Source organism: Nocardioides dongkuii (genome assembly GCF_014127485.1).
Classification (GTDB): Bacteria; Actinomycetota; Actinomycetes; order Propionibacteriales; family Nocardioidaceae; genus Nocardioides; species Nocardioides dongkuii.
In genome coordinates this window covers 3,719,848-3,831,588 of the sequence record NZ_CP059903.1, presented here as the reverse complement: position 1 = coordinate 3,831,588, position 111,741 = coordinate 3,719,848, and the positions used below count along the sequence as shown (strand labels likewise).

106 protein-coding genes, 1 tRNA gene and 3 pseudogenes (2 of these 110 cut by a window edge) are annotated in these 111,741 nt (G+C 70.2%); 61 read left to right on the top strand and 49 right to left on the bottom strand.

Features of this window, described 5'->3' with window-relative positions; translation table 11 throughout:
• Positions 1-1,020, bottom strand: the 5' portion of a protein-coding gene (locus H4O22_RS18540; RefSeq protein WP_182524783.1) for an acyl-CoA dehydrogenase family protein. Its footprint begins 168 nt before the window's first position; 1,020 of the gene's 1,188 nt are visible here — the first part of the coding sequence; it begins with the start codon at positions 1,018-1,020; the stop codon falls past the left edge of the window.
• A gap of 167 nt (positions 1,021-1,187) precedes the next feature.
• Here H4O22_RS18540 and H4O22_RS18535 point away from each other — a divergent pair, with 167 nt between their 5' ends.
• The 4 genes and pseudogenes from H4O22_RS18535 to H4O22_RS20895 all read left to right on the top strand — a co-directional run bounded on the left by H4O22_RS18535 (position 1,188) and on the right by H4O22_RS20895 (position 6,538).
• A complete protein-coding gene (locus tag H4O22_RS18535) occupies positions 1,188-1,550 on the top strand; it encodes a hypothetical protein (protein WP_182524782.1) in 363 nt (120 codons plus the stop codon).
• 595 nt (positions 1,551-2,145) lie between these two features.
• Entirely contained in the window at positions 2,146-3,636 is a 1,491-nt protein-coding gene (locus H4O22_RS18530) for an aldehyde dehydrogenase family protein (protein ID WP_182524781.1), read from the top strand.
• 93 nt (positions 3,637-3,729) lie between these two features.
• Positions 3,730-5,151: an MFS transporter gene (locus H4O22_RS18525; protein ID WP_182524780.1), complete on the top strand. Its 1,422-nt coding sequence runs from the start codon at positions 3,730-3,732 to the stop codon at positions 5,149-5,151.
• Positions 5,152-5,282: 131 nt separating this feature from the next.
• A pseudogene (locus tag H4O22_RS20895) lies at positions 5,283-6,538 on the top strand (IS3 family transposase).
• 192 nt (positions 6,539-6,730) lie between these two features.
• On the opposite strand, the gene H4O22_RS18510 reads toward H4O22_RS20895, so the two are convergent.
• Complete coding sequence (locus H4O22_RS18510; RefSeq protein WP_182524778.1) at positions 6,731-7,693, bottom strand: SDR family NAD(P)-dependent oxidoreductase; 963 nt, start codon at positions 7,691-7,693, stop codon at positions 6,731-6,733.
• Between the two features lie 44 nt (positions 7,694-7,737).
• On the opposite strand from H4O22_RS18510, the gene H4O22_RS18505 reads away from it, so the two are divergent.
• Positions 7,738-8,301, top strand: a complete 564-nt coding sequence (locus H4O22_RS18505; RefSeq protein ID WP_182524777.1) for a TetR/AcrR family transcriptional regulator — start codon at positions 7,738-7,740, stop codon at positions 8,299-8,301.
• Positions 8,302-8,421: 120 nt separating this feature from the next.
• Positions 8,422-8,823 (top strand): tyrosine-type recombinase/integrase, encoded by a 402-nt coding sequence (locus tag H4O22_RS20800; RefSeq protein WP_182527222.1) that lies wholly within the window; start codon positions 8,422-8,424, stop codon positions 8,821-8,823.
• Between the two features lie 97 nt (positions 8,824-8,920).
• On the opposite strand, the gene H4O22_RS18495 is transcribed toward H4O22_RS20800, so the two are convergent.
• A tRNA-Lys gene (locus H4O22_RS18495) sits at positions 8,921-8,993 on the bottom strand.
• A 163-nt stretch (positions 8,994-9,156) separates the two neighbouring features.
• On the opposite strand from H4O22_RS18495, the gene H4O22_RS18490 reads away from it, so the two are divergent.
• On the top strand, positions 9,157-9,939 hold the full coding sequence (locus tag H4O22_RS18490) for an MBL fold metallo-hydrolase (protein ID WP_220451208.1): 783 nt from the start codon (positions 9,157-9,159) through the stop codon (positions 9,937-9,939).
• Here H4O22_RS18490 and H4O22_RS18485 read toward each other — a convergent pair.
• Positions 9,913-11,991 carry a phage holin family protein gene (locus H4O22_RS18485; RefSeq protein WP_182524776.1) on the bottom strand — a complete coding sequence of 693 codons (2,079 nt, stop codon included), beginning with the start codon at positions 11,989-11,991 and terminating at the stop codon, positions 9,913-9,915. The two genes, H4O22_RS18490 and H4O22_RS18485, sit on opposite strands and share 27 nt — an antisense overlap.
• Before the next feature lie 69 nt (positions 11,992-12,060).
• Entirely contained in the window at positions 12,061-13,722 is a 1,662-nt protein-coding gene (locus H4O22_RS18480) for an FAD-dependent oxidoreductase (RefSeq protein ID WP_182524775.1), read from the bottom strand.
• A gap of 436 nt (positions 13,723-14,158) precedes the next feature.
• Between H4O22_RS18480 and H4O22_RS18475 the strand changes: the two genes are divergently transcribed.
• The 6 genes from H4O22_RS18475 to H4O22_RS18450 all read left to right on the top strand — a co-directional run bounded on the left by H4O22_RS18475 (position 14,159) and on the right by H4O22_RS18450 (position 18,477).
• Entirely contained in the window at positions 14,159-14,362 is a 204-nt protein-coding gene (locus H4O22_RS18475; protein WP_068108172.1) for a cold-shock protein, read from the top strand.
• A 189-nt stretch (positions 14,363-14,551) separates the two neighbouring features.
• Positions 14,552-14,725, top strand: a complete 174-nt coding sequence (locus tag H4O22_RS18470) for a hypothetical protein (protein ID WP_182527260.1) — start codon at positions 14,552-14,554, stop codon at positions 14,723-14,725.
• A gap of 96 nt (positions 14,726-14,821) precedes the next feature.
• Positions 14,822-15,118 (top strand): metal-sensitive transcriptional regulator, encoded by a 297-nt coding sequence (locus H4O22_RS18465; RefSeq protein ID WP_182524774.1) that lies wholly within the window; start codon positions 14,822-14,824, stop codon positions 15,116-15,118.
• A gap of 32 nt (positions 15,119-15,150) precedes the next feature.
• Entirely contained in the window at positions 15,151-15,357 is a 207-nt protein-coding gene (locus H4O22_RS18460; RefSeq protein ID WP_182524773.1) for a heavy-metal-associated domain-containing protein, read from the top strand.
• Positions 15,354-16,274, top strand: coding sequence for a hypothetical protein (locus H4O22_RS18455; protein ID WP_182524772.1), 921 nt, complete (start codon positions 15,354-15,356; stop codon positions 16,272-16,274). Before H4O22_RS18460 ends, H4O22_RS18455 begins: the two co-directional genes overlap by 4 nt.
• Positions 16,264-18,477 (top strand): heavy metal translocating P-type ATPase, encoded by a 2,214-nt coding sequence (locus H4O22_RS18450; RefSeq protein ID WP_182524771.1) that lies wholly within the window; start codon positions 16,264-16,266, stop codon positions 18,475-18,477. The genes H4O22_RS18455 and H4O22_RS18450 overlap by 11 nt, the downstream gene beginning before the upstream one ends.
• A 67-nt stretch (positions 18,478-18,544) precedes the next feature.
• On the opposite strand, the gene H4O22_RS18445 is transcribed toward H4O22_RS18450, so the two are convergent.
• Positions 18,545-19,600, bottom strand: coding sequence for a hypothetical protein (locus H4O22_RS18445; RefSeq protein ID WP_182524770.1), 1,056 nt, complete (start codon positions 19,598-19,600; stop codon positions 18,545-18,547).
• A gap of 40 nt (positions 19,601-19,640) precedes the next feature.
• On the opposite strand from H4O22_RS18445, the gene H4O22_RS18440 reads away from it, so the two are divergent.
• From H4O22_RS18440 to H4O22_RS18415, 6 genes are all read left to right on the top strand, one after another.
• Positions 19,641-20,513 carry an NUDIX hydrolase gene (locus H4O22_RS18440; protein WP_182524769.1) on the top strand — a complete coding sequence of 291 codons (873 nt, stop codon included), beginning with the start codon at positions 19,641-19,643 and terminating at the stop codon, positions 20,511-20,513.
• A 124-nt stretch (positions 20,514-20,637) separates the two neighbouring features.
• A complete protein-coding gene (locus tag H4O22_RS18435) occupies positions 20,638-21,606 on the top strand; it encodes a PstS family phosphate ABC transporter substrate-binding protein (RefSeq protein ID WP_182524768.1) in 969 nt (322 codons plus the stop codon).
• A 25-nt stretch (positions 21,607-21,631) separates the two neighbouring features.
• The gene (pstC, locus tag H4O22_RS18430; protein WP_182524767.1) at positions 21,632-22,561 is read left to right on the top strand and encodes a phosphate ABC transporter permease subunit PstC; all 930 of its coding nucleotides are present in this window, start codon (positions 21,632-21,634) and stop codon (positions 22,559-22,561) included.
• Positions 22,561-23,481 carry a phosphate ABC transporter permease PstA gene (pstA, locus tag H4O22_RS18425; protein ID WP_182524766.1) on the top strand — a complete coding sequence of 307 codons (921 nt, stop codon included), beginning with the start codon at positions 22,561-22,563 and terminating at the stop codon, positions 23,479-23,481. The genes pstC and pstA overlap by 1 nt, the downstream gene beginning before the upstream one ends.
• A gap of 122 nt (positions 23,482-23,603) precedes the next feature.
• Positions 23,604-24,374 (top strand): phosphate ABC transporter ATP-binding protein PstB, encoded by a 771-nt coding sequence (gene pstB, locus H4O22_RS18420; protein ID WP_220451433.1) that lies wholly within the window; start codon positions 23,604-23,606, stop codon positions 24,372-24,374.
• Between the two features lie 292 nt (positions 24,375-24,666).
• Positions 24,667-25,575: a PDDEXK family nuclease gene (locus tag H4O22_RS18415; RefSeq protein WP_182524764.1), complete on the top strand. Its 909-nt coding sequence runs from the start codon at positions 24,667-24,669 to the stop codon at positions 25,573-25,575.
• Between the two features lie 178 nt (positions 25,576-25,753).
• Here H4O22_RS18415 and H4O22_RS18410 read toward each other — a convergent pair whose 3' ends face one another.
• The 3 genes from H4O22_RS18410 to H4O22_RS18400 all read right to left on the bottom strand — a co-directional run bounded on the left by H4O22_RS18410 (position 25,754) and on the right by H4O22_RS18400 (position 29,647).
• Positions 25,754-26,773, bottom strand: coding sequence for an inorganic phosphate transporter (locus tag H4O22_RS18410; RefSeq protein WP_182524763.1), 1,020 nt, complete (start codon positions 26,771-26,773; stop codon positions 25,754-25,756).
• A 3-nt stretch (positions 26,774-26,776) separates the two neighbouring features.
• Positions 26,777-27,394: a DUF47 domain-containing protein gene (locus tag H4O22_RS18405; RefSeq protein WP_182524762.1), complete on the bottom strand. Its 618-nt coding sequence runs from the start codon at positions 27,392-27,394 to the stop codon at positions 26,777-26,779.
• 99 nt (positions 27,395-27,493) lie between these two features.
• Positions 27,494-29,647, bottom strand: coding sequence for an RNA degradosome polyphosphate kinase (locus H4O22_RS18400; protein ID WP_182524761.1), 2,154 nt, complete (start codon positions 29,645-29,647; stop codon positions 27,494-27,496).
• Between the two features lie 67 nt (positions 29,648-29,714).
• On the opposite strand from H4O22_RS18400, the gene H4O22_RS18395 reads away from it, so the two are divergent.
• Complete coding sequence (locus H4O22_RS18395) at positions 29,715-30,761, top strand: alpha/beta hydrolase (protein ID WP_244963022.1); 1,047 nt, start codon at positions 29,715-29,717, stop codon at positions 30,759-30,761.
• A 7-nt stretch (positions 30,762-30,768) separates the two neighbouring features.
• On the opposite strand, the gene H4O22_RS18390 is transcribed toward H4O22_RS18395, so the two are convergent.
• Both H4O22_RS18390 and H4O22_RS18385 read right to left on the bottom strand, forming a co-directional pair.
• Positions 30,769-33,549, bottom strand: a complete 2,781-nt coding sequence (locus tag H4O22_RS18390) for a hypothetical protein (protein WP_182524760.1) — start codon at positions 33,547-33,549, stop codon at positions 30,769-30,771.
• A 46-nt stretch (positions 33,550-33,595) separates the two neighbouring features.
• Positions 33,596-33,958, bottom strand: coding sequence for a DsrE family protein (locus H4O22_RS18385; protein WP_182524759.1), 363 nt, complete (start codon positions 33,956-33,958; stop codon positions 33,596-33,598).
• Positions 33,959-33,980: 22 nt separating this feature from the next.
• On the opposite strand from H4O22_RS18385, the gene H4O22_RS18380 reads away from it, so the two are divergent.
• The 3 genes from H4O22_RS18380 to ygfZ are packed head-to-tail and all read left to right on the top strand — an operon-like array spanning position 33,981 to position 35,887.
• Positions 33,981-34,475, top strand: a complete 495-nt coding sequence (locus tag H4O22_RS18380) for a heme-binding beta-barrel domain-containing protein (protein WP_182524758.1) — start codon at positions 33,981-33,983, stop codon at positions 34,473-34,475.
• Between the two features lie 9 nt (positions 34,476-34,484).
• Entirely contained in the window at positions 34,485-34,910 is a 426-nt protein-coding gene (locus H4O22_RS18375) for a Fur family transcriptional regulator (RefSeq protein WP_182524757.1), read from the top strand.
• Complete coding sequence (gene ygfZ / locus H4O22_RS18370) at positions 34,907-35,887, top strand: CAF17-like 4Fe-4S cluster assembly/insertion protein YgfZ (RefSeq protein ID WP_182524756.1); 981 nt, start codon at positions 34,907-34,909, stop codon at positions 35,885-35,887. The genes H4O22_RS18375 and ygfZ overlap by 4 nt, the downstream gene beginning before the upstream one ends.
• A gap of 9 nt (positions 35,888-35,896) precedes the next feature.
• Here ygfZ and mshD read toward each other — a convergent pair whose 3' ends face one another.
• Positions 35,897-36,709, bottom strand: coding sequence for a mycothiol synthase (gene mshD, locus H4O22_RS18365; protein ID WP_182524755.1), 813 nt, complete (start codon positions 36,707-36,709; stop codon positions 35,897-35,899).
• Between the two features lie 85 nt (positions 36,710-36,794).
• On the opposite strand from mshD, the gene H4O22_RS18360 reads away from it, so the two are divergent.
• Positions 36,795-37,733 (top strand): hypothetical protein, encoded by a 939-nt coding sequence (locus H4O22_RS18360; protein WP_182524754.1) that lies wholly within the window; start codon positions 36,795-36,797, stop codon positions 37,731-37,733.
• A gap of 43 nt (positions 37,734-37,776) precedes the next feature.
• Here H4O22_RS18360 and H4O22_RS18355 read toward each other — a convergent pair whose 3' ends face one another.
• Complete coding sequence (locus tag H4O22_RS18355) at positions 37,777-38,520, bottom strand: response regulator transcription factor (protein WP_182524753.1); 744 nt, start codon at positions 38,518-38,520, stop codon at positions 37,777-37,779.
• 87 nt (positions 38,521-38,607) lie between these two features.
• On the opposite strand from H4O22_RS18355, the gene H4O22_RS18350 reads away from it, so the two are divergent.
• Positions 38,608-38,910 (top strand): MoaD/ThiS family protein, encoded by a 303-nt coding sequence (locus H4O22_RS18350; protein ID WP_182524752.1) that lies wholly within the window; start codon positions 38,608-38,610, stop codon positions 38,908-38,910.
• 15 nt (positions 38,911-38,925) lie between these two features.
• Here the strand turns inward: H4O22_RS18350 and H4O22_RS18345 are convergent, their stop codons facing one another.
• The 3 genes and pseudogenes from H4O22_RS18345 to H4O22_RS18335 form a co-directional block, all read right to left on the bottom strand.
• Entirely contained in the window at positions 38,926-40,551 is a 1,626-nt protein-coding gene (locus tag H4O22_RS18345; protein WP_182524751.1) for a sensor histidine kinase, read from the bottom strand.
• 286 nt (positions 40,552-40,837) lie between these two features.
• Positions 40,838-41,053 (bottom strand): annotated as a pseudogene (locus H4O22_RS20795) (hypothetical protein); the annotation flags it as partial.
• 170 nt (positions 41,054-41,223) lie between these two features.
• Positions 41,224-41,430 carry a hypothetical protein gene (locus H4O22_RS18335; protein ID WP_182524750.1) on the bottom strand — a complete coding sequence of 69 codons (207 nt, stop codon included), beginning with the start codon at positions 41,428-41,430 and terminating at the stop codon, positions 41,224-41,226.
• A gap of 54 nt (positions 41,431-41,484) precedes the next feature.
• Here H4O22_RS18335 and H4O22_RS18330 point away from each other — a divergent pair, with 54 nt between their 5' ends.
• The 4 genes from H4O22_RS18330 to H4O22_RS18315 all read left to right on the top strand — a co-directional run bounded on the left by H4O22_RS18330 (position 41,485) and on the right by H4O22_RS18315 (position 43,917).
• Positions 41,485-42,030 carry a thioredoxin family protein gene (locus tag H4O22_RS18330; RefSeq protein ID WP_182524749.1) on the top strand — a complete coding sequence of 182 codons (546 nt, stop codon included), beginning with the start codon at positions 41,485-41,487 and terminating at the stop codon, positions 42,028-42,030.
• A gap of 218 nt (positions 42,031-42,248) precedes the next feature.
• Positions 42,249-42,725 (top strand): DUF4395 domain-containing protein, encoded by a 477-nt coding sequence (locus H4O22_RS18325; RefSeq protein ID WP_182524748.1) that lies wholly within the window; start codon positions 42,249-42,251, stop codon positions 42,723-42,725.
• Between the two features lie 47 nt (positions 42,726-42,772).
• A complete protein-coding gene (locus H4O22_RS18320) occupies positions 42,773-43,621 on the top strand; it encodes a sulfurtransferase (protein ID WP_182524747.1) in 849 nt (282 codons plus the stop codon).
• Positions 43,621-43,917, top strand: coding sequence for a DUF1416 domain-containing protein (locus H4O22_RS18315; protein ID WP_182524746.1), 297 nt, complete (start codon positions 43,621-43,623; stop codon positions 43,915-43,917). Before H4O22_RS18320 ends, H4O22_RS18315 begins: the two co-directional genes overlap by 1 nt.
• Positions 43,918-44,324: 407 nt before the next feature.
• Here H4O22_RS18315 and dtd read toward each other — a convergent pair whose 3' ends face one another.
• A complete protein-coding gene (dtd, locus tag H4O22_RS18310; protein WP_182524745.1) occupies positions 44,325-44,756 on the bottom strand; it encodes a D-aminoacyl-tRNA deacylase in 432 nt (143 codons plus the stop codon).
• 219 nt (positions 44,757-44,975) lie between these two features.
• On the opposite strand from dtd, the gene H4O22_RS18305 reads away from it, so the two are divergent.
• Positions 44,976-45,392: a hypothetical protein gene (locus tag H4O22_RS18305; RefSeq protein ID WP_182524744.1), complete on the top strand. Its 417-nt coding sequence runs from the start codon at positions 44,976-44,978 to the stop codon at positions 45,390-45,392.
• 124 nt (positions 45,393-45,516) lie between these two features.
• On the top strand, positions 45,517-47,262 hold the full coding sequence (locus H4O22_RS18300; protein ID WP_182524743.1) for a DUF4012 domain-containing protein: 1,746 nt from the start codon (positions 45,517-45,519) through the stop codon (positions 47,260-47,262).
• A 180-nt stretch (positions 47,263-47,442) separates the two neighbouring features.
• On the opposite strand, the gene H4O22_RS18295 is transcribed toward H4O22_RS18300, so the two are convergent.
• A complete protein-coding gene (locus H4O22_RS18295) occupies positions 47,443-48,852 on the bottom strand; it encodes a tyrosine-protein kinase domain-containing protein (protein ID WP_182524742.1) in 1,410 nt (469 codons plus the stop codon).
• 449 nt (positions 48,853-49,301) lie between these two features.
• Between H4O22_RS18295 and H4O22_RS18290 the strand changes: the two genes are divergently transcribed.
• The 3 genes from H4O22_RS18290 to H4O22_RS18280 all read left to right on the top strand — a co-directional run bounded on the left by H4O22_RS18290 (position 49,302) and on the right by H4O22_RS18280 (position 52,361).
• Entirely contained in the window at positions 49,302-50,597 is a 1,296-nt protein-coding gene (locus H4O22_RS18290; protein WP_182524741.1) for an O-antigen ligase family protein, read from the top strand.
• Positions 50,594-51,499 (top strand): glycosyltransferase family 2 protein, encoded by a 906-nt coding sequence (locus tag H4O22_RS18285; protein ID WP_182524740.1) that lies wholly within the window; start codon positions 50,594-50,596, stop codon positions 51,497-51,499. The genes H4O22_RS18290 and H4O22_RS18285 overlap by 4 nt, the downstream gene beginning before the upstream one ends.
• A gap of 85 nt (positions 51,500-51,584) precedes the next feature.
• A complete protein-coding gene (locus H4O22_RS18280; protein WP_182524739.1) occupies positions 51,585-52,361 on the top strand; it encodes a glycosyltransferase in 777 nt (258 codons plus the stop codon).
• Between the two features lie 50 nt (positions 52,362-52,411).
• Here the strand turns inward: H4O22_RS18280 and H4O22_RS18275 are convergent, their stop codons facing one another.
• From H4O22_RS18275 to H4O22_RS18265, 3 genes are read right to left on the bottom strand one after another with little or no spacing between them, the layout of a single operon-like run.
• Entirely contained in the window at positions 52,412-53,863 is a 1,452-nt protein-coding gene (locus H4O22_RS18275; RefSeq protein WP_182524738.1) for an oligosaccharide flippase family protein, read from the bottom strand.
• A gap of 4 nt (positions 53,864-53,867) precedes the next feature.
• Positions 53,868-54,977: a DegT/DnrJ/EryC1/StrS family aminotransferase gene (locus H4O22_RS18270; protein WP_182524737.1), complete on the bottom strand. Its 1,110-nt coding sequence runs from the start codon at positions 54,975-54,977 to the stop codon at positions 53,868-53,870.
• Positions 54,974-55,366: a sugar 3,4-ketoisomerase gene (locus H4O22_RS18265; RefSeq protein WP_244963221.1), complete on the bottom strand. Its 393-nt coding sequence runs from the start codon at positions 55,364-55,366 to the stop codon at positions 54,974-54,976. Before H4O22_RS18265 ends, H4O22_RS18270 begins: the two co-directional genes overlap by 4 nt.
• Before the next feature lie 90 nt (positions 55,367-55,456).
• Between H4O22_RS18265 and H4O22_RS18260 the strand changes: the two genes are divergently transcribed.
• Positions 55,457-56,386 (top strand): glycosyltransferase family 2 protein, encoded by a 930-nt coding sequence (locus H4O22_RS18260; protein WP_182524735.1) that lies wholly within the window; start codon positions 55,457-55,459, stop codon positions 56,384-56,386.
• A 2-nt stretch (positions 56,387-56,388) separates the two neighbouring features.
• On the opposite strand, the gene H4O22_RS18255 is transcribed toward H4O22_RS18260, so the two are convergent.
• The 8 genes from H4O22_RS18255 to H4O22_RS18220 form a co-directional block, all read right to left on the bottom strand.
• A complete protein-coding gene (locus H4O22_RS18255; RefSeq protein ID WP_182524734.1) occupies positions 56,389-57,072 on the bottom strand; it encodes an acyl-ACP--UDP-N-acetylglucosamine O-acyltransferase family protein in 684 nt (227 codons plus the stop codon).
• A 12-nt stretch (positions 57,073-57,084) separates the two neighbouring features.
• Positions 57,085-58,047 (bottom strand): glycosyltransferase family 4 protein, encoded by a 963-nt coding sequence (locus H4O22_RS18250; protein WP_182524733.1) that lies wholly within the window; start codon positions 58,045-58,047, stop codon positions 57,085-57,087.
• Positions 58,044-59,144 carry a glycosyltransferase gene (locus tag H4O22_RS18245; RefSeq protein WP_182524732.1) on the bottom strand — a complete coding sequence of 367 codons (1,101 nt, stop codon included), beginning with the start codon at positions 59,142-59,144 and terminating at the stop codon, positions 58,044-58,046. Before H4O22_RS18245 ends, H4O22_RS18250 begins: the two co-directional genes overlap by 4 nt.
• Positions 59,145-59,189: 45 nt before the next feature.
• Entirely contained in the window at positions 59,190-60,608 is a 1,419-nt protein-coding gene (locus H4O22_RS18240; RefSeq protein WP_182524731.1) for a sugar transferase, read from the bottom strand.
• A gap of 197 nt (positions 60,609-60,805) precedes the next feature.
• Positions 60,806-62,230: a tyrosine-protein kinase domain-containing protein gene (locus H4O22_RS18235; protein WP_182524730.1), complete on the bottom strand. Its 1,425-nt coding sequence runs from the start codon at positions 62,228-62,230 to the stop codon at positions 60,806-60,808.
• 350 nt (positions 62,231-62,580) lie between these two features.
• Positions 62,581-63,204 carry a hypothetical protein gene (locus tag H4O22_RS18230; protein ID WP_182524729.1) on the bottom strand — a complete coding sequence of 208 codons (624 nt, stop codon included), beginning with the start codon at positions 63,202-63,204 and terminating at the stop codon, positions 62,581-62,583.
• Positions 63,205-63,257: 53 nt separating this feature from the next.
• A complete protein-coding gene (locus H4O22_RS18225; RefSeq protein ID WP_182524728.1) occupies positions 63,258-63,668 on the bottom strand; it encodes a helix-turn-helix domain-containing protein in 411 nt (136 codons plus the stop codon).
• 131 nt (positions 63,669-63,799) lie between these two features.
• A complete protein-coding gene (locus H4O22_RS18220) occupies positions 63,800-64,759 on the bottom strand; it encodes an asparaginase (protein ID WP_182524727.1) in 960 nt (319 codons plus the stop codon).
• 41 nt (positions 64,760-64,800) lie between these two features.
• Between H4O22_RS18220 and cysC the strand changes: the two genes are divergently transcribed.
• Positions 64,801-66,708 (top strand): adenylyl-sulfate kinase, encoded by a 1,908-nt coding sequence (gene cysC, locus H4O22_RS18215; protein WP_182524726.1) that lies wholly within the window; start codon positions 64,801-64,803, stop codon positions 66,706-66,708.
• A complete protein-coding gene (locus tag H4O22_RS18210) occupies positions 66,708-67,724 on the top strand; it encodes a sulfite exporter TauE/SafE family protein (protein WP_182524725.1) in 1,017 nt (338 codons plus the stop codon). The genes cysC and H4O22_RS18210 overlap by 1 nt, the downstream gene beginning before the upstream one ends.
• On the opposite strand, the gene H4O22_RS18205 is transcribed toward H4O22_RS18210, so the two are convergent.
• The gene (locus H4O22_RS18205) at positions 67,709-68,875 is read right to left on the bottom strand and encodes a nucleotide sugar dehydrogenase (protein WP_182524724.1); all 1,167 of its coding nucleotides are present in this window, start codon (positions 68,873-68,875) and stop codon (positions 67,709-67,711) included. The genes H4O22_RS18210 and H4O22_RS18205 overlap by 16 nt on opposite strands.
• 172 nt (positions 68,876-69,047) lie before the next feature.
• Between H4O22_RS18205 and cysD the strand changes: the two genes are divergently transcribed.
• From cysD to H4O22_RS18175, 6 genes are all read left to right on the top strand, one after another.
• Positions 69,048-69,962 carry a sulfate adenylyltransferase subunit CysD gene (cysD, locus tag H4O22_RS18200; RefSeq protein WP_182524723.1) on the top strand — a complete coding sequence of 305 codons (915 nt, stop codon included), beginning with the start codon at positions 69,048-69,050 and terminating at the stop codon, positions 69,960-69,962.
• A complete protein-coding gene (gene cysN / locus H4O22_RS18195; RefSeq protein WP_227466731.1) occupies positions 69,962-71,236 on the top strand; it encodes a sulfate adenylyltransferase subunit CysN in 1,275 nt (424 codons plus the stop codon). The genes cysD and cysN overlap by 1 nt, the downstream gene beginning before the upstream one ends.
• Before the next feature lie 395 nt (positions 71,237-71,631).
• Positions 71,632-72,669, top strand: a complete 1,038-nt coding sequence (locus H4O22_RS18190) for a glycosyltransferase (RefSeq protein ID WP_342356065.1) — start codon at positions 71,632-71,634, stop codon at positions 72,667-72,669.
• 136 nt (positions 72,670-72,805) lie between these two features.
• Positions 72,806-73,861, top strand: coding sequence for a polysaccharide pyruvyl transferase family protein (locus H4O22_RS18185; RefSeq protein ID WP_182524721.1), 1,056 nt, complete (start codon positions 72,806-72,808; stop codon positions 73,859-73,861).
• Positions 73,862-73,910: 49 nt separating this feature from the next.
• Positions 73,911-74,795 carry a glycosyltransferase gene (locus H4O22_RS18180; RefSeq protein WP_244963021.1) on the top strand — a complete coding sequence of 295 codons (885 nt, stop codon included), beginning with the start codon at positions 73,911-73,913 and terminating at the stop codon, positions 74,793-74,795.
• 72 nt (positions 74,796-74,867) lie between these two features.
• Entirely contained in the window at positions 74,868-75,953 is a 1,086-nt protein-coding gene (locus H4O22_RS18175) for an EpsG family protein (RefSeq protein ID WP_182524719.1), read from the top strand.
• 103 nt (positions 75,954-76,056) lie between these two features.
• Here the strand turns inward: H4O22_RS18175 and H4O22_RS18170 are convergent, their stop codons facing one another.
• Together H4O22_RS18170 and H4O22_RS18165 are read right to left on the bottom strand one after the other, a co-directional pair.
• Positions 76,057-77,310 carry a lipopolysaccharide biosynthesis protein gene (locus H4O22_RS18170; RefSeq protein WP_182524718.1) on the bottom strand — a complete coding sequence of 418 codons (1,254 nt, stop codon included), beginning with the start codon at positions 77,308-77,310 and terminating at the stop codon, positions 76,057-76,059.
• Positions 77,311-77,533: 223 nt separating this feature from the next.
• Positions 77,534-78,490, bottom strand: coding sequence for a nitroreductase family protein (locus tag H4O22_RS18165; protein WP_182524717.1), 957 nt, complete (start codon positions 78,488-78,490; stop codon positions 77,534-77,536).
• A 549-nt stretch (positions 78,491-79,039) separates the two neighbouring features.
• On the opposite strand from H4O22_RS18165, the gene H4O22_RS20790 reads away from it, so the two are divergent.
• The 4 genes and pseudogenes from H4O22_RS20790 to H4O22_RS18155 all read left to right on the top strand — a co-directional run bounded on the left by H4O22_RS20790 (position 79,040) and on the right by H4O22_RS18155 (position 80,349).
• Positions 79,040-79,168, top strand: a complete 129-nt coding sequence (locus H4O22_RS20790) for a hypothetical protein (protein ID WP_280530169.1) — start codon at positions 79,040-79,042, stop codon at positions 79,166-79,168.
• 213 nt (positions 79,169-79,381) lie between these two features.
• Positions 79,382-79,519 (top strand): annotated as a pseudogene (locus H4O22_RS20890) (IS3-like element ISPfr13 family transposase); the annotation flags it as partial.
• Between the two features lie 53 nt (positions 79,520-79,572).
• Positions 79,573-79,860, top strand: coding sequence for a DUF2516 family protein (locus tag H4O22_RS18160; RefSeq protein ID WP_182524716.1), 288 nt, complete (start codon positions 79,573-79,575; stop codon positions 79,858-79,860).
• Between the two features lie 141 nt (positions 79,861-80,001).
• Complete coding sequence (locus H4O22_RS18155; protein ID WP_182524715.1) at positions 80,002-80,349, top strand: phosphomannose isomerase type II C-terminal cupin domain; 348 nt, start codon at positions 80,002-80,004, stop codon at positions 80,347-80,349.
• On the opposite strand, the gene H4O22_RS18150 is transcribed toward H4O22_RS18155, so the two are convergent.
• Both H4O22_RS18150 and rfbB read right to left on the bottom strand, forming a co-directional pair.
• Positions 80,331-81,713, bottom strand: coding sequence for a sugar nucleotide-binding protein (locus tag H4O22_RS18150; RefSeq protein ID WP_182524714.1), 1,383 nt, complete (start codon positions 81,711-81,713; stop codon positions 80,331-80,333). The two genes, H4O22_RS18155 and H4O22_RS18150, sit on opposite strands and share 19 nt — an antisense overlap.
• 240 nt (positions 81,714-81,953) lie before the next feature.
• A complete protein-coding gene (rfbB, locus tag H4O22_RS18145) occupies positions 81,954-82,952 on the bottom strand; it encodes a dTDP-glucose 4,6-dehydratase (protein WP_182524713.1) in 999 nt (332 codons plus the stop codon).
• A gap of 57 nt (positions 82,953-83,009) precedes the next feature.
• On the opposite strand from rfbB, the gene rfbA reads away from it, so the two are divergent.
• Positions 83,010-83,873, top strand: coding sequence for a glucose-1-phosphate thymidylyltransferase RfbA (rfbA, locus tag H4O22_RS18140; RefSeq protein ID WP_182524712.1), 864 nt, complete (start codon positions 83,010-83,012; stop codon positions 83,871-83,873).
• Between the two features lie 73 nt (positions 83,874-83,946).
• Here the strand turns inward: rfbA and H4O22_RS18135 are convergent, their stop codons facing one another.
• The 3 genes from H4O22_RS18135 to gmd all read right to left on the bottom strand — a co-directional run bounded on the left by H4O22_RS18135 (position 83,947) and on the right by gmd (position 87,492).
• Positions 83,947-85,404: a sugar transferase gene (locus tag H4O22_RS18135; protein WP_182524711.1), complete on the bottom strand. Its 1,458-nt coding sequence runs from the start codon at positions 85,402-85,404 to the stop codon at positions 83,947-83,949.
• Positions 85,405-85,565: 161 nt separating this feature from the next.
• Positions 85,566-86,510: a GDP-mannose 4,6-dehydratase gene (locus H4O22_RS18130; RefSeq protein WP_182524710.1), complete on the bottom strand. Its 945-nt coding sequence runs from the start codon at positions 86,508-86,510 to the stop codon at positions 85,566-85,568.
• Between the two features lies 1 nt (position 86,511).
• Positions 86,512-87,492 carry a GDP-mannose 4,6-dehydratase gene (gmd, locus tag H4O22_RS18125; protein ID WP_182524709.1) on the bottom strand — a complete coding sequence of 327 codons (981 nt, stop codon included), beginning with the start codon at positions 87,490-87,492 and terminating at the stop codon, positions 86,512-86,514.
• Between the two features lie 149 nt (positions 87,493-87,641).
• Here gmd and H4O22_RS18120 point away from each other — a divergent pair, with 149 nt between their 5' ends.
• The gene (locus H4O22_RS18120; RefSeq protein ID WP_182524708.1) at positions 87,642-88,724 is read left to right on the top strand and encodes an acyltransferase family protein; all 1,083 of its coding nucleotides are present in this window, start codon (positions 87,642-87,644) and stop codon (positions 88,722-88,724) included.
• Between the two features lie 56 nt (positions 88,725-88,780).
• On the opposite strand, the gene H4O22_RS18115 is transcribed toward H4O22_RS18120, so the two are convergent.
• The 7 genes from H4O22_RS18115 to H4O22_RS18085 form a co-directional block, all read right to left on the bottom strand.
• On the bottom strand, positions 88,781-88,945 hold the full coding sequence (locus tag H4O22_RS18115) for a hypothetical protein (protein WP_182524707.1): 165 nt from the start codon (positions 88,943-88,945) through the stop codon (positions 88,781-88,783).
• A gap of 109 nt (positions 88,946-89,054) precedes the next feature.
• Positions 89,055-89,810 carry a hypothetical protein gene (locus tag H4O22_RS18110; protein WP_182524706.1) on the bottom strand — a complete coding sequence of 252 codons (756 nt, stop codon included), beginning with the start codon at positions 89,808-89,810 and terminating at the stop codon, positions 89,055-89,057.
• Complete coding sequence (locus H4O22_RS18105; protein WP_182524705.1) at positions 89,807-90,784, bottom strand: VWA domain-containing protein; 978 nt, start codon at positions 90,782-90,784, stop codon at positions 89,807-89,809. The genes H4O22_RS18110 and H4O22_RS18105 overlap by 4 nt, the downstream gene beginning before the upstream one ends.
• Positions 90,781-91,749: a VWA domain-containing protein gene (locus H4O22_RS18100; protein ID WP_182524704.1), complete on the bottom strand. Its 969-nt coding sequence runs from the start codon at positions 91,747-91,749 to the stop codon at positions 90,781-90,783. The genes H4O22_RS18105 and H4O22_RS18100 overlap by 4 nt, the downstream gene beginning before the upstream one ends.
• A complete protein-coding gene (locus H4O22_RS18095; RefSeq protein ID WP_182524703.1) occupies positions 91,746-92,210 on the bottom strand; it encodes a hypothetical protein in 465 nt (154 codons plus the stop codon). The genes H4O22_RS18100 and H4O22_RS18095 overlap by 4 nt, the downstream gene beginning before the upstream one ends.
• Positions 92,194-93,078 (bottom strand): DUF58 domain-containing protein, encoded by an 885-nt coding sequence (locus tag H4O22_RS18090; RefSeq protein WP_182524702.1) that lies wholly within the window; start codon positions 93,076-93,078, stop codon positions 92,194-92,196. The genes H4O22_RS18095 and H4O22_RS18090 overlap by 17 nt, the downstream gene beginning before the upstream one ends.
• Positions 93,078-94,070, bottom strand: coding sequence for an AAA family ATPase (locus H4O22_RS18085; protein WP_220451207.1), 993 nt, complete (start codon positions 94,068-94,070; stop codon positions 93,078-93,080). The genes H4O22_RS18090 and H4O22_RS18085 overlap by 1 nt, the downstream gene beginning before the upstream one ends.
• A gap of 103 nt (positions 94,071-94,173) precedes the next feature.
• On the opposite strand from H4O22_RS18085, the gene galE reads away from it, so the two are divergent.
• From galE to H4O22_RS18070, 3 genes are all read left to right on the top strand, one after another.
• Positions 94,174-95,178, top strand: a complete 1,005-nt coding sequence (galE, locus tag H4O22_RS18080; protein WP_182524700.1) for a UDP-glucose 4-epimerase GalE — start codon at positions 94,174-94,176, stop codon at positions 95,176-95,178.
• A 253-nt stretch (positions 95,179-95,431) separates the two neighbouring features.
• Positions 95,432-96,025 carry a collagen-like protein gene (locus H4O22_RS18075; RefSeq protein ID WP_182527259.1) on the top strand — a complete coding sequence of 198 codons (594 nt, stop codon included), beginning with the start codon at positions 95,432-95,434 and terminating at the stop codon, positions 96,023-96,025.
• A 250-nt stretch (positions 96,026-96,275) separates the two neighbouring features.
• Positions 96,276-99,491, top strand: a complete 3,216-nt coding sequence (locus H4O22_RS18070; protein ID WP_182524699.1) for a M1 family aminopeptidase — start codon at positions 96,276-96,278, stop codon at positions 99,489-99,491.
• A gap of 666 nt (positions 99,492-100,157) precedes the next feature.
• On the opposite strand, the gene H4O22_RS18065 is transcribed toward H4O22_RS18070, so the two are convergent.
• Complete coding sequence (locus H4O22_RS18065; RefSeq protein WP_182524698.1) at positions 100,158-100,769, bottom strand: TetR/AcrR family transcriptional regulator; 612 nt, start codon at positions 100,767-100,769, stop codon at positions 100,158-100,160.
• A gap of 33 nt (positions 100,770-100,802) precedes the next feature.
• On the opposite strand from H4O22_RS18065, the gene H4O22_RS18060 reads away from it, so the two are divergent.
• From H4O22_RS18060 to H4O22_RS18035, 6 genes are read left to right on the top strand one after another with little or no spacing between them, the layout of a single operon-like run.
• The gene (locus H4O22_RS18060; protein WP_182524697.1) at positions 100,803-101,705 is read left to right on the top strand and encodes a glucosyl-3-phosphoglycerate synthase; all 903 of its coding nucleotides are present in this window, start codon (positions 100,803-100,805) and stop codon (positions 101,703-101,705) included.
• On the top strand, positions 101,702-102,565 hold the full coding sequence (folP, locus tag H4O22_RS18055) for a dihydropteroate synthase (RefSeq protein WP_182524696.1): 864 nt from the start codon (positions 101,702-101,704) through the stop codon (positions 102,563-102,565). Before H4O22_RS18060 ends, folP begins: the two co-directional genes overlap by 4 nt.
• Before the next feature lie 44 nt (positions 102,566-102,609).
• Positions 102,610-103,080 carry a class III extradiol ring-cleavage dioxygenase family protein gene (locus H4O22_RS18050; protein ID WP_244963020.1) on the top strand — a complete coding sequence of 157 codons (471 nt, stop codon included), beginning with the start codon at positions 102,610-102,612 and terminating at the stop codon, positions 103,078-103,080.
• A complete protein-coding gene (locus tag H4O22_RS18045; protein ID WP_182524694.1) occupies positions 103,077-103,739 on the top strand; it encodes a dihydrofolate reductase family protein in 663 nt (220 codons plus the stop codon). The genes H4O22_RS18050 and H4O22_RS18045 overlap by 4 nt, the downstream gene beginning before the upstream one ends.
• Positions 103,740-103,788: 49 nt before the next feature.
• Entirely contained in the window at positions 103,789-105,186 is a 1,398-nt protein-coding gene (locus H4O22_RS18040) for a cytochrome ubiquinol oxidase subunit I (protein ID WP_182524693.1), read from the top strand.
• Positions 105,183-106,184, top strand: coding sequence for a cytochrome d ubiquinol oxidase subunit II (locus H4O22_RS18035; RefSeq protein WP_182524692.1), 1,002 nt, complete (start codon positions 105,183-105,185; stop codon positions 106,182-106,184). Before H4O22_RS18040 ends, H4O22_RS18035 begins: the two co-directional genes overlap by 4 nt.
• A gap of 95 nt (positions 106,185-106,279) precedes the next feature.
• Here the strand turns inward: H4O22_RS18035 and H4O22_RS18030 are convergent, their stop codons facing one another.
• The gene (locus tag H4O22_RS18030) at positions 106,280-106,582 is read right to left on the bottom strand and encodes a GIY-YIG nuclease family protein (RefSeq protein WP_182524691.1); all 303 of its coding nucleotides are present in this window, start codon (positions 106,580-106,582) and stop codon (positions 106,280-106,282) included.
• Positions 106,583-106,761: 179 nt separating this feature from the next.
• On the opposite strand from H4O22_RS18030, the gene H4O22_RS18025 reads away from it, so the two are divergent.
• Genes H4O22_RS18025 through H4O22_RS18015 form a run of 3 tightly spaced genes read left to right on the top strand, consistent with a single transcriptional unit; the run spans position 106,762 to position 109,141 of the window.
• Positions 106,762-107,340 carry a rhomboid family intramembrane serine protease gene (locus H4O22_RS18025; RefSeq protein ID WP_182524690.1) on the top strand — a complete coding sequence of 193 codons (579 nt, stop codon included), beginning with the start codon at positions 106,762-106,764 and terminating at the stop codon, positions 107,338-107,340.
• Entirely contained in the window at positions 107,337-108,095 is a 759-nt protein-coding gene (locus H4O22_RS18020) for an enoyl-CoA hydratase-related protein (protein ID WP_182524689.1), read from the top strand. Before H4O22_RS18025 ends, H4O22_RS18020 begins: the two co-directional genes overlap by 4 nt.
• On the top strand, positions 108,092-109,141 hold the full coding sequence (locus tag H4O22_RS18015) for an App1 family protein phosphatidate phosphatase (protein ID WP_182524688.1): 1,050 nt from the start codon (positions 108,092-108,094) through the stop codon (positions 109,139-109,141). The genes H4O22_RS18020 and H4O22_RS18015 overlap by 4 nt, the downstream gene beginning before the upstream one ends.
• Here H4O22_RS18015 and H4O22_RS18010 read toward each other — a convergent pair.
• From H4O22_RS18010 to icmF, 3 genes are all read right to left on the bottom strand, one after another.
• A complete protein-coding gene (locus H4O22_RS18010) occupies positions 109,138-109,842 on the bottom strand; it encodes a helical backbone metal receptor (protein WP_182524687.1) in 705 nt (234 codons plus the stop codon). The genes H4O22_RS18015 and H4O22_RS18010 overlap by 4 nt on opposite strands.
• A gap of 4 nt (positions 109,843-109,846) precedes the next feature.
• The gene (locus H4O22_RS18005; protein WP_182524686.1) at positions 109,847-110,341 is read right to left on the bottom strand and encodes a thioesterase family protein; all 495 of its coding nucleotides are present in this window, start codon (positions 110,339-110,341) and stop codon (positions 109,847-109,849) included.
• Positions 110,342-110,842: 501 nt separating this feature from the next.
• On the bottom strand, positions 110,843-111,741 hold the end of the coding sequence (gene icmF, locus H4O22_RS18000; RefSeq protein ID WP_182524685.1) for a fused isobutyryl-CoA mutase/GTPase IcmF. Its footprint extends 2,236 nt past the window's final position; the window shows 899 of its 3,135 coding nt (coding positions 2,237-3,135); its start codon lies off the right edge, out of view — the gene reads right to left on this strand; the stop codon is at positions 110,843-110,845.

Below are 111,741 nucleotides of genomic sequence, written 5' to 3'. Positions count from 1 at the left end.
GACCTGGACGGCGTCGGTCGTCACCTTCATCGCGTGGTCGGTCGCGAGCAGCTTGGCGACCGAGGCCTCGCGGGAGAACGGCAGGCCGGCGTCCTTGAGCCGGGCGGCGTGCAGCGTGGTCGCCCGGGCGGACGCGACGGCCACCTCCATGTCGGCCAGCAGGAACGCCAGTCCCTGGTGGTCGATGATCCGGCGGCCGAACGTCGTGCGCTCCTGCGCGTAGGCGACCGCGGCGTCGAGGGCGCCCTGGGCGAGCCCCACCGCCACGGCGGCGATGCCGAGCCGGCCGGAGTCGAGGCCGGCGAGGGCGATCCGCAGCCCGTCGCCCTCCGCGCCGAGCCGGCGCTCCACGGGGACCCGGACGTCGTCGAACCGGACCGTCGCGGTCGCGGAGCCGGTGAGCCCCATCTTGCGCTCCGGCGGGTCCGCGGACAGGCCCGCGGAGTCGGCGGGCACGAGGAAGCAGGAGATGCCGCCGCGGTCGCCGGGCGCGCCCGACGTACGGGCCATCACCTTGTAGAAGTCGGCGTGGCCGCCGTGCGTCGTCCAGGCCTTGGCGCCGCGCAGGACGTACTCGTCGCCCGTCAGGGTGGCCGACGTGGTCATCGCCGCCGGGTCGGAGCCGGCGTGCGCCTCGGAGAGGCAGTACGCGCCGAGCAGCTCGCCGCCGAGCATGTCGGGCAGCCAGCGCTGCTGCTGCTCCGCGGTGCCGCGGGTCGCGAGCCCGAAGCAGGACAGCGCGTGCACGGAGACGCCCACGCCCACGCTCGCCCAGACCGCGGCGATCTCCTCGAGCACCTGGAGGTAGACCTCGTACGACAGGCCGCCGCCGCCGAGCTCCTCGGGGTAGGGCAGCCCGAGCAGGCCGGCGCGGCCCAGGGTGCGGAAGACGTCGCGGGGGAACTCCTCGGCCGCCTCCGCAGCCGCGGCTCGCGGGGCCAGCTCGTCCGCCGCGATCTGGCGGACCAGGCGGACCAGGTCCACGGCTTCCTCGGTGGGCAGCACACGGCGGGCGGTCACGGTCGTCCCTTTCGTCGGGGGTCGTCGGCGGTGGGGACAGGATGCGTCGCCCCTGCGTCGGGAGTCACATCGGGGGTGCGCGTGACCGAGGGCTGGTCCGCGCGGCGTCAGGGGTTCTCCTGGCTTGGCCGATGGGGGAGGATGAGGGCGATCTATCTCATCGGGGGGTGAGTGTGGAGCTGATCGAGGTGGCGTTGCCGACGCGTCTGGTCGTCGGTCCCACACGCACGTTCCCGGTCCACCACACCGGCACCCGGCTGACCCGCGGCCTCGAGCCCGGCGAGGAGGTCGTGGTCCTCGACGCGGACGGGGAGTTCCACTCCGCCTTCGTGGTCGACATCGACTTCACCCTCGACGACACCGTGTACGTGCTGGAGGCCGGCGTCCGGCTGCCCCACGAGATCGCCCGCGACCGGCTGGACGCGCCCGACTCCGACGACCGGGACGCCGCCGGCGTGGACGGGGTGATCGACCTGATCGGCGAGATGCTCCGCCGCGACCGCGCCGACGAGGGTCGCGGCGGGCGGTGACCTGGTGCGTCCGGGTCGGTGGGCCCGTGGGACTCGAACCCACAACCTGAGGAGAGCCGCCGGGCCTATCACCGAAGGTCATCCAAAACCCTGTTTGTGCAGGCCAGAGGCCCTTCTGTCCTAGTGGTCACTCACTTGGAATCAGGGCGGATCAGCCCGAATCTGCCGAATAAGTCGTGAATAAGTGGTGAGTGAATCTACCGCCGGCGTCGGCTCGACATGAGCGCCAGGTCACCCGCGCTGACAGGCACGTCATGCGGCGTAGGAAGGCGTTGTAGGTAGCCGTCGCTACTACCCCGGTCGCGGAGCAACTCTCCGTGGCGACAGCCATGCGTCGACGGCCATCACGTCGGAGCTCGCTGATGCCGCGTCCAGGGTCCGCCTCACCATGCCGCGTCGCCCGGTCATGCCGAACTTCGGGGCTCCACCCACGCCGATCGGGGTCCGCCGCGACGCCGGCCCCAGGTTGGTGTCGGGCTCCAGGCCCCGGCAACGTGGCTGCTCAAATTCACGGACCAACTAGTTGGTTGCGTTCTTGCGAAGACTGGCGTACCTTCGAGATAACCAACCAACTAGTTTGTTTCGGAGGCACCTCATGTCCCACCACCTCTCCCTCGACCCGGCCTCGCGTCCTCGCCCCCGGTTCCTCGACGGCGCGCCCAAGCAGCTCTTCATCGGCGGCGAGTGGCGTCCCGCCGGCTCGGGCCAGACCCTCACCACGATTGACCCGATGACCGAGCAGGTCATCACGTCCATCGCCTCGGCCGACGCCGCGGACGTCGACCTCGCCGTCGCGGCGGCCCGCCGCGCCTTCGAGAGCGACGAGTGGTCCGCCATCACCCCCTACCAGCGGGGGCTGTACCTCTCGCAGATCGCGGACGTCATCGAGGCCAACGCCGACGAGCTCGCCACGCTGGACAGCCTCGACATGGGCGGCCCCTTCGCTCTGACCCGGTGGATGGTCGGGAACGCCATCGAGACCTACCGCCACTACGCCGGCTGGCCCACCAAGATCTACGGCCAGACCGCGCCCTCGGCGCCGGGCCAGTTCAACTACGTCGTCCGCCAGCCGCTCGGCGTCACGGTGGCCATCACCCCGTGGAACGGCCCGTTCCTGCAGATGTCGTGGAAGGTCGCCCCCGCGCTGGCCACGGGCAACACCGTCGTGGCCAAGCCGGCACAGCAGACCTCCCTGAGCGCCCTGCGCTTCGCCGAGCTCCTCGCGCAGACCGACCTCCCCCGCGGCGTCTTCAACATCATCACGGGCGAAGGTGGCGTCGCGGGTGAGGCCCTCATCCAGCACCCGGACGTGAACAAGGTGAGCTTCACCGGGTCGACCGCCGTGGGCAAGCACCTGCTGGCGGCATCGGCGGTCAACGTCAAGCGGCTCACGCTCGAGCTCGGCGGGAAGTCGCCGACGATCGTCTTCGCCGACGCAGACCTGCCGGCCGCGGCGAAGGCCGCCGCGGGTGACTTCCTCAACGGGTCCGGCCAGAGCTGTGTCGCCGGCACCCGCATCTTCGTGGAGGAGCCGGTGCGCGAGGAGTTCTCGGCCCTGCTCGCCGAGGAGATGGCGACCTACGTCACCGGCGACCCCTTCCACCCGGACACCGTGATCGGGCCGCTGGCGTCGCGGGCGCACTACGACCGCGTCGTCTCCTACTTCGACGTCGCTCGGGACGCAGGCGCCACGATCACCACCGGCGGCGTCGAGGACCCGGACGGCGGCCTCTTCGTGGCCCCGACGCTGGTCGAGAACGTCACCAACGACGCGCGCATCGCCCAGGAGGAGGTCTTCGGCCCGGTCGCGGTCCTCATCCCGTTCAACGGCGTCGACGAGGTCGTCCGGATGAGCAACGACAGCATCTACGGACTCGCGTCGTACGTGTGGACCAGGGACCTCTCCCAGGCCCACACCGTCGCGGCGCGTCTCGAGGCCGGCTCCGTGTTCATCAACAGCACTGCCCAGATGAGCTCCGGCATCCTCCCGTTCGGCGGGTTCAAGCAGTCCGGAATCGGGCGCGAGCACGGTACCGACGTCATCGACGCCTTCACCGAGACCAAGACCGTCGTCGTCAACCTCTGACCACCGCCGGTCGGTCGGGCCCCGTCCCCTGCGCGCTCCCCGAGGCGCACGGGGCGGGGCTCTCCGCCACGCCGCACAGAAACGGCTCGCACCATGACCAGGATCCAGCACGAGAAGGCCCCGACCTCATCGGTGATGACCAGCCCGGGCCGCCTGCGCCTGATGGCGTTCACCGTCGCCAGCGCCGCGTTCATCACCTCCCTCACTCAGGCCCTCGTCGTGCCGGTGCTGCCCGGCCTGCCACGCGAGCTGGGGGTCTCGGCGTCGACCGCCAGCTGGCTGGTCACCGTCACCGTGGTCGTGGGGGCGGTGGCGAATCCGCTCCTGGGCCGCCTCGGCGACCAGTACGGACGCAAGCGGATGCTGGTCTTGGCGATCGGCGCGTTCGTTCTCGGCTCGCTGATCTGCGCGGCGACCTCCGACCTGTCCCTCCTCCTCGTCGGACGAGCCATCCAGGGCTTGTCCACCGCGTCGATCCCCTTGGGAATCGGGGTGATGGCCCAGATCCTGCCGGGGACTCGACGGGCAGCCGGCATCGCCCTGGTCAGCGCCATGCTCGGGATCGGCGGAGCCGTCGGCCTCCCTCTCGCTGGCCTGATCGCCGGTCGATGGGGACTCGCGGGCGTCTTCGGCACGTCGGCCGTCACCGGCGTGCTCGTCCTGGTAGCGACAGTCTGTCTCGTTCCCGACGTCCGGCCCGAGACCCGGGAGAGGGAGGTCGACTGGACAGGCGGCGTGCTCCTGGCTGTCGCCCTCGTCGCCACTTTGATCCCCATGAGCCAGGGCGCTACCTGGGGATGGGGCTCCCCGGCGACCTTAGGGCTCCTTGTCGCGGCAGTCCTGCTGCTACCGGCGTTCTGCGTGCTGGAGTTGCGCACGGCGCACCCGATCGTCGACGTCCGGCTCGCCGTGCTGAGACCCACCCTGCTCACCAACGTGGCGGCACTCGCTCTCGGAGGCGCGTTCTTCCTCAGCTTCCTCTCCGCGAACACCCTCTTCCAGTTGCCGACGTCAGCGCCGAACGGCTTCGGCCGCACGGTCGTCGAGGCCGGGCTGCTGATGCTGCCGGGAGGAGCGGCCGTCGCCGCTGCCGCCCCCCTGGCGACTCGGCTCATCTCCCGCCACGGCGCTCGCTTCGCCCTCCTTGTCGCATGCCTGACTGTCGCGGCCGGCTTCGTCCTGGAGTTCATCCCGAGCGTGGAGATCTGGCAGATCGTCCTGAGCAACGTCGTCGTCTCCGCCGGGATCGGAGTGGCCTACTCGGCCATGCCTGCACTCATCCTCGACACCTCACCGGCTGACCAAGCTGCCGCGGCCAGCGGCGTCAACGCACTGGCACGAAACTTCGGCAGTGCCCTCGGTAGCGCCTTCTTCGGCATGTACGCCGCGAGCGCCCTCATTGGCCCGGCGGGACTCACCGTGCTGAACATCGTCGGAGCGACAGCCGCCGTTGGCGCTCTCCTGGCCACGGTAGCGATCCCTCGCAGCGAACCCTCATTCCGCCAACTGGCGTGAACGCCGCCATGCACACCGTGAACGCCTACCCGGCCGACGCTCGCGCAGATCTTCCGGCAAGGCGATCAGGTGGCGGTCTGAGCTGTCACGGGTCTGATGCCGCTTCCTTGTGAGTCAAGGAGGATGAGCACATGCCTAGGAAGGTGGATCCCGCTGTGACGGTGGGGCAGTTCGGATGGTCGCTGAGCACCGCGGTGACTGCGGCTCGCTGACCGCGGTCGCCCAAGTCGTGGCCGAGCAGCACGGGTTGGGTAAGGAGACGGTGCGTCGGTGGGCCGTTCAGGCCGACATCGACGCCCGGCCCGGCGTGACGAGCGAGGAAAGCGCCGAGATCAAGCGACTGAAGGCGGAGAACCGTCGGCTGCGTGAGGACAACGAGACTTGCGGAAGGCCTCGATGTACTTCGCTGGGGAGCTCGACCCCCGCAATCGCTGATCATGTCGTCTATCGAGGACATGCGCGGCGATGGCCACGCCGTCGAGTCGACCTGCAGGGTGCTCACCGCACACGGCTGCGATGTCGCGGCGCGACCTACCGGTCGTGGCGACAGAGCAACCGGTCGGTCTCGGCCAGGACCGTGACCGACCCTGTGGTCATCGACGCCCTTCTCGCGGCGTCGGGGAAGTATGAGCTCTACGGGCGGCGGAAGATGACCGCGCACTTGCGTCGACAGAGACTCGAGGTCGCCCACTGCCCCGTCGACAGGTCGATGGGTGACCTGGGTGTTGGGCGCAGCGGCTGTGAAGTCCCGATCGAGCAGGTCGCCGGGGCGGTGCCCGTGGCGACCCGGGATGGTGGTGCGGAGCTTCTTGCCGCGCCGCACGCCGTTCGTGCCCACGGTGGGTCGCTGACTTCACCTACGTCCGCACCTGGGCCGGGTTCGTCTACGTCGCGTTCGTCGTCGACGTCTCCGCCCAACGCATCGTGGGATGGCACGTCGCCACCGACAAGCGCACCAGCCTGGTCCTGACACCGTTGCGGATCGCAATGTGGGACCGGGACCGCCACGGTCACCCGATCGGGCCCGGAACCCTGGTGTGTCACAGCGATGCGGGCAGTCAGTACGTCGCTGCGGTATACCGAGCACCTCGCACTCGAAGGCATCGCGCCCTCGATCGGGCCGTGGGCGATGCCTACGACCACGGGCTCAATGGAGTCGATCATCGGCCTGTACAAGACCGAGGCAATCGCCACCGACGTCTTCCACCACGGTCCGTTGAAGACCCTCCTCGACGTCGAGTACGCCACCGCCGGCTGGGTCGATTGGTGGAACCACCGCCGCCTGCACTCCAGCATCGGCCAGATCCCACCGGCCGAGCACGAGCAGGACTACTACGCTGCCCTCAGCCGAGAGCCGCAGGCTCGGGACCGGCCTACATCTTCCTGAAGTCGATGATCGAAGGCGGGTGTCCAACCCGGGCTGACGCGCGACCGTGAGCGAGCTGGTCATCCACATTTGGTCAGCTCGGCCACAACGCTGCGCGAGTTGCAGATCCACCGGGGTCCGGGCGGCGTTCCTCGCCGCGATCATGGCCGCCCGCAACCGGTCGCGGTAGCCGGCCGAGCGGTCCTCGCCGCCTCAGGCGGCGCGAGCCGCATCGACCAGCTCGACCGAGACGTCCCACAGCCGGCGGGCGTCGTCGGGGTCGAGGGCGTGCGGCAGCACGCCGTGGATGCCGTGGAGCTCGTCGACGACCTCGGCCTCGTTGCAGTCCTCGAAGTAGCGGCCCCCGATCCCGGCGACCAGGGGGGATGCGGCTAGCAGGACCGACGTGGCGGCGCCCTGCTCAGGGGTCTTCATGTGGAACGCCCCGGCGGCCTCGCCCTGGCTGACCTCCTGCTCGGCGGCGGCGCGCTGCTCGGCGTCCCAGTGTCGCTGTAACGGGGTCCACACGCCGCCCGGCATCAGGGCGTTGGCGGTGATGCCGTCGCCGGCCCAGCGGCGGCTGGCCTCGACGGCGAACAGGGAGGTGGCCGTCTTGGACTGGCCGTAGGCCAGACCGGGGTCGTAGGCGCGGCGCTCGAAGAAGAGGTCGTCGAACACCACGGGGGAGACGGCGTGACTCATCGATGACAGCGACACGACGCGGGCGTCGCCGGCGGCCGTGAGCGCGGCGTGCAGCCCGGTGGCCAGGGCGAAGTGCCCGAGGTGGTTGGTGCCGAACTGGGTCTCCCAACCCTGGGCGGTGGTCCCGTGCGGGGTGTCCATGACGCCGGCGTTGTTGACGAGGATCGCCAGCGGACCTTCCCAGGCGGCGGTGAAGGCGTCGATCGTGGTCAGGTCGGCGAGGTCGAGGTGGGTCACGGCGACGTCGTCGCGCCCGCTGGTGCGCGCGATGTCCTCGGCGGCGCGCCGGCCCGCCGCAACGTTGCGGACGGCGAGGGTGACTTGGGCGCCGGCGTGGGCGAGTGCGCGGGCGGTCTCGAGGCCGATGCCGGACGCGCCTCCCGTCACGATCGCGCGGCGTCCGGTGAGGTCGACGTCCTGGACGACCTCGAGGGCAGTGGTGGTGTCGGTAAAGGGGGTCTGAATACGTGTCATGCCGGGAAACATACCGACTAGTTGGTTAGTTGTATAGTGGCGGCATGCGAGACGGAAAACTGAGCAGGGATCGGCTGCTGCGCGCGGCGACGGAGGAGTTCGCCGCCCACGGCATCGCCGGCGCCCGGGTCGACCGGATCGCTACCGCGGCCGGAGTGAACAAGGCCCAGATGTACAGCTGGTACGGCTCGAAGGACGGCCTGTTCGACACGGTCTTCGCCCACCACCTCGACAAGATCGTCGACGCGGTCCCGTTCGACGCCAAGGACCTGCCGGGCTACGCGGTCGCGCTGTACGACTCCTACCTCAGCGACGTCGAGCTGGTCCGGCTCGCGGTCTGGAACCGGCTGGAGCGGGTCCCGGTCGGTGCCCTGCTCGCCGGGGGGCTGACCGCCTCCAAGTTCGAGGACATCGAGCGGGCGCAGCAGGCCGGGCACGTCGTCGCCGACCTGCGTCCCGAGGACGTCTACGCCCTCGTCATCGCCCTGGCCGGCACGTGGTCGCCGGTCAGCGTCACCGTGACCGCCTCGGCGGACGACCCCGACGCCGACCACCAGCGGCGCAAAGCCGCTCTCCGCGACACCGTGACTCGGGCCCTGGTCCCGTAGCCGGACCGTTGCCGCCGACGGATTGTGCCGGGGCTTTCGCCCGCTCGGGCCAACCAGCGCTACGGCCTCACCAGCGGCGTCAAGCAGACCGGTGGCCGTCGGCGCGCTTGAGGGTGTCGCCTGGAACGACGTCGACCTCGACGCCCGGACCGTCCGCGTTCGCGGCACCAAGACCGTGGCGGCCGACCGCGTGCTTGCCCTCCCGGACGAGCTGGCGGAGCGGCTGGCGCGACGTGCGGAGACCTACGGGACCGACGGCTTGGCCTCGGCACGACCCGCTTCGACACCAAGCTGGGTCAGCCCCGGGAAGTCGGCAACGTCCTGCGTGCGATCCGGCGGACGCTGGCTGACGCTCGACCCACCTGGGCCGGCTCGCACACGTTCCGACGCACCGTGGCTACGTGGATGGACGCCGACGGCGCGCCGCTCGCAGAGATTGCCAACCAGCTCGGCCACGTCGACGTCAACACGACCGGCGGCTACCTCGACCGGCGACAGGCCCGACGAGGGCCGCCAGCGTGATGCGGCTCGGCAACGAAGACGGCGCCGAACAAGTGGTGAGTAGCGGTTGCCGGCTGAGCGTCCAGATCGCGTTTCCGCAGATCAGATGGTTTCTCGGTGGGCCCCGTGGGACTCGAACCCACAACCTAAGGATTAAAAGTCCTCAGCTCTGCCAATTGAGCTAGGGGCCCGGGACATGGGGACTCAATCCGACGAACCAACCGGACCACCTCATGATCGTGCTGGCGATCCTCTCAGAGGTGGGTGGACCACAGCACCCACTGGGTCCGAACGACCTCCGGAGAGCGCTCGGGTGATGCACCGGGGCGCGACCGGAGGGCTACGCTCGATGAGGTGCGCGCGTCCGACGGCCGGCTGGAGCTCACGTGGCTGGGCCACTCGACGGTGGTGATCGACCTCGCGGGATCCCGGCTGCTGACCGACCCCCTGCTGCGGACCCACAACAACGTGCTGCGCCGCAGGGGGGTGCGGCCGAGACCTCCGCAGTGGGCCGATCCCGACGCGGTGCTCCTCTCCCACCTGCACCTCGACCATGCCGAGCTCCGGTCCCTGCGGATGCTTCCGGGGGTGCCCGTCCTGACCGGGAGCCGCAACGCGGCCTGGGTGCGCCGGCAGGGCCTGCTCGGCCAGGGGGCGGAGGAGTGGACCAACGTGGGCGCCGTGCAGGTGCGCCTGGTGCCCGCCGTCCACCACGGCCGCCCGATGCCGCACCGTCCCAACGAGGCCCATGGGCACCTGGTGCGCTCAGCCGGGACCACGCTGTGGGTGGCCGGGGACACCGCCTGGTACGAGCGGATGGCCGAGCTGCCTGCGCTGGCCGGGACTGAGCGGCTGGACGTGGCGATCGTCCCGATCGGTGGGTGGGGCCCCCGGCTGTCGGCCAACCACATGGGACCGGCGGAGGCGGCGCGGGCGTGTGCCGTGACCGGGGCGCGCTACGCCCTGCCGGTGCACTGGGGCACCTTGCACCCGCCCCTGATGGCGACCTTCGGCGACTGGTTCGAGCGACCCCTCGCTGCCTTCGAGGCGGAGGTCTCGGCCGGGGCGCCGGGCTGCCGGGTGATCAGGCTGGGGCACGGGGAGACCTGGTCACCCGAAGGTGACCGGGACGCCTGACTCGGACGCCCCCGACTCGAGACGCTGGCCGGACTGCCGGAGGAACCCCAGCAGCACCTGGTGGAGCTGGTCGGCGCCCTCCACGCGCTCCGGCACGGAGCCGGCGAGGTCCTGCGGCGCCAGGAGGACCGCGCTGTCCTGCCACCCGCCCAGGCCGCCGTGCGCCCCGACCAGCTCCTCGAAGGCCGCGATGTCGAGGGTCGGCTCGTCCAGGGAGCTGTTGACGTAGAGGTCGGGCGCCTTCGGGTCCAGCACCGCACGGAGCAGCAGCCGCCTGGCGTGCTCGCCGAACCGGCCCAGGGGGTCGGTGCCGATGACCGCGCCCGAGGCCAGGTCGACCCGGCCCCCGTCCCCGTAGGCCCAGGGGACCCCGTGCTCGTCTATCCCGGCGACGAACCCCACGCCCGGGTGCTCGCACAGCCCGGGAAGCAGTCGCGGCCAGCGGGCCGTCAGCGTGTGGAGGCTCTGGCGGGTCTCGCCCGGCACGTAGAAGAGCCCCAGGTTGCCCGAGCCGAGGACGACGGCGTGGCCGGGAGCATGGCCGCCCCGGCCGTCGCTCTCCCGCTCCCGGTCGATCCGGCGGCGGGCCGGAGCCGTGAGCCGCCCCGCGACCCCCTCCTCCCCGATGTCCTGGACCAGCGCGTGGGCCCTGCTCCAGCCCTCGTCGGTCTCCTCGTAGCTGTGCACGCCCTCGCCCATCAGCTCGGTGCAGAGGGCGGAGAGCTCCAGGCCGTAGCGGTCGGCGAACGGCTGACCCTGGGACTGGCCGTGGTCGGAGACGACGACCAGGCGGTAACGCCGGGCCGCGTGCTCGGTGAGCAGCTCCAGCTGGGCCAGCACCCGGTCCAGGCCCTCGAGGACGGCCAGGGACTCGTGCCGGAAGAGCCCGGCGTGGTGCGCGACCTCGTCGTAGTCGACGTAGTCGACGTAGATCACCTTGCGCCCGCGCTGCATCTCCTCGGCGATCAGCGCGGTGTTGAGGTCGCGCAGCAGGACGTTGGTCACGGCCCGGAGCAGCGCGAAGGTCCAGCTCCTGCGCACGCGCGGCACCACCTCGTACCGCGCCTGGGCGTGGGCCTGCCAGCGCTCCTTCGCCACCTCGCCGACCGTGCGGGTGAGGCTGCGGGTGAAGCCCGTGGGGGTGAGCATGAACCAGGCCAGCGCCCTCCTCGTCTGGGGCGAGCCGAGACGGACGCTCGCCCGGCTCATCGTCAGGAGCGCGTTCTCGGCGTCTCCGGAGAAGAGGTTCGAGATCGACACCCCGTCCTCGCAGAGCAGGCCCCGGCCGTTGCTCGCCCGCTCCTCGATGAGGCGCGCGTCCGCGGGGTGGTTGGCGACCAGGACCCGGCCGAGCTCGCGGTCGTACCACCGGAAGCCCGGGATCCCGGCCACGGTGCCGTGCAGCAGGCCGAGCTGGCTGGCCGGGGTGGTGCAGGGAAGCTGCGGGGTCCACTCGCGGAGGTGGTAGGCGCCGGAGGTCACCCACCGGCGGATCGTCGGCACCCCGCCGGCCTGCACGGCCCAGCGCAGCACCGGGAACGGCACCCCGTCGAGCTGGACGACGAGCAGGCCGTCGACCTCCGGGTCGGGGGGCCGGACGGGCCGGCCACGACGGGCGAGCGCGGTGGTGAGCGACTCGTCGGTGCCGGCGGTGAGGAGGTAGGCCGCGATCGTCCCGCCGGCGGCGCAGAGCCAGCTCGCCACGAAGGCGGCCGTCCAGGTCGCGGTGATCCCCGGGACGACGAGCATCGCGAGGTGCATCACGACTCCCTGGCCGCCGAAGGCCAGGGGGAGCACCGTCAGCCAGCCGAGGCGGACGCTGACCTCCACCAGGAGCGGCCGCACCACGAAGCCGACGACGCCGCTGACCGCCGAGACCCCGGCCAGGCTCCCCAGCGAGGAGGCCTCGAGGTCGGGGAGCAGCCCGGCGGTCACCCACAGGATGCCGGTGGAGACCAGCCAGGTGGCGAGCAGCCGCCCGAGGTCGGCGAGGACGAACCGTCCTCGACCTCGTCGGCGGGCCCGTCTGGAGACCGGTGCGTCGCTCGCCATGGGGCGCCTCCAACCCGGACGGCGTCCGCCTCCTCGGTCGTCCCATCATGCCCGCTGACCAGAACGGCGTCAGACCACGTGCAGGGGCAACCGCAGCGCGCCGGGGGCGTCGTCGGGGACGGTGGGACGGCGGGGCGGGACGGGTGCGACCGGGCGGTACGCCGCGCCGCGGGAAGGTCGCGGGTCGGCCTCGCCCTTGTTGGGCCACAGGGCGAGCGCGCGCTCGGACATCGCGGTGATGGTGAGCGCGGGGTTCACCCCGAGGTTGGCGCCGATCGTGGAGCCGTCGATGACGTGCAGCCCGTCGTACCCGTGCAGCCGGTGGTAGGGGTCGACGACGCCGGTCTCGGGGGAGTCGCTGATGACGGCGCCGCCGATGTAGTGGGCGGTGGCCGGCCTACCGACGATGTCGGAGGCCAGGGTGACCGGGTCGCCGTCGATCTTCTCGGCGTAGCGCCGCACGATGTCGTGGGCCATCGGGATCCAGGAGGGGTTGCGCGGGCCGCTGCCGTGCCGGGTGCGGAGCTTGCCGCGGCGCAGGTACGACGTCAGCGAGTTGTCGAGCGACTGCATGACGAGCAGCGACACGGTGCGCTGCGCGGACAGGTCCCTGCGGCGTACCCGCCGGAAGGCCCGCGGGTGGCGCAGCGACTGCCAGACGAACCGGGGGAGTCGCCCGCGGCCGCCGTCGACGAGCGGCATGTTCATCACCGCCATCGCGTCCTGGCTCTCGCTGGCGTGCACCATCTCGACGTGCGTGAACGGCTCGGGGTGGATGGAGGAGGTGATCGCGACGCCGCGGGCGAAGTCGCGCGGCTCGCGCGCCGTCGCCACCACGATCGCCTCGGAGTTGGAGCGGGCAAGCTCGCCGACCCGGGGGGAGATCCCCGGCAGGGAGCCGTCCTGCCGCAGCCGGTGCAGCAGCTTCTGGGTGCCGAGCGCTGCGGCCGCGAAGATCACCTGGTCGGCCTCGACGGTCTCCGCGGGCCGGCGCAGCCGCCCGGGACGGCGGGTGGTGATCGTGTAGCCGCCCCCGGGGCGCGGCCGGACGCCGGTGACCTCGGTGAGCTCGTGAACGGTGGCCCCGGCCTGCTCGGCGAGGTGGAGGTAGTTCTTCGGCAGCGTGTTCTTGGCGTTGTAGGGGCAGCCGCTGGTGCAGCGGGCGCAGTGGCGGCAGCCGTGGCGGGCCGGGCCGGCGCCGCCGAAGTACGGGTCGGGCGTCTCGCGCTCCGGTGAGTCCTCGTCGAAGTGCACCCCGACGTCGGTCGGGTGGAACGTCTCCTCGACGCCGAGCTCCTCGGCGATCTCGTGGAGGACGTCGTCGGCCGGCCAGGTGCGGGGGTTGCGGGCCACGCCGAGCATCCGCCTCGCCTGGTCGTAGTACGGCGCGAGCTCGCTGCGCCAGTCGGTGATGTGCGACCACCGCGGGTCGGCGTAGAACGCGTCGTGGGGCTCGTAGAGCGTGTTGCCGTAGATCAGCGAGCCGCCGCCCACCCCGCACGCGCTGAACAGCGAGATCTCGCCGAGCATGCTGAGCCGCATCGGCCCGAACATGCCCAGCCGCGGCGCCCAGAGCGTGTCGCGCGAGGTCTGGTGGAGGAACTCCTCGTCGCTCCACCGCCGGCCGGCCTCGAGCACGCCCACGCGGTAGCCCTTCTCGGTCAGGCGCAGGGCGCTCACGCTGCCCCCGAACCCCGAGCCGACCACCACCACGTCGTACGACCTCGTCACCGGCGCATGGTGGCACGCAGGGCCACGGACGCGTCCGGGTTCGGCCGGAATCGACAGAAATTGGCAGAAATCGGCCGGCGGCGGCCGCGCGGGCCCCTCCGCGACCCCGCGGATCAGAAACCTCCGTACGCCGGCCGTGACCGGCTCGCACGCCGCTGACCTGCGGGTTTGCTGCACGGACGCGCGTCTGACACGCACTCTTCACGCGCTCGGTCCACAAAGGAGGTCGCGAGGTCTTGGCGTAGGGCCAGACCTTGGTACAGTTGGTCCCGCAACAGGTGCAAGTTCCAGCTGGTCTGACGCCCGCGGAGTTTGTGATCCAACGGCGTTTCTGCTTTGTGGTGCTACCAATCACGAGTCGGAGCGACGTGTCACCGCATCTGGTGTGGGGCCGTCGATGTGATGGCCTCTCGTTCCGATAAGGAGTATCGAGCACATGGCTCAAGGCACCGTGAAGTGGTTCAACGCTGAGAAGGGCTTCGGCTTCATCGCCCAGGAGGACGGCGGCGACGACGTCTTCGTTCACTACTCGGCGATCCAGACCCAGGGCTACAAGTCCCTGGACGAGAACCAGAAGGTCGAGTTCGACGTCACCCAGGGTCCCAAGGGTCCCCAGGCTGAGAACGTCCGCGCCGTCTGAGACGACCGGCACCGGTCGGCACCTGTCTGACCACTGCCATCGCGAGGCCCCACCCCGTACGGGGTGGGGCCTCGTGCTCTGTCCGGGTCATCGCCACGCCACCCGAACGGGTCACATCGCCCCGGTGCGGTTTCGCCGTAGGCTGGGCAGGGAAGGTTCCCGGCAGTCGAGTCGGAAGGGTGTGGTCGCATGAAGGAGGCACGGGTGCACGACCAGTTCGACGTCACCCTCGAGGACTCCGACCTGTTGGGCGAGGTCGAGCTGACGACCAACCTGATCATCGCCGCGAGCGAGGCCGAGGAGCACCTCTCGGACGGTCAGATCGACGAGATCCTCGGCATCGAGCACGAGGTCGAGGACTGATCCTCCGCCTCCCGCGCGCCGCAGTCCGGTCAGCCCCGCCTCGGCGGGGCTTTTTCGGGCCTTGAGGCAGATACGGTAGGGGGGTAGGGTGGGTTCATGAGCGAGACCCACCAGCACGGCTACATCCACCGCAAGGACGACTACCTCAAGCGGCTGCGGCGGATCGAGGGCCAGGCGCGCGGCCTGCAGCGGATGGTCGAGGAGGAGAAGTACTGCATCGACATCCTCACCCAGGTCGCCGCGATGACGAAGGCGCTCGAGGCCGTCTCGCTGGGCCTGCTGGAGGAGCACATGAACCACTGCGTGGTGGACGCCGCCCGCGCCAGCGAGGCCGAGGGCCGCGCCAAGGTGACCGAGGCCGTCGAGGCGATCGCCCGCCTGGTCCGGTCCTGACCACGTCGGCCCCCGACCCGAGGAGAGCACCCATGAGCGAGCAGAGCACCTACACCGTCACCGGCATGACCTGCGGCCACTGCGAGGCGTCCGTGCGCGAGGAGATCGGCGAGATCGCCGGCGTGCAGAGCGTCGAGGCCTCCCACGAGACCGGCCGGGTCGTCGTCACCAGCGACGGCCCCCTCGACCCGGCGGCGGTGGCCGCGGCGGTCGAGGAGGCCGGGTACGCCCTGGCATGAGCGACCTCGGTACGCCGTGGCGCGTCGCCGCGTTCGTCGCCGCCCTCGCCGTGGTGTTGGCCGCCTCGGTGGGGATCGGCCGCGCGGTCGGCCCTGTCGACGCCGAGCCGGCGGAGCACGCCGCCGAGGGGCACGGGTCGGCGGGGCACGACACGCCGGAGGCCCCGGCCGCAGCCGTCGCCGGGCTCAGCACGAGCGCGGCCGGCTACACGCTGGCGCTGGCCGACGACCGGCTCGCGCCGGGTCGGCGGACGCTGGCGCTCACGGTGACCGGACCCGACGGCGCCGCGGTCACGGCGTACGACGTGCAGCACGAGAAGGAGCTGCACCTGGTCGTCGTACGACGCGACCTGACGGGGTTCCAGCACGTCCACCCGGTGCTGGACCGGGCCACCGGCGAGTGGACCGTCGACGTCGACCTGACCCCGGGCGCGTGGCGCGTGGTCGCCGACCTCGACCCAGCCGACGGCGACCCGGTCGTGCTCGGCACCGACCTGCTGGTCAGCGGCCGGCAGCGGCCGGTCGAGGTCGGTGAGCAGCGGCTCGCCGACTCCGTCGACGGGTACGACGTGACCCTCGGCGGATCGCTGGTCGCCGGCGCGGAGACCGAGCTGTCGCTCACCGTGAGCCGCGACGGCGAGCCGGTCACCGACCTCCAGCCCTACCTCGGCGCCTACGGACACCTGGTCGCGATCCGCGCCGGCGACCTCGGCTACCTGCACGTGCACCCCGAGGACGGCGCCCCCGGGCCGGCGATCTCGTTCCACACCGCGTTCCCCGACCCCGGCGCGTACCGGCTCTTCCTCGACTTCCGCCACGGCGGCGAGGTGCACACCGCGACGTTCACCGTGCACGTGGGCGAGGGGCACGGCCACGACGGTGGGCACGACGAGGGTGGGGCCGGTCATGACCACTGACGTCGAGCTCGCCATCACCGGCATGACCTGCGCGTCGTGCGCGAACCGCATCGAGCGCAAGCTGAACAAGCTCGACGGCGTCGTGGCCTCGGTCAACTACGCCACCGAGAAGGCGCGGGTGAGCTTCCCCGAGACGGTCACCGCCGATGACCTGGTCGCGACCGTCGCGGCCGCTGGGTACGGCGCGGCGCTGCCGGCCGCGCCGGCGGAGTCCGGCGAGGACGACGCCGAGGACCCGGCGGACGCCGAGACCCGCGCGCTGCGGCAGCGGCTGGTCGTCTCGGCGCTGCTGACCGTGCCGGTCGTCGCGATGGCGATGGTCCCCGCGCTGCAGGTCGAGCACTGGCAGTGGCTGTCGCTGACCCTCGCCGCGCCGGTGGCCGTGTGGGGGGCATGGCCCTTCCACCGGGCCGCGCTGACCAACGCCCGCCACGGCACCACGACCATGGACACGCTGGTCTCGCTCGGCGTGCTGGCGGCCTTCGGGTGGTCGGTGGTCGCGCTGTTCTGGGGGTCGGCCGGCGACGCCGGGATGACCCACCCGTTCCGGCTGACCGTGGAGCGCAGCGACGGGCTCGGCAACATCTACCTCGAGGCCGCCACCGGCGTCACGACGTTCCTGCTGGCGGGCCGCTGGTTCGAGAAGCGGTCCAAGCGGCGCGCCGGCGACGCGCTGCGGTCGCTGCTCTCGCTCGGCGCCAAGGACGTCGCGGTGCTGCGCGACGGGGCCGAGGTGCGGGTCCCCGCCGACGACCTCGCGGTCGGCGACCTGTTCGTCGTCCGGCCGGGGGAGAAGGTGGCCACCGACGGCGTCGTCGAGACCGGGACGTCGGCCGTCGACGCCTCGATGCTCACCGGCGAGCCGGTGCCGGTCGAGGTCGGGCCCGGCGACGCGGTCACCGGAGCGACCGTGAACGCCGGCGGCCGGCTGGTCGTGCGCGCCACGCGGGTCGGCGCCGACACCCGGCTCGCGCAGATGGCGCGGCTGGTCGAGGAGGCGCAGAGCGGCAAGGCGGAGGTGCAGCGGCTCGCCGACCGGGTCTCCGGCGTCTTCGTCCCGATCGTCGTGGCGCTCGCCGTCGGCACGCTCGGCTTCTGGCTGGGCGCCGGCGTCCCTGCGTCCGCGGCGTTCGCCGCCGCCGTCTCGGTGCTGATCGTGGCGTGCCCGTGCGCGCTGGGGCTGGCGACGCCGACCGCGCTGCTGGTCGGCACCGGCCGCGGCGCGCAGCTCGGCATCCTGATCCGCGGTCCCGAGATCCTGGAGTCGACCCGGCGGGTGGACACGGTCGTGCTCGACAAGACCGGCACGGTGACGACCGGCGTGATGACGCTGGGCGAGGTGGTCGCCGACGGCGCCACCGAGGACGACGTACGCCGGGTGGCCGGCGCGCTGGAGTCGCGCTCGGAGCACCCGATCGCCCGGGCGGTCGCCGCGGGCCACGGCGGTCCCGGTGGCCCGGTGGTGACCGACTTCGCCAACGAGCCCGGCCTCGGCGTCCGCGGCACCGTCGACGGCCGCACGGTCGTCGCCGGCCGGCCGGCGCTGCTCGCGGAGCGCGGCCTGGCGCTGGGCGAGCGGCTCGCGGCGGCGGTCGACGCCGCCCAGGCGCGGGGCGCGACCCCGGTCGTCGTCGGCTGGGACGGCGCGGCGCGCGGCGTGCTGGTGGTCTCCGACCGGCCGCGCGCGACGTCGGCGGAGGCGGTCGCCCGGCTGCGCGGGCTGGGCCTGCGCCCGGTGCTGCTCACCGGCGACCACGAGCGCGCCGCCCGCGCGGTCGCCGCGGAGGTCGGCATCGACGACGTGGTGGCCGAGGTGCTGCCGGCGGACAAGGTGGCCGTCGTACGCCGGCTCCAGGACGAGGGCCGGGTCGTCGCCATGGTCGGCGACGGGGTCAACGACGCCGCCGCGCTCGCGCAGGCCGACCTCGGGATCGCGATGGGCACCGGCACCGACGTCGCGATCGAGGCGAGCGACCTGACGCTGGTGCGCGGCGACCTGCTGCTCGCCGCCGACGCCGTACGCCTCGCCCGGCGGACCCTCGCGGTGATCAAGGGCAACCTGTTCTGGGCGTTCGGCTACAACGTCGCGGCGCTGCCGCTCGCCGCCGCCGGGCTGCTCAACCCGATGCTCGCCGGCGCCGCGATGGCGCTGTCGTCGGTCTTCGTGGTCACCAACAGCCTGCGCCTGCGCCGGTTCCGCTGACCCGGCCTGTGGAGAAGATCGCCGAGTCGGCGCACATGTGCGCCGACTCGGCGAGGTTCTCCACAGGTCAGCAGGTGGCGAAGAGGACCGGGCCGGTGCTGAGGTCGGAGAGGACCGAGGCGCCCTCGACCGGGGCGAGCGGCATCCGGACGACGGTGCCGTCGGCGGTGACCTCGCCGAGCTCGAACCGGTCCGGGAAGGTGCCGCCCTGGCCCGGGGCGGCGCCGCTGGCGAGCACGGCGCGGCTGTCGGCGTTCACCTCGGCCTGGTCCTCGGTCTCGAAGGACAGCGCGACCAGGACGTCGAGGTCGGGCTGCACGCCCATCGCGAACGCGGTGTAGGGGCCCACCTCGCCGGCGGCGGTGACCAGCTGCTCGGCCTCCGCCTGGGCGTCGGTGTCGGACTGGCTCATCGCGAGCTCGGCGCACGCGTGGCTGCCGCGGTAGAGGGCGGCGGTCAGCGGCTCCCCGACGGCGTCGGCGACCTCCTCGAAGTCCTCGTCGCCCCCGCGGTCCGCGACCACGGACTCGACGTACGCCGCGTCGTCGCCGGCGGTCAGCACGTGCTCCTCGGCGTCCAGCGCGACGTGCTGCAGCACGGGGCTCACGGGGCGGCCGGCGGCCGCGGTCGCGAGCACCTCGCCGCCGCCCACCCACACGCCGGTCTCGGACTCGGGACGGGTGTACCCGAGGTCGGCCAGCCGGTCGCCCAGCTCGTCGGTGTCGAGCGACTCGGGCAGCCCGACGACCACCGCCGCGCCGTCCCCGGACTGCACGAAGAGCTCCCACGCGACGCTCGCCGGCGACCAGCCGAACTCCTCGTGCAGCACCGCCGCCGACTCCACGAGCGCCGACGTCGAGGTCAGGTCGGCGTCGTACCCCTCGCCGAGGAAGGTCTCCAGCTCCTCGGCCGAGGACCCGTCGTCGACGTCGGCGCCGAGCTCGCGGCGTACCTGCTCCCATGCGGTCCACGACACCCGCTCGGCACCCGCCGGCCCCAGCGCGAGCGCCCGCTCCAGGTCGGTGCGGTCCGCGGCGCGCCACCACAGCACCGCCACGACGGCACCCGTCACGACGAGGAGGGCCACCGCGACGGCCAGCACGATCCGCAGCCGTCTGCGCACGCTCCTCCTCAGGTCGGCGGGGTGGTGTGAGACTAGCGCCATGGCCCAGGCCCCCGACGTCCTCGCCGCCGGCGCCGTGGTGTTCCGGACCGGTGGGCAGGTGCTGCTCGTGCACCGCCGCCAGCACGACGACTGGTCCTTCCCGAAGGGCAAGCTCGACCGCGGCGAGCACCGTACGGCGGCCGCCGTCCGCGAGGTCGAGGAGGAGACCGGGCTGCGGGTGCGGCTGGGGCCGCCGCTGCCGCCGCAGCGGTACGCCGTCGGCGAGCGGATGAAGACCGTCGACTACTGGGTCGGCCGGGTCATCGGCGACGACGACGTCCGCCGCTACCAGGTGAACGACGAGATCGACGCGGTCGCGTGGGTGGACCTCGACGAGGCGCACGAGCGGCTCACCTACCCCTACGACCGCGGCACCCTCGACGAGGCGCTCGGCCTCCTGCCGCGCACGCTGCCGCTGCTGGTGCTGCGCCACGGCGAGGCGCTCCCGCGGGACGGCTGGCGCGAGGACGACCGGATCCGCCCGCTCGCCGACGCCGGGCTCCAGCAGGCGCGCGACCTGGTGCCGGTCCTCGCGGCGTACGACGTGCGGCAGGTGGTCAGCTCGAGCTCGATCCGATGCGTCGAGACGGTCACGCCGTACGTCGGGGCCAGCGGCGCGCGGCTGCGCCTGCGGGACGCGCTGAGCGAGGAGGACGCCACCGACAGCGGGGTCGGCCGGGTCGTGGACCGGCTGGTCCGGAAGACGACGGACGACCGGGTCGGCGGCCTGCTGTGCACCCACCGGCCGGTGCTGCCCCGGGTCTTCGACCACCTCGGCCTCGCGGACCCGCACCTCGAGCCCGGCGAGCTGCTCGTCGTGCACCTGCGCGCCGGCTCGGTCCGGGCCACGGAGCGGCACCCGCTGACCTGACGCCGGGCGCGACTCCGAGCTGCCCGGTCGAGTTCACCGTTCGTTCACCCTCGGCCCCGGGTCCATACACCTCGGCTCCTTACCTTCGGCGGTGTCATCACCGAGATCAGTCGAGGAGCAAGAAGTGAAGCTCACCCCCATCCGCCGGGCCGTCGTGCCCGGCATCGCCGTCCTGGCCCTCGCTCTGAGCGCGTGCGGCGGTGCCGACGCCGACGGCGGCGACGGCGAGGGCGGCGGGGCCAGCGGCAGCGTGGCTGTCGACGGGTCCTCCACCGTCTTCCCCATGAGCGACGCGGCCGCCGAGCTGCTCGCCGAGGAGAACCCCGACGTCAAGGTCACCGTCGGCGAGTCCGGCACCGGCGGCGGGTTCGAGAAGTTCTGCGCCGGCGAGACCGACATCTCCGACGCCTCCCGCCCGATCGAGGAGGACGAGGCCGCGCTCTGTGAGGAGAACGGCATCGAGTACACCGAGCTCCAGGTGGCCACCGACGCGATGACCATGGTCGTCCACCCCGACCTCGCCGTCGACTGCCTCACCACCGAGCAGGTCGTCGCCCTCTGGGGCCCCGACTCCGAGGGCAAGGTGACCCGCTGGAACCAGATCGACCCGAGCTTCCCGGACGAGGAGATCGCCCTCTTCGGCCCCGGCGCCGACTCCGGCACCTTCGACTACATGGCCAGCGACGTGATCGGCGCCGAGTCGGAGACGACCCGCACCGACTACGAGGCCTCCGAGGACGACAACGTCCTGGTCCAGGGCGTCGCCGGCACCCCGGGCGGCACCGGCTACTTCGGCTACACCTACTTCGAGGAGAACGCCGACTCGCTGAAGGCGCTCGCGATCGACGACGGCAACGGCTGCGTCGCGCCCTCGGCGGAGACCGCCCAGGCCGGCGAGTACACCCCGCTCGCGCGTCCGCTGTTCATCTACGTCAACAACGCGAAGTACAACGACAACGAGGCGGTCCGCGAGTACGTCGACTTCTACATCGAGAACCTCGCCGACATCGCCGAGATCGGCCAGTTCATCCCGCTGAGCGAGGAGCTGTACGGGGAGACCCAGACGGCCCTCGAGGGCGTCTCCACCTCCTGACCAGGAACGAAGGGCTCCCGCTCGCATGAGCACGATCAGCACCGGCGCAGGCCCGTCCTCCGGGACGGGCCTGCCCGGCGTACCCAATCTCGGCCGCCGTCGGCGGCCCGTCGAGTCCGTCATCAAGGCGGTGCTCTTCTGCGCGGCGCTCCTCTCGGTCCTGGTGACCGTCGGGATCATCGCCGCGCTCATCAAGCCGGTCATCGACTTCTTCCGCGAGGTCCCGTTCGGCGACTTCTTCACCACCGAGGGGCCGTACGCCGTGCTGCCGCTCGTCGCGGGCACCGCCATGACCACCGTGATCGCGCTGGTGGTGGCGGTGCCGCTCGGGCTCGGCGCCGCCATGTACCTCTCGGAGTACGCCTCGCGGCGGGCGCGCAAGGTGCTCAAGCCGACCGTCGAGCTGCTCGCCGGCGTGCCGTCGGTCGTGTACGGCTTCTTCGCGCTGACGTTCGTCACCCCGACGCTGCTGCAGGACCTGCTGAACCTCGACGTGGGGTTCACCAACGCGCTCGCCGCGGGGCTGGTGCTCGGCGTGATGATCGTGCCGACGGTCGCGTCGCTGTCCGAGGACGCGCTGTCCGCCGTACCCCAGTCGCTGCGCCAGGGCTCGCTCGCCATGGGTGCCAACCGGATGCAGACCACGCTGCGCGTGGTGCTGCCGGCGGCGCTCTCGGGGGTCGCGGCCGCCGTGGTGCTCGGGATGTCCCGGGCCGTGGGGGAGACGATGATCGTCGCGCTCGCCGCCGGGGCCCAGCGCAACCTGTCCTGGGACCCGCGTGACGGGATGCAGACGATGACCGGCTTCATGGCCACCACCGCCGGTGGGGAGAACCCCGTCGGCTCCACGTCGTACAACACCCTCTTCGCGGTCGGGATGCTGCTGTTCGTGATCACCTTCGTGATCAACATGATCAGCATCGCCCTGGTCCGCCGGTTCAGGCAGGTCTACTGATGAGCGCTGCTGTCACCACCGCCCGCGAGGTCACCGAGGCGGTCAACGCCTCCGTGGCGACCGGCCGGAGCAGGGACCGGGGCCTGGCCTCGCTGGTCTTCCTGGGCGCGCTGTGGTTCTCCCTGTTCTTCGGGGTGATGGTCCTGGTGGTCCTGATCCTCGACACGGTCATCACCGGGGCGCCGCGCTTCGACGGCGCGCTGATCACCGACTACAGCTCCCGGGTGCACCCGGAGTCGACCGGCTTCCGGGCCGGCATCCTCGGCTCGCTGTGGCTGATGCTGTTCACGGCGCTCTTCGCCGTACCGCTCGGCATCGCTGCGGCGCTGTACCTCGAGGAGTTCTCGGACAGCAACCGCTGGTGGAACCGCCTCATCGAGCTGAACCTGCAGAACCTCGCCGCCGTGCCGGCGATCGTCTACGGCCTGCTGGCGGTCGCGGTGATGGCCGCGATGGGCTTCCAGCGCACCGGCATCGTGCTCGGCGGCGCGATCGCGCTCGCCCTGCTGATCCTCCCGGTCATCATCATCACCACCCGCGAGGCGGTGCGGGCGGTGCCGCAGGAGATCCGCCAGGGCTCCCTGGCCCTCGGCGCGACGGTCTGGCAGACGACCTGGCGGCAGACCCTGCCCTCCGCGGTGCCCGGCATCGCGACCGGCACGATCCTCGGGCTGTCCCGCGCGATCGGCGAGGCCGCGCCGCTGATCATCGTCGGCCTGGCCACCGGCGTGCGGTTCGACCCCGAGGGGCTGCTCAGCGAGATCACCGCCCTGCCCATGCAGATCTTCTCGCTGACCTCGCAGTCCAAGGAGGAGTTCCAGGTCGCCGCCTCCGCCGCGATCGTCGTCCTGCTCGTGATGATCCTCGGTCTCAACGCCCTGGCCATCTTCATCCGCAACAAGTTCCAGCGATCCTGGTAGGAGCGTCCATGTCCACCCACCCCGCCACCACGTCGACGCGACCCGTCGACGACGCCGAAGGCGGCCTGTCCGTCCACCAGGCCTTCGACCGCGAGCTGCCCGACGTACCGCCCAACCCGGTGATGGAGACCGAGCGGCTCAACGTCTACTACGGCGACTTCCACGCCGTGCACGACGTCAGCCTGGCGTTCGGGAAGAACGAGATCACCGCGCTGATCGGCCCGTCGGGCTGCGGCAAGTCGACGGTGCTGCGCTGCCTGAACCGGATGAACGACCTGGTCCCCGGCGCGCGCGTCGAGGGCGTGGTGTCCTACCACGGCCAGGACATCTACGCGCGCAACGTCGACCCGATCGCGGTGCGCACCCAGATCGGGATGGTCTTCCAGAAGCCGAACCCGTTCCCGAAGTCGATCTACGACAACATCGCCTACGGTCCCCGGGTGACCGGCATGAAGGTCGCGAACATGGACGACCTGGTCGAGGAGGCGCTGCGCGGCGCGGCGCTCTGGGACGAGGTCAAGGACAAGCTCAAGCAGTCGGCGTACGGGCTCTCCGGCGGTCAGCAGCAGCGGCTCTGCATCGCGCGGACGATCGCGACCAAGCCCGACGTGATCCTCATGGACGAGCCCTGCTCGGCGCTCGACCCGATCGCCACCTCGCGCATCGAGGACCTGATGCTCGAGCTGCGCAGCGAGTACACGATCATCATCGTCACCCACAACATGCAGCAGGCGGCCCGGGTCTCGGACCGCACGGCGTTCTTCACCGCCCGCCCCGACGAGACCACCGGCAACCGCACCGGCCTGCTCGTGGAGTTCGACCAGACCAGTCGGATCTTCTCCAACCCCGCCGACAAGCGCACCGAGGACTACATCTCTGGTCGCTTCGGCTGAGGGCGGGCTCTGGGCGGGGTCTTCTGGGGTAGTCCGGCACGTTCCGGTCGTCGGACGGGCCGTTTTCCGACCACAACGTGCCGGACTACCTCGGTTGTCCACCGGCGGGATCGAGCACGAGCGGGGATGCTGAGCGCCGGCGGACAGTGCCGGCATGGCGACGAGCTTCCAGCCCCCGCAGGGTCCGCGCGACACGATCGGGCCCGCGAGAGTCGACCCGGCGGGGTGGACCGGTCCCACCCGGGGGCAGGTCCGCGGCTCGGGATGGCGGCGTACGAGCAGGGGGTTCTACGTGCCTGCCGACGTCGATGCGTCCCGCCCCGAGCAGCGGATCGTGGAGGCGGCGGCCGTGCTGCCGGCGTACGGCGCGATCACGGGGTGGGCCGCGCTCCGGTGGTGCGGCGCGCAGTACTTCTCGGGTCTGCAGAAGGACGGTCTCACCGAGCGGCCCGTGGAGATCGCGACGCTCGACTGGATCCGGTCGCAGGGCGGGATCCGGGTCGTCGAGGAACGGCTCGCGCCGGACGAGATGGTCGTGGTCGACGGGCTGAGGGTCACGACGGTGCCGCGCTCGGTCTGCTTCGAGATGCGGCACGCACCTGACCTGAAGGGCGCGATGGTCGCGATGGACATGGCGGCGCGCGACGACGTGTGCTCGGTCCGCGAGGCGGCGGCGTACGCAGCCACGCTCAACGGCTGGACGGGGATCCCGCAGTGTCGGGCCGGGCTCGCGTTGGCCGACGAGAACGCGTGGTCGCCGCTCGAGGTCTCGACCCGCAAGGTGTGGATGATCGACGCGGGACTGCCTCGGCCGCTCTGCAACCAGCCGGTCTTCGACCGGACAGGCCGGCACGTCGCCACCCCCGACCTCCTCGACGTCGAGGCCGGCGTGGCGGTCGAGTACAACGGCTCGGTCCACCTCACGACGGCCGGACGGGCGCGGGACCTTGCGCGCGAGGAGGAGCTCCGGGCGCTCGGGCTCGAGTACGTCGAGGTGCTGGCCCCTCACATGAAGGATCCCGTGGGCCTGGTCGTGCCCAGGTTCTGGGCAGCTCATGAGCGCGGGACCCGCCGGCCGACGGAGGACCGTCGTTGGACGATCGAGCCGCCGCCCTGGTGGCGACCGACCTGGTCGGTCGACCAACGGCGGGCGCTGCCGCCCGACGTACGCGAGCGGTTGTTGCGCTACCGGGCCGCGTGACCCTGGCCCGAGGTAGTCCGGCACGTTCGGGTTGTCGGATGACTCTGGGGACGACCGAAACGTGCCGGACTATCCCGGCAGACCTCTGGTGGCCTGTGTGGGAGGTAGTCCGGCACGTTCGGGTTGTCAGATGACTCTGGGGACGACCGAAACGTGCCGGACTACCCCGAAGAAACCGCTACGGCAGCTGGAAGACGTACCGGCAGACGACGTAGACGAAGGCGGCGACGGCGCCGGCGGCGGGGAAGGTGGAGACCCAGGCGACGACGATCGAGCGGGCGACGCCCCAGCGGACGGCGGAGAAGCGCTTGGTGGCGCCCACGCCCATGACCGCGGAGGTGATGGTGTGGGTGGTGGAGATGGGGGCCTCGAAGGCGTACGCCGTGGTGTAGAGCACCGAGGCGGCGACCGTCTCGGCGGCGAAGCCGCGGGCCGGGTCGAGGTGGATGATCCGGCGGCCGAGGGTGCGCATGATGCGCCAGCCACCGGCCCAGGTGCCGGCCGAGATCGCGAAGGCGGCGGCGAAGATGACCCACAGCGGCAGGTCCTCGTTGGCGCCGACGTACCCGCCGGCGAGCAGCGCCAGGAAGATGACGCCCATCGTCTTCTGGGCGTCCTGCAGGCCGTGGCCGAGCGCCATCGCGGCCGCCGAGGCGGTCTGCGCGAGCTTGAAGCCGCGGTTGGCCTTGTGCGGGTTGACCCGGCGGAAGATCCACATGATCGCGAGCATCACCATGAAGCCCACGCCGAAGGCGAAGAGCGGCGAGATGAGCATCGGGATGACGACCTTGTCCATCACCGTGTCCCAGGAGACGGTGACGCCGGCCGCGAGGGCCGCGCCGACCAGGCCGCCGATGAGGGCGTGCGAGGAGGAGGAGGGGAGGCCGTAGTACCAGGTGATCATGTTCCAGGTGATGGCGCCGATGAGGCCGGCCATCACGACCACCAGCGCATGGCTGGCGTTCGTCTCCAGCATCTCCGTGGGGAACGTGATGACCTCGGAGACGGTCTTCGCGACCTTCTGCCCGAGGAACGCGCCCACGAAGTTCATCACCGCGGCGAGCGCCAGGGCGACGCGTGGGGTCAGCGCCCGCGTCGAGACCGAGGTCGCGATCGCGTTGGCGGCATCGTGGAAACCGTTGGTGTAGTCGAAGACGAGGGCGACGACGACCACCGCGACGACAATCGCGAGCTCCACAGGTCAGGACTCCTTGACGGCGATCTGCTCCACCGTGTTGGCGACCTTCTCGAAGGCGTCGATCGAGTCCTCGAGCGACTCCACGATGTCCTTCAGCTTGAGCACCTCGATGGTCTTGTACTCGCCGCTGAAGATGCCCGCCAGGATCCGGCGGTGGTTCTTGTCGCCGGTGTTCTCGAGGCGGTTGATCTCGATCCAGTACTCCTCGAGCGACTGCATCGAGCGCAGGTTCGGCATCGCGGCCGCGGTGAGCTCGGCACAGCGCTGCAGCACCTCGACCTGCTCGAGCGTCTCCGGCGGCAGGAACTTCACCTCGTAGAGCAGGATCATGTCGACGACCTCGTCCATCATGTCCATGACGTCGTCGAGGCCGGAGGCGAGCGAGTAGATGTCCTCGCGGTCGAACGGCGTGATGAACGTCGAGTTCACCTTCCGGATGATCGCGTGGGTCGTCTCGTCAGCGGCGTGCTCGGCGTCGCGCATGCGCTGGGCGACGGCTGGGTGGTCGGCACCGTCGGCGAGCATCTCGGCGAGGATCGCCGAGCCCGTCACGAGGTGTCCGGCGGCCTCGGTGAAGAGGTCGTAGAAAGCGTTCTCGACCGGTCTGAAACGTGAAGCCACGTGGAACTCCTGGGGAGCGGGAAGCAAACGACCACATGCTAGGGGGTGGCGAGCGCTCCGGCGAAAGTGAGGCGGACCCGGGGCCCAGGGGACGTGATCTCAGACAAGTGGCCGCCGCTGCCGCTGGCGCTCGATCAGCGTCTCCTGCAGGTCCACGACGCCGTCGTTGCGCTTCCAGTCCCCGGCGCTGTCGAGCACCCACGCGGAGGTGTCGGGGGCGAAGGCGAGGTCGAGCAGGTCGCCGACCGCGGCGATCGAGTCGGCGTGCGGCAGTCGCACCAGCACCTCCACCCGGCGGTCCAGGTTGCGGTGCATCATGTCGGCGGAGCCGATCCACGCGACCGGCTCGCCGGCGTTCTCGAACCACGCGACCCGGCTGTGCTCGAGGAACCGGCCCAGGATCGAGCGCACCTCGATAGTCTCCGACAGGCCGGGTACGCCGGGGCGCAGCGCGCAGATGCCGCGCACCAGCAGCTGCACGGGCACGCCGGCCTGCGAGGCGAGGTACAGCGCGTCGATGATCGCCTCGTCGACGACCGAGTTGGCCTTGAGCCGGATCCGCGCCGACCGGCCCGCGGCGTGGTGGGCGATCTCGCGGTGGATCTGGTCGACCAGCCCGGTGCGCACCGAGTCCGGCGCCACCAGCAGCTCGTCGTACGACGCGTTCCGCGACCAGCCGGAGAGGTTGTTGAACAGGTGGGCGACGTCCTCGCCGATGGTCTCGTTGGTGGTGATCAGCCCGAGGTCCTCGTAGGTGCGCGAGGTCTTGGGGTTGTAGTTGCCGGTGCCGATGTGGGTGTAGCGGCGGATGCCGGCGCCGCCCTCGTCACGGACCACCAGCGCGAGCTTGCAGTGGGTCTTCAGCCCGACCAGGCCGTAGACGACGTGGCACCCGGCCTCCTCCAGCTTGCGGGCCCAGCGGATGTTGGCCTGCTCGTCGAAGCGCGCCTTGATCTCGACGATCACCAGCACCTGCTTGCCGGACTCGGCGGCGTCGATGAGGGCGTCGATGATCGGGCTGTCGCCGGAGGTGCGGTAGAGCGTCTGCTTGATCGCCAGCACGTGCGGGTCGGCCGCGGCCTGCTCGAGGAAGCGCTGCACGGAGGTGGCGAACGAGTCGTACGGGTGGTGCAGCAGCACGTCGCCGCGCCGGGTCGCCTTGAACACGTCGACCGGCGCGGCCGTCTCGACCTCCGCCAGCCGGCGGTGGGTCGTCGGCACGAACGCGGGGAACTTCAGGTCCTCGCGACCGAGGTCGGCGATGCCGTGCAGCCCGCGCAGGTCGAGCGGGCCGGGCAGCCGGAACACCTCGTCCTCCTGGACGCCGAGCTCGGAGACGAGCAGCTCGAGCACCGACGGCGAGATGGTCTCCTCGACCTCCAGCCGCACCGGGGGACCGAACCGGCGGCGCAGCAGCTCCTTCTCGAGCGCGGCGAGCAGGTTCTCGGCGTCGTCCTCCTCGACCTCGAGGTCCTCGTTGCGGGTGACCCGGAACGAGTGCACCTCGAGCACCTCCATCCCCGGGAACAGCCGCTTGAGGTGCTCGCCGATGACGTCCTCGAGCGGCACGAAGCGCTGGTTCCCGAGCGGCACGAAGCGGGCGAAGATCGGCGGCACCTTGACCCGCGCGAAGTGCTCCTTGAGGGTCTTGGGGTTGCGGATCAGCACCGCGAGGTTCAGCGAGAGCCCCGAGATGTAGGGGAACGGGTGCGCCGGGTCGACGGCGAGCGGCGTCAGGACGGGGAAGACCCGGTCCTTGAACAGCCGCTTGCAGGCCTTCTGCTCGTCGCGGTCCAGGTCGTCCCAGCGCACCAGCTCGATGCCGTGCTCGGCGAGCTCGGGCACGATCTCGTCGCGGAAGAGCAGCGCCTGGCGCCGGCTCAGCTCGGAGGCCGTCGTCCAGATCGCCTCCAGCACCGCGCGGGGCATCAGCCCCGAGGCGGCGCGGACGGCGAGGCCCGCGGCGATCCGCCGCTTGAGGCCGGCGACGCGGACCATGAAGAACTCGTCGAGGTTGCTGGTGAAGATCGCCAGGTACCGGGTCCGCTCGAGCAGCGGCAGGGACCGGTCCTCGGCGAGCTCGAGGACGCGCTGGTTGAAGTGCAGCCAGGAGAGCTCCCGGTCCAGGAACCGGTCGCGGTACTCCTCCACCGCGGCGAGGGCCTCGTGGTCGGGCACGTACGGCGGCTCGACGTCGAACGGCTCCTCCGGGAAGGCCTCCGCGGGGGTGGTCGGGATGATCTCGGCGGACATGCCGTCAGTGTCGCACCGGACGGTGAACAGACGGTGGCCCGCGAGGAACCCGCTACCTTTGCGCCCCGTGAGCATCAAGGCGAGCATCCAGGCCAGAATCCAGGAACGTGTCGAGGCCACCACGGTGGCCGCCCTGCTCGGGCTGCCGGAGCCCGTCGTACGCCGGCTCGCGGGCCCGCCGGTCGTCCTCGACGGCCAGACCCTCGCCCCCGACGTGCAGCTGATGCTGCGCCTGCAGACGATGGCGCGGAAGGCGGGCATCGAGACGCTGCCGATCCCCGACGGGCGGCTCGCGACCGGCGAGCAGTCGCGCATCGTGGGCGGCCGGCAGCCCGTCGGGTCGGTGCGCGACCTCCAGGTCGCGGGGATGGCCGCCCGGCTCTACGTGCCGACCGACGCCCCGGAGTCGGGCCCGCTGCTGGTCTTCTTCCACGGCGGCGGCTTCTTCGTCGGCGACCTGGAGTCCCACGACCCCGCGTGCCGGTTCCTCGCCGAGCAGTCCGGCGTCCGGGTGCTGGCCGTCGACTACCGGCTCGCGCCCGAGCACCCCTTCCCCGCGGCGTACGACGACGCGCTGGCGGCGTACCGCTGGGTCGTCGACCACGCCGTCGACCTGGGCGCCGACCCGGCCCGGCTCGCGGTCGGCGGCGACTCCGCCGGCGGCAACCTGTCCGCGGGCGTCGCGATCGAGGCCGCGCGGACCGGGCTGCCGCTGGCGTTCCAGCTGCTGGTCTACCCGGCGACCGACAACGTCCGCGACACCCGGAGCGCGGAGCTGTTCGCGAAGGGGTTCTTCCTGACCGACGAGTTCATGGCGATCGCCACGAGCAGCTACCTCGGCGACCTGGACCCGCTCGACCCGCGGGTCTCGCCGCTGCGCGCCGACCTGCCGGCGGGCCTGGCGCCGGCGCTGGTCGTGACCGCGGGCTTCGACCCGCTCCGCGACGAGGGGGAGGCCTATGCGCGGGCGCTGGAGGAGGCGGGCGTGCCGGTGGAGCTGCGCCGGTTCCCCGACCAGATCCACAGCTTCTTCAACATCGTCGGGGTCGGCCGCACCTCGCGGGCGGCCAACCTGGAGATCGCGCGGCGGCTGCGGGACGCGCTGCGCCCCTGAGGGGTCCCTACAGGTCGGGGCGCCAGCGGCGCAGCACCTGGGTGAACGCCACCGGGTCGACCATCCGCGCGTCGACGGTGATCGGCGGCAGGCTGCGGCGGACGAAGTCGACCCGCCAGCCGCGCTGTCCCGGCGTCCCGTGCACCTCGAGGACCGTGCCGTCGCTGGTGAGGTCGAAGCGGTGGTGCCGCTCGCCGGCGACGATCTCGACCACGCCCCCGGCGACCGTGACGTAGCCGCTCGAGGAGCGGGCGACGAGGCCGGTGACCAGCAGCACGAGCGTGACGACGGCGCCGGCGATCGCAGCGGGCGCGAGGGGCTCGTCGGTGACGGCGAGGTACGCCGTGGCGAGCGCGGCCAGGGCGGCGGCCCCGAGCAGCACCAGGGACAGCGCCCGGCGCTGGGGGCGGCGCTGGAAGGTGATCGGCGCCTCGTCGGCCGCCTCGTCGCCTGCAACTAGCGCCACCGGCGTCACCGGTAGCTTGGCGTGCAGGCCGCGCCGGCGTCTCTCGTCGGCGGGGTTTCCGTCGCCGGCACCGCCGCCCAGCAGCCGGCCGCGCGCCTCCTCGAGCTGGTGGGCGAGGTCGGCGGCGCGCTCCTCGGCGGCGAGCCGGTCCTCGAGGGCGGCCTCGACGAGCTCGGCCTGGTGCCGCACGGACGCCTCGACGGCCTGCCGGTCGACCGCACGCTGGTCGGCGGCCGCCTCGGCCGCGGCGCGCAGGCGGGCGTGCTCGGCGGCGTCCGCCTCGGCCGCCTCCCGCGCGGCGAGGGCGGCGGTCAGCGCGTCGGCCTGCTCGGCGAGGCGGCGCTCGGCGTCGGCGAGCGCCGCGCTGGCCTGCGCGGCGAGCTCGGCGTGGGCCCGGGCGTCCGCCTCGGCCGTGGCGCGCGCGGCGAGGGCGGCCGCGGTGGCGGTCTCGGCGTCAGCACGCTCCTGGTGGGCCTGCTCGGCCCGGGCAGCGGCGGCGGCGGCCGCCTCCTCGGCGGTGGTCCGCGACTCGTGGGTGAGGCGCGCGGCCTCGGCCGCGGCCTGCTCGGCGGCGGCAGCGCGCTTGGCCGCCTCCGCCTGCTCGCGGGCGGCGTCCTCGGCGGCGGTGCGGGCCTGGTGGGCGGTCTCGGCGGTGCGCGCCGCCTCGGTGGCGGCCTGTTCCGCGGTCTCGCGGCCGGCGTGCGCCTGGTCGGCGGAGTGCGCCTGGTCCTGCGCGGCGGCGTACGCCTCCTCGGCTGTGGCCTCGGCGGCGGCGCGGGCGTCGTACGCCGCCTGGGCGGCCGCGGCGTGCTCGGCGGCGACCCGGTCGGCGGCGGCGCGGGCCTCGTGCGCGCTGCGGGCGGCCTCGGACTGCTCGGTCGCCAGGGCGTGCGCGGCCTGCTCGGCGCTCGCGGCTGCGGCGGCCAGGGCTGCCTGCTCGCGGGCGGCGTCCTCGGCGGCGGTGCGGGCCTGGTGGGCGGTCTCGGCGGAGCGCGCCGCCTCGGTGGCGGCCTGCTCCGCGGTCTCGCGGCCGGCGTGCGCCTGGTCCGCGGAGTGCGCCTGGTCGCGGGCGGCGTCGTCGGCGGCGGTGCGGGCCGCGAACGCCTCCTGGGCCGCGGCCTCGGCGGCGGCGCGGGCGTCGTACGCCGCCTGGGCGGCCGCGGCGTGCTCGGCGGCGACCCGGTCGGCGGCGGCGCGGGCCTCGTGCGCGCTGCGGGCGGCCTCGGACTGCTCGGTCGCCAGGGCGTGCGCGGCCTGCTCGGCGCTCGCGGCTGCGGCGGCCAGGGCTGCCTGCTCGCGGGCGGTCTCCTCGGCCTCGCGGCGGGCCCGGTGGGCGGCGTCCGCCTCCGCAGCGGCGGCGCGGGCGGCCTCCTCCGCGAGGGTGCGTGCCTCGTGCGCGGCGTGGGCCGCCTTCTCCGCGGCGGTCCGGTCCTCGTGGGCGGTCCGGGCCGCGTCGGCCTGCCCGGCCGCGGCGGCGTCCGCCGCCTCCCGGGCGCGGGCCTGCTCGGCAGCCGCGGCCTCGGCGGCCTCGCGCTGCTCGGTGGCGACCCGGGTCAGCTCGGCGTGCTGCTCCGCGGCGGACCGGGCGGCGTCCGCGGCCACGCGCAGCGCCTCCTCGGCGGCGGCCCGGTCGCGGTGCGCGGTCTCGGCGGCCTCCGCCTGGGCGAGAGCGGACTCTTCACCGGCCAGCCGGTGATCGTGCGCGGCAGCCGCCGCCTCCTCCGCCACCCGCGCGGCAGCAGCGGCGACCGACTGCGCCTCGCTCGCGGCAGCAGCCACCTCCGCCTGCTCGCGCGCTGTGGTCTCGGCGGCGGCGCGCGCCTCGGCGGCCTCGCGGGCGACCTGCTCGGCCTGATCGCGCAGCCGGGCGCTCTCGGCGGCGGCCTCGGCCTGCGCCGCGGCGGCCTGCTCGGCGGCCTCGCGCAGCCGCGCGGCCTCCGTCGCGGCGTGCCCGGTCGCGGTCAGCTCCTCGCCCGCCCGGGCCGCGGCCTCCTCGGCGGCGAGCCGCGCGGCGTACGCCTCCTCGACGGCGCTGCGCTGTGCCACGAGCGCGCGCTCGGCGGCCTCGCGGGCCACGATCGCGTCGCGGGCGCCCTCCTCGGCGACCAGCCGCTCGGCGTGCGCCTCGGCGGCCGCGAGCTCGGCGGAGCGGCGCAGCGTGACCGCGTGCTCGGCGGCCGCGGCCGCCTCGGCCATCAGGCCGGCGAACTCCTCGGGCGTGGGCGGCGTGGGCGGCACCGGCGCCCCCGCGGACGGCGTACGACGTCGCCACCGCCGGCCTGCGCCGTCGCCGGGCTCCTCGGGGCTCGGTACGGCGTTCATGGGGCCCGAGGGTAGTGCCGGGCCGGCGCGGGCCCGTCGGTCCGGGTCAGTAGACCAGCGCCTGTACGCCGTCGCGCAGCGCCGTCTCGACGAACACGGCGGCGCCGGCGATCCGCACCCCCGGGTCGAGGTCGGCCTCGCCGATGCCACGGCGCGCGGCGCACTGGCTGCACACCGTCACGGTGCCGCCGGCGCGGACCGCCGCGACCAGGTCGCGCGGCGCGGCGGCGTGCTCGAGGAGGAACGGGTCGGGGCGGCCGGCGACCGCCGTCCACACCGCGTCGCCGGCGAGCCAGAGGTCGACCTCGGCGCCGGCGGCGAGCGCGGTCGCCGCGACCGTGAGCCCCTGGTTGGCGCGTTCGGCGTCGTCGGCGCCGCAGGTGACCTTGACGAGGAGAGGGCGGACCACCCGACAAACATAGACTGGCGCCATGCCGTTCGAGATCCCCCAGAACCTCCACCCCGACTGCGGGCCGATCGCGTGGCTCCTGGGCACCTGGCGCGGCAACGGCCACGGTGACTACCCGACGATCGAGCCCTTCCAGTTCGGCCAGGAACTGATCTTCACCCACGACGGCCGGCCGTTCTTCCACTACATGGCGCGCGCCTGGATCATCGACGAGCAGGGCGAGAAGGTCCGCGAGGGCGCCATCGAGACCGGCTTCTGGCGCGCCCGCCCCGAGGGCCACCTCGAGGTGCTGCTCAGCCACATGAGCGGCATCAGCGAGATCTGGTACGGCCAGGCCGAGGGCGGCAAGGTCGAGCTGCGCACCGCCGGCGTGAGCTTCACCGAGTCCGCCAAGGAGGTCACCGCCGGCCACCGGATGTACGGCAACGTCGAGGGCGACCTGCTCTACGCCCAGGACATGGCCGCGGTCGGCCAGGAGCTCCAGCCGCACACCTGGGCCCGCCTGAAGCGGGTCTGAGGCGCCCCGATGCCCGAGGACCTGAGCGAGGACCTGCGCGCCCGGCTGCGCGGCAGCGGCTACCGGCTCACCGCCCAGCGCGAGCTGATCCTCGGCGCCGTCGAGAGGCTGCGGCACGCCACGCCCGACGAGGTGTACGCCGAGGTCTGCAGCCACCAGAGCGCGGTGAACATCTCCACGGTGTACCGCACCCTGGAGGTGCTCGAGGAGCTCGGACTGGTGCGGCACACGCACCTCTCGGACCGCGCCCCGACGTACCACGCGGTGACCGGGCACACCCACTTCCACCTCAAGTGCCGGAATTGTGGACGGGTCGACTCGGTTGACCCGGAGATGGTGCGGCCGTTCGTCGAGACCCTGCGCGCGGAGCGCGGGTTCGTCGCTGACGTGGGCCACCTGACCGTGTTCGGCGAGTGCGAGGAGTGCCCCACATGACCAGCCCCCTGCTCGACCTCCCCGGAGCGGTGTCCGGCGACGGGATCGACGCCCCGGTGGCGGCCCACTACGGCTCGCTGTACGGCGAGCAGCGGCTGCTCGCCGAGGGCGAGGGGTTCGTCGACCTCTCCCACCGCGAGGTCGTCCGCATCGCCGGGCCGGACCGGCTCACCTGGCTGCACTCGCTGACCACCCAGCACCTCGAGTCGCTGCCTCCGGGGCAGTGGACCGGCGCGCTGGTGCTCAGCCCGCAGGGCCACGTCGAGCACGCCTTCGTCGGCCGCGACGACGGCGAGGCGTTCACCGCGCACACCGAGCCCGGCGCGGCCGCGGCGCTGGTCGCGTTCCTGGACCGGATGCGGTTCATGATGCGCGTCGAGGTCACCGACGTGACCGCCGAGCTCGCGGTGACCTGGCGACCGGCGGCCGCCGGCGGCGGCACCGGCTGGTACGACGCCTACGAGCTGGTCCCGCGCGACCAGCTGACGGCGTACGCCGCGGCGGCGGCGCCCGCGGCCGGCACCTGGGCCTTCGAGGCGCTCCGGATCGCCCGCGGCGAGCCGCGCTTCGGCATCGACACCGACGACCGCACGATCCCCAACGAGGTCGGCTGGATCGGCCCGTCGGTCCACCTCGAGAAGGGCTGCTACCGCGGCCAGGAGACCGTCGCCCGGGTGCACACCCTCGGCCGGCCGCCGCGGCGGCTGACCCTGCTGCACCTCGACGGCTCCGAGAACCGGCTGCCCGCCGTGGGCGCCGACATCACGGTCGCCGGGCCCGACGGCTCCGACGGCCCCGGCAAGGTGATCGGCCGGGTGGGCTCGTCCGCGCGCCACCACGAGCTCGGCCCGATCGCGCTGGCGCTGCTCAAGCGCAACGTCCCGGTCGACGCGACCCTCACCGTCGACGGGCTGGTCGCCGCCCAGGAGGTCGTCGTCGACCCCGAGGTCGGGCTGCACGTCCGCCCGCTGCGCTGAGCCGACCGCTCAGCGAGGGGCGCGCCGGTACTGCACGTGGGTGTCCTCCGGGGCGTGGGTGAACCCCAGGCCGGCGTACACCCGGACCGCGCGGGTGTTGTCGGACTCGACGTACAGCAGCACCTCGGTGTGGCCGGTGCGGGCGAGGTGGTGCAGGCCGGCGAGGGTGAGCATCTTGCCGAGCCCGCCGCCCTGCGCCGCGGGGTCCACGCCGACGACGTACACCTCGCCGAGGCGGGCGTCGTGGTGCTTGGTCCAGTGGAAGCCGACGACCCGGCCCTCCCGCGTGGCCACGAGCAGCCCGGCGGGGTCGAACCAGTCCTCCGCCATCCGCTCCGCCAGCTCGGCCTCGTCCATCGCGCCCTGCTCGGGGTGGGCGGCGAACGCCGCCGCGTTGACCCGGACGATGTCCCCGGCGTCCTCGGGGCGGTAGGCCCGCACATCGACGTCGGTGTCCGGCAGCGGCGGCAGGTCGGTCAGCGGCCGCCGCATCACCCACAGGTCGCGGACCCGCTCGAAGCCGTACGCCGCGGCGAGGGCGGCGGCCGCGGGGTGGTTGCCGTGCGACCAGGCGAGCAGCTCGCCCGAGCCGGACTCGGAGAGTGACTGCTCGAGCAGCCGCCGGCCGACGCCGCGACGGCGCGCGTCGGGGCGGACCACCAGGGTGAGCTCGCTGCCGACCAGCAGCGCGAACCCGTCGTCCTCGGTCCAGGTGCGCACTCGGTCGGGGTGGTGGCGCAGCGTCCGCAGGGTCGCCTCGTCCAGCGGCGCCGCCCCGTCGGCCGCCTCCGCCTCGGTCGCGATCTCCTCGATGCCGGTCATGGGCGCAGCCTAGGTCGGCACCCCGTCATCCACAGGCACGGCGGCGCCCGTTGCTCGGGTCCGCGGAGGTCGCGAGGGTGCGGGGATGACCGATGCCGACGTGAGTGACCTGCTCCGGCGCCAGGACGGGGTGGCCTCCTGGCGCCAGCTGCGCGCGGCCGGGGTGCGGCGGCACGACCTCGATCGGATGCTCCGCCGGCGTGAGCTGCGGCGGGTCCACCCCCGGGTGTACGTCGACCACACCGGGCCGCTCTCCTGGCGGCAGCGGGCGTGGGCCGCGGTGCTGCACGCGGAGCCCGCGGCGCTCTGCCTGGCCTCGGCGGAGCCGTCCCCCGACCCGGCCGGCTCGATCCACGTGGCGGTCGAGGCGGGCCGACGAGTCGTCGCGCCCAAGGGTGTCCGGGTGCACCGCATGCGGGGCCTCGGGCCGCGGGTCCGCTGGGCGGCCTCGCCGCCCCGGCTGCTGGTCGAGGAGAATGTGCTGGAGGGCATCGACCGCGCCCGCGCCGAGAGCGACGTGGTCCGGCTCGTGACCGACGCCGTGGGGTCGCGCCGGACGACGGTCCCGCGGCTGCGGGCCGCGGCTGCGGCCCGTCCGCGACTACGGCGCCGACGCTGGGTGGAGCGGCTGCTGGACGACGTCGAGTCGTGCGCGTGCTCGGTGCTGGAGCAGGGGTACGTCGCGCGGGTCGAGAGGCCGCACGGGCTGCCGCGCCCGCGGCGGCAGGCGCCGCGGCGTACCGCCGAGGGGGTCGAGTACCGCGACGCCGAGTACGAGCGCCTCGGCCTGGTCGTCGAGCTCGAGGGCCGGCTCGGGCACGAGGGGTGGACGGCCGCCGGACGCGACGCCGATCGCGATCTGGACGACCGGGTAGCGGGGCGGGAGACGGTCCGGCTGCGCTGGGCGCAGGTGTTCGACCGGCCGTGCCGTACGGCGGACCGCCTGGCGCGGATCCTCCAGCGGCTCGGCTGGGCGGGCAGCCCGACGCGCTGCGGCCCGGGCTGTCAGGTCGGAGCGAGGTGATCGTGGACTGCGGCACGCACGACGTACGTGCGGGACTCCACGATCAGGCGTCGACCGCGGACTCCGCGCTCTCGCTGGCCCGGGCGTCCGCCTCGGCCGCCGCCTCCTTGGACGGCACCACGAACCGGTAGCCGACGTTGCGGACGGTGCCGATCAGGGTCTCGTTCTCCACCCCGAGCTTGGCGCGCAGCCGGCGTACGTGCACGTCGACGGTGCGGGTGCCGCCGAAGTAGTCGTAGCCCCAGACCTCCTGGAGCAGCTGCTGGCGGCTGAAGACCCGGCCCGGGTGCTGGGCGAGGTACTTGAGCAGCTCGAACTCCTTGAACGTGAGGTCGAGGTGCCGGCCGCTGACCTTGGCGGTGTACGTCGCGTCGTCGACGACGACCTCGCCGGAGCGGATCACGTGCGCGTCGGGGTCGGCCGCGTCGCGGTGGGCCTGCAGGCGGCCGATCGCCAGCTTGATCCGCGCCTCGAGCTCGGCGGGGCCGCAGGTGTGCAGCACGACGTCGTCCATGCCCCAGTCGTGGGCGACGACCGAGAGCCCGCCCTCGGTGACCACCAGCAGCACCGGCACCTCGGTGCCGGTCGTGCGGATCAGCCGGCACAGGTCGCGGGCGTGGGCGAGGTCCTGGCGGCCGTCGACGAGGAGCAGGTCGGAGTCGGGGGCCTCCAGGAGCGCGCTGCCCTCCGACGGCATGATCCGCACCTGGTGCCCCAGGAGCGCGAGCCCCGGCAGCACCTCGGCGGACGGCTGGAGGGTGTTGGTCAACAACAGCAGGGTGCTCACAGGGGGTCTCCTCCCGGCATCGGGGCGGGGACCGAAACGCGACGCTGGGCTCCGGCCTGGTGAAGCTGTAGGGAAGAATACTGAAATATGGCCGACACATCGTCGAGTGCCGACGACCGTGAGACGGAGCACATCCGCGTCCGCTACTGGGCCGCGGCCCGGGCCGCGGCCGGGATCACGCACGACGACCTCCCCGTGACCGGGCCGGTCCCGCTCGCCGAGGTGGTACGCCGGGTGGTCGCCCGCCACCCGGGCACCCGGCTCGCCGAGGTCGTGTCGGTGTGCTCGGTGCTGGTCGACGACCGACCGGTCGGCACCGCCGACCCGGCGACGGTGAGCGTCGAGCCGGGCTCGTCGGTCGAGCTGCTGCCGCCGTTCGCCGGCGGCTGACTGAGTCGCGCGAGCTCAGCCGGCCCGGCGCGGCAGCAGCACGGTGACGGTGGTGCCGCGGCTCGGGGAGCTCTTCAGGCTGATCTCGCCACCGTGCGCCTCGACCACCGCCTTGCAGATGCTCAGGCCCAGCCCGAGCCCCTGCACGACGTCCCGGCGGGCCGCCTCGGTGCGGTAGAAGCGGTCGAAGGCGCGCTGGCGCTCGTGCCGCTCCAGCCCGGTGCCGGTGTCGGCGACGACCAGCTCGATCAGCGAGCGGACGCCGAGCCGCAGCGTCACCTCGCCGCCGGCGGCGGTGTGCTTGACGGCGTTCGAGATCAGGTTGTCGACGAGCAGCCCGATCTTGTGCGCGTCCGCGGTGGTGCTGACCTGCTCCAGCTCACGGACCAGCGTGACGCCGCGGGCCCCCGCCAGGGAGGTGTAGCGGTCGGCGACCGACGCCACCAGGGCGGTGAGGTCGATCCGGTCCAGGTCGAGCGTGAGCCGGTCCTGGGCGCTGGCCACCAGCAGGTGGTCGATGCGCTCGGTGAGGGTCCGGGCGCTGGTCCGCGCGGTCCGGAGCATGGCGACCATCTCGTCCTCGGAGTCCGAGACCCGGCCGGGGATCTCCTGGGTCAGCACGTCGAGGTAGCCCACGACGGAGACCAGCGGGTTGCGCAGCTCGTGGGAGAGCGTGGCGAGGAACTGGTCGCGGACCAGCACCGACTCGACCAGCTCGGTCACGTCGTCGGCGACCACCACGACGCCGATCCGGTCGCCGTCCGCGCCGTACACCTGGCGGGCCGACATCATCGCGGCGACCTGGTCGCCGGGCTCGCCGATCCAGAAGAGCTCGGGGGCGAGGTCGACCCCGCCGAGGGCGGCGGGGAGCGGCTGCTGGGCCACCGGCACGGTGGCGATCCGGTCCGCGCGCCAGAACAGGGTGGCCGCGTGGACGGCGCCGCGCACGTCGACGCCGCCCTTGGTGGCGAGGTCGATCGCCCGGTGGTTGGCGGCCACCAGGCGGCCCTCGGTGCTGAAGAACGCGACCGCGACGTCGAGGCTCTCGAGGATGGTGCGGGTCATGTCGCGGCGGAACTCCGCCTCGAGCAGGGAGGCGCCGAGCTCCGCGGACTTGGAGACGATCTCGCCCTGCTGGGCCCGCAGCGCGCGCGCCCCGGCGTACGCGATGAGCGCGACCGCGACCGCGGCCACGGGGAGGCTGGCGGCGCCGATCCAGGCGATCCCGTCGTCGGGCAGGTCGGTGTGCCGGAAGTAGGAGTAGCCGTTGACGAACACGGCTCCGACGACGGCGCTGAGGATGCCCGCGCCGCCGAAGTTCGAGCCCAGGCAGAGGATCGGCACCATCGCGATCGCGCTGACCGCCGGGAGCTCGGTGTAGGTCTCCGACCGGATCAGGCCGATCGCCAGGATGTCGGCGAGCGGGACGGCGATCAGCCCGCGCGCCGGGGCCTGGAAGGCGACGACGGACGCCAGGGCGATCAGCGCCAGGCCGAGCAGCATGCTCGGCGTGCCGAGCATCGCCGGCTCCGCCAGGGCCAGGGCCAGCGCCAGCAGCAGCGTGAGGGCGACGACGGGCAGCTGCCACAGCACGAACCAGGGGGCGCGACCGGTGGGGCCCGGATCGAGAAGACGGGTCACGCGCGTCCTCCTCGCGGCCGTTCCGTGGGCTCTCGCCCGGGGAGAGGGTAGACGGATCGATGCCGCTCCGGGGTCGGAATCCGGGGGCGTCCGGACACGCCACGAGGGCCCTCCCGGGGTGGGGGAGGACCCTCGTGAGACGGGTGTGACCGGTGGGGCGAAATTCCGCTGTCAGCCCTCGATCGAGGCGTGGTCGCGCTCGCCGGTGCCGATCTGGATCTTGCGGGGCTTTGGCCCGCTCGGCGACCGGGACGACCAGCCGGAGCACGCCGCCCTCGTACGTCGCGTCGATGTGGTCGAGGTCGAGGTTGTCGCCCAGAACGAGCTGACGGCTGAACGAGCCGCGCGTGCGCTCGCTCGCGAGCAGGACTGAACCCGATCTCGGGGGGCCTCGACGTCGCTCGAACCACCGGTGGTCGAGCAGGGACGAAGTCCCGGTGTCGAGACCGGGTGAGGGACCCGGGGCGTCGGGTGGGTCGTCCTGGTGAGCTACCTCATCCACCGCTGTTCTGGACCGTGGCCGGCCGCGAAGGCGCGTCCGGTCGCGACGGCGAGCGGCAGCACGAGCAGCAGCCACGCCAGGACGGCAAGCACGATCATTAGCACCATGCGAGCGGGATCGGCGTACCCCGGGTGGACCTGAGTCCGGGTACGCCCCGGTCTGGACCGCGCTCAGCGGTCGTCGCGCCGCAGCAGCAGCCCCGCGGCGAGCATTCCGGCCGCCCAGATGACCAGCACCGGGATGTCACCGGTGTTGATCCCGTGACTGTCGGAGACCTGCCAGAGCGGCTCGCCGGCCCAGGGCCCGTGGCCGGCGATGAGCAGCAGCATCAGCGAGGTGAGGGCGGTCATCACCCCGAGCACCAGCAACGACCGCATCGACTCATCGTAGGGATCACGGAACACGGTGACGCATCACCGCGTTACGACCGCGTGACCCTCGGACCCTGGGTGGCGCTCGCCGCCGTCGTGATCGCGGTGGCCTTCGGGACCTACCGGCTCCGCACCGACGGCCGCTTCCGCGCCAAGCCGGTGGTCGAGCAGGGAGGCGCGCCAGCGCCGACCGTTGGCGAGACCCCGCACGCCGAGAAGCAGCCCCAAGAGGACCTCGCCGGGTCTCGACACCGGGACTCCGCCCCTGCTCGACCGCCGGTGGCCGACCTCTGGACCGCCGTCCAGTCCGCGATCCCCGCCGCCACCCTCGGCGAGCGCGCAACCCTGCTCCAGTTCTCCAGCGCCTTCTGTGCCCCGTGCCGGGCGACCCGCCGAGTCCTCACCGACGTGTCCACGACGGTTCCCGGCGTCGAGCACCTCGAGGTCGACGCCGAGCTCCACCTCGAGCTGGTACGCCGCGTCGGCGTCCTCCGCACGCCGACCACGCTGGTCCTCGATGCGTCCGGCAACGAGGTCGCCCGGGCTGCTGGCGCGCCCCGCACGGAGCAGGTTCTCGCCGCACTCCCAGCGGGCGATCCCACATGACGGACAGCAGTACCACCATGCGAGATCTCGAATGGGAGACGGGACGCTCGGTACCTACTCTGGTCGACATGTTCTCGACCTGGTTGACGAAGCGACGCGCGGTGGACCACTGCCGTACGCGCTCGTCCCTGTGTCGGACGTCCTGACGGGACGATCGCGCCTCTTTTGCTGATCTGTCCCGTGCGCCGTCCGCCCGGAGCCAGCCAGCAGGAGCCCGCATGTCCACCACCACGCCCGCGCATCACGCGCCGGCCGCCCCGACCGCCCAGGCCGGGCTCGACCCGCGCGGTCCGCAGTTCACCGCCGCGGTCACCGCGGTCGTGCTGCTCGCCGTGCTGGTGCTCCCGACGACCGCCGCCACGGTCCTGGTCGCGGTCCAGGCCGCCCTGTTCGCCCTGGGCGCGGCCCGCGGCGTCCAGCACACCCCGACGGCGTACGTCTTCCGCCGGCTCGTCCGCCCGCGCCTCTCGGCGTCGGACGAGCTGGAGGACCCGCGCCCGCCGCGGTTCGCGCAGGCCGTCGGGCTGGCGTTCGCGCTGACCGCCCTGGTCGGGTTCCTCGCCGGCACCCCCGTCGTCGGGCTGGTCGCCACCGGCTTCGCCCTGGTCGCGGCGCTGCTCAACGCGCTGTTCCGCTTCTGCCTCGGCTGCGAGCTCTACCTGCTGCTCCAGCGCGCCACCCACCGAACTGCCTGACCCCACCACGATCCCCGCGTCCCACGACGCAACAGAAAGGTAGAAACATGACCCGCGAGAACTCCCTCGTCTCCACCCAGTGGGTGGAGGACCACCTCGGCGACGACAACATCGTCCTGATCGAGGTCGACGAGGACACCACGGCGTACGACAAGGGCCACATCCGTGGCGCCATCAAGCTGGACTGGACGACCGACCTCCAGGACCAGGTCCGCCGTGACTTCGTCAGCAAGGACCAGTTCTCGGCGCTCCTCTCCGAGCGCGGCGTCTCCAACGACAACACCGTGGTGCTCTACGGCGGCAACAACAACTGGTTCGCCGCCTACGCCTTCTGGTACTTCAAGCTCTACGGCCACCAGGACGTCAAGCTCATGGACGGCGGCCGCAAGAAGTGGGAGCTCGACTCCCGCGAGCTCACCGCCGACGCCACCGAGCGCCCGGCCGCGTCGTACACGGCCCAGGAGCCCGACCTGTCGATCCGCGCCTTCCGCGACGACACGGTCGCCGCGATCGGGGTGAAGAACCTCGTCGACGTGCGCAGCCCCGACGAGTACGCCGGCCGCCTGATGGCCCCGGCCCACCTCCCGCAGGAGCAGGCCCAGCGCGCCGGCCACGTGCCGACCTCGATCAACGTGCCGTGGAGCAAGGCGGCCAACGACGACGGCACCTTCAAGTCCGACGACGAGCTGCGCAAGCTGTACGCCGACGCCGGCCTGGACGACTCCAAGGAGACCATCGCGCTGTGCCGGATCGGCGAGCGCTCCTCGCACACCTGGTTCGTGCTCAAGGAGCTCCTCGGCCACGAGAACGTGAAGAACTACGACGGCTCCTGGACCGAGTACGGCTCCCTCGTGGGCGTGCCGGTCGCCGTCGGCGACGAGCCCGGGACCGCCTGATGTGCGGGGCGAAGGAGGGCGGCCTCTCCCTCGACGGCGTGAACGTCGCGAAGGAGGCCGTTATCCAGGGGCAGGTCCTGCGCGGCGAGGAGCCGGTCGGCAACGCCTACGTGCGCCTGCTCGACCGCACCGGTGAGTTCACCGCCGAGGTCCCGACCTCGGCGACCGGTCACTTCCGCTTTTTCGCCGGCGAGGGGGAGTGGACGCTTCGCACCCTCGCCCCGAAGGCGGACCCGGTCGACCGCAAGGTGAACGCCGCCATCGGCTCCGTCGCCGAGGTCAGCATCGCCCTCTGACCGCCGCCGGTGGTCGAGCGGTGAAGGCGCGCGCAGCGCCTGAACGTGTCGAAACCCGGTGCCTCAACCGTCGGCCTCGTTCGGAGGCACGGTCCTCGACGTGGCGGCAGACAACGAGACAGCAGTAGACGACGAACGCCGTCCGGCTTCCGGGCGGCGTTCGTCGAGCAGAGCGTGACGAAGAAAGTTCCCTAGACCACCCGTCGGAAGTCCTTCCTGGAAACCTGTCTCTGCGACGATTTGAACGTCAAGGGGAGGGGCCCATGATTTCCAGGCGCAAGCGAAGCCGTTCTTCGAGTCCGGTGGTCGACCAGCGGCGGAAGCGGGCGATCCAATGGATCGGTCTGTCGGCACTGGCACTGTTCACTGCCGTGCTGGTCGTGAGAGCGCTGGTCATGTACTAGTCCTCAGCGCGGGCTCTCGAGCAACAGGGTGACCGGCCCGTCGTTGACGGACAGCACCTGCATGTCCGCGCCGAAGCGCCCACGCTCGACGTGTGCGCCGAGCCGTTCGAGCTCCGCACAGAACGCGTCGTACAGGGGCTCGCTCACCTCGCCCGGAGCCGCCGCCTGCCACGTCGGGCGCCGGCCCTTGCGGGTGTCGCCGTACAGCGTGAACTGGCTGACGACCAGGATGGGAGCGCCGACGTCCGACGCCGAGTGCTCGTCCCGGAGGATCCGCAACTGCCAGATCTTCCGCGCCATCCAGGCGACGTCCCCGGGTCCGTCGTCGTGGGCCACCCCGAGAAGGACCAGGAGTCCGGGGTCATCGACGGACCCCACCACTTCCCCCATGACGTTTACCGACGCCTCCAGAACCCGCTGAACAATCGCACGCATAGACAACACCCTCCGCGATGCGATTTGTAGTTTGCTTGCAGAGGGACGAAGGATCACGTAACAGCAGGGTTTCCTGAGGCGCCTAATTAGGTGAATTGCGCTCGTCGCACATCCGAATGGCGGATTCGATGTGCATATCAGCCAAGCGTGTGCTTTGCTTCTCCATACACGCCACAACTATGGGCACACACTCCAGTGCCCGCACGGGAGTCTGACACCATGAAGAAGCTTATCGTCGCGCTGTTCGCGGCCATCCTGACCACGGCCGGCCTTGTCGCCGTCTCCTCCGCTCCGGCCGCTGCTGGCTGCAGCAAGTCCGACTACAACTGCATCCCGACCAAGCCCGTTACCGGCGACAAGGTCGTCAAGCAGGGCAAGCCCGCCAAGTTCAAGGTCAACGTCAAGGCCAAGGGCGCGGGCAACATCAAGGTGCGCGGCAAGGTCACGATCACGATCAAGGGCCCGGGCGGTTTCACGCGCACCATCAAGGCGTCCTTCGACGGCAAGACCATCACGTTCAAGCTCGGCAAGCTCAAGAAGGCCGGCATCTACAAGGTGACCGTGACGTTCAAGGGTGCCAAGGGTTTCGAGAACTCGGTGGCGAAGTCCAAGATCGCGGTCAAGAAGAAGCGCTGACCGCGTTCACAACGTTAACCACGAGGGCCCTGCAGCGCTGCTGCAGGGCCCTCGCGGCATTTAGTGACGTAGGACTTGCCTGTCTCCGCGGCCGGGCGCCGCGATTGCTCGATAGGGTCGAGGCATGACTTCCTGGCGGCTCCGGCGGCTCATTCCTTTCCTTCTTCTTGTGCTGCTGCTCGTCCTAGGAGCCTGGGTCGCTTGGGTGGTGTGGCACGTCAACGAGGACCTGACCAGTTCGGTTGACGACGTCGAGCAGCTGCGCTCGGCTGCAGAGGCCAGCGATGTCGACGCGATGAATGCGTCGCTCGAGGAGCTCGAGGAGCACAGCGGCTCGGCCGACGAGCGCACCTCCGGGCTGACCTGGTCAGTGTTGACGAAGTTGCCGTGGGTCGGCGACGACGCTCGTGGTGTCCGTGTCGTCAGCGAGGTCGTTCACGACCTGGCGATCGATGGAGCGCAGCCGCTGGTGACGGTGTCGGCGGACCTGGACCGGATCACCCCCCAGGATGGGGCGGTCTCGATCGAGGCCATCCGTGACCTGCAGACGCCGGTCGAGCAGGCAGCCACCGCACTGGACGCGGCGGTCGCCGGCCTCAACAGCGAGGACCCTGTCGACTTCGTGATGCGGTTGCGCACCAAGTACCGCGAACTGGCCACCACGCTTCGCGATGCACGGAGCACGCTGTCGTCCGCATCCACCGCCCTCGAGGTGCTCCCGTCGATGCTGGGGGACGACGAGGAGCGCAACTACCTGCTGGTCTTCCAGAACAATGCGGAAATCCGGGCGACCGGCGGCCTGCCCGGCGCAGTAGCGCTCCTCCGTACTGAGGACGGCAAGATCGAACTGACGCGACAGGTCGCGGCGAACTCGTTTGCCAACGCTCCGCGGCCGGTCCTGCCGCTCTCGGACGCAGAGCGAACCCTCTACCAGGACCTGGTCGGCACCTTCTTCCTCAACGCCAACCTGACCCCCGACTTCCCGCGCGTGGCGGCCTTGATGGCGACGCGCTGGGAGCAGGTCTACCCCGAGGACATCGACGGTGTCCTGACCCTCGACACGGTCGCCCTCTCCTACATCTTGGCCGCGACTGGTCCGGTCCAGGTGGGAGACACCGCCATCACCTCGGACAACGCTGTCCGGGAGCTGCTTCACGAGGTGTACCTGCGCTACGAGGACCCGGCCGACCAGGACGTGTTCTTCCGTCGGGTGGCCCGGCGGACCTTCGACCAGGTGTCCACCGGGATCCCGGATCCGCAGGCGCTACTGCAGGAGCTGGCGCGGGGTGCCGAAGAGGGTCGAGTGCTGGTGCACTCTTTTGACCCGACGGAGCAGCAGGAGATCGCAGGCACGCAGCTCGCCGGGGAGGCCTTCGCGGCGGTTAGCACACAACCCCAGGTAGACGTCACCCTGAACGACGCAACTGGTGCCAAGATGTCGTACTTCCTCCGGTACGACGTCCGGGTGCGGCCGACCTACTGCAAGGATGACGTGCAGGGCTACGCCGGCAGTGTGCGTCTGGAATCGACCGCCCCCCCTGAGTCTGCAGCACTCCCCGACTACGTGACGGGGGGAGGGCTGTTCGGTGCCGAGCCCGGGACCCAGTTCGTGACCGTCCGTATCTACTCCCCGGCGGGGGGCTCACTCTCGGACTTCAGGCTGAACGCCAAGAGGCTGGATCCGGACGTTGTTGACCAGGAAGGACGCCTGGTGGAACAGGTATTCCTCCAGCTCGGACCTGGCCAGGCGCTGAACCTCGACTGGCGAATGACTTCAGGTCCTGGCCAGACCGGCGACACGTCCGTACGGGTAACGCCTAGCGTCAGCGAAGGCACGCGTTCGTCGACTACGGAATCCGCGTGCTCCTGACGCGTTGTCAGACGACGAGTAGGTCAGGACGCATCTGCGGAGTGCACGAGTTCCCGGAAAGGTGGGCGCCCCTTGCTCCGGCAAGGGGCGCCCACGCGGCGGACCGTCGCAGTCCGGCATTACGCAGGTGGACGCGATCCCAGCCCCTGACTGGTGGGCCGGCCCGCGTGCAGTAGGTGATCAGCGGCGTCGAGCGCCGAGTACCTTCTCTGGCTCCGCCGCTTCGGCAGTGACCGTCGCCGAGTCGGGCGCGTAGCCGTAGCCGTAGCCGTAGCCTGCGCGGTCGCTTCGCGGTGGGACCATGTTCATCACCACTCCGACCGGCGCCGCGTCGACCTGCTTCAGGCGATCGACCAACTGGGAGAGCTGCTCCTTGGTCGTCTTTCCGTAGCGAACCACGACTAGTGCGCCGTCGGACTGCGCAGCGAAAAGGGCTGCATCCGTCACCGGGAGCAGCGGCGGGGCGTCGATGATCACGACGTCGTACTTCCGACGTGCCTCGTTCAGAAGTTCTGTCATGGCGTTCGACTGGATCAGCTCTGCGGGATTAGGCGGGATCGAGCCGCTGGCAAGCACGCGGAGCTCGCTTCCTTGGACTGTCTGGGTGGCGTCGTCAAGAGTCACCTGGCCGAGGAGGACAGTGGTCACCCCGATCGCGTTGTCCAGGTTGAACTGCCGGCTGGCGCGGGGGCGACGCAGATCCCCCTCAATGAGGAGGGTGCGCTGACCGGCTTGAGCGATGGCCAGTGCGAGGTTGATCGAGGTGGAGGTCTTGCCCTCGCTGGGGACAGCGGAGGAGACAACGAAGACCTTGTCCTCCCGGTCCACGTCGACGAACTGCAAGTTGGTGCGCAGGACCCGGAAGGCTTCGACTCGCGGCGTGTGAGACCCCAGCTCGGTGATCAGTGGAATCTTCTTCGTGGAACTGTCGAAGGCGATGCTGGCCAGCAACGGGGCCCCGACGACGCTGAGGTCCTCCAGTGTCTTCACGGTCGTGTCGCTCAGCTCGCGGATGATGGCGGCGGCGATGCCGAGGATCAGCCCGATGAAGGCCGCAAAGAGAGCGTTGCGCACCGGGTCAGGCGAGACCGGTCCGGCGGGTTCTGAGGCATTGTCGATGACTGTCAGCTTGATCGGCGGAACCTTCTCGCCCGGGGGCGTCTCAAGGTTGGCGACCAGGTCCGTCAGCCCGTCCGCATACGCCTGCGTGAGTGCGCGGGCCTGGTCGGGATCCGGGTCCGTGATGCTGATGACCATGTTGACCGTCTCGGGCAAGACTTCAGCCTGAACGCGTCCGACAAGCTCTTCAGGCGACAGTGCGAGATCGAGGTCGGTGATGACCGTCTGGGCCAGGTCGCGGCTCTTGGTGAGCTCGGCATACGAAAGGGCCCGCTGATCCGAGAGCAGGCTGCCTTCGTAGGCTTCGGCGGTGTTGGCTTGTGATGTCGACACGAACAGTCGGGCCACGGATTCGTACTGGGGTGTCGCGGTGACCGAGTACGCAGCCGAGAGCCCGACGGCCACGAGTACGAAAACGAGGATCAGCGCCCAACGCCGCCCGATGATGCGTGCGTAGTCCCGCACGTCCACGGATGTCTCCAATCAATCTTCAGTACGCGCGCTAGACGCATGGACGATCAGTGCTCGCCAAGTGTGAAGAGGCCTGAGTGGCGGCGGATTCCGCTAGGAAAACGAAACTCCTGCCACCGCTTGGACAACAGCACGGAATTCTAGGGTATGAGACTGGGCGCAGTTGCTTTTCGACGTCCGCGTCTAGTTCGGGATGCTGTGTCGCCCGAGGGTTTTCGTCGCTCGCCGCGGGAGTTCAGGTATCCTCTCGGAGTCCTCGGCGGCAGGTCAACGTTGCGCTCGAGGGTCTCGGTGCTTTGTCTGTTGACCGTGAACATGAGGGGAAAGGCCACGTGCCGTCGACCCGCCCGTCCGCAGCGCGTCCCGGCAGGACACCCCTCGGACTGTTCTTCGTCCTCATCCTCTCGATAATCGCTCTCGCCGTGCTCCCCTCTCAGGTGGCGCTGGGCGTGGTGATCATCCTGCACGTGGGGCACGTGTTCCTTCGGCCCGATTCCCTCCTGGTGACCTGCGTCGTTCTCGACGTGCTTCTGCTCTCGATACTCAATAGCGTGCTGGTTCCGGCGGAGTTGCGCATCCCTGTATTAGTCGTGGTCCTGGGTGCGAGCCTGACCGCAGTGCTGAGCGCCCGCCTGCACTTCAGAGTCGCTGCAGCTCCTTTTCTGGGGGCATTGACTGTAGGAACGGTCCTCTCGCAATTCTTCGGTCGCGGGGGCGACGAAATGATCCAGGTTGCCGTGATGCTGGCTCTCGGAGCGGTAGCTGCCTGCCTCGCGGCTTCCCTGTCGAGTGCGGACTGGCTGGAGGTCGCGCAGTCCGTGGCCTTCCTCGGTGTTGTCCAGGTCGCGATCGCCATCGGCGCTGAGGTGTTCGACATCGGATGGGTCCAGATCACCTTCGCGGCCGCGGACCCTACGGGCGCCGGCCGCGCGGCGTATGGGGCTTCGCCGAACCTGATTCTCCCGGGGGGATGGTCGCGGTCGTCCGGGACGCTGGGGCATCCGATTCCGTTTGCGTTGTTCCTGCTCGCGGGTCTGTGCTTGGCCCTGCGCGTCCAGGGGATTGCCCGGCGGGAGATCCGGTGGGCGACGGTATCCTTGCTATCTGCCGGACTCTTGCTGAGCGGCTCCCGCACCACGATCTTCATCGCCCTGGCGCTCGCGGCGATCTTCGCCGCCAGCGTCGGCCGGCGACTATGGCGCGCCCTGGCGCTGATCCTCGCTGTCCCCGTCGGCGCAGTGGTCGTCTACGGGTTCGGCGCCTTCGCCCTCCAGAACGCGCGAGAGCGATCGAGTTTCTCGCTCGACTTCCGGCTGCAGGCGTGGGAGACGTTCGTCAACCTCTTCAACCGGGATCTAGTCGAGGTTCTGATCGGTTCGGGGCCGTCGTCGGCGGGTGAGCTCCAGGAGGAGGGTTACGTCGACCTCCAGGGCCTGCAGAGCATCGACAATCAGGTCGTGACGACGTTCGCCGACCTCGGGCTCCTCGGTCTTTCGATCTTCATGGTGCTCCTGAGCGTGACGATCCTCCGGCGGAACCGGCCCGAGTGGTTCGCACTTGCCGCACTGTGGGGCATGTTCCTCTCCTTCGACGTCTTCGGTTGGCACATCTTCGTCTTCCTGTTCTGGTTCTTCGTGGAGATGGTGTTGAAGGGGCCGACGGGGCCAAGCGCTCACGATCCTGCCGAGGCGGAGCTGGTCGACGGCGACGTCGACTCGTTGTCGACCGGCCGGGCAAGTCGGTGAGCGACCTTGAGACCGAACCGACGGTCGCCTGCGTCGTGCTCAACTGGCACGACGTCCCGCGGACGGTCGCGTGTGTGAGTCGACTGCTGGAGGTGGCGAACCTGACGTCGATCTGGGTGGTTGACAACGAGTCCGACGGTGATCTCGTGCCTGAGCTGGCCGAGCTCGGCTCGCCTCTCGTCCAGTCGGTGACCAGTCCCGTCAATCTCGGGTTCTCGGCGGGCATGAACCTGGGGCTCGTGCATGCCGCGAGGCAGGCAGACCTGGTGCTGTGCGTGAACAACGACCTGTTGATCAGCGGTGGGGATGTGGCCGGTCTGTCCGCTGCCTTGATGGCTGACCCCACGCTTGACATGGTGGCGCCGGAGATCGAGAACGCCGACGGTTCGATCGTCCGCGGGGGGGAGTTCCGGCCATGGACCTTCGGCACCCGCGAGGGGGCGGATGTCTGCGAGCCGGACTTCCTGACCTGGGCCTGTGTGATGCTGCGAGCAGACGCTCTGCATCGTCTCGGACTCCTGGACGAACGGTTCTTCATGTACTGGGAGGACGTCGAGTTCGCACTGCGTGTGCGTCGTGCGGGCCGCAGGTTCAGGACCGTGCCGGAGTCCCGCGCTTTCCACGAGCTCTCGGCAAGCCATGAGCGTGCAGCGGGCTGGGTCGACTGCTACTCGACGTACGGCGTGGTGGCCCTGGGCCGGCTGATCGGAGGACGGGCTCGGGCCGGATCCTGGGTCCGCGTGCTGGCGCGGGTCGGGAAGAGTGTCGCGCGACGTGACGGGCGAAGGACGCGGTTTCACCTGCTCGGGGTGCGGCTCGCACTTTCGGCCGCCGCCCGCCGCGGGCGGCCCGCGCACGAGGTCGTTGCCTCCTACCGGGGTCGCGAGCTTCGCCATGACTGAAGGGTCATCGAGGGTCGCGGTGGTGCTGAGCCTGTTCCACCCGTCGCCGTCGGTCTGGGGCCTGGTCCGCGCGATCGTCCCCGAGGTGGACCTCGTGGTGCTCGTGGACGACTCCGGGGCATCGGCCCTCGTCGTGCCTGACGAGCCTCTGCTGGAAGGCTGCCGGTTGCTGGCGAACCCCACGAACATGGGCCTGGCTCATGCGCTGAACCGGGGCTGCTCGGCGGCGCTGGACGACGGCGCCGACGTGATCATCACCCTCGACCAGGACGCCACGCTACCTCCCGGATTCGTGAGGCGGGCCGTCGAGCTCCTGGATCGGCGTCGCCAGGAGGATGCCTCGGTTGCCGCAGTCGCGCCGCAGAGCGTCAACGGGATCCCCCACCAGCACCGGCACCGGCACGGAGACCATGAGTGCTCGTTGTGGGTGGTCCAGTCAGGACTCACCATCGGGGCCGACGCGCTGCGCACGGTGGGGCGCTTCCGCGAGGACTTCGTGATCGACGCTCTCGAGGTCGACTTCGTGATGCGCCTGCACCGAGCCGGCTTGCATGTCGTTCTCGAGGAGGACCTCGCGCTGGAGCACGCCATCGGGGACCCCCGAACGGGTCAGCTGCTGGGGCTCGGTTTCCGTGCGAGCAACCACTCCGCGCGGAGGGTCTACTCGATCGCCAGGAACAACGCCTACCTGGCGTCGCGCAACGTGCTCCGCGAGCCTCGCTGGTCGCTGGCGGCCTTCTGGGGGCTGGCCAAGCGGACGCTCAAGATCCTGCTTCGCGAGGACGAGCGCGCCGCCAAGGTCGCACAGCTGGGTCGCGGACTCCGTGACGGCCTGCTCGGACGGCTCGGTCCCGTCGACTGACGATCGTCCGGTCGGCCAAGGGTCGAGCGGGGAGAAGGCTTCGTCAGGGCTCAACGAACTGATTCAACGCGGGCCTCGGGCTGCTGGCCGGTCCACTGGCGCCGGACCAACACCGCGCAGATCGCCGTCGCTGACAGTGCCAGGAATCCGGCGATCAGGGGAGAGCCAAGCGCGAGCGTGCTCGCCAGCAGGGCGGCGGTCAAGAGCGTGGCGGCACCGACCGCCACCAGTGTCGTACGGCGAGGAAGGTATCCGCACGCACGTCGTGCAGCCACGTAGCAGGCCAGTAGGTACGTCGTGTACGCGACGAGCGAGGCGACGCCGACGCCGGTCAGACCCCAGGCCTGGGAGAGGGGTAGCAAGAGGGCAAGGAAGGTCGCGTTCCAGACCAGCTCGGTCACCAGAAAGGCCAGCCGTCTCTCGGTGGCCAGGAGCAGGAACCCCACCGCCCAACCGGGAAGCTTCAGGACGTCACCGGCCAGCTGCCAGCGGAGCAGCTCGTCGGCAGTGGTGAACTCCGCGGAGTAGAGGATGCGCAGGCCGAGGGGGGCCAGGAGGATCGCCCAGGCGATGATGGGCCCCGCGATCAACAGAGTCAGGACGATCTGGTCGTCGAGTGCCCGGGACGCCGCGGCCGGTTCGTGGCGCAGGCGGGAGATACGCGGGAAGTACTCTGCGCCGAGCGACGCGAGGAGGAAGGAGAGATAGAGAGTAGTGATCACCCAGGTCGCCTGGTACAAACCAGCGGCCTCCAGCCCGAGCCGGTCCCGCACCAGCAGCCGTGCTCCGAGCTGGGCGGCGGAGCCGACAGTCAGGGCGAGGGTCACCACGACGCCGAGTGCGGCCATTCCGCGTAGTTCAGACCACAGCTCCCGGGCGGTGCACCGGGGCGCTCCGGAAAGGCTCCGTAGGTCACGCTTGACCACGACCGCTGTGAGGGCCGCCGTCGCGAGCGGGACGCCCGCGAGGGCGACCGCGAGACCGGTGTACCCAGCCGTCCCGACCGCGACGAGCGTGAGGACCGTGCCGATCGCTGCCCCGGCGATGTTGCAGACGGCCATGAGGTGCAGGCGGCCCCGACCGTTGAGGAAGGCAAGCTGACCGGCGTTGAAGACGGTCGAGGCGACGGTGGCTCCCATCGCGACACGGAACTCCCACGGCGGGTCGGGGATGCCGGTCAGGGACTCGATCCCAGCCAGGAGGCTGACGGCTACGAAGCCGATGACGGCCAGGATGCCGGAGCCAATCAGGAGCGCCAGCGACTTGGTCCTCTGGAGGCGGACGTCCTCGGCGCTCTGTGCCACGGACCGTACGCCGCTCGTGCCTAGGCCGAGGCCGACAACAGTGATCGCCAGCGTCGTCACGGCCACCATCAGGCCGAGCGTGCCCACCCCGGAGCTTCCCAGCCACTGTGCGACCGCCTTGTAACGCAGGACTGACGCGACGGCGACGAGAATCGAGCTCGCGGTGAGGATCGAGATGGCGCGAAGCGCGTGCTTCATGCCGTCACGTGGAGGCTGTGGCGGCGACCGCGTCACAGACGGCGGTGACGACCTTGTCGACCGCGTCACTCGCGAGGTGCGGCCCTATCGGGAGGCTCAGCACGGTCCTGTGGATCCGTTCGGAGACGGGGAACTGCCCGCTGCGGAACGCCCCGGCGTACGCGCCTTGGAGGTGCGGCGGGATCGGGTAGTGGATCAGCGTCTGCACTGACCGCGCCGACAGTGCCGCCTGCAGGTCGTCACGTCGCTCGGAGCGCACGACGAAGAGGTGCCACGAGGATCGGACGCCGTCAGGGGTTGATGGCAGCACCAGCCCCACCTCCGCCAGGTCGCGCAGATAAGTGTCGGCAACTTCAGCCCGACGGAGGTTCCACTCGGGCAGGTGGTTGAGCTTGACCCGCAGCGCGGCGGCCTGGATCTCGTCGAGCCGGCTGTTGAGGCCTTGTTCCTCGTGCACGTACTTCTTACTGGAGCCGTAGTTGCGCAGGGTCCGCAGTCGAGCCGCGAGGTCATCGTCGTCGGTGGTGACGGCTCCACCGTCGCCGAGGGCGCCGAGGTTCTTGCCCGGGTAGAAGCTCCACGTCGCCGTAGTTCCCGTTCCGCCGACCATGCGCCCGCCCCATCCCGCGCCGTGGGCCTGAGCAGCGTCCTCGACGACCGCCAGACCATGGCGCTCGGCGACCGCGACGATCGCCGGCAAGTCGGCAGGGAGACCGTAGAGGTGTACCGGGCAGATCGCTCGAGTCCGCGGCGTGATTGCGGCCTCGACGGCAGCAGGGTCCAGGTTGTAGGTGGTCGGATCGGGCTCGACCGGCACCGGGGTGGCACCCGCGTAGGTGACGCCCAGCCAGGTCGCGATGAAGGTGTTGCTCGGAACGATGACCTCGTCGCCCGGTCCGATCCCGAGGCCGCGGAAGGACAGGTTGAGTGCGTCCAGACCGTTGCCCACGGCGATGCAGTGGCGGGCACCGACGTACGCGGCGAACTCGCTCTCGAACCGCTCGACCTCCTCCCCGAGGATGTACCAGCCGCGATCGACGACGCGGTTCGTCGCTGCCTTCAACTCGTTGCCGATCTCGGTGCTCGCGGCGGCGAGGTCAAGAAATGGGATCATGCCTGGCTCCGCGCGGCGACGAACTCGTCGTAGTCACGGTAGTAGTCGGCCTCGTCGTACGGCAGTGAGGCCAGCACCAGGCAGACCGACCCGGACGAGAAGTTCTCCAGCACGCGCCAGTGCATGTGAGGGATGAAGAGGCCGGAGTAGGACCGGTTGAGGAAGAACCGCTGCTCGTTGCCGAGACCGTCGTCGAGGACCACGTCGAAGCTGCCCGACGCTGCGACGATGAGCTGCTGCAGGTCCCGGTGCGCGTGCCCGCCACGGACCTCTCCACCGGGTACGTCGTAGAGGTAGTACACGCGCGCGATGTCGAAGGGCATGTGCGATCCGCCCTCAATGAAGGTGAGGTTGCCGCGAGGGTCCTGGATCCGTGGGAGCGAGATCATGGTCGGTTTCCGGAAGGTCTCGGACATGGGCAAAGCATGACAGGCCAAGTCGCCGGACGCCCTGGGGTTGGCCATGCGAGGCTCGGTGTCGTGACCCGTGCAGATGACACCGAGCTCGTCAGCGTCCTCGTCCCTGCCTTCAACCACGAACGCCACATCGTGGCCTGTCTGGACTCGGTGGCGGCCGAGACCTGGTCTCGCCTGGAGCTGGTCGTGATCGACGACGCTTCGACAGACGGGACCTACGCTGTCGCGAAGGAGTGGGCCCAGAGTCACGGCGACCGGTTTGAGCGGGTGGTGGTGCTGCGCAACGAGGTCAACGCCGGCGTCGGAGCGACACTCAACCGGCTGCTCCGGGAGGCCAGGGGGTGCTACATCACGACGCTGGCCAGCGACGACCTGCTGGTCCCCGGTGGGATCCCCGCACGAATCGAGCATCTTCGAACGACGGGGTCGCGTGGAGCGGTGATCGGAGACTGCTGGCTCACCGACGACACCGGGTTGGTGCGACGGGACTCGGCGTACGTCGTCCTCCACGGAGCCCGCAAGCACGCGCTCGCCGCGCCGGCAGGAATCCGGCGGGAGGTCATCCTCAACTGGTCGGTGCCCGGGCCCGTGCTGTTGTTCCACCGGGACCTGATCGAGCGCATCGGTGGCCACATGTACGACGAAACCCTGATCGCGGAGGATCGCGACCTCTACCTGCGGCTCCTGGCACTCGACGCGCTGCGGTTCGTGGACCTGCCGGTGGCGGTCTACCGGCTGCACGGATCCAACACTGGCGCTGTGCACTTTCACCACGTGCGCCGCGAGCTCGAGGAGGCCGACCGGCGTCACCGGTCGAGCTTCCCGCGAGGGCTGGCCATGATGCTGGGGTTCGTCGCAGCGGGCCGACGGATCGAGTACCGGGTCGATCAGGGCTCGCGCGCCTGGAAGGTGCCCTTCACCGCCTACCGAGTGCTGCGCAGAGCGGTGTATGACGCTCACTCCTGCTGGACGAGGTTTCGCCCCACGCAGTGAACTCAGGAGTACTCGCGTCGTCCGGAGGCCTCATGGAGCTGGCGGTACTCCGCGACCATTGCGCGAAGGTCCGCGTCCTCGGGCGTCGTGTCGGACAGGACGTACTCGGTGATCTGGTCCTCGAGGTGCTCGAACCCGAACTTCTCGATCGGGTACCGGTTCACGGAGATCGGCTGACCGGGGATGTAGCGGGAGAACGGCCTGATGTTCTTCATCGCCGCCGCACCGGTCGCGGTCATCGAGTAGTGGCCGACGACGCTGTACTGGTGCAGGGTGGCGCCCATCCCGATCGTGGCGTGGCGCAGGATCGTGACGATCCCTCCGAGCACGCACAATGGCGTCACCACGACGCCGTCGTGCAGGATCGCGTCGTGGGGGACGTGCACTCCGTGCATCAGGAAGACGTCGTCGGCGAGCGAGGTGACGGGGCCGTAGCACGGCTTCTGGATGGTCGTGAACTCCCGGATGATGTTGCCGTTGCCGATGGTGATCGGCTTGTCGGAAGCGTCGTGCCGCGGGTCCCTGGTGTCCTCGCCCGGCGTGCCGATGACGACGTGCGGGTGGATCTGATTGCGGTCGCCGATCGTCAGCGGGCCGAGCAGAACGCAGTAGGGACCGATCTCGTTGTCGTCGCCTAGCCCGACGTCGCCCTCGATGATGGCGGTCGGGTGGATCTTGTTGGACATGGGGGCCTCTCGTCAGGTCGTGCGGGACAGTCCGGTGATGTCGCGAAGCGTGGCGTCCACGCGAGCGCCGACGGCGTCCCAGGTATGGGTGCTCACGTCGGGTAGGGGAACGTCCGGGCTGTCCAGCACGGCGGTCAGCGCGGACGCCCACTCCGCGGGGTCGTCCGCTGACCCGACCGCGATGCCGGCCTCTCCGCAGACCTCCCGGGAGGCGGCGCACCCGGCGTAGAAGACGGTGGCGCAGCCGACGGCAGCCGCCTCCACGAGGGGGAGCCCGAAACCCTCCTCGAGCGAGGGGAACACGAGTGCCACCGCGCCGGCGTACAGCCGTGCGAGGTCCGGGTCGCTCAGCCCTTCGAGCACCTCGACGCGGTCAAGCACCCCGGCGGCAGCGGCCGCGGCCCGCACCTGGTCCCGTTCCTGGGTCACGAAGACGAGACCGACGTCGGGCACGCGTCGCAGTGCCTGCAGCGCGACACCGATGTTCTTGTGAGGTCGGGCGTTGCCCACCATGAGGAGGTACGGCGTGGGTCGCACCGCAGGCTCGGTCGGTGCATGGAAGACCTCCGAGCAGCCATTGCCGCAGTCGTGGACGGTGACGCCGGGCCCGACCCAGTCTCGAATGCGCGAGGCGGAAGCCGCCGACACCGTGAACACGTGGCCCGCGCGCCGGACCGCCGGTCGGATGACGCGGTCGTAGTAGGTCCGGTACTTCCAGCTGCCGTGGCCGAGATGGATCAGGTCGTGGAGGGTGACCACCTGACGAGCGCGGGAGGGACTGCAGACGTAGCCGGGGGAGTACACCCAATCGTGCGCTTGGAGGGTGCCCCGTCGCCAGGTGAGGGCGTCCAAGGGCAGACGGGGCGCCGGTCCTTCGAGCGGCTCGAACGGCACAGTGAGACGAGTGACGACCTCGCGGGTGTAGCGCGCGATGCCGTGCTCACCCTCGCGGCGGACGTCGACGAGCAGCGTCACTGCGTCCTCCACCGTGCGATCTCGTCGACGAAGCGGGACCGGTCGAAGAACCGGGCGCGTTCGTCGAGACCCGTGTGGTCGCGGCGCAGGACGGCGTCGGCTGCTGCGCGAACCGCGATATCGTCGGCGAAGTCGACGACGGCACCGCCGTCGATGCGCTCCACGGACTCTCGGGCTCCCCCCACCGCGTTCACCAGTGAGGGCGTCCCGACGGCGGCTGACTCCACGGGCATGATGCCGAAGTCCTCGATCGGCGGGAACACGTAGAGCGCCGCCCGCTCCATCAGGGCGCGCAGCAGCTGGTCGGACGGACCGAGCGCGAAGGTGACGGGCACGGTGCTCGAGGCGGCCTGGTGCTGGAGAGCCTTGAGCTCCTCGCCGCGGCCTGCCACGACGACCGGGAGGTCGAGCAGCTCACCCACGCGGATGGCGAGGTCGAGCCGCTTGTAGCGGACGAAACGCGAGGCACCGAGGACGAAGACCTCGGGCAGGTCGGCGAGGACCTCAGCATCGGGACCGGTGACCCGCGCTGCCCAGGAGCCGCCTGCCTGGATCCGCGCCACGTCGACAGGGGGGTGGATCACGACAGCGTCCTTGTCCCACGCTGCCTGGATCCTGTCGGCCACGAACCTCGAGTTCGCCGCCACCGGGACGTGCGGGTTGACGCGTCGACGATCGAGGGCCCGTAGCGCTCGGCGGGCGGGGGCGAGAGCGGCGGAGTCGCGGCGGGCATCATGCTCGGGGGCCCAGATGTAGCGTGCAGGCGTGTGCACGTAGATGTGTGTGCGCTCCGGGGCCGTCGGGTTCGAGGCCACTTGGTGTGCGAAGGCGTGCGAGCTGACGATCATCCATTCGTGGTCGGACAGGTCGACTCGCTGCCAGAAGGCCGGCATCAGCGGAAGGGCTGCTGCCTTCCGGCCACGTAGAGGGGATCGACCGATCCAAGACTCACGCACCCGGCCCGGGGCGAAGCGGGACGGCTGGTCCTCCCAGAGGGCCAGGATGGAGGCATCGGCGTGGGTGTCAGCCAGGACCTCCAGGACGTTCTCGGAGCCGCCGTTCAGGGCTATCCACTCGTGCACCAGCAGGCCCCTCACGACCAGGGCCCCGGGGAGCGTCGAGTCGCTGAGATGGGCACAAGGTCAGTAGGCACCACGAGATCGTAGAACGGCCCCCACGGTCCGCCCGACGATCTGGAGGTCCTGGAGCATCGACCAGTTGTCGACGTAGTAGATGTCCAGTCGAATCGCCTCCTCGAGGCTGAGGTCGTTGCGCCCCGACACCTGCCACAGTCCGGTCATCCCGGGGCGCACGCTCAGTCGACGGTGCATCCCCCCGCTGTAGAGAGCGACCTCCTCGGCGACCTGCGGCCGTGGGCCGACCAGGCTCATCTCGCCGCGGAGCACGTTGAAGAGCTGGGGGAGCTCGTCCACCGAGAATCGACGCAGCCACACACCGGGCCGCGTGATGCGTGGGTCGGCCTTCATCTTGAACAACAGCGCGTCCTGCCCGGTCTCGGCCTGAAGGGCGTCGAGCCGTTGCTCGGCGTCGACCACCATCGTCCGGAACTTCAGGCAGGGGAACTCGCGTCCCTCGCGCCCGATCCTTGCGTGACGAAATAGCACCGGTCCGCCGTCGTGTCGTTTGATCTGGAGAGCAGCGACGGCGAAGAGTGGCGAGAACAGCACGATGAGGACGGCGGAGCCCAGCATGTCGAAGAGGCGCTTCCCCCAGCGGGAGGCCTCCTGCGCCGTGGGAGGATCGATGTGGACGAGGGGGAGCCCTGCCACGGGTCGCATCCGGACACGATCGCTCGAGATGTCGGTGATGCTGGGTGCGACCACGACCTGGACTTCTTCGTGCTCCAGCTCCCACGCCAGCTCGCGCATGTCGTTCGACGAGCCGATGGCGCCTTGGGCGAGGAACACGATGTCGGCGCCGCACTCGAGCGCGACACTCGTCACTCGGTCGGCTCTTCCCAGCACGGGAACGCCGGCCGCCGTCTCCTCGCGGTCGACCTGAGGGAGAAGCGCGCCAATGATGTTGTAGCCGAGCCAGCGCTCCCGGCGGAAGACCGCCGCGATCTCGTCGACGTGGCGAGCGTCCCCGGCGATCAGGACGCGATGGAGAAGCGAGCCACGTCGCCGGGCCCGGTGCATCGTCAGCCGGAGAGCCCCGCGACCGAGCAGCAGCGCCGGGGCGCCGAGGGCGAACAACAGGAAGAAGAAACCACGCGAGAGCTCAACGTTGAACAGGTAACACCCCACCCCGAGCAGTCCGGCCGAAGCCAGACTGGCGTTCAGGATCCGCTTGAACTCCGACGCGCCGGCGCCGAAGAGATGGATGCGGTAGCCGCCTGCGAACCAGATGGCGAGCAGCCATCCAGCTACGAGGAGCGGCGCGACCAGGCGGACGCTCTCCGTCACGCCCCGCGGCGGCTCGAAGACCGGAAGAATTTGTCGCAAGTAGGTCGCCAGGAGTGCAGTGCCCCCGATGAGCACCACGTCGAGGAGGAATGCCGAGAGAGGGATGAAGCGAACGGCCTCGCGTGCGGTGGGCATCCCGCGCCGGCTGTCAGTGGCGGCCGAACCTGCCCTGGTCGTCATCGTTCTCATCCAGTCGCTGCGGTGGGTGGCCTGTCCGGCGGTCGCCGGAGAGACTTGCCAGTCGTTGACCCCTCTATCAGGACGCCGCGCCCAGGGTAGGCGAGGTCACCGATGGCTGCACACACTTCGAGAACGAAGGTTGGGAAGCTTCGTTAGGCCCGAACTTGCTCCTCTTGGTCCGGATCAGGCGTACCGGCCGCAGTCAGGGCCTGGACGTCTTGCGTCGGGGCGTACCCGTATCCGTAGCCATACCCGTAGCCGTAGCTGCCACCGCCTCGGCGGTGAGGGACCATGTTGAGCACCACCCCCACAGGCTCGGCACCGACTTGGTCGAGCCGGCCGAGAGCATTGCTGAACTGGTCGCGCGTCGTCTTACCCCAGCGGACCACCAGGAGAGCGCCGTCGGCCTGGGAGGCGAGCAGTGCGGCATCCGTGACCGGGAGCAGGGGGGGCGCGTCGATGACGACCGTGTCGTACCGACCGCGGACGGTGCTGAGAAGCTCCGCCATAGCGCGGGACTGAAGCAGGTCGGCCGGGTTCGGCGGGACGGCGCCGCTGGCTAGCACGTGCAGGCCGGTCGACTCATGGACCTGGACCGCGTCCTCGAACTTGACCTTGCCCACCAGGATGGTGGTGACGCCCACCGCGTTGTCGAGCCCGAGGGCGGCGACAGCCTTGGGTCGGCGCAGGTCGGCCTCCACGAGCAACGTCCGTCCGCCGGCCTGCGCCAGCGTGATGGCGAGGTTGACCGAGGTCGTGGTCTTGCCTTCCTCGGGGAGAGCTGACGTCACCACGAAGAGCTTGCTGCTCTGGTCGACGTCCACGAACTGGATGTTGGTGCGAAGCACCCGGAACGCTTCGACTCGTGGAGCGTGCGAGGACAGGTCGGTGACCAGGGGATGCAGCCGAGTCGCGGGGTCGAAGGCGATTGTGCCGAGCAGAGGCGCGTCAGTGTGGGCTGCAAGGTCCTCGAAGCCCTTCACCGTGGTGTCAAGAACCTCGCGCAGCACGGCCAGACCCACGCCGAGGAGCAGGCCCAGCACCAGGCCGAGGGCGAGGTTGCGGACCGGCTGCGGGCTGACTGCCTTCTCAGGCAGGCTCGCCGGGTCGACCACAACGGCCTTCAAGACGGCGACGTCGGCATCGGGCGGGGTCTCGAGCTCGTCGACGAGGTCTTCCATCTCGTCGGCGTACCCCTGGGCGATCCGCTGAGCCTCGGCCGAGTCGGCGTCGGTGGCCCGGATGAGGAGGTTGTTGGTCTCAGGCGTGACCTCGGCGGTCACCTTGCTGGCGAGCTCGTCCGGATCGAGGTCGAGACCGAGGTCCGCGATCACGGCGCGCGCCCGGCTCTCGCCCACGACGAGGTCGGCGTATGACGCGACCCGCTGGGTGGTCAGGTTGCCGCTCTGGACCGCGTCGCTCTCGGAGGTGGTCGAGACGAACATCTTCGCGGTCGACTGGTACATCGGCGTCGCTGTGAACGTGTAGAGCGATGCCACGGCAACCACGACCAGGGCGACCGAGACGACGAGCATCCACCGGCGGCGCAAGACGCCGACGTAGTCGCGCAATTCCACAGAAGTTCCGTTCGTTAGAGGTGCGGCGCATTACGACCACGCGACGTCTCGAAGCCCGGACTCTATCGTTGTCGGGATTCGAATAAGGATCGGATCGCCCGAAATACTTGCCCGGCGCGCCGCCACGGCGCAGTAGCAGTTCGCCGTCCGCCCGCAGGCCAAACGCTCGTCCGCGGCATCACCACGACGTAGTCCGGTGGTGATCAATCCCGCATGTCAGTCTCGACCTCACTTTCCCAAAGGCCGTTCTGTACCCCGAGAGACCAGCTACACCGATTCATGACAAAGCGCCGCCCGGGCATCATCCCGAGCGGCGCTTGGACCTGCCTGTGACAGGCGGTTGCTTCGTGTCAGTTGCCGACCTTGGAGGCGGCCGCGCTAGTCGCCTTCGCCGCGTTGGAGGCGGTCTTCTTGGCGGCGGTGCCGGTCGCCTTGGCGCTGCTCTTCGGCGTGCTCGCCTTCTTGGCTGCGGCCTTCTTGGTCGTCGACGCGGTGCGCTTGGCGCTCGCCGAGGCGGACTTCGCAGTCGACTTCGTGGCCTTGGCGGCCTGCGTGCGCGTGGTCTTCGCCTTCGCCGTGGTGGTGCGGGCGGACGAGACCGTCGCCTTGGTGGCCTCCTGGCGGCGGATCCGGCCGACGAGCACCTGACCGCGCTGGGCGAGGTCGCCGTACGCGTCGGTGGCGGTCGCGACGTTCTCCTGCAGCTCGGCCACGCGGGCCTCGATGGCCTCGCGGCGCGCCTTGGCGTCCTTCGACAGCGCGTCGACGCGGGAGCTGACCACGGTCAGGGCCTGGTCGCGCAGCGCCTTCGGCTCGAGGTCCAGGTCGGCGACGGACTTCTGGACGTCGGCGAGCCGCTTCTGCACGTCGGCGACGTACTCACGGAGGGCCTCGACGGCCAGGTCGGCAACGCCGGCACCGGCGTACAGGGTGCGGGTCGCCTCGGACTTGATGTCGAACTTGGCCTTGGCCATGTCGATCTCCTCTGGGTTGGCGGGGCCGGCACGGTGCCGGATCCCTCGTTCGTTCAGGACTCGTCGTTGGGTGTGGCGTCCTCGGCAGGCTCCGCGGGAGGCTGCTGGGCCGCATTCATCGCCAGGAACGACGAGTAGACGTCGAGCAGGGACTGCTTCTGACGCTCGGTGAGCCCGGTGTCGTTGAGGACGGCCAGCTCGACCGACCCCCCGACCCCGTCCTCGGGGCTGACGATCCCCGCGCGGATGTAGAGCTGCTCGGCCGAGATCCGCAGCGCCTTCGCGATCTGCTGCAGCACCTCGGCGGATGGCTTGCGCAGCCCTCGCTCGATCTGGCTCAGGTACGGGTTCGAGACGCCGGCCTGCTCGGCGAGCTGCCGCAGGGAGAGCTGCGCGGAGGTCCGCTGCTCCCTGAGGTAGTCGCCGAGGGACTCGACGGTCTTGGAGACCTTTCCCTGTGCCATGCCTCCATAGTGCTTGCTGCTGCTAGCAGTTGCAAGCAGAGTCGCGGTGAAGTGAGTCACTGGGAAGTAGAGAAACCTCTTGCTGGCAGGGATTCTCTCGTGAACCGGCCGCTAGCTGCTAGCGAGCAGCGTCAGAAGGCGGCACGGATCTCGCCGACCGGCCGACCCCCGCCGAGGAGCGGGAGCTCGCCCGTCGCTCGTACGGCGTCGCCGTCCACGCCGTCCTCCCGATCCACGCCGGAGCGGACCAGGGCGGCAGCCATCAGGACGGGTCGGACCCGGGGTGCACCGTCGTCGGTCTTCAGCGCGAATGCCCGGCCATCCGCCAACGCGACGACGTGACAGGACTCTGCGCCGGCCTTGCCGATCGCCCCGGGGATCGCCGTCAGCAGGGCGCGCTCGTCGCGGGTGGTCCCCGAGACGTACGCCGGGTGCGTCCGGATCGCGTCGGCGATCCGACGCTCCGGCCCCTCCGATGCGACGGCCAAGGTCCGGAACGCGCGCGCCAGGCCGACGAGGGAGGTGGACAGCAGCGGCGCGCCGCACCCGTCGACGGCGACGACCCCGATCTCCTCGCCGGTCAGCTCGGCGAACGTCTCGGCGATCGCGACCTGGAGCGGGTGCGCCGGGTCCAGGTAGGTCTCGGTGTCCCAGTCGTTGACGACGCACGTGGCCAGCATGGCGGCGTGCTTGCCGGAGCAGTTCATGTGGATCCGGGTCTTGCCGCCACCGGCGCGGAGCAGCGCCTCCCGGGCCGCGTCGTCGAGCGGGTAGTCCGGAGGCGTCTGCAACGCGTCCTCGTCCAGCCCGGCGCCGGCCAGGATCCGGCGTACTCCGTCGAGGTGGAAGCCTTCCCCGGAGTGGGACGCGCAGGCCAGAGCCAGCAGGTCAGGCGGGAGGTCCAGCCCCGCGCGGACCATCGCCAGCGCCTGCAGTGGCTTGTTGCACGAGCGGGGCAGGATCTGGCTCTCGGCGTCCCCCACGGACCACGTGACCGACCCGTCCGGGGCGAGCGCAACGACCGACCCGTAGTGGTGCCCCTCGACGAACCCCGAACGCACGATCTCCGCGACAACCACCGGTGACGACATGGCGCGAGGGTATCGAGGTCGTGCATGTCAGGATTGCGCCCGTGCCTGAACCCGTCCCGCAGCACTGCCCGACGCCGCGCGAGCTCGACGACCTCGAGCTCCTGGTGACCGGGGCCGCGCACCCGACGACCCGCTTCGGCGAGCCGGGCAGCCCGTTGTCCCTCACCCTTCCGCCTGAGGTCGAGTCCGCCGCCCGCGACGCGGGTGCCGTCGAGCTCGTCGACCCGGAGGGACTCCCGCTGGCGCGGGTGACCGTGCCGGGCGGTGAGGTCGAGTCACTGGCGCACGCGGAGTTCGGGCCGTTCCGTCACCTCTACCTCGCGCCGTCGACCGTGCACTGCCGCTATCGGGGACGCACCTTCGTCCCGGTCGCGGACGCGCTCACGGAGGGGCAGGTCGAGCAGCTGCGCGCCGCGGGCCCGCTCGTCCTGCTCACGCTCGTCGGCACCGGGACTGCCGACCTCTCGCCGGTCGGGCTCCTTCGGGCGACCCTCCGGGCGGCCGAGCTGATCGGCGACGCCGAGGTGGTCGCCGTCCCCCTTGCGTCGCACGGCGACGCGGATGCCGACCACGCTCTGGGCGTGCAGGTCGTGTCCACCTATGCCGGCGATGACCCGATCATCGGACTCGCGGACCCGACCGAGGACGACGTATACCCCGCCGGAATTGCGGAGGTCGTCGACTTCGAGCAGCCCCCGGTCGACCGGCAGGGGCTGGTGCTGTTCTTCACCGGCCTCTCCGGCAGCGGCAAGTCGACCCTCGCCCGGGCGCTGATGGACCGCCTGCTCGAGCAGGGCGGCCGCACCGTCACGAGCCTCGACGGCGACGTCGTACGCCGCAACCTCTCCGCGGGGCTGACGTTCTCCAAGGCGGACCGCGAGACCAACATCCGCCGCATCGGCTGGGTCGCGGCGGAGATCTCCCGCCACGGCGGCGTCGCTGTGTGCAGCCCGATCGCGCCCTTCGACGAGACCCGCCAGCAGGTGCGGGGAATGGTCGACGACGCGGGCGGGGCGTTCTTCCTCGTCCACGTCGCCACCCCGCTGGAGGAGTGTGAGCGGCGCGACCGCAAGGGGCTGTACGCCAAGGCTCGACGCGGCGAGATCCCTGAGTTCACCGGCATCTCGTCTCCTTATGAGGTGCCCGAAGACGCCGACGTGGCCGTCGACACCACGGGCCGCAGCATCGAGGACGCGCTCGACGACGTGCTGGACGCGCTCCGCGAGGCCGGCTACCTCGACCTCCCGTCCGCCCCGGTGGTCGAGCAGGGAGGCGCCCCGGCGCCGACCGTTGTCGAGACCCCGGAAACCGAGAAGCAGCGTCAGCCCGGGCCGACTGCAGGGTCACCGGGTTTCGACACGCTCAGGACCTCGTCCTTCGCTGCTCAACCACCGGCGGAAGACGCCCCGCTGAAGGTCCTCTTCGTCTGCACCGCCAACATCTGCCGCTCGCCCTTCATGGAGCTGATGGCCCGCCAGCTGGCCGGGCCGGACGCGAACATCGAGTTCCGCAGCGCGGGCACGCACGGCTTCACCGACCACGAGATGGACGAGGTGATGGCCACGACGCTCGCTCCTCGGGGCGTCGCGGATCACTCCGCCTTCCGGTCCCGCGCCATCGACAAGGCAATCCTCGACGAGGCGGACCTGGTGCTGACCGCCGAGGCGGCGCACCGCACCTTCATCCTCGACGACCACCCCGCGCTGTTCCGGAAGGTCTTCACGATCGGCCAGTTCGCGGAGGTCGTGCGCGCCCTCGGCCCGGACGTCTCCGGCCGCGAGCTGCTCGAGCAGGCCGCGCAACGCCGGGGCAACGCAGATGCCGCCCTCGACGTGCACGACCCCTATCGTCGTGGCCCCGAGGCGGCGGAGACGGCCGCGGCGGGCATCGAGGAACTGCTGCGCGTCGTCGTCCCGGCGCTCGCCGGAACGAGGGAGACCACCGCCTGATGATCGAGCTGCTCACGCTCACCGCCCTGTCCATCCTGGTGGCCGGGTTTGTCGTCGGGATCGTCGTCGGCCTCACCGGCATGGGCGGCGGGGCGCTGATGACCCCGGCGCTCATCTTCCTCGGCGTGGGCGACACAGCGACGGTCGTCACGGCCGACCTGACCGCGGCCGCGGTCTACAAGACCGGCGGCGCCGTCGTGCACGCACGTGAGGGATCGCCGAACCTCAACCTCGCGAAGTGGCTGATCCTGGGCTCGGTCCCGATGGCGCTGCTCGGCCCGCACCTGGTCGCCTGGTTCACCGACCCCGACGAGATCGATGACGTCCTCAAGCTCTGCATCGGGTTCGCCCTGCTCCTCGCCGCCGCGACGTACGCCCTCCGTCTCTACATCAACCTCCGCCGCGTCCGGTCCGGCGGCGCCGCCGGCGACCCGGACCCGCGGATCCGGCCCATTCCGACCCTCCTCGTCGGCGCCCTAGGCGGCCTTCTCGTCGGCATCACCAGCGTGGGCTCGGGCTCGGTCATCATGATCGCGCTGCTGATGCTCTACCCCGGCCTCTCGGCCGTGAAGCTGGTCGGCACCGACCTGGTCCAGGCGGTCCCGCTCGTCCTGGCCGCCGCCATCTCCAACATCGCGCTCCACGGCCTCGACTGGGAGCTGACCATCCCGCTCATCGCCGGCTCCGTCCCCGGCACGCTGCTGGGCAGCAAGATCGCGCCGCGGGTGCCGCAGTCCTTCATCCGGCGCGCCATCGTGGTGGTGCTGACGATGTCCGGCGTCGCCCTGCTCGACAAGGCCGGCTGGGCGCCCCTGGGCGTCGAGGAGACCCACCCGATGCTCATCGCCGGCGTCGGCGTGGCGATGGTCGTGCTGGTGCCGTTGATCTGGGGGTTCCTGCGCAAGGGGCAGGGGCTGCCGATGTACGGCGCCCCGACGGTCGCCGAACTCGAGAGTCCGGAGTTCGCGCGGAAGGCGGCCGCCGGCGGAGACCCCGAACCTCAGTCGCGGCCGTAGATGTCGCGCGTGTAGACCCGGTCGCTGACGTCGGCGAGGACGTCGGTGCGCCGGTTCGCCACGATGACGTCGGACCGCTTCTTGAACTCGTCGAGGTCGCGGACGACCTCGGAGCCGAGGAAGGCGTCGTCGTCCAGTGCCGGCTCGTAGACCAGCACCTCGACTCCCTCGGCCTTGAGGCGCCTCATCACGCCCTGGACCGACGACGTCCGAAAATTGTCCGACCCGGCCTTCATGATCAGCCGGTAGATGCCCACGGTCGCCGGGTGACGGCGCAGGATGTCGTCGGCGATGAAGTCCTTACGGGTGGTGTTGGCCTCGACGATCGCGCTGATCAGGTTCTGCGGCACGTCGCGGTAGTTGGCCTGCAGCTGCTTGGTGTCCTTGGGCAGGCAGTAGCCGCCGTAGCCGAAGCTCGGGTTGTTGTAGTGGTTGCCGATCCGCGGGTCCAGCCCGACGCCCTCGATGACCTGGGCGCTGTCGAGGCCGCGGGTGAGGGCGTAGGTGTCCAGCTCGTTGAAGAACGCGACCCGGAGCGCGAGGTAGGTGTTGGCGAAGAGCTTGATCGCCTCCGCCTCCGTGGAGTCGGTGAGGAGCACCGGGACGTCGTCGTCCTCCGCGCCCTCGACCAAGAGGTCGGCGAACGTGCGACCGCGCTCGCCCCGGTCGCCCACGACGATCCGCGACGGGTGGAGGTTGTCGTGGAGGGCCTTGCCCTCACGCAGGAACTCCGGGCTGAAGATGATCGCCGCACCCGGGTGCCGCTCGCGCAGCCCGGCGGTGAAGCCCACCGGCACCGTCGACTTGATGACCACCATGGCGGCCGGCGCGAGTTCGACGACGTCGGCGACCACGGACTCGACGGACGCGGTGTTGAAGTAGTTCGTCCGCTCGTCGTAGTCGGTGGGCGTCGCGACCACGACGAGCTCGACCCCGTCGTACGCCGCGTGCTTGTCGAGGGTGGCGACCAGGTCCAGCGGGCGGTGGGCGAGGTACTCCTCGAGCTCCGGGTCCTCCAGCGGCGACTCGCGCCGGTTGACCGACCCGACCTTCTCGGGGTCCAGGTCCAGGGCGCGCACCTCGTGGTGCTGCGCCAGGACGACGGCGTTGGAGAGGCCGACGTAGCCCAGCCCGGCGATGGCGATCTTCACCCGCCGAGCCTAGGTCGGCGGGCCGTCCAGGGGATGGAGTCGTCGGCCCGAAGGGCGCCGGTGCCCCGAGGATGAGTCCGCCATCACACTCGGTCTTGTCCAGTTTCGGACCGAGCGCCCCCTGACCGATACGATGGCCGCTGCTGTCCCGACGAGAGGTCCACCGTCAGTCATGACCAACACGCACCCCGACTACCGGCTGAGTCAGCTCGACCAGCTCGAGGCGGAGTCGATCCACATCTTCCGTGAGGTCGCCGCCGAGTTCGAGAAGCCCGTCCTGATGTTCTCGGGCGGCAAGGACTCCATCGTGATGCTGCGCCTGGCGGAGAAGGCCTTCTACCCGGCCAAGATCCCGTTCCCGGTGCTGCAGGTCGACACCGGCTACGACTTCCCCGAGGTCCTCGAGACCCGCGACCACTGGGTCAACCGCCTCGGCGTCCGGCTGATCGTCGCCAGCGTCGAGGAGGCGATCGCCAGCGGCGTCGTCGTCGACGACGGCAAGACCAGCCGCAACCGCATGCAGATCGGCACCCTGCTGAACGCCATCGAGGAGAACGGCTTCACCGCCGCCTTCGGTGGGGGTCGCCGCGACGAGGAGAAGGCCCGCGCCAAGGAGCGCGTCTACTCCCACCGCGACGAGTTCGGCCAGTGGGACCCGAAGATGCAGCGCCCCGAGCTGTGGAGCCTGTACAACGGGCGCCTGCACGCCGGCGAGCACATGCGGATCTTCCCGATCTCCAACTGGACCGAGCTCGACATCTGGGACTACATCGGCCAAGAGGGCATCGAGATCCCGTCGATCTACTTCTCCCACCAGCGCCGCGTCTTCGAGCGCGACGGCATGCTGCTGAGCGAGTCGGAGTTCAACCCGACGAAGCCGGGCGAGACCGTCGAGGAGCGCACGGTGCGGTTCCGCACCGTGGGTGACCTGACGCTGACCGGGTGCGTCGAGTCGACCGCCAGCACCATCGAGGAGATCATCGCCGAGGTCGCCGTGGCCCGGGTCACCGAGCGCGGCGCCACCCGTGGCGACGACCGGTTCTCCGAAGCCGCCATGGAGGACCGGAAGAAGGAAGGCTACTTCTGATGAGCACCGTCAAGAGCGACCAGATGGACCTGCTGAGGTTCGCCACGGCGGGCTCGGTGGACGACGGCAAGTCGACCCTCATCGGGCGGCTGCTGCTGGACTCCAAGTCGATCTTCGAGGACCAGCTCGAGGCCGTCGAGGCCACCAGCCAGTCCAAGGGCTACGACTACACCGACCTCGCGCTGCTGACCGACGGTCTGCGCTCCGAGCGCGAGCAGGGCATCACCATCGACGTGGCGTACCGCTACTTCGCGACGCCGCGGCGGAAGTTCATCATCGCCGACACCCCGGGCCACGTGCAGTACACGCGCAACATGGTCACCGGCGCCTCGACCGCCGACCTCGGGCTCGTGCTCGTCGACGCCCGCCAGGGACTGACCGAGCAGTCGCGCCGCCACGCGGTGATCCTGTCCCTGCTCCGGGTCCCGCACCTCGTGCTCGCCGTGAACAAGATGGACCTCGTCGACTACTCCGAGGAGATCTACGACAAGATCCACCAGGAGTTCACGACCTTTGCGACGAAGCTCAACATCCCGGACCTCGCGGTCATCCCGATCTCCGCGCTCGCCGGCGACAACGTCGTGAACCGCTCCGAGAACATGGACTGGTACTCCGGTCCCACGCTCATGCACCACCTCGAGAACGTCCACGTCGCCTCCGATCGCGACCTGGTCGATGTCCGCTTCCCCGTGCAGTACGTCGTGCGCCCGAAGTCTGACGAGCACCACGACTACCGCGGGTATGGCGGCATGGTCGCCGGTGGCGTCCTGAAGCCGGGCGACGAGGTCGTGGTGCTGCCCAGCGGCATGACGTCGAAGATCGCCGGCATCGACCTGTTCGACCGCGAGATCACCGAGGCGTTCCCGCCGATGTCGGTGACCGTGCGCCTCGAGGACGACGTCGACGTCTCGCGCGGCGACATGATCGCCCGGGTCAAGAACGCCCCGCAGCCCAGCCAGGACATCGACGCGATGGTCTGCTGGATGACCACCGCTCCGCTCAAGCCGCGGCAGAAGCTGGCCATCAAGCACACGACTCGCACGGCCCGCGCGCTGGTCAAGGACATCCAGTACCGCCTGGACGTGAACACGCTGCACCGCGACCAGGAGACCAAGGAGCTCGGCGTCAACGAGATCGGGCGGGTGCAGTTGCGCACGACCGTGCCGCTGCTCTGCGACCCGTACTCGCAGAACCGGACGACCGGCTCGTTCATCCTGATCGACGAAGCCACGGGCGTGACGGTGGGCGCTGGGATGATCAACTCCGGTAGTTGACGACGTGGTCCCCGTATGTCACTGGCGCCGAAGCGGGGGTTCGGACCTTTTGGGCCGTGGGGTTGTTGGCCGCCTTTCAATACCACCATCGACGACGCCTGGGCGTAACGCCGCTGACGAGTCACTAACAATGGTGACGACCGTCATTGAGGCAACTTGTATGCAGGGTCTTTCGTGTGAAGTAGCTTAATTTCGCCCAGTGGGCGGAAAGACTCGTCTAACATGTGTGTGATGTATGGACCGAACCACTCTGGACTGTCGTCGCGCGGTAAAGCAGGACTGGTTCGGAGGGTCAAGGGCTACGTGCTGGGGATAGAGGTCGCATTACACGTGGCGCGTGTGCGGTGAAACCTCCGAAGGATAATCGGCCCGTTGTCTTGCACGTGGTAGAGAGTATGGGCGGCGGTGTAGCGGCCGCCGTCAGCGACTACGTGTCGAATACGCCAGAGTGGGATCATCACATCACGATGGCGGAACGTCCGTCCGCACGGATCTCCCTCGGGCCGGAGTCCAAGTTCGCGTCCGTCACGCCGATGCCGAAGGGCCACCTACTGCGCATCCGGCAGTTGCGCAGACAACTCGCGCAACTAGGCCCCCGAGCGATCATTCACGCTCATTCGAGCTTCGGTGGCTTGTACGCCAGACTGGCCGCACTGACCGCGAGGAACCCAGTGGTCTACACGCCGCACTGCTACGGCTTTGAGCGGGCGGACCTCAAAAAGGCTGCTCGGGCTGCGGTGTACGCCGCCGAATGGGTGATGGCCCGCAGGACGACGGTGGTCGCCGGGTGCTCACCCCACGAGGCGTCTCTTGCGACGAAGTTGCGACCCGCCGGCACGGCGGTATTCGTTCCGAACTTGGGTCCCCAGACGGCACACCGTACCGGGCTCAGTCGTGCGGAGCGTCCGCTCGCTCCTCGCCTTGTTGGAGCTGGGCGCACAGTCCAGCAGAAGGACCCTGAGTTCTTCTGCACAGCGGTGAATGCCTTGAGATCGTCAGGTGTCACCGTGGATGCCACCTGGATCGGAGGTGGTGACGCCAAAGTAGAGGCCATGCTGCGGCAAGCCGACGTCCAGGTGACCGGATGGCTTGATCGAGAGGAAGCCATCGCCGCATTTGCGAACGCTGACGTCTACCTGCACTCTGCTGCCTGGGAAGGCTTCCCTATCGCCGTCCTCGAGGCTGCGGCGTATGGCGTTCCCACCGTTGTCAGGTCACTTGACTGCTTCCAAGACTACGACTTCCCATTCGTTCTATCGGACCCTCGCGAGATCGCCGAGGTGTGGCCGCAGATCTTCACGGAGGATGGCGTGGAGAGGGCTCACGACTTCATGACTCGACTTCTTCGGCGACACACGCCGGACGAGCAGGCGAGAGCCCTGAGGGCCTCATACCGAGCCGTAGCTGCTGCAGGCGAAGTCGAAGTGCTCTAGGGACATCCGATGCGAGATCGATATAAGGATTCGCTCCCGAGTTCAGTAGTCGCGATCCGACTCCACTCAATCGAAGGGCATGCGAGTGCAGCAGGTTAACGTCATCACCCGACACGCGATTCGAAACTATGGGTCCGTGCTGCAGGCCTATGCGACGAGACTGCTTCTCGAGCAGGCAGGAGTGCGGCCCCAGTTCGTCGACTACCGGCAGCCGGGAAGCGCTGATTCAGCACGAGGCTACGCCCCGGGTGGACCCGGGATCAAAGGGAAAGCCATCGATCTGGCCTACACCTTGTACCGACACGGCGAGGCAAAGCGCCGCGGGGTGTTGTTTGAGGAGTTCATTCAAAGAAACCTCGGAATGTCCCCTGAGACCTACTGGAGTAACGACGAATTGGGGGCGGCCGGCACGTGGGCGCAGAACGACCTGTTCTGCGTCGGGTCCGACCAAGTGTGGAATCTCAACTACAATGCCGACAATCGGCCCTATTATCTGGATTTCGCCCCGGTGGGGGCTAAGAAGTTCAGTCTATCTTCATCCATCGGGATGGGGCGGCTTCCCAAGTTGGAGGAGGACAACCTCCGCACGTCGCTCAGCACGTTTGCGGGCATCTCCGTCCGTGAACACGACGCGGCAGACTACCTGCAGAGCCTAGGCCTCGATGCGCAGCACCACCTTGACCCCACACTGGGCCTGGATGCAGGCATTTGGCGTGACGTGGGGGGGCGTGGCAACGGTGAAGATTATGTCTTGGTTTATCAGCTGAACCGCAATCCCGACCTCGAGCGTGCATCGGACCTGATCAGCGAGCACATGGGGATCCGAATCATCCGTGTGGAGTACTGGACAAACTTCCGGGGGCGCTCCGCCGAGAAGAATATTCGACCTGCGGTCGAGGAGTTCATCGCACTGTTTCGGGACGCGGCATGTGTCGTGACGGATTCGTTTCACGGCACGGCATTCTCCGTGACATTCGAGCGACCTTTTGTGGCGCTCATGCCGCCGCGGTACGGGAGCCGAATTCGCTCGCTTCTGCAACTGATCGACTTGGAGCATCGCGTCGCGTCCTCTCCTGATCAAGCACTGGACATGGTGCGCAACGAGCCCCTTCCTCGTCTGCGAGCGGATAGGCTGGAAAAGGAGAGGGCAGGGCTGAAAAACTACATCTCCGGGATGGTTAGAGCAGGCTAGGGGCCCTTGTCATCAGGACGCCATCTGTTACTCGTACCTCAGGAGAGCGATGTCCTCTGAATCTGTCGTGACCATCGGTTTGCCGGTTCGCCACGAGCTGGCCTCGTTCCGTGTGGCCGTTCGTTCGGTCTTCGCGCAGTCGTACCAGGACTGGCGCCTGATCATCGTGTGCGACGGATCGAGTGCCGAGGTGGTCGACGCCGCCCAGCAGATCTCGGATGCCCGCGTCTCGGTGGTGGCTGACGGCGAATCGCGTGGCTTGTCGGCACGCCTAAATGAGATCACTCGGGCCGCAACGACGGAACTGGTCGCACGCATGGACGCGGACGACGTCATGCACAGCGAGAGGCTGGCCCTCCAGATCGCGGCATTCCGGAGCGACCCCCACCTCGATCTGCTCGCAACCCGCGCCTACCTGATCGATGAGTACGACGAGATACACGGGACCTATCGGGAACCCCCTATCCCGACGGGAATTGCTGGGTACCTCCAGAATGGTGTCTTTACACATCCCACGGTGATGTTTCGTCGAACGTGGGGAGTTGCGTACCCATACAACGAGGAATGGTTGCGAACGGAAGACAAGGAAGTATGGTTCCGGGCGGCGCCGACGAGCAAGTTCTCTCGTTTGGAGACGCCCCTCCTTTACTATCGAGTACCGAAAAGACTGTCGATCCAGAAGCAATCGCGGACAGCATCGTACGATCGAAAGTTCCATCGCGCCCACGCCCGAGCGGCGGGGGCCTCTGTGTCTAGCCGTTCTGTTTACTTGGGCAAGTCCCTGGTGAAGCAAGGGATATTTGCTGCTGGAGTAACTGTGGGGTGGGGACCCCGGATCTTGGCCTCGAAAGCGAGTCCCCTCTCTCAGGACGAGCGTCGTCGAGCCGAGCGTGAACTGGCAGTTGTCTCAAACGTTGGCGTCCCGGGGTGGTAGCGCTGTGAGGCTCGATGGCGGTCACTCGTGCGCTCTCCACGGAGGACGACATTCATATCCTAAGAAGTACAAGTGATTGCGTACTTCGCGGTGGCGATTCTGGCTCCACTGCTGGTGCACCTGTCGGCGCAGATCTTCGGCAAGGAAACGCAGATCCATGAGGGGTCGGGCAATCGACTGAAGTGGATGGCGGTAAGTCCGTTCGAGATTGCGGCGCTCGGGACCCTTGTCCTCTTCGCGGGGACCCGGCTCAATGTCGGGACTGATTACGACCTCTATCGCCGAATCTATGACTCATTGTGGGTCCATGACTGGGGTTGGTCGATTGAAAATTCTCCGCAGGAGGTCGGGTTCACCCTACTCTCATTAGCCGTTAAGACAGCTGGAGGGGATGCCCGTCACCTGTTCTTGGTGGCAAGCGCCCTCACGGTTTGCTGTGCATACGCTGCAATCAGACTGGCGTCGCCTCGGCCGGGCCTTGCCTTGGCAACCTTTATTCTATTCGCGAGTTATCTCGCACCATTCAACACCGTGCGCCAAGGTTTGGCGGTTGCTCTCTTCGCGCTTGCCGTAGTAGTGGTGAGTCGCCGCTGGCGCGTGGGGCTATTGCTAGCGATTCTCGCCTGCCTGATTCACATCTCTGCGCTGGTTGCGTTGATTCTGTACTTTACGGTTTCTCGCCTCCGAGTCGATCGCGCAGGTATTCTGATCGGACTTGCCGTGGCGGCCGCCGGAAGTCGCGTCATTCTCGCAGTCCCTGCCTTACTGTCCATCCTGCGCTCGCTGAACGAACGCTATTCTGAATATGTCATGTCGGGAACGACAGCTGGTCTTGGCACGGTCTTGCTCGCGTTCTTTCACGCCGGGGCAGCAATGTTACTTCTGAAGGGCTCCGATTGGACGAGCCGCGAACTTTCTTGGGTGCGTTTCTACGCGCTCACGGGCCCACTCGCCATGCTTGGAACTTCAGTGCCGATTGCGACAAGACTCTCGGAGTACACCGCGATCTTTCTGCCATTTCTAATTGGTCAACTCGTGATGTCCGGCAGATTCAAGATGCTCACCAGGCCCAGCCTGATCGTCTTGGTCGGCGCTGGCTATATGGCCATGTATCTCTTGAACTATGGGGGTCTCTTGCCGTACCGGACGTGGCTCTAAATCTAACCTCAGGCTGGGCCAAGGGTCGGAGGGGCCACGGCGAGAAGTTGGCGGGTCACAGTCGGTTTGGTTGGTCTGTGGCCACTGCAGCACTGTGCAGTTACTACGTGGGTCGGTGGCCCGAGGGACTGAGCGGACCCCCGGTGGGGACTGAGGCGGTCGGGAGGCGTAGATATCGGACGGAGAGGGCGAATTTCGTCCCACTGCCGACCAGTGCTACCAAGCAGCCGGTGAGTATTACTGGCGCCTCGGACGATCCCATGGCCGACGCGACAATTAGCATCAGAACTCCCGAGACTGCCACCACTCGGAACTGCCGCCCGTAGCGGTTCAGGACGAGTAGCCCCGCAGCGATGACTTGACTCGCGGGATTGAGGGCAGCGGCGACACCCACTAGGGCCAGGTCTGCGTGACTGAACTTGAACCCCTCGCCGTAGATTGTCTGGATCATCGAGCTGCCGAAGGTCGCGAACGCGGTTGAGAAGGCCAAGCCGCAAGCGGCAGCGAAGAGCGCGCTCCGCAGCGCCGTCCGGATCACGTGCGCGGAACCTCGGGACTCGAGGAGGCCCTGGTACTCACCGATGTAGATCGAATTGATGGTCGTGCCGATAAGAGACCCGGCAATTAACAGGTAGGCGAGGGCAGCAAACCGACCAATGTCCTCAGGTTCGCCCAGCGCCGCGACGCACCACGTGGGAAGATTGAGTACAAGGATGGCAGTACCCTGCCATGCAGCGATGGGGCTGGAGAGTCTGGTGATCGTGACCAGATCGGAGACGGAGGGTAGCGCCCCACCTGGGCAGGTCTCTACCCGTCGGCAGACGAGGAAGGCTGCCACCGCGAGGGACAGTGATGACCCGATAGCAGATGCGCCGACGATTACCGTCGTGGAACTGGTAGCAGCGCTTGCTGCGAATGCGAGGACAAGGCTGGCTATTCCGTTGCAGAGCATCACCGCACCGAAGGACCCCAGTCGACGCCTCCGCTGGAGCGATGCGCAGAAGAGTTCGCCGAATGAATCTGCGACCTTCTGCCAAAGGATGACCGCAACAAGACTGAAGTCAATGCTATAGGTGGCCGCAAATCCGAGGAATGCGGCACTTCCAAGTACTCCCCCCGCTATGCGAAGGAGGAAGTACGACCGGAGCCGGTAGCGCTGGTGCAGTGTAATGTAACTGTCACGCAAGCCGAAGTTGGTGATGGTGAAGATGGTTGTTCCGGCGGCGAGACAGAGGGCGAAAGCTCCAGCTTCCGCGGTACCTCCAGCACGCGCGACTAGCCAGAAGACCACCCACTGAGCGACAGGGATGCTGAATGATCCGGCAGCGACTGTCAGTGCAGATACGCGCTTCAGCATGTCCTCCGCTCCTCACTACTTGATGCCCACCGCCGCCAGTTTGGCGCTAGTTCGGATCCCTGTTAGTCGGATCGATTTACTCGGGCGCAATTCGGTGCCGCCGCCCTGGATCCTGCGAGGATGCGAGGCTCGCGGTCGGCCACTAGGAAGGGTCCGGGGCGGCCGCGGCTCTGCATTGCCCCGTTCCAGTGGCGAGAGCGTTTAGTAGTTAGTCCATCCCGACTCAGTGATGAACAAAGATCTCTTCGGTCGGCCGCCGGGGGGACCGAGGTACGCGGTGGCCGGGGGCGGGATGACCAACCGCGATCATGACGATGATGTCTTCAGAGTTGGGGATCGCGGCCGCCTTGCGGAGCCGGTCCGACTGCGCATTGGGCTGAGACCAGTTAAGTAGACACGTGCCAAGCCCAAGGGCGTGGGCAACCCAGACCAGGGTCATAGCGAAGAGACCCCCGTCTATCCATCGCTGATTGCGTTCGCCGGCCCCGACGAACGAGGAGCGTCGTTCGGTCACCACGAACAGGCCAGGAACGGTGTGTCCGAAACCGGAGTTCCCATTGTGCAGTGAGAGCAATGAATCGATCGAGTCGCGATCGTCGAAGTAGTGGGCCCGGTACGAGCGACGGTTACACACGGATGGCGTGGAGCCTGCGAGTTCAACGACCCTGCGGATGATTGAGAGGTCCACGGGCTTCCTGGTGTCGAAGTTCCTCACACTGTGCCGGCTTCCCACAAACCGCGCGACAGACTCGTAGTCGTGGGCGCTGCCGTCCCAGTTTGAGACGGGCGTCACCTCGTCGGAAAACGAGCCATTGGCATTGAAGTCATCCAGAGAGGCGACCGCCGACCGGGCGTGGGACTCGCTGCGAAGCTGGTAGCCCTTGCGTTTGCTGAGAGCGAGGAGCTGGTCGATCTCAGCTCGACGAGCCGCACCGTACGGGCGTCGCGGTGCGGGGAAGCTCGTGCCCTTCTCCAGACCGTGATATCCGATTATCAATCTCGACTCAAGTGCTTCCTGATCGTCTCGACGATCGTCCGAACCCGCTGCACCCATATCCCAAGCAGTAGATGCGGCATAGTCGCGATAGTCCCGCACGAACTCCAGGGCGGTCGCATAACGCCGGTACCGTCGCACAACCCATCGAGGCGCCGTCTTGCCGACTCGGCTCTTCAGGCTCACAAACTTCCTTTCGGTGAACGGCTCTTTGATTCACGGACCCCAACAACCGCGATGCGCTCGGTGGGCAGTCCGATGCCATCGAGTTTCTCACGCGAGGATCCTCGTGTATGTCGACTAGTGCAACACGCTGGTCACGGCCATGGCCTCGATCCACCGATGAGGTGGCCTGGTGAGCACGTCGTGAAGTGAGGTGCCCTCAACTGCTGGAAAAGTTGTTCTCTCGGGGGACAGAGTTCCACCATCAAGGAGGGCTCTCGTCGATGCAACTTTGCATTCGTCGGCCGCGACCTCTGAGGTGTTCGATGATCCGATCCTCGTGTTGAAGCGCCTCAGGCTTGCTGCCGCTCCTGTTTGAGCTCAGGATGATGCCGCAGAAGATCGATCCCGCAGTCAAGGAGCGGTGCGTGCGACAGGTGCTGGAGCGTCTGCCGGGGTCAACTCCCCGCTGACCGCGGCCGTTGACGTCGTCGCGTGTCGCGAGGACTGGGCAAGGAGACCGTGCGCCGCTAGGTCATCCAGGGTCAGGTCGACGGCGGTCATCGTCGGGGTGTGACCAGCAAGGAACTGGCTGAGGTCAAGGAGTTGAAGGCGAAGGTCCGCCGACTCAAGGAGGACAACGAGATCCTGTGCAGGGCCTCGATCTTCTTCGCCAGGGAGGTCGACCCCCGCAATCGCTGATCGTCGTGTTCAGCGACGAGCTGCGGGTCGAAGGCCATGCGGTCGAGTCGACCTGTCGCGTTCTGGGTGAGCAGGGCTGTCAGATCGTCGCACGGACCTGCCGCGACTGGACGGGCGCGAACCGCCGGGTCGAGGGATCTGCACGATCAGCGACGCAGTCGTCATCGACTAGGTCCGTGACCTGGCGTGGCACAGACCACGAGGGCGTGCGGGGACGTTAAGTTCCCCACCGCTGGCTGGGTCGGGTGGTGCAGCAACCGGCGCCTGCACGGCACGCTTGGGATGATCACCCCAGTGGAGTTCGAGCAACCCCACTACGCGACTCTCAATCGAGAGCCGCACCCCGTATAGGGGCCGCGGAGAAGCTGGGGCGCCTCAAGGATAGTGAGCAGTAGGATGGCACCATGGCTGAGGTGTTCGCGGTGGAGTCGTATGTCGGCTTGCTGATCCACTTCGTGCTGATCGCCGTGTCGATCTATGCGTTCGTGATGAGCCTGACCTACTCAGCTGAGGCCTACAACGCCGCTGGCAAGTGGACCAAGCAGGGCTGGACGATCGTGCTGGGGCTGGGGGCGCTCTTCTCCCTGATCGGGATCAGTCTGCCGCTTCTGATCAGCCTCGCGTTTCTGATCGCGGCGCTGGTCTTTCTCGCCGACGTCCGTCCGGCGCTCGCGGGGCTGCGGCGACGCTGAGGACGACGTGAGGGGCTAGGCGACAACATCCGCAGGTTGGTCGTCCACAAGTTGCTCGAACTCCGACGTAGCCGGGGGGCGCGCCCCTACCGTTATCCCTGCGCAGGTTGAAAGACTGTGCAGGACGATGAGGGGGAGAGCATGACGATGTCCGAGGACCGCCCGTGGGGCTCCTGGCACGTCCTCGACGAGGGTGACGGGTTCAAGGTCAAGCGGATCGAGGTGAAGCCGCACTCGCGACTCTCCTACCAGACCCACGACCACCGCAGCGAGCACTGGGTGATCGTTACCGGCAAGGCCACGTGCATCATCGAGGGCGAGACCTCGATCGTCGGGCCGGGGGAGTGCGTCGACATCGACGTCCGCCAGCCGCACCGCATCTGCAACAACGAGGACGAGCAGCTGGTCATCATCGAGGTGCAGCGCGGCGACTACTGCGGGGAGGACGACATCGTCCGCCTTGAGGACGACTACGGCCGCTCGCAGTAGCGCGCCAACGCCACCAGCGCGTCCTCCGGTTCGAAGCCGGTGGCCACGATCTTCGCGAGGTCCAGCACGCTGTTGCTGGGCCTCGCAGCCATTTCCTTGCCGGCCGAGTACTCCTCGGTGCTCACCGGCGTCACATCGTCCGCGGACCGTCCGCTGAGGCGGTACACCTCCTTGGCCAGGTCGGCCCACGAGGTGGTGGGCCCGCCGTTGCTGAGGTTGTAGGTGCCGTACGGGGCGTCGACGTCCAGCAGGTGGTGGGTCGCGCGGGAGAGCTCGGAGGTGAAGGTGAGTCGACCGACCTGGTCGTCGACCACGGACGGCGTCACGCCCTTCTCGGCGAGGGTCTGCATGGTGCGCACGAAGTTCTTGCCCTCGCCGATCACCCAGGAGGTGCGCAGCAGGTAGTGGCGGGGCGCGAGCCCGACGGCGATGTCGCCGGCCGCCTTGGTCTGCGCGTAGACACCCAGCGGGCTCAGCGGCTCGTCCTCGGTGTGCGTCTCCGCGGTCCCGTCGAAGACATAGTCCGAGGAGTAGTGCACCAGCGTGAACCGGTGCTCCGCGGCGAGCCGGGAGAGCGTCGCCGGCCCTTGGGCGTTGGCGGCCCAGGCAGCGCGACGTCCCTCCTTGGTCTCGGCGGCGTCGACGGCGGTGTAGGCCGCCGCGTTCAGCACGAGCTGGTACTCGTGCCACGGCCAGGCAGTGACGGCGTCCGTGTAGGTGACGTCGAGGTCGGCCAGGTCGGCCAGCTCCGCGTCCGGGAACTCGACCTGGAGAGCACGGCCGAGCTGCCCGTTCGCGCCGATGATCAGGGTCTTCTTGGGCGCCATTCGCTCAGCCTCGGCCAGGGCGGGGTTGGCCCGGTCCTTGTCGGAGATCTCCGCCTCGTCGAGCGGGATCGGCCACGGGATCGCGACGGTGGCGTCGGCGAGGTCGAGCGCGGGGTACGGCGTGGCCGGTCGCCAGTGCTCGTTGACGAGGTAGGAGTAGGTGACCCCGTCCTCGAGGGTCTGGTAGCTGTTGCCGACGCCGCGGGGGACGAAGACCGCCGTCGCTGGGTCTAGCTCGACGGTGAAGACCGCGCCGAACGACTCGCCCTCGCGCATGTCCACCCAGGCGCCGAAGGCCCGACCGTTGGCCACGGAGACGAACTTGTCCCACGGCTCGGTGTGGATGCCTCGGGTGGTGCCGCGCTTGGCGTTGAACGACATGTTGTTCTGCACCGGCCCGAAGTCGGGCAGGCCGAGCGCAACCATCTTCTCGCGCTGCCAGTTCTCCTTGAACCAGCCGCGGGCGTCCTCACGCAGGTCGAGCCGCAGCACCACCAGACCCGGGATCGGAGTGGTCTCGAGAGTGGGGAGGCTCATCGGGCTGCTTTCGTTGGTCCGGTTCGGTTCGGTTGGTTGGTGTTGCTTGTGGGGCTGCGGGGGTTTCGACACGCTCAGGACTTCGTCCTTCGCTGCTCAACCACCGGTGGTGGGTTGTGGGGGTTTCGACATCGCTCGGGACTTCGTCCTTCGCTGCTCAACCACCGGTGGTGGGTTGTTGGGCTTTCGGCACCGGTCAGGTCTTCGTTCTTTGCTGCTCAAGCTCCGGTGGGGGGTGGGTTACTGGCCCTGGGCGGCGTACGTGGCCTCGACGGTGTCCTTGTGGGGGCGCCACCAGGCCTCGTGGTCGACGTACCACTGGATGGTGTCGGCGAGGCCCTTCTCAAAATCGCTGAAGCGGGGCTCCCAGCCCAGCTCGGTGCGGAGCTTGGTGGAGTCGATCGCGTAGCGCAGGTCGTGGCCGGCGCGGTCGTTGACGTGGTCGAAGTCGTCCTCGGGGCGGCCGAAGTGGCGCAGGATCATCCGGACGACGTCGAGGTTGTTCTGCTCGCCGTCGGCGCCGACCAGGTAGGTCTCGCCGATCCGACCCTGCTGCAGGATCCTGAGCACGGCGGAGGAGTGGTCGTCGGCGTGGATCCAGTCGCGGACGTTGAGCCCGGCGCCGTACAGCTTGGGCCGGCCGCCGTCGATGACGTTGGTGATCTGGCGGGGGATGAACTTCTCGATGTGCTGCCAGGGGCCGTAGTTGTTGGAGCAGTTCGAGATCGTCGCCTGGACCCCGAAGCTGCGCACCCAGGCGCGGACCAGTAGGTCGGATCCGGCCTTGGTCGAGGAGTAGGGGCTCGACGGGTTGTACGGCGTGGCCTCGGTGAACCGCTCTGGGGCGTCGAGCTCGAGGTCGCCGTACACCTCGTCGGTGGAGATGTGGTGCAGCCGGGTCCCGGCCTTGCGAACAGCCTCCAGGATCGTGAAGGTGCCGATCAGGTTGGTCTGCACGAACGGGCTGGGGTCGTTCAGCGAGTTGTCGTTGTGGGACTCCGCGGCGAAGTGGACGACCGCGTCGTGCTCGGCGACCAGCGGACCCACGACGGCGGCGTCGGCGACGTCGCCCACGACCAGGGAGACGCGGTCGTCGGGGAGAACGGCGAGCGACTCCCGGCTGGCGGCGTAGGTGAGCTTGTCGAGCACGGTGACTGTGGCGTCGGTGTGCTCGATGACGTGGTGGACGAAGTTGGAGCCGATGAAGCCGGCGCCGCCGGTGACGAGGAGTCGATTCACGGCTCCCAGTCTAGGGAACCTCAGAGCGCCTGACCTCGATTGGCTAGGGTCGCCGCCATGAGAGGCATCATCCTGGCCGGCGGCACTGGTTCGCGGCTGCACCCGATCACGCTCGGGATCAGCAAGCAGCTCGTTCCGGTCTACGACAAGCCGATGATCTACTACCCGCTCTCCACCCTGATGCTGGCGGGTATCCAGGACGTCCTGGTGATCACGACCCCGCACGAGGCGTCGCTGTTCGAGCGGCTGCTGGGGGACGGCTCGCAGTTCGGGATCCGCCTCAGCTACGCGACCCAGCCCAGCCCCGACGGGCTGGCCCAGGCGTTCGTCATCGGCGAGGAGCACATCGGCGATGACCGCGTCGCGCTGATCCTCGGCGACAACATCTTCTACGGCGAGGGCCTGGGCACCCGCCTGCAGCGCTTCCGAGATCTCGACGGCGCGGCCGTCTTCGGCTACCGCGTGGCCGATCCCACGGCGTACGGCGTGGTGGAGTTCGACGAGAACGGCATGGCGCTGTCCTTGGAGGAGAAGCCCGCGGAGCCGAAGAGCAGCTTCGCGGTGCCGGGCCTCTACTTCTACGGCAACGATGTCGTGCAGTTCGCCAAGGACCTGAAGCCGTCGGCGCGGGGCGAGCTTGAGATCACCGACCTCAACCGGATCTATCTGGAGGCTGGTCGCCTGCAGGTCGAGGTGCTCCCGCGCGGCTCCGCGTGGCTGGACACCGGGACTTTCGACGACATGAACGACGCCAGCAACTTCGTGCGCACCATCGAGCACCGCCAGGGGACCAAGATCGGCGCGCCCGAAGAGGTGGCCTGGCGGATGGGGTTCATCGACGACGACGGTCTCGCGGAGCGGGCGTCGAAGCTGATGAAGAGCGGGTACGGCGCGTACCTGATGGACCTGTTGGCGCACTGACGGACAGGGCTGGCAAGTCGCCTACCGGTCTCGGCAACGGTCGGCGCTGGAGCGCCTCCCTGCTCGACCTCCGTCAGTAGGCTCCCCGGCTCGAAAACACCGCGCCGAAGGTCTTCATCAGGATCGACAGGTCCTGCACCATCGACCAGTTGTCGACGTAGTAGAGGTCGAGGCGGATCGCCTCGCTCCAGGACAGGTCCGAGCGCCCCGAGACCTGCCACAGGCCCGTCATCCCGGGGCGCACATGCAGGCGGCGCGCGGTGTCGGCCTCGTAGCTCGCGACCTCGAGGGGGAGCGGCGGCCGCGGCCCGACGAGGCTCATCTCGCCCTTGAGGACGTTGAGCAGCTGGGGCAGCTCATCCAGAGAGAAACGACGGAGCCACTTGCCCGGGCGGGTGATGCGCGGGTCGTCCTGCATCTTGAACAGGCCGCCCTCGTAGCTTTGCTCGGCGTGCAGCTTCGCGAGCAGCTCCTCGGCGTTCGTGACCATGCTGCGGAACTTGAGGCAGTCGAACCTCTCGCCGTCCCGCCCGATCCGGGTCTGGCGGAACAGCACCGGACCCCGGTCGTGCAGCTTGATCTGCAACGCCGCGACGAGGAAGACGGGGCTGAAGGCGAGGATGAGAGCGGCGGACCCGAGGATGTCGAACGTGCGCTTGCCCCACCGGGAGGCGTCGCTCCACGCCGGCGGGTCGATGTGCATCAGCGGCAGGCCACCCACGGGACGGACGCGTACGCGTTCGCTCGAGATGTCGGTGACGCTGGGCGCCACGACCACCTGGACGTCGTGGTGCTCGAGGTCCCAGACCATCCGGCGCATCTGATTGGCGGACCCCAGCGCCCCGCCCGCGAAGAAGATGACGTCGGCACCGCACTCGAGCACCACCGAGGTGGCCTCGTCGGCGTTGCCCAGGACCGGCACGCCCAGGCTCGTCTCCTCGGTGAGGTCGTGCGCCGGAGTCACGCACCCGACCACCTGGTAGCCCAGCCAGGTCTCGCGGCGAAGCACGGCCGCGACGTCGTCGACGTGGGACGGGGATCCGGCGATGAGGACCCGGTGGCGAAGGACGCCGCGGCGGCGGGCGCTGTGCAGCATGCGGCGCAACGCGCGGCGGCACAGCAGGAGAAGAGGAAGTGCGAGGCCGAAGGCCAGTACGAAGAAGCCGCGGCTGAGATCGGCGTTGGTGACGAAGGAACCGACGCCGACCAGGGCGGCGGCCACCAGAGTCGCGTTGGCGACACGCTTGTACTCGTCGGTGCCCGCGCCAAAGACGGTCTTCTCGTAGGCGCCGAACAGCGAGAGGACCAGCAGCCACCCTGCCACCATGACGGGGCCGAGAAGCACCAACTCGTCAGATAGGTCAGCAGGTGAGTCGAAGAAGCCCAGCCGCTTTCGACCCAGGACGGCGATGACCGTGCAGGCAACCAGGACGACGAGGTCGAGGAGGAGCGTGGTAGCGGGGAGGTAGTGCAGAGCGCGGCTCGGCTTCGCGGAACTGAGACGTCCGCGCTGCTCAGAGAGGATCGACATGTGTTTCCCAGTAGTTCACCCGGCGCGGGTGGAGCTCACGGTTTGTGGCAGCGCTGCCACTTGAACTGTTCTTGGCTGGTATAACGCGCGTGGCTCGGGAAAGTTAAGCAGCGATCGCGCGGACTTATTCGGCTTTGGAGTAAACGCCGATCCTAGGACAATCAGGAGTTCGCTCTATCTCCCTCGACCATCCGAGAGACCACGTCCTCGAAGGAAAGCGTCGGTGCCCAGCCCAGCTCGGCGCGTGCCTTGCTGGAGTCCCCGGTCAGGTCGGTCACGTCGGCGGGCCGCACGAGCGCAGGGTCCACCTTGATGTGCTGCTCCCACTGGGTGACCCCGGCATAGTCGAAGGCGGCGGTTACGAAGTCCCGGACCGTCCGGCCTTCCCCGGTCGCGACGACGTAATCCGCAGCCCTGGGGGCTCGGGCGGCCCGGACCATGGCGTCGACGTAGTCGGGAGCCCAGCCCCAGTCGCGGCGGGCGTCGAGGTTCCCGAGGGTGATCGTGTCGGTCTCACCGCGCAGGATGGCGGCGACCCCGGCGGTGATCTTGCGAGTCACGAAGTGGGGTGGGCGGCGAGGCGACTCGTGGTTGTAGAGGATCGCGCTGACCGCGTGGACCCCGCGCTGGCGGTAGACCCCGACCATGAGGTGGGCGTAGGCCTTCGCCGCCCCGTACGGGTTGATCGGTCGGATCGGGGTGGTCTCGTCCTGGGGCGAGACCGTGGGCTCGCCGAAGATCTCGGCGCTGGAGGCCTGCACGAACCGGACGGCGTGCCCGTGCCTCTCCTGGACCTGGAAGGCGCTCTCGAGGAGGGCGGCAGCGGCCAGGCCGTTCACGCGGCTCGTGAGATCGGGCTCCTCCCAGGATCGGGCGACGGAGCTGACCGCGGCCAGGTTGTAGACCTCGTGCGGGTCGAGGTCGAGGAGCAGGGCGCGGATCCGTTCGACGTCCGCGACGTCGCCCACATGCGTGCTGACGCGGGCGCTCGCCGCGCCCTCGCCCTCCAGGGCGAGGGCGTGGACGTCGTACCCCTCGTCCAGCAAGCGCTCGACGAGGTAGCTGCCGTCCTGGCCGCTCGCGCCGGTGACGAATGCGCGGGGCATCTCACCAACCCTGCTGTGCGGCGGCGAGGTCGGCGTCGACCATCATCGCGACGAGCTCCCCGAAGGACACCCGGGGCTTCCAGCCCAGGACCTCCCGGGCCTTGCTGGCGTCGCCGACCAGGGTGTCGACCTCGGCCGGGCGCATGAACTGCGGGTCCTGGCGCACGTACGGCGTCCAGTCCTCGATGCCGACGTGGGCGAAGGCTGCGTCGAGGAAGTCACGGATCGAATGGGTCTCCCCGGTGGCGACCACATAGTCGTCGGCGACCGGCTGCTGGAGCATCAGCCACATCGCCTCGACATAGTCGCCGGCGAAGCCCCAGTCCCGCTCCGCATCGAGGTTGCCCAGGGTGAGGTCCCGCTGCAGGCCGAGGTGGATGCGAGCCACCGCCTGGCTGATCTTGCGGGTCACGAACTCCGGCCCGCGCCGGGGCGACTCGTGGTTGAAGAGGATGCCCGACGACGCGTGCATGCCGTAGGACTCGCGGTAGTTGATGGTCATGTAGTGGCCGAAGACCTTGCTGACGCCGTACGGCGACCGCGGCCACAGCAGGGTCCGCTCGTGCTGAGGCGTCTCCTGCACCTTGCCGAACATCTCCGAGCTCGAGGCCTGGTAGAAGCGGACGTGCTCGGGGCGGTCGCCGGTGTGCAGGCGCAGTGCCTCGAGCATGTTCAGCACGCCCTTGGCGGTGACGTCGGTGGTGAGGTGCGCGTTCTCCCACGAGTAGGCGACGAAGGAGACGGCGCCCAGGTTGTAGACCTCGTCGGGGTCGGAGTCGCGCAGCGCCCGGAGCAGGCTCGACATGTCCGTGAGGTCGCCGTTGTGCAGTCGGACGTCGGGCAGGAGCTCCTCGACCAGCTCGCGCTTCGGGTTGTTCTGACCACGGATCACGCCGTGGACGGTGTATCCCTTGGTGAGCAGCAGCTCGGCGAGATAGAGGCCGTCCTGGCCGGTGATGCCGGTGATGAGCGCGGTGGGCATGCACGGATCATGCCAGCGGCGACCGACTGGTGCTGCGCGAAGCCCGGCCTCGCCGTGGGGCCGCCGTCGTGTCGAAGCCGATCCGGCATGTTCATGGACGAGGCGATCCGCCTGCGCCCAGCGAGCGGCCTCTGGGAGGCTCTGCTCTCGTGACACGAATCGAAGGCCTCGACGGTGTTCGCGCGTTTGCCGTGACGTCCGTGATCCTGTCGCACATCGGCATCCCGGTGTTCCGAGGCGGTGGCTACGGAGTGCTCGTCTTCTTCGTGCTCTCCGGCTACCTCATGACGACGCTGCTGTTGCGCGAACGCGACCGGACCAGCACCATCCGTCTCGGAGCGTTCTACGGCCGTCGAGCGGTCAGGCTGCTGCCAGCGTTGGCCGTGGTCATGGCCGCGACCCTGGCCTTCGTGACGATCGTGTCCCCCGGTACGGACGAAGCGCGAGGCACCTATCAGGCGGTACTTCCGGCGTTGTTCTACTTCTCCAACTGGCACTGGTTCTTCCAGGGCACCGAGTTCGAGGTCCTGGCCTACTTCGGGCACTTCTGGTCGCTGTCGGTTGAGGAGCAGTTCTATCTGGTGTGGCCGGTGACGTTGTTGGTTCTCCTGCGTCGGGCCTCGGAACTCGCTCTCGCATGGGCTCTCGTGGGCGTGGCTGTCTGCAGCTTGGGGATCCGACTCGTGACCATCCGCGGTGCTGACGACGCGCACCTGTTGTTCGGGACACACGCCGTGATGGATCAGCTCGCGATCGGCGCACTTCTCGCCCTGTTGCTGCGTCTGGTGCCGTCCCGGACCTCGGCGGCCTGTCGGGTTGGCGCGTGGCCATCGGTCGCTGTCGTCGTGATCGCGATGCTCGTTGCGGATCCCGAGGCGGACGGCGTCCGAGGCGTGTTGAGCAACACGATCGGCACCTCAATCGTTGCGGTGGCGACCGCGCTGGTGCTCGGTCACGTCATCACGGCACAGGGTGGGTTGCTTGCGAGAACCCTCGCCTTGCGGCCGGTTGCTTGGGTGGGTGGGGTGTCCTATGCCATGTACCTGTGGCACATCCTCGTCATCGCGGTTGCGCTTCGCTTCAGCGAGAACCTCGCGATGGCGACGGTGCTGACATTTGGAGGCACCTTCGTCGCGGCGTGGCTCTCCCACCGGCTCATCGAGACGCCAGCATCGGAGCGATTCAAGTCGCGGTTCGAGGTCTCGGGACCTGTGGGGTCTGCCACGCGTTGAGGCTCTGACCGCGGTTCGCGGGGGCGCCCCTATTGACGCGCGCTATCGGCCGACGGTTATCCGGCGATGTGCCGGCTGCCCCGGTCGGCCTCGAACCGCTCCCAGGCACCCCAGGCCTCGGGGTGGATGTCGTGCCGGCGGCACCATTCCTCGAACGGCGTGCCGAGGGGCTCGTCACTGTGCTCGAAAAGCTGCCCCAGGAAGAGCTCGAAACCGGCCATGTCCAAATGATGCCCCGCTGGGTATCTCTGTAACCAGAACTTTCACCAATCTTTAACTTGCCGTGGATTCGTCGCGAGCCGAACGTGATATCCGCGCGGCGAGGCGAAGTCACCAGGTCGGTGGCGGGGCGGGCAGGCCGAAGTCGGCCGCCCGCCTCTCGCGGAACTGCCGGTCCTGCTCGTTCTCCCGACCCCGCATCTCGAGCAGGCGTTTCGCCAGGGCCTGCTGGTTGCGCTTGGCGAGCTCGCGCTCGCGCTTGGCTTGGTCCTTGTCCCGCTTCTTCGGCTTCTTGGGCTCCGCGGCGCGGTTCACGTCCTCGTCGAGCTTGTCGGCGAGGCGCCGGTCGACCTTGGCGGCGACCTTCCGGTCCCGCTCCTGCTGGCGTACGTCCCGGCCCGCCCCGTCCTCGAGCTGCGGGTCTTCCTCGCGGCAGGCGACCAGCGCCGTACGGCCCAGGGACCAAGCCGCCTCGGCGTCCGAGCGGCCGGCCCGCTTGAGGGCGGCGTCCCCCACGGCCTCGTGCGCCAGCGCCAGGTTGTTGCGTACGACGCACTCCCACTCCTGCGGCGCGTGGGCCAGCGCGTCCTCGTACGACCCGATCGCGCCCGGCCAGTCCTTCTCGCGGTGCTCGGCCGCGCCCTCGTTGAACGGCGCGACCCACCGTTCGAACGGCGCGACGGCCTGGTTGGCGCGGAAGTCGTCGCGCGCCTCGGCGTACCGCTTGTCCTCGAAGCCGGAGAGGCCCGACGACTGCTGGACCAGGAGCACGCCGACCCGCCCCGAGACGGCGAGCATCAGCACCGCGGGCAGCAGCCCGATCAGGTAGAGACGGTTCCGCACGCGGGTGCGGTCCCGGGCGCTCATCGCGACCTCCGGGCGTTCAGCAGGCGCCGCCAGAAGTGCCGCAGGTCGAGGAGCGCGAGCGGGAGCAGGGCCAGCGCGAACATCCAGTAGAGCTGCAGGGCGTTGGGCACCTCGACGCCGTCCTGGGTGGACTCGCGGAACTGGTCGGTCCAGGTCGCGGCGAGGTCCTCGAGCCCGCCGGGCCGGGTCCGGTGGAGGTACGGCGCGTCCAGCTGGTCGGCGACTCGGCGCAGGTTGCGCTGGTCGATCCGGGAGACCGCGTCCCGGCCCCGGGCGGCGTCCGTGACCCAGCCCGCGGCCGGCCGGTCCTCCTCCGCGGGCATCCGCGCGCCCTTCTTCGAGCCGTAGCCCAGCACAGCTCCGCCGTCCACCGCGAGGAGCGTGAGCGGCTTGTACGTCTGCTGCCGGCCCCCGCCGGTGTTCTCCCCGTCGCTCATCAGGACCACCAGGCGCACCCGCTGGGGGTCGCGCTGCCGCATCTGCCGGAGCAGCCCGGTCAGCAGGTTGAGCGGCCGGTCGAGACGGGACCCGACCCCGCTCAGCGGCTCCTCGCGGCTGACCAGCTCGACGGTGTCGGCGATGACCCGCTCGTCCTTGGTGGAGGGCAGGTCGATGGCGGCCCGCCGGCCGAAGGTGACCAGCGTGAAGCGACCCGTGGGGAGGGCCTCGACGAGCTCGGCGATGTCGGCCCGGGCGCCCTCGAGCCGGGACCTGTCCCGACGCCAGTCCAGCGCCGACATCGACGTGGTCCGGTCCAGGACGACGACGATCTCCATCTCGGCGGTCCGGGTCGGCACCGGCTCTCGCCCGACGCCCGGGCCCCAGGCGATCCCCGCCAGCAGGACCACCATCAGCGCGCGCCGCAGCCACGCCAGGCGCTCGCTGCGCCGGGACCACACGAGGCCGAACACCACGACGGCCAGCAGGATCAGCCCACCGGCCACGACCACGGTGGGATCGACGGGCCAGCTCATCGGCGCCTCCCGACGACGGCGCCGCCGAGCAGCAGCACCAGGCCGGCGGTCGCGACCCCCAGCGGAGCAGTGGGATCGTCCTCGTCGATGCCGGCCGGTCGGGGACGGAGGCGCTCCACCTCGTTGCGCTGGATCGCGCGCACCAGGTCGCCGACGGCCACCTCGTCCTCGACCACCGACGACCGCCCGCCAGTGTCGGCGGCGGCGGCGGCGAGCTGCGCCAGGGCGGTGCGGTCCATCCCCGGCGTGCCGATCCCGTAGACCACGACCCGGTCCCGGACCGCCTCGCGCGCCGCCTCGGGGAGGGTGAAGATCCCGGCGCCGACCGGGTCGTTGGCCGTGGCGAGCACGACCGCCCGGCCCCGCCCCTTGCTGACCTTGTCGAACCGCTGCAGGCACGACATCAGCCCGTCGCCGGCCTGGTTGGTCTGCCCGGTCCCGGTGTCCACGCCGGCGAAGTAGCTCGCGTCCTGGTTGGCGAACGCCCTCGCCGCGTCCCGCAGCTCGCCGGCGACGTACCCGTAGTCGTCGGTCAGCGGCAGCACCGTCACCCCCGCGCCGCTGAAGATGGTCAGGCCCAGCCGCTCGCCGTTCAGCTCCGCCAGCAGCGTCTGGAAGCTGTCGAGGACCTGGCGGTTCCACGGGCCCATCGAGGGGGAGACGTCGAGGCACAGCATGATGTCGCGGCCGTTGCGATCGGGGTCCGCCAGCACCTGGCGCACCGGGCGGGCGCCCATCCAGATCGTCCCGACGACCAGCAGCAGCGCCCCGGTCGCGGCCACCCCCGCGACGAGCAGCTCCCGCCGGGCCAGCTTCCGGAAGCGGGGCAGGCTGCGCAGCCTGTCGGTGTGCGCGACCAGCAGTCCGGCCGGGACCCGCCGCGGCCGCCGCGTCCACCACAGCAGGAGGAGCACCACGGCGACGGCGAGCCCCACCGCCAGCCGCGGCCAGGTCAGGTCGTTCATGGCTGCCACTCCGTGATCGCGGCGCGGGCGTCGGCCAGGGCCCGGTCCAGCCGCTGCGCGGGCGCGCCCTCGGTGCCGGGGGCGAACTCGGGCGGGTAGACCAGCGCCACGAGGTCCACGACGGTGCTGGGCGCGCCGGCCCGCAGCTGCTCCAGCGTCATCGTGCGTACGTCGACCGGCCCGGCCTCGGCGGCGAAGGACCGGACGATCCGGCTGATCGCCTGGTGCGCCTCGCGCAGGCCGAGCGACCCCGCCGCGACCTCCCGCTCCACGGCGTCCAGCTGCTCCAGGTGCTCCCGCCGGTGCTGGCGGGGCTCCGGGGGACGGCGCACGCGCGGGGGCCGGGCCCACCAGGTCACCCCGAGGTAGTAGGCGAGCACCAGCACCGGCAGCAGCACCGCGAGCCAGGTCAGCCACGGGGCGTAGGCGACTGGGCCGGTGAACTCAGCGGCGCCGACCATGGCGGTGCCTCTCCAGCAGCCGGAAGATCGCCGGCACCGCGGACTCGTGGTCGACGACCCGCTCGTGGGGCACGCCCATCCGGTCCAGCCGGGTACGCCGGTCCCGCGCCTCCGCGGTGAGCAGCGCGGCGTACTCCGCCCGGAGCTTCGCGTCGCCGCGGGCCCAGTCCGGCAGCGGCGCCCCGGTGTCCACGTCGCTGAGCGCGTCGACGGTCTCGCGCGTCGGGTCCAGGTCGCCGATGGTCACCAGCAGCAGCTCGTGCTGGGCCTGCGCCCGGCGCAGGGCGGCGACCAGCCGGTCGTCGACCACGGGCTCGTCGCAGACGACGACCATGATCGTGCGGCGGCGTACGACGCGGGCGACGTGGTCCAGCAGGCGGGTGAGGTCGGACGGCGGGCCGGCGGGGTCGATCGCGTCGTGCACGGCGGCCAGCCCGTGCTCGAGCCGGATCTCCCGGCCGGACGCCGGGCGGGCGTGCGCGGACTCGGCGTCCCCCCAGGCCACGCTGACCAGGTCGCCGTTGCGGACCGCCAGCCAGCCGAGGACGCCGGTCACGAACACGGCGAGGTCGCGCTTGGGCACCTTGCGGTCGTTGACCGCGGCCATGCTGCGCCCGGTGGAGACGACCAGGAGCAGGACGTGCTTGCGGGTGGCGACGTACCGCTTGATCAGCATCTGGTTGCTGCGGGCCGAGGCCTTCCAGTCCAGGTCGCGGACGTCGTCGCCGCGCACGTACTCGCGCAGGTCGTTGAGGTCCATGGACCGGCCCACCTGCGCGGAGGCGTACTCGCCCTGCAGCAGCCCGCGGACCTTGCGGTGGGCGTGGATCGCCATCCGCGCCTTGATCCGGGGGAGGTGGGTGGTCATCAGGGGGAGGGGACGGCGTCGAACACGGCGTCGATGATCTCCTCGGGGCGCACCCTGTCGGCCAGCGCCTCGAAGCTCAGGTGCAGCCGGTGCCGGAGCACGCCGTACCGCAGCCGCCGGACGTCCTCGGGGATCACGTGGTTGCGGCCGGCCTGGACGGCGAGGGCGCGCGCCACCTGGAAGAACGCGATGCTGCCGCGCGGGCTGGCGCCGAGCTCGACGTACCGGCCCTGGTCGGGACCGAGGACCTCGCCGACGTGGCGGGTCGCGTGCACCAGGCGGACGATGTAGTCGCGGATCGCGGCGTCGACGTACACCCGCTCGGTCAGCCGCTGCAGCCGGACGACGTCCTCGGTGGTGAGCACCGGGTGGACGTCCTTGGCGTGCGGGCCGAGCGTGCCGGCGGCGACCCGGTCGAGCACGGCGATCTCGTCGGTGAGCGAGGGGTAGTCCACGACCTCCTTGAGCAGGAACCGGTCCATCTGGGCCTCGGGGAGGACGTAGGTGCCCTCCTCCTCAACCGGGTTCTGGGTGGCGAGCACCATGAACGGCTCGGGCAGGGGGTGCACGACGCCGGCGATGGAGGTCTGCCTCTCCTGCATCGCCTCGAGCATCGCGGACTGGGTCTTCGCGCTCGCGCGGTTGACCTCGTCGAGGAGCACGATGTTGGCGTGCACCGGCCCGAGCTGGGTGTCGAACTCGTGGGTGCGCGGGTCATAGAGCTGGGTGCCGATGATGTCGCTGGGCAGCAGGTCCGGGGTGCACTGGATGCGTGCGAAGTCGGCACTGACCGAGTGGGCCAGGGTGGAGGCGGCCAGCGTCTTGGCCAGGCCCGGCACGCTCTCGAGCAGCAGGTGCCCCTCGGCGAGCAGCGTGGTGATCAACGCGGTGCGGACCTGCTCCTGGCCGGCGATCCGGGAGGAGAACGTCGCCTCGACCGCGGACAGCAGCCGTCGTGCCTCGGCCAGCTCGGCGGCCTCGATCGTGCTCATGGTGCTCCTCGTGCGGCGGGCATGGGCGCTCAGTGTGTCGGACGGGGCCGGCGCGGACAGCGAAACGGGGTCGCCGGGTGTCGTGATCAGTAGGCTGCGGCGCATGAAGGTCCTGGTCACCGGCGGCGCCGGCTACATCGGCTCGATCACCTGCAAGGCGCTGGAGGCGGCCGGGCACACGCCCGTCGTGCTCGACTCGCTGCTCGAGGGGCCGCGGGTCTTCGTCCGCGACCGGATCTTCTACGAGGGCGACATCGCCGACCGGGCGCTGCTGCGGCGGATCGTCGAGGAGCACCCCGACCTGGACGCCACCATCCACATGGCGGCGCGGATCGTCGTACCGGAGTCGGTGGAGAATCCGTACGAGTACTACCGCGACAACGTCGCGAAGAGCCTCGAGCTCTTCGACGAGCTGAGCGCGCTGGGCAAGAACCGGGTGATCTTCTCCAGCTCCGCGTCGCTCTACGCGACCAAGGACACCTTCAAGGTGACCGAGGAGGACGCGCTCGCGCCCGGTTCGCCGTACGCCCGCACGAAGCTGATGATGGAGCAGGTCCTCCAGGACGTCTCGGCCGCCACCGAGCTGCGCGCGATCATCCTGCGCTACTTCAACCCGATCGGGTCCGACCCCGACCTCGAGTCCGGCATCTACGCCAAGGAGCCCTCGCACGTCCTGGGCCAGCTGGTGATGGCCGCGCGCGGCCAGAAGGACTCCTTCACGATCACCGGCACCGACCTGCCCACCCGCGACGGCACCGGCATCCGCGACTACATCCACGTCTGGGACATCGCCCGGGCGCACGTGCGCGCGGTCGAGGAGTTCGACGCGGTGCTCGCGAAGGTGCAGGCGCCGAGCGTGATCATCAACCTCGGCACCGGCGACGGCGTCACCGTGCGCGAGCTGGTGGGGGCTTTCCAGGAGGTGTTCGGCCGCGAGGTGCCGATCTCCGAGGCGCCGCCGCGTCCCGGCGACGCCGTCGGCGCCTACGCGAACGCCGACCGCGCCGCCGAGCTGCTCGGCTGGCGCACCGAGCTGTCTCTGCAGGAGGCGATCGCCTCCGCGCTCGCCTGGGGCGAGAAGCGCCGGGAGATCCTCGGCTACGAGTAGTCGCGACCTCCCGATTTGTCCTCCAGTGACCGAAGCGTCGCACGTCGCAAGGAATCGGCCCTTCGGCGTTGGACGGCGAGGCCGGAATCGGTCGTCAAGTGCAGTGCCACCGGCCACACCGACTGACCGATTGCTACATGCCGAGGACACGCGACCTGTGCCGATCGTTTCGACCGGCTCCTGGCCGCCCCATCGCCTCGTTCCGGGCTAGTGGAGCGAGTTCGAGCGAGGACTCTTCCGAAAGGCGAGTCCGATGACAGAGTCGGACCCTCTGCCTGTCTATCTCGGAAGGTCAACCGTGCGACTTAAGTTTGCGATTTCGCTCAGCCTCGCCGTCATTGCACTGTTCGTCTGGAACCCCGGCGTCGCATCGTCCGCGCGGGCTCTCATCACGGGCGCGGACATCAAGGACGGCTCAGTAACTTCGGCGGACATCAAGGACAAGTCGTTGAAGACCACGGACCTCAGCCGGGCGACCGTGAAGGGGCTGAAAGGCGCCACCGGATCGCGCGGTGCTCAGGGGCCCCAGGGTGCTGTCGGCCCACAGGGTGAACAGGGTCCGCAGGGAGCAGTTCACGCTTGGGGGACGGTCCGGGACGGTCAGTTGGTGGACCAATCGGGTGGACTCACGCTCGAGCCAGACCCGCATGGGCTCGGTGTTCCCTGCATCAGGGTCCCTGGCCGCCATGCCGCTACATCGGCGATGGTCGTGACGATGCGGTTCGGCGGATCCTTGAGTCATGAGCAGTGGCAGGGCGAGTACTTGGCTGTTGGACGTTGTGGGGACATGTTCGCGGTGATGGGCTCGGCCGCTGCCCGCCAGTCCTTCAACTTCGTGGTGCCCTGATCAATCCTGGTCCACGATCTGCGTGGGGGTTCTGGGGAATTTGGCACTTGGCACGTGCCTGACGACGTTCTTCGTGCCTGGATTTTCGGACCGACTGATGATTCAACGTGATCGCGGTCGGTCAGGACGACGCGAACCGTGTGGCTGGCTGTCTGACAATAGGAGCGTTCTTAATGTGAAGGAAACGTCTTAGGCATAGCGTCCCCTCGGGGGCTCGGGATCCCTCCCGTTCCGACGAGTGAGGATGCAGATGACGTTGCAGGAGACGAGCGACCAGCACACCTGGTGGCGCCGGGCCGCGGCCCGGACCGTACCGATCGTGCTGGTGGCCGGCGGACTCGCCGGCCTGACCACGACCCCGGCGTACGCCGCGGACCCGATCGACGGCGCACAGACCGTCGGTGACGCGGTGTTCCCGAACGTCGGGAACGGCGGGTACGACGCGCTGCACTACGACGTCGACATCGCCTGGAACGCCACCGGCGTCGTCGGCTCCACGATGACCGGCAACTTCGGGTCCGCCTCGACCACCATGGTCGCCGCGACGACCGGCGCGCCGCTGCGCTCGTTCTCCCTCGACTTCGAGGGTCTGGAGATCGACTCGGTCACGGTCGACGGCCAGCCCGCGACCTTCGAGCGCGTCCAGGACGCCGCCGCGATCAAGTTCAAGCTCGTGATCACCCCGGCCACGCCGGTCGAGGGCGAGTTCACCACCGTCGTGAAGTACCACGGCACCCCGAGCGTCCACGTCGACCCCGACAACTCGTGGGAGGGCTGGGTGCCGACGAGCGACGGCGCCACCTTCATGGGCCAGCCGGTGGGCTCGATGGCCGGCTACCCCAACAACAACACGCCGGGCGACAAGGCGACGTACACCTTCTCCCTCGACGTCCCCACGACGCTGACCAGCGCGACCGGTACCGGCCCCGCGGCCGCGGTGAGCAACGGCGAGCTGGAGTCGAGGACCCAGAGCGCCAACGGCCGGCGGACCACGTGGGAGTGGGTCCAGGAGAAGCAGATGGCCAGTGAGCTGGCGCTGATCTCCGTCGGCAAGTACGACGTGATGGAGTCGCAGGTGACCCTGGCCAGCGGCCGGGTCATCCCCGAGTGGTCGTTCATGGACGCCTCGCTGTCGGACGCCAACAAGGCCACGATCCGCAACCGCCGCTCCCAGATCGGCCCGATCATCAACCGCCTGGAGTCGATCTTCGGCCCCTACCCGGGCAACAGCACCGGCGTGGTCATCGACACCGTGCCGTCGGGCATCAACTACGCGCTCGAGACCCAGGACCGCTCGTTCTTCCCCAGCACGAACTCGGTCGCGGGCAACACACTGATCCACGAGCTCGCCCACCAGTGGTACGGCGACAACGTCTCGCCCGGGCTGTGGACCGACATCTGGATCAACGAGGGCATGGCGTCGTGGTCCCCGACCTGGCACAACAGCGTGCTCGCGTCGGCGACCCCCAACCCGACCGCCGTCGAGACGACGTACTTCAACAACTGGAACAACACCGCCGCGACCAGCGCCAACTGGCAGACGCCGCCCGGCGCGCAGACGGACCCGGCGAACATCTACGGCTACCAGACCTACACGCGCGGCGCGCAGTTCTGGGAGGCGCTGCGCACGGTGCTGCGTGACGAGGACTTCTTCAGGGTCGTCAAGGAGTGGCAGTTCCGGTACGCCGGACAGAGCCCCCGCGGCGACGCGCTGAAGGACCTGGCCGAGGAGATCTCCGGCCACGACCTCGACGCGTTCTGGCAGGACTGGATCTACGACGCCGACAAGCCCGCCTGGCCGGCCAAGTACGACGTGTCCCTGACCTCGACTCCCGCCCAGGGCGCCGTGACCGGCGGCACCGCGATGACCTACACGCTCAGCGCCGCCAACACCGGCCGGGTCGCCCTGACCGACGGTGTCGTCACCGTCGACATCACCCCGCTGACCGACGACGCCACGATCGGCACCCTGCCGGCCGGCGTCACCCGCAGCGGCAACACGCTGACCTGGGTCGTGCCCACGACGGCCACCGGCACGACGGCCACCGTCGAGATCCCGGTGACGGTCACCGGCACCGCGGTCCGCGAGACGGTCTTCGCCACCGCGGAGGCTGCCTCCCTCGGCGGCGCCTGCGCCGTCTGCTCGGCGCTCGAGACGGCGCCCCGGCCGGTCATCACCGGCACCCCCGCCGTCGGCTCGACGCTCACCGCGACGACCACCGGCTGGCCCACGGGCACCACCTTCGCCGATTACCAGTGGTTCGTCGGCGGCGTGGCCGTCGCCGGCGCCACCACGACGACGTACACCCCGACCGCGGCCGACGCCGGCAAGACCGTGACCTTCGCCGTCACCGGCACGGCTCCGGGCTTCGCCGCCACCCGCCGGATCAGCAACGCCACCGCGGTCCCGGCGCCCACGCCGACCCTGAGCGCGACGCCGCAGGTCGGCGTCCCGGTCTCGGTCGTCACCGGCGGCTGGGAGGCGGGCACGACCCTCACCTACCAGTGGTCGGTCGGCGGCGTGCCCGTCGCCGGCGCCACCGGGTCGTCGTACCGGCCCGTCGCCGCCGACGCCGGGCGCCCGCTCACGGTCGCGGTCACCGGCACCCGGGCCGGCTCCGCGCCGGTCACCCGCACCAGCGCGCCGGTCACCGTCGCGCCGGGTGCCCTGACGGCCACGCCGACGCCGGTGCTCAGCGGGACGCCGACCGTCGGCAGCCCGGTCACCGTCAACGTCGGCACCTGGGACGCGGGCACCACGCTCCGCTACCGGTGGACCGTGGGCGGCAGGGTGCTCGAGGGCGTCACGGGGACGACGTACACCCCGAGCGCCGCCGACCTCGGCCGCACGCTGGTGTTCACCGTCATCGGGAGCAGGACCGGCTACGCCACGGTGGAGCGCTCCAGCGCGCCGGTGGAGGTCGCGGCCGGCACGCTCGACCTGACGCCCGTGCCGACCATCGAGGGCGCCGCGAAGTACCGCTCGACGCTCACCGCCGTGCCCGGCACCTGGGACGACGGCGTCACGCCGAGCTTCCAGTGGCTGCGCGACGGCAAGCCGATCGCCGGCGCCACGGGCTCGTCGTACCGCCTCGGCGTCGACGACGTCCGCGCGCGGATCAGCGTCGAGGTCACCGGCAGCAAGGCCGGCTACGCCTCGGTGACGCGGACCAGCGCCGCCACCGCGCCGGTGTCCGCGCTGACCCTCGGGTCCGGCGCGATCGGCATCTCCGGCAAGACGAAGGTCGGCAAGGTGCTGAAGGCGAGCGCCACCGGCTTCGGCTCGGGCGTCACGGCGTCGTACACCTGGTACGCCGGCGACAAGAAGATCGGCACCGGGAAGAGGATCACGCTCACCCGGGCCGCGCTCGGCAAGCGGGTCTCGGTCCGCGTCGTGCTCCGCAAGACGGGCTACGCCACGAAGACCGTGACGAGCGCGAAGACCGCGAAGGTCACGAAGAAGTAGCAGCACCCCGGACGCCCCCGAGCTCGGTACTTCCGAGCCCGGGGGCGTCTTGTGCGTGAGGGGGTCTCGATTCGCGGCGACCACCGGTGGTCGAGCAGGGAAGGCGCTCTGCGCCTGAGCGGTGTCGAGACCTGGTAACCCGTCGTGCGGCGGTGACCACCCTTGTCTGCACGCTGCGGGGGTCTCGACATCGTCGGCGCTGGGGCGCCTCCTGCGACCACCGGTGGTCGAGCAGGGAAGGCGCTCTGCGCCTGAGCGGTGTCGAGACCTGGTAACCCGTCGTGCGGCGGTGACCACCCTTGTCTGCACGCTGCGGGGGTCTCGACATCGTCGGCGCTGGGGCGCCTCCTGCTCGACCTCCGGTGGCGCTGGTTCCTCGCGGGCTACTCGACCAACGAAGCTCGCGTTGGTCCGGTGGTCGAGCAGGGAAGGCGCTCTGCGCCTGATCGGTGTCGAGACCGGGCAACCCGTCGTAGGGCGGTGACCACCCTTGTCTGCACGCTGCGGGGGTCTCGACATCGTCGGCGCTGGGGCGCCTCCTGCTCGACCACCGGGGGCGGGGGTCTCGACATCGTCGGCGCTGGGGCGCCTCCTGCTCGACCTCCGGGGGCGGGGGTCTCGACGTCGTCGGCGCTGGGGCGCCTCCTGCTCGACCTCCGGGTCGGGTCAGCGCAGGACGAAGTCGACGAGCTCGGTGACCCGGCGCAGGATCTCCTCGTCGGGGAGGTGCTGCTGGTCGCCGGGGATGGTCAGCCGCTGCATGGTGACCGCGCCGTACAGCGAGAGGACGAGCGCCGGGGCCGGCAGGTCGGCGGGGGCCTCGCCGCGCTCCACCGCGCGGGCGACGACCGCCAGGACGGCGGCGGCGTGCTGCTCGGCGATCCGCCGGCTGAACGTGCCGAGCGCGGACGGCGAGGCGGCGGCGTCCACCGCGAGCCGCAGCGTCGCCCAGCCGGCGGGGTCGAGGTAGTGGCGGAACAGGTTGGCCGAGATCGCGATCAGGTCGCCGCGGAGGCTGCCGGTGTCGACGTCCTCGATCCCGCCGGTGCGGGCGTCGACGGCGTCGATGAGCAGCGAGTCCTTGTCCTGCCAGCGCAGGTAGACCGTCGACTTCCCGACGCCCGCGCGCCGCGCGACGCCGTCCATCGTGAAGCCGGCCCAGCCGCGCTCGCCGTACTCCTCCAGGGCGGCGTCGAGGATCCGCTGCTCGGCGCCCGGGGTGCGCGGCCGGCCGCGGCCACGGCGTACCTGCGGCTCCGGAGCGGCGGCACTGGACACCCGCGCATTCAACCACCGTCGTACCCTCGCGGCGTGAGCTGGTTCGAGCGCAACACCCACCGCTGGGACGAGTGGTCGCTGGCCGACCTGCTCGCCGCGAAGGGGGACCAGCGGGTCAGCCTGGTGGTGCCCGCGCGCAACGAGGCTGCCACCGTCGGCGACGTGGTCACCCGGGTGCGCGAGGCGCTGGTCGAGACCGTCGCGATCCTCGACGAGATCGTGGTCGTCGACTCCGACTCGACCGACGACACGTACGCCGTCGCGACCGACGCCGGCGCGGTCGTGCACCGCGCCGCCGAGATCCGCCCCGACCTCGGCACCCGGCAGGGCAAGGGGGAGGCGATGTGGAAGTCGCTGTTCGTCACCCGTGGCGACCTGATCGTGTTCATGGACGCCGACCTGCTCGACTGGGACACCCACTTCGTGCCCGGCCTGCTGGGGCCGCTGCTCACCCGGCCCGAGGTGTCGCTGGTGAAGGGGTTCTACGAGCGGCCGGGGGCCGACGGCCCGTTCGAGGGCGGCCGGGTCACCGAGCTGGTCGCGCGGCCGCTGCTGGCGCTGCTCTTCCCGCCGCTCACGGGGCTGGTGCAGCCGCTGGCGGGGGAGTGGGCGGTACGCCGGTCGCTGTTCGCGTCGCTCTCCGTGCCCAGCGGGTACGCCGTGGAGCTCGCCGCGCTCGTCGACACCTGGCGCACCGAGGGGCTGGACGCGATCGCGCAGGTCGACCTCGGCCGGCGCGCGCACCGGCACCAGGCACTGCGCGACCTCGGCGCGATGGCGACCCAGATCCTCACCGCCGGCTGGGCGCGGTCCTCGCACAGCCACCACGCGGACGAGATCGCGCTGACCCAGTTCGGGCCCGGCGTGGCGCCGCACGTGCACGCCGTACCCGTCGTCGAGCGGCCGCCCGCCGCGCCGCTGCTGGTGGCCCGATGACGCTGCGGCTGGGGCGGCACGAGTTCGCCGACGACGCGACGCTGATGATGGCGATCGTCAACCGCACCCCCGACTCCTTCTACGACCGCGGCGCGACCTGGGCGGAGGACAAGGCGTTCGAGCGGGTCGCGCGGGTCGTCGAGCAGGGCGCGGAGATCGTCGACATCGGCGGCATCAAGGCCGCGCCCGGCGCCGAGATCGGCCCCGAGGAGGAGATGTCGCGGGTGGTGGACTTCGTCGCGCGGGTCCGCGCGGCGTACCCCTCCCTCGTCATCTCCGTCGACACTTGGCGCGCGTCGGTCGGCCGGGCGGTGTGTGAGGCCGGCGCCGACGTCCTCAACGACGCGTGGGGCGGGGCCGACCCCGAGCTGGTCGACGCCGCCGCCGAGCACGGCGCGGCGATCGTCTGCACGCACACCGGCGGCGCCACGCCGCGGACCCGCCCCTACCGGGTGGAGTACGACGACGTGGTGGCCGCCGCGATCGCCGACACGGTGGCGTACGCCGAGCGCGCGGTCGCCGCGGGCGTCTCCAAGGAGTCGGTGGTCATCGACCCGGCCCACGACTTCGGCAAGAACACCTTCCACTCCCTCGAGCTCACCCGGCGGCTGGGGGAGATGGTCGCGACCGGGTGGCCGGTGCTGGTGTCGCTGTCGAACAAGGACTTCGTCGGCGAGACCCTCGACCTGCCGGTCGGCGAACGGCTCACCGGCACCCTCGCCGCCACCGCGGTCTGCGCGCTCGCCGGCGCCCGGATCTACCGCGTGCACGAGGTCGTCGAGACCCGGCAGGTGGTCGACATGGTGGCCTCGATCGCCGGGCGGCGGCCACCCGCGCGGGCGATCCGGGGGCTCGCATGAATCTCGATACGGTCGCTGCGCGACCTACTCGATCACCGAGATTCGTGCTGGTCCCCGGCGTGCTCGCGCTGCTGCCGGAGTACGCCGGCTTGAGCGACCCGGTCGCCGAGCTGCGGGCGGCGTGCCTGGAGGCGGTGTCCTGGCTGGGGTCGTCGGTGACGGTGCTCGCGGACGCGCAGGGCGCCCGGGTGGCCGACCACCTGCTCGGCGCCACGTCCCGCGACGGCGACCACCCGTCGTACCTCGTCGTCGGCAACGGCTCCGCCCGCCGCTCGGAGAAGGCACCGGGGCACCTGGACGAGCGGTCCTTCGCGTTCGACGCCGGGCTGCGGGCCGCGCTCGCGTCGGGCGACGTGACCTGGTCGGACTTCGGGCTCGGGAGCGAGCTGCTCGCGTCGCTCGACGGGATCCGGGAGCTCTTCGGGCTGCTGCCCGCGGGCTGCCCGGCGGAGGTGCTCTACGACGACGACCCGTTCGGGGTGCAGTACTGGGTGATGCGGTGGGAGGTCTCGTGAAGGTCCTCCTCGGTCCGCGGAGCGGCGACCTCGCCGACCTGTACGCCGTCCCGCGCACGCCGTGGCTGCGGGCCAACATGGTGAGCTCCGTCGACGGGGCCGCCGCGGGCGCCGACGGGCGCAGCGGGTCGATCAACAACGCCGCCGACAAGCTGGTCTTCGAGACCCTGCGCGGCCTGGCGGACGCGGTCCTGGTGGGCGCGGGGACCGCGCGGACGGAGGGGTACGGGCCGGCCGCCGTGCCGGTCGTGGTGGTCAGCCGGCGCGGCGAGGTGCCCGCGACCCTGCAGGGCGCTGAGCCGGGACGGGTGCTGCTCGCGACCTGCGCGTCGTCCCCGGGACTCGCGGCGGCCCGCGACCTGCTGGGCGCGGACCAGGTGCTGGTGTGCGGCGACGAGCAGGTCGATCTCGCCCAGCTGCGGACCCGGCTCGTGGACCGCGGGCTGGTCAGCCTGCTCGCCGAGGGCGGCCCCAGCCTGCTCCGCGACCTGCTCGCCGCGGGGGTGGTCGACGAGCTCTGCGCGACGGTCGTCCCGCGGCTGCTGGCCGGTGCCGGCCCCCGGATGACGGTCGGCGCGCCGCTCGACGTACCCCTGTCGCTGGAGCTGCTGCTCGAGCACGACGGGACCCTGCTGGCACGCTGGTTCACCCGCTCGTAGGGCCGAACGCCCCTTCCTGGAGGCGCCCGGGCGACGTACCGTCGGCCAGATGGGAACGCCGGAGCTCCTGCTCACCGCCCTCGCGGAGGACCCGGCGGGGCTGCTGCCGGCCCGCCAGCAGATGGCGCTGTCCCTCGGCTGGCACATCGTGCTCGCGTGCTTCGGCGTCGCGTTCCCGGCGATCATCTTCGCGATGCACTGGCGCGGGATCTACCGCGACGACGCCGACGCGCTCGTCCTCGCGCAGCGCTGGGCCAAGGTCTCGGCGGTGCTGTTCGCGATCGGCGCGGTCTCCGGCACGGTGCTCAGCTTCGAGATGGGCCTGCTCTGGCCCGGCCTGATGGGCACGTACGGCGACGTGCTCGGGCTGCCGTTCGCCTTCGAGGGGCTGGCGTTCTTCCTCGAGGCGATCTTCCTCGGCATCTACCTGTACGGCTGGGGCCGGATGCCACCGCGCCGGCACCTCCTCATGATCGTGCCGATGGCGTTCATGGGCATCTTCGGCGCGTTCTGCGTGATCGCGGTGAACGCCTGGATGAACGTGCCGGTCGGCTTCGACGTCGTCGACGGCCGGGTGACCAACATCGACCCGTGGGCGGTGCTGCTCAACCCCGGCGCGTTCTTCCAGTTCCTGCACATGTGGATCGCGGCGTACATGGTCGTCGGGTTCCTGATCGCCTCGGTCTACGCGGTCGGGATGCTCAAGGGCCGCCGCGACCGGCGCCACCGGCTCGGGTTCACCCTGCCGTTCGTCTTCGCCAGCCTCGCGACGATCGTGCAGCCGGTCGTCGGCCACCTGCTCGGCGGCCGGCTGGCCGAGACGCAGCCGGCGAAGCTGGCCGCCTTCGAGCTCGCGACCGAGACCGAGAGCCCCTCCCCGCTGGTGATCGGCGGGTTCCTGATCGACGGCGAGGTGCGGTGGGCGCTGGAGATCCCCTACCTCGGCTCGCTGTTCGCCCGGAACTCCTTCACGAAGGGGGTCCAGGGGCTCGACACCATCCCGGTCGAGGACCAGCCGCCGGTCAACATCACCCACTGGGCGTTCCAGTCGATGGTCGGGATCGGCACCCTGCTCGTGCTGGTGGTGGTCCTGTACTGGTTCGCGCGGTGGCGGGGCCGCGACCTGCTGGACCACCGGCTGTTCCTCCGGTTCATCTCGATCAGCGGCGTCCTGGCCGTCATCGCCATGGAGGCGGGGTGGATCGCCACCGAGGTCGGCCGCCAGCCGTGGATCGTGTACGGCGTGATGCGGACCTCCGAGGGCGCCGGCAGCAACTCGGGGCTGTGGTGGCTGCTGGGCATCACCGCGGTCGTGTACGCCGCGATGACCGCGGGCGCGGTGCTGGTGCTGCGCTCGATGGCGCGGCGCTGGCGCGCCGGGGAGGAGGACCTGCCGAGCCCGTACGGGCCGGAGGCCCAGCTCCCGCACGGGTCGGCGCGCCGATGACGCTGCCGCTCGCGGTCGCCGCCGCGCTCTTCGTCGGCGTGCTGGCCTACGGCCTCTTCGGCGGCGCCGACTTCGGCTCGGGGTTCTACGACCTCTTGGCGGGCGGCCCGGCCAAGGGGGCCGAGCTCCGTACCCTCATCGACCACAGCATCGGCCCGGTCTGGGAGGCCAACCACGTCTGGCTGATCTACGTCCTGGTGATGTGGTGGACGGCGTTCCCGGAGTCGTTCGCCGCGGCGATGTCGACGCTGATCCTGCCGTTCCTGCTCGCGCTGCTCGGCATCGTCCTGCGCGGGGCCAGCTTCGCGTTCCGCAAGTACTCCGCCACCCTGGGCCAGGCGCGGGTCTTTGGCGCCTTCTTCGCACTCTCCTCGGTGGTCACGCCGTTCTTCTTCGGCACCATCGCCGGGGCGATCGCCTCCGGGCGGGTGCCGGCGGAGGGCCGCGGCGAGCTGATCGGCTCGTGGGTGAACCCGACCTCGCTCTTCGGCGGCGTGATCGCGGTCGGCACCTGCGCGTTCCTCGGCGGGGTGTTCCTCGCCGCGGACGCGGCTCGCGGGGGCTCCGAGCGGCTGGCCGAGCAGCTCCGGGTCCGCACGCTCGCGGTGGGGCTGGTGACGGGGGCGATCGTCTTCGCGGCCCTGGTGCCGCTGGAGCGGGACGCGCCCACGCTCGCGGACGGCCTGGAGACGCAGGCGGCGCCGCTCGTGATCGCCTCCGCGCTGGCCGGCGTCGCCACCCTCGTGCTGCTCGTCCGGCGGCGGTACGCGATCGCCCGGTTCACCGCGGTGGCCGCGGTGGCCGCCGTGCTCCTCGGCTGGGGCGTCGGGCAGTACCCCTGGCTACTCGTCGACCAGGTCACCATCGAGGACGCCGCCGGCGCCGACGCCACCCTCGCGGCCCTGCTCGTCGCGGCCGGCCTCGCCGCCGTCCTCGTCGTCCCCGCCCTCGCGTACCTCTACCGGCTCACCCAGACGGAGGCCTGGTCGCACCACTGACCGGTGGTCGAGCAGGGAAGGCGCTCCGCGCCTGACCGTTGTCGAGACCCCCGCACCCAAGAGCCCACCGTCACCACCGCGGCGTACGACGGCGCTCACCGCCGCGGCGAGCGATCCCGTCCTCGCGCCAGCGCCGGCAGCTCACCGAGCCGACCCTCGATGAGCGCCAGCCGCTTCGCACGACCCCAGCGCTGGATCTGCTTCTCCAGGGCGAACGCGTCCTCGACCCGCGCCACCTCGACGCTCCACGCCAGGCGCACCGGTCGCCGCCGACGGGGACGGGTGTACGCCGCGCCGCCCTCGCCCGAGCTGTGCTCCGTCAGCCGGCGCTCGAGGTCGACGGTGCTGCCGACGTAGAACGAGCCGTCTGCGCACTCGAGGATGTAGGTCCAGGCCATGGCGGTGCCGTGCCCTCCGGGTCCTGGGGACGAAACCGCGGTGGTCACCGGCTGTGGATGAGGTCTGCTTTCGGGTGCGGGGGTCTCGACATCGGTCAGGCGCTGGGCGCCTTCCCTGCTCGACCACCGGGGGTCGGGGCGCCTTTCCTGCTCGACCACCGGACGGGCAGGCTGGTGCCATGCCCACGCCTCGCTCGTCCACCCCGGTCTGGCAGCAGGCGCTCGCGGTGGTCGGGGGCTTCGTGCTCCTGTTGTGGGTGCTGGAGGTGGTCGACACGGCGTCCGGGCACCAGCTGGATGGGTACGGCGTGCGGCCGCGGGACGACGAGGGGCTGGTGGGGATCCTCTTCGCGCCGCTCCTGCACGGCGGGTGGGGCCACCTCAGCGCGAACACCGTGCCGGTCCTCGTCCTGGGGTTCCTCGTGCTGGCGACCGGGCTCGCGCGCGGGCTGGCCGCGACCGGCGTCATCTGGGTGATCGGGGGGCTCGGCACCTGGCTCGTGGCGCCCGCGAACACCGTCCACCTGGGCGCGTCCGTGCTGGTGTTCGGGTGGCTGACGTACCTGGTCGTGCGCGGGTTCGTGAACCGCCGGGGCGGCGAGATCGTCCTCGGGATCGTGGTCCTCCTGGTGTGGGGCGGCCTGCTGTGGGGCGTGCTGCCCGGCGCGGCCGGCGTCTCCTGGCAGGGGCACCTCTTCGGCGCGGTCGGAGGCGTCGTCGCGGCCTGGTCAGCGCGCTCGCTACGCTCCCCGGCGTGAACGAGGAGCTGCTGGTCCGGCGGGAGCCGGGCGTCGTCGAGGTGACGTTCAACCGTCCGGAGCGCCGCAACGCCTTCACCCGGGCGATGTACGCCGAGCTGCGGGCGCTGTGCGAGGAGCTCGCCGGCGACACCGACGTCCGCGCCCTGGTGCTGCGGGGCGCCGGCGGCAAGGCGTTCGCGGCCGGCAACGAGATCACCGACTTCGTCGAGGCCGACGCGGTCGCCTACGAGAACTGGATCCGCGAGCTCCTCGAGGCGCTGTTCGCGCTGCCCCAGGTCACCATCGCGGCGGTCGACGGCGTCTGCGTCGGCGGCGGGCTGGCGGTCGCGTCCCACTGCGACCTGCGGATCGCGACCCCGGGCTCCCGGTTCGGCTACCCGATCGCCCGCACCCTGGGCAACGCGCTGTCGGCCTCGATCGTCTACCGCACCGCCGCCGTCTTCGGGGAGTCGCTGACCCGCGAGATGCTGCTGACCTCGCGGCTGGTCGCCGCCGACCGTGCGTACGCCGTGGGCGCGGTGCTCGCCGTCGTCGACGACCTCGACGCGGAGCTGTCCGATCTCCTCGCCGGGCTGCGCGCCGCCTCCGGCGTCACCCTGCGCACCACCAAGTCGCAGCTGCTCGACCGGGCGCGGGTGGCCGAGGCGTCGCCGCGCCACGACGAGGCGACGCTGCGCGAGGTCTACACCGGGCCGGACTTCGCCGAGGGGGTCCGCGCGTTCGTGGCCAAGGAGAAGCCGGCCTTCCGATGAGCCGCGCGCGGTGGGCCCTCACCGGGCTGGAGCGGCGCTGGGACAGCGTGCTGGAGCGGCGGCGCTCCGGACGCGTGCCGCAGCACTTCCGGATCGTGTCGTACGGCGGCCACGGCAGCGGCGACCGCGTGGTCGTGCGCGGCCGGGTGCTCGACGACGCGGAGCCGCCCGAGACGATCGCGGGCGAGAGCGCGTGGGCCGCGGTGCGCCGTACCGCCGCGGGCTTCGTGACCAACGAGCTCCGCGGCGTACCTCTCCGCGTCGAGGTCGGTGGGGCCACCGCGGACGCGGTCAGCGACGACGACGGGTACGTCCGCGTCGAGCTCCGCGGCGCGCACCTCGAAGCACCGTGGACGACCGGGACGCTCGCGCTCGCCGCGCCGTACCGCGGGATCGACGACGCGCGGGTGCCGGTGCGGATCCGGGTGAGCGACGCGCGCGCCGAGCTGGGCGTGATCTCCGACCTCGACGACACCGTGCTGCAGACCGGCGTGCAGCGCACCTGGTCGATGGTCCGGCAGACGCTGACCGGCTCGGTGCTCACGCGGACGGCGTTCGCGGGCGCGGCGGAGCTGTACGCGGCGCTGGGGCGCACCGACGGCCGCAACCCGTTCTTCTACGTCTCCTCGAGCCCGTGGAACCTGCACGACTTCCTGCACGGGTTCCTCGCGCACCGGGGCTTCCCGCCGGGGCCGGTGCTGCTGCGCGACTTCGTCGTCGGCGGGCACAAGCGGGACCGGATCGAGGAGGTGCTGCGCACCCACCCCGACCTGCGGTTCGTGCTGATCGGGGACTCCGGCGAGCACGACCCGGAGATCTACGCCGAGACCGTCCGCCGGCACCCCGGGCGGGTCATCGCGGTCTACATCCGCGAGGTGCGGCTGGACCCGGGCGACGGACGCGTGGAGGCCGTCACCGACGCGTGGGACCACGAGGTGCCGTTCGTGCTCGCCGCCGACTCGCTCGTCGTCGCCCGGCACCTGCGGGGGCTCGGGCTGCTGACCGAGGCCGACGTGGCCGCCGTCGCGGCGGCCGTCAGGGACTAGCGGGCCAGCGACCGGTGCGCGTCGACCAGTGACGGTCCGTACCAGGTCAGCAGTCGCCCGCTGACCAGCTCGACCGGCGTCCGGCTGAACGCCTCCGGACCGTCGGTGGGGGTGAACAGGTACGGCTCGTCCGGCAGCAGGACGACGTCCGCCCCCGCCGCGTCCAGCTCGGCGACGTCGAGCGCCGGGTAGCGCGCCGGGTGGTCGGCGTACACGTTGGCGAGGCCGAGGCGCCGAGCCAGATCGCCGGTGAACGTGCGGCTGCCGACGACCATCCAGGGGTCGCGCCAGATCGGGACGACCACGGTGCGGCGTACGGCGGGCAGCGGGCCGCACCACAGGTCGCGGGCCGACGCGAGCCAGTCCGGCCGCTCCCAGCCCAGGACGTCGTCGAAGAGCTCCTCGAAGGCCGCGACCGCCTCCGGCACGGTCTCGATCTCGGTGACGTGCACCCGGACGCCGGCGTCGCGGAGGCGGCGTACGTCGAGCTCGCGGTTCTCCTCCTTGTTGACCACGACGAGGTCGGGGGAGAGGGCGCGGACCGCGGCGAGGTCGGGGTTCTTCGTCCCGCGGACGCGGGTGACCTCGAGGCCGGGCGGGTGCGTGCACCAGTCGGTGGCGCCGACCACGGCAGCCGGGCGGACGCTCGCCAGCGCCTCGGTGATCGAGGGCACCAGCGAGACGACGCGCTCCACCGTCATGCCGTCACCGCAGCGACATGGACCCCGACAGCGTCGGCTCGAACGGCAGCTTCGCGTGCTCGGCGATCTTGGCGTCGACCTTGGTGGCGACGTCCTCGGGCCACGGCGAGGTCTTGCGGGTGGTCATGTCGATGTGGAGGAAGATCTCCTCCATCACGTAGGCGACCCGCTGGCGGGACTCGTCGACGAGGTACGCCAGCGCGTGGATCGCCCGCTCGGAGCGGCCCAGGAGCCGGACCCGCACCGAGACCTTGTCGCCGGTGAGCAGCTCGGAGACGTAGGTCAGGTGGTGCTCGGCGGAGAAGATCGCGAAGCCCTTGTCGACCCAGTTGGTCGGGATCCCGACCTCGGTCAGTGCCTCGTCGAGGCCCTCGCTGGCGATGCCGAGGTAGAAGCGCACGTTGAGGTGGCCGTTGATGTCCTCGAACGCGACGGGGACGGAGCGGTCGCCGTACATCGGCAGGTCGGCGAGCTGGTCGTACGTCGGCAAGGTGGTCACCGGCGCAGGTTATCGGCAGGCGCCGCGGCGCGGACCACCGGTGGTCGAGCGTCTCACTACCGGTGGTCGAGCAGCGAGCGCCAGCGAGCGTTGTCGAGACCCGTTCCCGGTGGTCGAGCAGCGAGCGCCAGCGAGCGTTGTCGAGACCCCTGCAGGGTGGAGGCGACGGTGGCCACCGCCGTACGTCGGGTTGCGGGGGTCTCGACAACGGTCAGGCGCTGCGCGCCTTCCCTGCTCGACCACCGGGGGTCGAGCAGCGAGCGCCAGCGAGCGTTGTCGAGACCTCCGCAGGGTGGAGGCCGCGGTGGTCGCCGTCGTACGTCGGGTTGCGGGGTCTCGACATCGGTCAGGCGCTGCGCGCCTTCCCTGCTCGACCTCCGGGGTCGAGCGTTGTCGAGACCTCCGCAGGGTGGAGATGGCGGTGGTTGGCGTCGTACGTCGGGTTGCGGGGGTCTCGACATCGGTCAGGCGCTGCGCGCCTTCCCTGCTCGACCGCCGGGGTCAGACGTTGCGGCGGTAGGCGCCGCCGACCTCGAAGAACGCCTCGGTGACCTGGCCGAGGGAGCAGACCCGGGCGGCGTCCATGAGGACGGCGAAGACGTTCTCGCCGGTGGTGGCGGCCTCCTTGAGCCGGGCGAGCGCGGCGGCGGACTCCGGGGAGTTCGCGGTCTGGAAGTCGCGGACCCGCCGCAGCTGCGACTCCTTCTCCCCGTCGGTCGCACGGGCCAGCTCGACGTGGTCGGGCGTGCCGTCGCCGGCGTCCTTGCGGAGGAAGGTGTTGACGCCGACGATCGGCAGCGTCCCGTCGTGCTTGCGGTGCTCGTAGAGCATCGACTCGTCCTGGATCCGGCCGCGCTGGTAGCCGGTCTCCATCGCGCCGAGGACGCCGCCGCGCTCGCTGATCCGGTCGAACTCGGTGAGCACCGCCTCCTCCACGAGGTCGGTGAGCTGGTCGATGACGAAGGAGCCCTGGAGCGGGTTCTCGTTCATCGCCAGCCCCCACTCGCGGTTGATGATCAGCTGGATCGCCAGCGCGCGGCGTACCGAGTCCTCGCTGGGGGTGGTCACCGCCTCGTCGAAGGCGTTGGTGTGCAGGCTGTTGGCGTTGTCGTAGATCGCGATCAGCGCCTGCAGCGTGGTGCGGATGTCGTTGAAGTCCATCTCCTGCGCGTGCAGGGAACGACCGGACGTCTGCACGTGGTACTTCAGCTTCTGCGAGCGCTCGTTGGCGCCGTACCTGTCGCGCATCGCGACCGCCCAGATGCGGCGGGCGACGCGGCCGATGACGGAGTACTCCGGGTCCATGCCGTTGGAGAAGAAGAACGACAGGTTGGGCGCGAAGTCGTCGATGTCCATGCCGCGGGCGAGGTAGGCCTCGACGTACGTGAACCCGTTGGCGA

What these genes read in the sequence shown, in the direction of transcription:
- H4O22_RS18530 (WP_182524781.1), top strand. Translation starts at nt 2,146, where the DNA reads ATGTCCCACCACCTCTCCCTCGACCCGGCCTCGCGTCCTCGCCCCCGG.
- H4O22_RS18525 (WP_182524780.1), top strand. Translation starts at nt 3,730, where the DNA reads ATGACCAGGATCCAGCACGAGAAGGCCCCGACCTCATCGGTGATGACC.
- H4O22_RS18510 (WP_182524778.1), bottom strand. Translation starts at nt 7,693, where the DNA reads ATGACACGTATTCAGACCCCCTTTACCGACACCACCACTGCCCTCGAG.
- H4O22_RS18505 (WP_182524777.1), top strand. Translation starts at nt 7,738, where the DNA reads ATGCGAGACGGAAAACTGAGCAGGGATCGGCTGCTGCGCGCGGCGACG.
- H4O22_RS18485 (WP_182524776.1), bottom strand. Translation starts at nt 11,991, where the DNA reads ATGGCGAGCGACGCACCGGTCTCCAGACGGGCCCGCCGACGAGGTCGA.
- H4O22_RS18475 (WP_068108172.1), top strand. Translation starts at nt 14,159, where the DNA reads ATGGCTCAAGGCACCGTGAAGTGGTTCAACGCTGAGAAGGGCTTCGGC.
- H4O22_RS18470 (WP_182527260.1), top strand. Translation starts at nt 14,552, where the DNA reads ATGAAGGAGGCACGGGTGCACGACCAGTTCGACGTCACCCTCGAGGAC.
- H4O22_RS18465 (WP_182524774.1), top strand. Translation starts at nt 14,822, where the DNA reads ATGAGCGAGACCCACCAGCACGGCTACATCCACCGCAAGGACGACTAC.
- H4O22_RS18460 (WP_182524773.1), top strand. Translation starts at nt 15,151, where the DNA reads ATGAGCGAGCAGAGCACCTACACCGTCACCGGCATGACCTGCGGCCAC.
- H4O22_RS18455 (WP_182524772.1), top strand. Translation starts at nt 15,354, where the DNA reads ATGAGCGACCTCGGTACGCCGTGGCGCGTCGCCGCGTTCGTCGCCGCC.
- H4O22_RS18450 (WP_182524771.1), top strand. Translation starts at nt 16,264, where the DNA reads ATGACCACTGACGTCGAGCTCGCCATCACCGGCATGACCTGCGCGTCG.
- H4O22_RS18440 (WP_182524769.1), top strand. Translation starts at nt 19,641, where the DNA reads ATGGCCCAGGCCCCCGACGTCCTCGCCGCCGGCGCCGTGGTGTTCCGG.
- pstC (WP_182524767.1), top strand. Translation starts at nt 21,632, where the DNA reads ATGAGCACGATCAGCACCGGCGCAGGCCCGTCCTCCGGGACGGGCCTG.
- pstA (WP_182524766.1), top strand. Translation starts at nt 22,561, where the DNA reads ATGAGCGCTGCTGTCACCACCGCCCGCGAGGTCACCGAGGCGGTCAAC.
- pstB (WP_220451433.1), top strand. Translation starts at nt 23,604, where the DNA reads ATGGAGACCGAGCGGCTCAACGTCTACTACGGCGACTTCCACGCCGTG.
- H4O22_RS18400 (WP_182524761.1), bottom strand. Translation starts at nt 29,647, where the DNA reads ATGTCCGCCGAGATCATCCCGACCACCCCCGCGGAGGCCTTCCCGGAG.
- H4O22_RS18390 (WP_182524760.1), bottom strand. Translation starts at nt 33,549, where the DNA reads ATGAACGCCGTACCGAGCCCCGAGGAGCCCGGCGACGGCGCAGGCCGG.
- H4O22_RS18380 (WP_182524758.1), top strand. Translation starts at nt 33,981, where the DNA reads ATGCCGTTCGAGATCCCCCAGAACCTCCACCCCGACTGCGGGCCGATC.
- H4O22_RS18375 (WP_182524757.1), top strand. Translation starts at nt 34,485, where the DNA reads ATGCCCGAGGACCTGAGCGAGGACCTGCGCGCCCGGCTGCGCGGCAGC.
- ygfZ (WP_182524756.1), top strand. Translation starts at nt 34,907, where the DNA reads ATGACCAGCCCCCTGCTCGACCTCCCCGGAGCGGTGTCCGGCGACGGG.
- mshD (WP_182524755.1), bottom strand. Translation starts at nt 36,709, where the DNA reads ATGACCGGCATCGAGGAGATCGCGACCGAGGCGGAGGCGGCCGACGGG.
- H4O22_RS18360 (WP_182524754.1), top strand. Translation starts at nt 36,795, where the DNA reads ATGACCGATGCCGACGTGAGTGACCTGCTCCGGCGCCAGGACGGGGTG.
- H4O22_RS18350 (WP_182524752.1), top strand. Translation starts at nt 38,608, where the DNA reads ATGGCCGACACATCGTCGAGTGCCGACGACCGTGAGACGGAGCACATC.
- H4O22_RS18335 (WP_182524750.1), bottom strand. Translation starts at nt 41,430, where the DNA reads ATGCGGTCGTTGCTGGTGCTCGGGGTGATGACCGCCCTCACCTCGCTG.
- H4O22_RS18325 (WP_182524748.1), top strand. Translation starts at nt 42,249, where the DNA reads ATGTCCACCACCACGCCCGCGCATCACGCGCCGGCCGCCCCGACCGCC.
- H4O22_RS18320 (WP_182524747.1), top strand. Translation starts at nt 42,773, where the DNA reads ATGACCCGCGAGAACTCCCTCGTCTCCACCCAGTGGGTGGAGGACCAC.
- H4O22_RS18315 (WP_182524746.1), top strand. Translation starts at nt 43,621, where the DNA reads ATGTGCGGGGCGAAGGAGGGCGGCCTCTCCCTCGACGGCGTGAACGTC.
- dtd (WP_182524745.1), bottom strand. Translation starts at nt 44,756, where the DNA reads ATGCGTGCGATTGTTCAGCGGGTTCTGGAGGCGTCGGTAAACGTCATG.
- H4O22_RS18305 (WP_182524744.1), top strand. Translation starts at nt 44,976, where the DNA reads ATGAAGAAGCTTATCGTCGCGCTGTTCGCGGCCATCCTGACCACGGCC.
- H4O22_RS18300 (WP_182524743.1), top strand. Translation starts at nt 45,517, where the DNA reads ATGACTTCCTGGCGGCTCCGGCGGCTCATTCCTTTCCTTCTTCTTGTG.
- H4O22_RS18275 (WP_182524738.1), bottom strand. Translation starts at nt 53,863, where the DNA reads ATGAAGCACGCGCTTCGCGCCATCTCGATCCTCACCGCGAGCTCGATT.
- H4O22_RS18270 (WP_182524737.1), bottom strand. Translation starts at nt 54,977, where the DNA reads ATGATCCCATTTCTTGACCTCGCCGCCGCGAGCACCGAGATCGGCAAC.
- H4O22_RS18265 (WP_244963221.1), bottom strand. Translation starts at nt 55,366, where the DNA reads ATGATCTCGCTCCCACGGATCCAGGACCCTCGCGGCAACCTCACCTTC.
- H4O22_RS18255 (WP_182524734.1), bottom strand. Translation starts at nt 57,072, where the DNA reads ATGTCCAACAAGATCCACCCGACCGCCATCATCGAGGGCGACGTCGGG.
- H4O22_RS18240 (WP_182524731.1), bottom strand. Translation starts at nt 60,608, where the DNA reads ATGCCCACCGCACGCGAGGCCGTTCGCTTCATCCCTCTCTCGGCATTC.
- H4O22_RS18230 (WP_182524729.1), bottom strand. Translation starts at nt 63,204, where the DNA reads ATGGCCAAGGCCAAGTTCGACATCAAGTCCGAGGCGACCCGCACCCTG.
- H4O22_RS18225 (WP_182524728.1), bottom strand. Translation starts at nt 63,668, where the DNA reads ATGGCACAGGGAAAGGTCTCCAAGACCGTCGAGTCCCTCGGCGACTAC.
- H4O22_RS18220 (WP_182524727.1), bottom strand. Translation starts at nt 64,759, where the DNA reads ATGTCGTCACCGGTGGTTGTCGCGGAGATCGTGCGTTCGGGGTTCGTC.
- H4O22_RS18210 (WP_182524725.1), top strand. Translation starts at nt 66,708, where the DNA reads ATGATCGAGCTGCTCACGCTCACCGCCCTGTCCATCCTGGTGGCCGGG.
- cysD (WP_182524723.1), top strand. Translation starts at nt 69,048, where the DNA reads ATGACCAACACGCACCCCGACTACCGGCTGAGTCAGCTCGACCAGCTC.
- cysN (WP_227466731.1), top strand. Translation starts at nt 69,962, where the DNA reads ATGAGCACCGTCAAGAGCGACCAGATGGACCTGCTGAGGTTCGCCACG.
- H4O22_RS18190 (WP_342356065.1), top strand. Translation starts at nt 71,632, where the DNA reads ATGGGCGGCGGTGTAGCGGCCGCCGTCAGCGACTACGTGTCGAATACG.
- H4O22_RS18180 (WP_244963021.1), top strand. Translation starts at nt 73,911, where the DNA reads ATGTCCTCTGAATCTGTCGTGACCATCGGTTTGCCGGTTCGCCACGAG.
- H4O22_RS18170 (WP_182524718.1), bottom strand. Translation starts at nt 77,310, where the DNA reads ATGCTGAAGCGCGTATCTGCACTGACAGTCGCTGCCGGATCATTCAGC.
- H4O22_RS18160 (WP_182524716.1), top strand. Translation starts at nt 79,573, where the DNA reads ATGGCTGAGGTGTTCGCGGTGGAGTCGTATGTCGGCTTGCTGATCCAC.
- H4O22_RS18155 (WP_182524715.1), top strand. Translation starts at nt 80,002, where the DNA reads ATGACGATGTCCGAGGACCGCCCGTGGGGCTCCTGGCACGTCCTCGAC.
- H4O22_RS18150 (WP_182524714.1), bottom strand. Translation starts at nt 81,713, where the DNA reads ATGAGCCTCCCCACTCTCGAGACCACTCCGATCCCGGGTCTGGTGGTG.
- rfbA (WP_182524712.1), top strand. Translation starts at nt 83,010, where the DNA reads ATGAGAGGCATCATCCTGGCCGGCGGCACTGGTTCGCGGCTGCACCCG.
- H4O22_RS18135 (WP_182524711.1), bottom strand. Translation starts at nt 85,404, where the DNA reads ATGTCGATCCTCTCTGAGCAGCGCGGACGTCTCAGTTCCGCGAAGCCG.
- H4O22_RS18130 (WP_182524710.1), bottom strand. Translation starts at nt 86,510, where the DNA reads ATGCCCCGCGCATTCGTCACCGGCGCGAGCGGCCAGGACGGCAGCTAC.
- gmd (WP_182524709.1), bottom strand. Translation starts at nt 87,492, where the DNA reads ATGCCCACCGCGCTCATCACCGGCATCACCGGCCAGGACGGCCTCTAT.
- H4O22_RS18115 (WP_182524707.1), bottom strand. Translation starts at nt 88,945, where the DNA reads ATGGCCGGTTTCGAGCTCTTCCTGGGGCAGCTTTTCGAGCACAGTGAC.
- H4O22_RS18110 (WP_182524706.1), bottom strand. Translation starts at nt 89,810, where the DNA reads ATGAGCGCCCGGGACCGCACCCGCGTGCGGAACCGTCTCTACCTGATC.
- H4O22_RS18105 (WP_182524705.1), bottom strand. Translation starts at nt 90,784, where the DNA reads ATGAGCTGGCCCGTCGATCCCACCGTGGTCGTGGCCGGTGGGCTGATC.
- H4O22_RS18100 (WP_182524704.1), bottom strand. Translation starts at nt 91,749, where the DNA reads ATGAACGACCTGACCTGGCCGCGGCTGGCGGTGGGGCTCGCCGTCGCC.
- H4O22_RS18095 (WP_182524703.1), bottom strand. Translation starts at nt 92,210, where the DNA reads ATGGTCGGCGCCGCTGAGTTCACCGGCCCAGTCGCCTACGCCCCGTGG.
- H4O22_RS18090 (WP_182524702.1), bottom strand. Translation starts at nt 93,078, where the DNA reads ATGACCACCCACCTCCCCCGGATCAAGGCGCGGATGGCGATCCACGCC.
- H4O22_RS18085 (WP_220451207.1), bottom strand. Translation starts at nt 94,070, where the DNA reads ATGAGCACGATCGAGGCCGCCGAGCTGGCCGAGGCACGACGGCTGCTG.
- galE (WP_182524700.1), top strand. Translation starts at nt 94,174, where the DNA reads ATGAAGGTCCTGGTCACCGGCGGCGCCGGCTACATCGGCTCGATCACC.
- H4O22_RS18075 (WP_182527259.1), top strand. Translation starts at nt 95,432, where the DNA reads ATGACAGAGTCGGACCCTCTGCCTGTCTATCTCGGAAGGTCAACCGTG.
- H4O22_RS18070 (WP_182524699.1), top strand. Translation starts at nt 96,276, where the DNA reads ATGACGTTGCAGGAGACGAGCGACCAGCACACCTGGTGGCGCCGGGCC.
- folP (WP_182524696.1), top strand. Translation starts at nt 101,702, where the DNA reads ATGACGCTGCGGCTGGGGCGGCACGAGTTCGCCGACGACGCGACGCTG.
- H4O22_RS18040 (WP_182524693.1), top strand. Translation starts at nt 103,789, where the DNA reads ATGGGAACGCCGGAGCTCCTGCTCACCGCCCTCGCGGAGGACCCGGCG.
- H4O22_RS18035 (WP_182524692.1), top strand. Translation starts at nt 105,183, where the DNA reads ATGACGCTGCCGCTCGCGGTCGCCGCCGCGCTCTTCGTCGGCGTGCTG.
- H4O22_RS18030 (WP_182524691.1), bottom strand. Translation starts at nt 106,582, where the DNA reads ATGGCCTGGACCTACATCCTCGAGTGCGCAGACGGCTCGTTCTACGTC.
- H4O22_RS18025 (WP_182524690.1), top strand. Translation starts at nt 106,762, where the DNA reads ATGCCCACGCCTCGCTCGTCCACCCCGGTCTGGCAGCAGGCGCTCGCG.
- H4O22_RS18015 (WP_182524688.1), top strand. Translation starts at nt 108,092, where the DNA reads ATGAGCCGCGCGCGGTGGGCCCTCACCGGGCTGGAGCGGCGCTGGGAC.
- H4O22_RS18010 (WP_182524687.1), bottom strand. Translation starts at nt 109,842, where the DNA reads ATGACGGTGGAGCGCGTCGTCTCGCTGGTGCCCTCGATCACCGAGGCG.